This window comes from Neisseria sp. 74A18, assembly GCF_001308005.1.
Classification (GTDB): Bacteria; Pseudomonadota; Gammaproteobacteria; order Burkholderiales; family Neisseriaceae; genus Neisseria; species Neisseria dumasiana.
This window is the reverse complement of sequence record NZ_LGZA01000002.1, coordinates 1-115,343: the sequence shown is the minus strand read 5'-3', so window position 1 is coordinate 115,343 and position 115,343 is coordinate 1. Positions and strand designations below refer to the sequence as shown.

The 115,343-nt window shown below is 51.0% G+C and carries 108 protein-coding genes, 4 tRNA genes and 3 pseudogenes (1 of these 115 running past the window's edge); 50 read left to right on the top strand and 65 right to left on the bottom strand.

The genetic code is table 11. The features are described from left to right. Together AKG43_RS01430 and dapB are read left to right on the top strand one after the other, a co-directional pair. Positions 1-53, top strand: partial view of an outer membrane protein assembly factor BamE gene (locus AKG43_RS01430; protein WP_054598793.1) — the end only. It extends 346 nt beyond the left edge of the window; only the last 53 of its 399 coding nucleotides appear in the window; the start codon falls outside the window, past its left edge; the stop codon is at positions 51-53. 21 nt (positions 54-74) lie between these two features. After that, a complete protein-coding gene (dapB, locus tag AKG43_RS01425) occupies positions 75-887 on the top strand; it encodes a 4-hydroxy-tetrahydrodipicolinate reductase (RefSeq protein ID WP_054598792.1) in 813 nt (270 codons plus the stop codon). A 186-nt stretch (positions 888-1,073) separates the two neighbouring features. Here the strand turns inward: dapB and lolD are convergent, their stop codons facing one another. Next, the gene (gene lolD, locus AKG43_RS01420; protein ID WP_054598791.1) at positions 1,074-1,754 is read right to left on the bottom strand and encodes a lipoprotein-releasing ABC transporter ATP-binding protein LolD; all 681 of its coding nucleotides are present in this window, start codon (positions 1,752-1,754) and stop codon (positions 1,074-1,076) included. Beyond that, the gene (locus AKG43_RS01415) at positions 1,747-2,997 is read right to left on the bottom strand and encodes a lipoprotein-releasing ABC transporter permease subunit (protein WP_054598790.1); all 1,251 of its coding nucleotides are present in this window, start codon (positions 2,995-2,997) and stop codon (positions 1,747-1,749) included. The genes lolD and AKG43_RS01415 overlap by 8 nt, the downstream gene beginning before the upstream one ends. A gap of 289 nt (positions 2,998-3,286) precedes the next feature. Here AKG43_RS01415 and AKG43_RS01405 point away from each other — a divergent pair, with 289 nt between their 5' ends. Next, positions 3,287-4,231, top strand: a complete 945-nt coding sequence (locus tag AKG43_RS01405; RefSeq protein ID WP_054598788.1) for a bile acid:sodium symporter family protein — start codon at positions 3,287-3,289, stop codon at positions 4,229-4,231. Between the two features lie 189 nt (positions 4,232-4,420). On the opposite strand, the gene AKG43_RS01400 is transcribed toward AKG43_RS01405, so the two are convergent. After that, positions 4,421-4,762 (bottom strand): Spy/CpxP family protein refolding chaperone, encoded by a 342-nt coding sequence (locus AKG43_RS01400; RefSeq protein ID WP_231718081.1) that lies wholly within the window; start codon positions 4,760-4,762, stop codon positions 4,421-4,423. Positions 4,763-5,055: 293 nt separating this feature from the next. Here AKG43_RS01400 and rpe point away from each other — a divergent pair, with 293 nt between their 5' ends. Beyond that, a complete protein-coding gene (gene rpe / locus AKG43_RS01395; RefSeq protein WP_054598786.1) occupies positions 5,056-5,739 on the top strand; it encodes a ribulose-phosphate 3-epimerase in 684 nt (227 codons plus the stop codon). 277 nt (positions 5,740-6,016) lie between these two features. Here the strand turns inward: rpe and AKG43_RS01390 are convergent, their stop codons facing one another. Together AKG43_RS01390 and AKG43_RS01385 are read right to left on the bottom strand one after the other, a co-directional pair. Then, positions 6,017-6,451, bottom strand: coding sequence for a hypothetical protein (locus AKG43_RS01390; protein ID WP_054598785.1), 435 nt, complete (start codon positions 6,449-6,451; stop codon positions 6,017-6,019). Then, positions 6,435-7,751 (bottom strand): homoserine dehydrogenase, encoded by a 1,317-nt coding sequence (locus AKG43_RS01385; protein WP_054598784.1) that lies wholly within the window; start codon positions 7,749-7,751, stop codon positions 6,435-6,437. Before AKG43_RS01385 ends, AKG43_RS01390 begins: the two co-directional genes overlap by 17 nt. A 139-nt stretch (positions 7,752-7,890) precedes the next feature. Here AKG43_RS01385 and AKG43_RS01380 point away from each other — a divergent pair, with 139 nt between their 5' ends. After that, entirely contained in the window at positions 7,891-8,259 is a 369-nt protein-coding gene (locus AKG43_RS01380; protein WP_054598783.1) for an Mth938-like domain-containing protein, read from the top strand. A gap of 33 nt (positions 8,260-8,292) precedes the next feature. On the opposite strand, the gene AKG43_RS01375 is transcribed toward AKG43_RS01380, so the two are convergent. From AKG43_RS01375 to bfr (AKG43_RS01360), 4 genes are all read right to left on the bottom strand, one after another. Further along, the gene (locus tag AKG43_RS01375; protein WP_054598782.1) at positions 8,293-8,862 is read right to left on the bottom strand and encodes an SCP2 domain-containing protein; all 570 of its coding nucleotides are present in this window, start codon (positions 8,860-8,862) and stop codon (positions 8,293-8,295) included. 118 nt (positions 8,863-8,980) lie between these two features. Next, positions 8,981-9,757: a hypothetical protein gene (locus tag AKG43_RS01370; protein ID WP_054598850.1), complete on the bottom strand. Its 777-nt coding sequence runs from the start codon at positions 9,755-9,757 to the stop codon at positions 8,981-8,983. Positions 9,758-10,057: 300 nt separating this feature from the next. After that, positions 10,058-10,531 (bottom strand): bacterioferritin, encoded by a 474-nt coding sequence (gene bfr, locus AKG43_RS01365; protein ID WP_054598781.1) that lies wholly within the window; start codon positions 10,529-10,531, stop codon positions 10,058-10,060. 28 nt (positions 10,532-10,559) lie between these two features. After that, positions 10,560-11,024, bottom strand: a complete 465-nt coding sequence (gene bfr / locus AKG43_RS01360; RefSeq protein WP_054598780.1) for a bacterioferritin — start codon at positions 11,022-11,024, stop codon at positions 10,560-10,562. Between the two features lie 457 nt (positions 11,025-11,481). On the opposite strand from bfr (AKG43_RS01360), the gene typA reads away from it, so the two are divergent. Both typA and AKG43_RS01350 read left to right on the top strand, forming a co-directional pair. Next, positions 11,482-13,293 carry a translational GTPase TypA gene (gene typA, locus AKG43_RS01355; RefSeq protein WP_054598779.1) on the top strand — a complete coding sequence of 604 codons (1,812 nt, stop codon included), beginning with the start codon at positions 11,482-11,484 and terminating at the stop codon, positions 13,291-13,293. 530 nt (positions 13,294-13,823) lie between these two features. Beyond that, positions 13,824-15,143, top strand: a complete 1,320-nt coding sequence (locus AKG43_RS01350) for a DUF445 domain-containing protein (RefSeq protein ID WP_054598778.1) — start codon at positions 13,824-13,826, stop codon at positions 15,141-15,143. 70 nt (positions 15,144-15,213) lie between these two features. On the opposite strand, the gene murI is transcribed toward AKG43_RS01350, so the two are convergent. Then, a complete protein-coding gene (murI, locus tag AKG43_RS01345; RefSeq protein WP_054598849.1) occupies positions 15,214-16,023 on the bottom strand; it encodes a glutamate racemase in 810 nt (269 codons plus the stop codon). Positions 16,024-16,530: 507 nt separating this feature from the next. On the opposite strand from murI, the gene tsaE reads away from it, so the two are divergent. Both tsaE and AKG43_RS01335 read left to right on the top strand, forming a co-directional pair. Then, positions 16,531-17,001 carry a tRNA (adenosine(37)-N6)-threonylcarbamoyltransferase complex ATPase subunit type 1 TsaE gene (gene tsaE, locus AKG43_RS01340; RefSeq protein ID WP_054598777.1) on the top strand — a complete coding sequence of 157 codons (471 nt, stop codon included), beginning with the start codon at positions 16,531-16,533 and terminating at the stop codon, positions 16,999-17,001. Then, a complete protein-coding gene (locus AKG43_RS01335) occupies positions 16,989-18,284 on the top strand; it encodes an N-acetylmuramoyl-L-alanine amidase (RefSeq protein ID WP_054598776.1) in 1,296 nt (431 codons plus the stop codon). Before tsaE ends, AKG43_RS01335 begins: the two co-directional genes overlap by 13 nt. 147 nt (positions 18,285-18,431) lie before the next feature. Here AKG43_RS01335 and AKG43_RS01330 read toward each other — a convergent pair whose 3' ends face one another. The 6 genes from AKG43_RS01330 to AKG43_RS01305 form a co-directional block, all read right to left on the bottom strand. After that, positions 18,432-19,226: an ABC transporter ATP-binding protein gene (locus AKG43_RS01330; RefSeq protein WP_054598775.1), complete on the bottom strand. Its 795-nt coding sequence runs from the start codon at positions 19,224-19,226 to the stop codon at positions 18,432-18,434. Then, complete coding sequence (locus AKG43_RS01325) at positions 19,223-20,128, bottom strand: ABC transporter permease (RefSeq protein WP_054598774.1); 906 nt, start codon at positions 20,126-20,128, stop codon at positions 19,223-19,225. Before AKG43_RS01325 ends, AKG43_RS01330 begins: the two co-directional genes overlap by 4 nt. A gap of 290 nt (positions 20,129-20,418) precedes the next feature. Next, a complete protein-coding gene (locus AKG43_RS01320) occupies positions 20,419-21,432 on the bottom strand; it encodes an ABC transporter substrate-binding protein (protein WP_054598773.1) in 1,014 nt (337 codons plus the stop codon). A gap of 434 nt (positions 21,433-21,866) precedes the next feature. Further along, the gene (locus tag AKG43_RS01315) at positions 21,867-23,261 is read right to left on the bottom strand and encodes a TolC family protein (protein ID WP_054598772.1); all 1,395 of its coding nucleotides are present in this window, start codon (positions 23,259-23,261) and stop codon (positions 21,867-21,869) included. A 55-nt stretch (positions 23,262-23,316) separates the two neighbouring features. After that, complete coding sequence (locus AKG43_RS01310; RefSeq protein ID WP_054598771.1) at positions 23,317-25,254, bottom strand: MacB family efflux pump subunit; 1,938 nt, start codon at positions 25,252-25,254, stop codon at positions 23,317-23,319. Between the two features lie 12 nt (positions 25,255-25,266). Further along, on the bottom strand, positions 25,267-26,439 hold the full coding sequence (locus AKG43_RS01305) for an efflux RND transporter periplasmic adaptor subunit (protein ID WP_054598770.1): 1,173 nt from the start codon (positions 26,437-26,439) through the stop codon (positions 25,267-25,269). A 416-nt stretch (positions 26,440-26,855) separates the two neighbouring features. Here AKG43_RS01305 and AKG43_RS01300 point away from each other — a divergent pair, with 416 nt between their 5' ends. Next, entirely contained in the window at positions 26,856-27,287 is a 432-nt protein-coding gene (locus AKG43_RS01300; RefSeq protein ID WP_054598769.1) for a type IV pilin protein, read from the top strand. Between the two features lie 94 nt (positions 27,288-27,381). Then, entirely contained in the window at positions 27,382-27,840 is a 459-nt protein-coding gene (locus AKG43_RS01295) for a type IV pilin protein (RefSeq protein ID WP_156300595.1), read from the top strand. A 125-nt stretch (positions 27,841-27,965) separates the two neighbouring features. Here AKG43_RS01295 and AKG43_RS13075 read toward each other — a convergent pair whose 3' ends face one another. The 4 genes from AKG43_RS13075 to AKG43_RS01280 form a co-directional block, all read right to left on the bottom strand. Beyond that, on the bottom strand, positions 27,966-28,112 hold the full coding sequence (locus AKG43_RS13075; RefSeq protein WP_082402930.1) for a lipoprotein signal peptidase: 147 nt from the start codon (positions 28,110-28,112) through the stop codon (positions 27,966-27,968). Between the two features lie 26 nt (positions 28,113-28,138). Further along, complete coding sequence (gene ettA, locus AKG43_RS01290) at positions 28,139-29,815, bottom strand: energy-dependent translational throttle protein EttA (RefSeq protein ID WP_156300594.1); 1,677 nt, start codon at positions 29,813-29,815, stop codon at positions 28,139-28,141. A 165-nt stretch (positions 29,816-29,980) separates the two neighbouring features. Beyond that, complete coding sequence (gene hflX, locus AKG43_RS01285; RefSeq protein ID WP_369799559.1) at positions 29,981-31,075, bottom strand: GTPase HflX; 1,095 nt, start codon at positions 31,073-31,075, stop codon at positions 29,981-29,983. Positions 31,076-31,197: 122 nt separating this feature from the next. Then, positions 31,198-31,971, bottom strand: coding sequence for a TatD family hydrolase (locus AKG43_RS01280; RefSeq protein ID WP_054598848.1), 774 nt, complete (start codon positions 31,969-31,971; stop codon positions 31,198-31,200). Positions 31,972-32,160: 189 nt separating this feature from the next. Between AKG43_RS01280 and uvrA the strand changes: the two genes are divergently transcribed. The 5 genes from uvrA (at position 32,161) to AKG43_RS01255 (ending at position 38,314) form a co-directional block, all read left to right on the top strand. Next, positions 32,161-34,998 carry an excinuclease ABC subunit UvrA gene (gene uvrA, locus AKG43_RS01275; RefSeq protein WP_054598765.1) on the top strand — a complete coding sequence of 946 codons (2,838 nt, stop codon included), beginning with the start codon at positions 32,161-32,163 and terminating at the stop codon, positions 34,996-34,998. Between the two features lie 71 nt (positions 34,999-35,069). Then, positions 35,070-35,771 (top strand): hypothetical protein, encoded by a 702-nt coding sequence (locus tag AKG43_RS01270; protein ID WP_156300593.1) that lies wholly within the window; start codon positions 35,070-35,072, stop codon positions 35,769-35,771. Between the two features lie 206 nt (positions 35,772-35,977). After that, positions 35,978-36,199: a hypothetical protein gene (locus tag AKG43_RS01265; RefSeq protein WP_231718080.1), complete on the top strand. Its 222-nt coding sequence runs from the start codon at positions 35,978-35,980 to the stop codon at positions 36,197-36,199. A 382-nt stretch (positions 36,200-36,581) separates the two neighbouring features. Then, positions 36,582-37,112: a transposase gene (locus AKG43_RS01260; protein WP_054598763.1), complete on the top strand. Its 531-nt coding sequence runs from the start codon at positions 36,582-36,584 to the stop codon at positions 37,110-37,112. A 350-nt stretch (positions 37,113-37,462) separates the two neighbouring features. Next, positions 37,463-38,314, top strand: coding sequence for a hypothetical protein (locus AKG43_RS01255; RefSeq protein ID WP_054598762.1), 852 nt, complete (start codon positions 37,463-37,465; stop codon positions 38,312-38,314). Positions 38,315-38,384: 70 nt separating this feature from the next. Here the strand turns inward: AKG43_RS01255 and AKG43_RS01250 are convergent, their stop codons facing one another. Beyond that, positions 38,385-39,161, bottom strand: coding sequence for a ferredoxin--NADP reductase (locus AKG43_RS01250; RefSeq protein WP_054598761.1), 777 nt, complete (start codon positions 39,159-39,161; stop codon positions 38,385-38,387). A gap of 153 nt (positions 39,162-39,314) precedes the next feature. On the opposite strand from AKG43_RS01250, the gene lspA reads away from it, so the two are divergent. After that, the gene (gene lspA, locus AKG43_RS01245; protein WP_054598760.1) at positions 39,315-39,830 is read left to right on the top strand and encodes a signal peptidase II; all 516 of its coding nucleotides are present in this window, start codon (positions 39,315-39,317) and stop codon (positions 39,828-39,830) included. Positions 39,831-39,855: 25 nt separating this feature from the next. Continuing rightward, positions 39,856-40,794, top strand: coding sequence for a 4-hydroxy-3-methylbut-2-enyl diphosphate reductase (ispH, locus tag AKG43_RS01240; RefSeq protein ID WP_054598759.1), 939 nt, complete (start codon positions 39,856-39,858; stop codon positions 40,792-40,794). A gap of 56 nt (positions 40,795-40,850) precedes the next feature. Here the strand turns inward: ispH and AKG43_RS12660 are convergent, their stop codons facing one another. Together AKG43_RS12660 and AKG43_RS01235 are read right to left on the bottom strand one after the other, a co-directional pair. Beyond that, entirely contained in the window at positions 40,851-41,075 is a 225-nt protein-coding gene (locus AKG43_RS12660) for a hypothetical protein (RefSeq protein ID WP_156300592.1), read from the bottom strand. Between the two features lie 48 nt (positions 41,076-41,123). After that, complete coding sequence (locus tag AKG43_RS01235) at positions 41,124-41,630, bottom strand: hemerythrin domain-containing protein (RefSeq protein WP_054598758.1); 507 nt, start codon at positions 41,628-41,630, stop codon at positions 41,124-41,126. Between the two features lie 161 nt (positions 41,631-41,791). On the opposite strand from AKG43_RS01235, the gene rsmA reads away from it, so the two are divergent. The 3 genes from rsmA (at position 41,792) to dsbD (ending at position 45,269) form a co-directional block, all read left to right on the top strand. Beyond that, complete coding sequence (gene rsmA / locus AKG43_RS01230; protein ID WP_054598757.1) at positions 41,792-42,571, top strand: 16S rRNA (adenine(1518)-N(6)/adenine(1519)-N(6))-dimethyltransferase RsmA; 780 nt, start codon at positions 41,792-41,794, stop codon at positions 42,569-42,571. Positions 42,572-42,592: 21 nt separating this feature from the next. After that, on the top strand, positions 42,593-43,321 hold the full coding sequence (locus tag AKG43_RS01225) for an amino acid ABC transporter ATP-binding protein (protein WP_054598756.1): 729 nt from the start codon (positions 42,593-42,595) through the stop codon (positions 43,319-43,321). Between the two features lie 148 nt (positions 43,322-43,469). Continuing rightward, the gene (gene dsbD, locus AKG43_RS01220; protein ID WP_054598755.1) at positions 43,470-45,269 is read left to right on the top strand and encodes a protein-disulfide reductase DsbD; all 1,800 of its coding nucleotides are present in this window, start codon (positions 43,470-43,472) and stop codon (positions 45,267-45,269) included. Between the two features lie 65 nt (positions 45,270-45,334). Here the strand turns inward: dsbD and AKG43_RS13070 are convergent, their stop codons facing one another. The 3 genes from AKG43_RS13070 to ycaC all read right to left on the bottom strand — a co-directional run bounded on the left by AKG43_RS13070 (position 45,335) and on the right by ycaC (position 46,950). After that, positions 45,335-45,508 (bottom strand): lipoprotein signal peptidase, encoded by a 174-nt coding sequence (locus AKG43_RS13070; RefSeq protein ID WP_231718083.1) that lies wholly within the window; start codon positions 45,506-45,508, stop codon positions 45,335-45,337. Between the two features lie 10 nt (positions 45,509-45,518). After that, the gene (locus tag AKG43_RS01215) at positions 45,519-46,133 is read right to left on the bottom strand and encodes a glutathione S-transferase family protein (RefSeq protein WP_054598754.1); all 615 of its coding nucleotides are present in this window, start codon (positions 46,131-46,133) and stop codon (positions 45,519-45,521) included. A gap of 187 nt (positions 46,134-46,320) precedes the next feature. Further along, entirely contained in the window at positions 46,321-46,950 is a 630-nt protein-coding gene (gene ycaC, locus AKG43_RS01210) for an isochorismate family cysteine hydrolase YcaC (protein WP_054598753.1), read from the bottom strand. A 284-nt stretch (positions 46,951-47,234) separates the two neighbouring features. Here ycaC and AKG43_RS01205 point away from each other — a divergent pair, with 284 nt between their 5' ends. After that, positions 47,235-48,110, top strand: coding sequence for a LysR family transcriptional regulator (locus AKG43_RS01205; RefSeq protein ID WP_054598752.1), 876 nt, complete (start codon positions 47,235-47,237; stop codon positions 48,108-48,110). 368 nt (positions 48,111-48,478) lie between these two features. On the opposite strand, the gene AKG43_RS01200 is transcribed toward AKG43_RS01205, so the two are convergent. The 17 genes and pseudogenes from AKG43_RS01200 to amgK all read right to left on the bottom strand — a co-directional run bounded on the left by AKG43_RS01200 (position 48,479) and on the right by amgK (position 63,489). Next, positions 48,479-49,531, bottom strand: coding sequence for an AbrB family transcriptional regulator (locus tag AKG43_RS01200; RefSeq protein ID WP_054598751.1), 1,053 nt, complete (start codon positions 49,529-49,531; stop codon positions 48,479-48,481). Positions 49,532-49,659: 128 nt separating this feature from the next. Beyond that, positions 49,660-51,153, bottom strand: a complete 1,494-nt coding sequence (locus AKG43_RS01195; protein WP_054598750.1) for a tripartite tricarboxylate transporter permease — start codon at positions 51,151-51,153, stop codon at positions 49,660-49,662. A 19-nt stretch (positions 51,154-51,172) separates the two neighbouring features. Further along, complete coding sequence (locus AKG43_RS01190; protein ID WP_054598749.1) at positions 51,173-51,610, bottom strand: tripartite tricarboxylate transporter TctB family protein; 438 nt, start codon at positions 51,608-51,610, stop codon at positions 51,173-51,175. Positions 51,611-51,769: 159 nt separating this feature from the next. Then, the gene (locus tag AKG43_RS01185) at positions 51,770-52,765 is read right to left on the bottom strand and encodes a tripartite tricarboxylate transporter substrate binding protein (RefSeq protein WP_054598748.1); all 996 of its coding nucleotides are present in this window, start codon (positions 52,763-52,765) and stop codon (positions 51,770-51,772) included. A 450-nt stretch (positions 52,766-53,215) separates the two neighbouring features. Then, a pseudogene (locus AKG43_RS01180) lies at positions 53,216-53,986 on the bottom strand (IS5 family transposase); the annotation flags it as partial. Between the two features lie 355 nt (positions 53,987-54,341). Beyond that, positions 54,342-54,435 (bottom strand) — tRNA-Ser (locus tag AKG43_RS01175). 139 nt (positions 54,436-54,574) lie between these two features. Then, entirely contained in the window at positions 54,575-55,813 is a 1,239-nt protein-coding gene (icd, locus tag AKG43_RS01170; RefSeq protein ID WP_054598746.1) for an NADP-dependent isocitrate dehydrogenase, read from the bottom strand. A 277-nt stretch (positions 55,814-56,090) separates the two neighbouring features. Beyond that, positions 56,091-56,181, bottom strand: a tRNA-Ser gene (locus AKG43_RS01165). Between the two features lie 21 nt (positions 56,182-56,202). Then, positions 56,203-56,293: transfer RNA gene (locus tag AKG43_RS01160), tRNA-Ser, on the bottom strand. 81 nt (positions 56,294-56,374) lie between these two features. Continuing rightward, on the bottom strand, positions 56,375-57,154 hold the full coding sequence (yaaA, locus tag AKG43_RS01155; RefSeq protein ID WP_054598745.1) for a peroxide stress protein YaaA: 780 nt from the start codon (positions 57,152-57,154) through the stop codon (positions 56,375-56,377). 182 nt (positions 57,155-57,336) lie between these two features. After that, complete coding sequence (locus AKG43_RS01150; protein WP_054598744.1) at positions 57,337-57,792, bottom strand: ricin-type beta-trefoil lectin domain protein; 456 nt, start codon at positions 57,790-57,792, stop codon at positions 57,337-57,339. 163 nt (positions 57,793-57,955) lie between these two features. Further along, positions 57,956-58,168, bottom strand: a complete 213-nt coding sequence (locus AKG43_RS01145; RefSeq protein ID WP_054598743.1) for a hypothetical protein — start codon at positions 58,166-58,168, stop codon at positions 57,956-57,958. A gap of 63 nt (positions 58,169-58,231) precedes the next feature. Then, on the bottom strand, positions 58,232-59,176 hold the full coding sequence (locus AKG43_RS01140) for a class I SAM-dependent methyltransferase (protein ID WP_054598742.1): 945 nt from the start codon (positions 59,174-59,176) through the stop codon (positions 58,232-58,234). A gap of 209 nt (positions 59,177-59,385) precedes the next feature. Next, complete coding sequence (locus tag AKG43_RS01135) at positions 59,386-60,003, bottom strand: 4'-phosphopantetheinyl transferase superfamily protein (protein ID WP_054598741.1); 618 nt, start codon at positions 60,001-60,003, stop codon at positions 59,386-59,388. A gap of 87 nt (positions 60,004-60,090) precedes the next feature. Beyond that, positions 60,091-61,782, bottom strand: a complete 1,692-nt coding sequence (gene dld, locus AKG43_RS01130) for a D-lactate dehydrogenase (protein ID WP_054598740.1) — start codon at positions 61,780-61,782, stop codon at positions 60,091-60,093. A gap of 152 nt (positions 61,783-61,934) precedes the next feature. Further along, positions 61,935-62,219, bottom strand: a complete 285-nt coding sequence (locus AKG43_RS01125) for a hypothetical protein (protein ID WP_054598739.1) — start codon at positions 62,217-62,219, stop codon at positions 61,935-61,937. Positions 62,220-62,484: 265 nt separating this feature from the next. Beyond that, entirely contained in the window at positions 62,485-63,489 is a 1,005-nt protein-coding gene (gene amgK / locus AKG43_RS01120) for an N-acetylmuramate/N-acetylglucosamine kinase AmgK (protein WP_054598738.1), read from the bottom strand. A gap of 70 nt (positions 63,490-63,559) precedes the next feature. On the opposite strand from amgK, the gene AKG43_RS01115 reads away from it, so the two are divergent. The 4 genes from AKG43_RS01115 to serB all read left to right on the top strand — a co-directional run bounded on the left by AKG43_RS01115 (position 63,560) and on the right by serB (position 69,146). Then, complete coding sequence (locus AKG43_RS01115) at positions 63,560-65,890, top strand: LPS-assembly protein LptD (RefSeq protein WP_054598737.1); 2,331 nt, start codon at positions 63,560-63,562, stop codon at positions 65,888-65,890. Next, positions 65,887-66,843, top strand: coding sequence for a peptidylprolyl isomerase (locus AKG43_RS01110; RefSeq protein WP_054598736.1), 957 nt, complete (start codon positions 65,887-65,889; stop codon positions 66,841-66,843). Before AKG43_RS01115 ends, AKG43_RS01110 begins: the two co-directional genes overlap by 4 nt. A 264-nt stretch (positions 66,844-67,107) precedes the next feature. After that, positions 67,108-68,136: a type I glyceraldehyde-3-phosphate dehydrogenase gene (gap, locus tag AKG43_RS01105; protein ID WP_054598735.1), complete on the top strand. Its 1,029-nt coding sequence runs from the start codon at positions 67,108-67,110 to the stop codon at positions 68,134-68,136. Positions 68,137-68,309: 173 nt separating this feature from the next. Next, complete coding sequence (serB, locus tag AKG43_RS01100) at positions 68,310-69,146, top strand: phosphoserine phosphatase SerB (RefSeq protein ID WP_054598734.1); 837 nt, start codon at positions 68,310-68,312, stop codon at positions 69,144-69,146. A 199-nt stretch (positions 69,147-69,345) separates the two neighbouring features. On the opposite strand, the gene folE2 is transcribed toward serB, so the two are convergent. Beyond that, entirely contained in the window at positions 69,346-70,119 is a 774-nt protein-coding gene (folE2, locus tag AKG43_RS01095; protein WP_054598733.1) for a GTP cyclohydrolase FolE2, read from the bottom strand. A 287-nt stretch (positions 70,120-70,406) separates the two neighbouring features. Between folE2 and AKG43_RS01090 the strand changes: the two genes are divergently transcribed. The 3 genes and pseudogenes from AKG43_RS01090 to AKG43_RS01085 all read left to right on the top strand — a co-directional run bounded on the left by AKG43_RS01090 (position 70,407) and on the right by AKG43_RS01085 (position 73,208). Next, positions 70,407-71,564 (top strand): PLP-dependent aspartate aminotransferase family protein, encoded by a 1,158-nt coding sequence (locus tag AKG43_RS01090; protein ID WP_054598732.1) that lies wholly within the window; start codon positions 70,407-70,409, stop codon positions 71,562-71,564. Between the two features lie 47 nt (positions 71,565-71,611). Next, positions 71,612-71,808 (top strand): annotated as a pseudogene (locus AKG43_RS13065) (DNA helicase UvrA); the annotation flags it as partial. Positions 71,809-71,849: 41 nt separating this feature from the next. Next, positions 71,850-73,208: a hypothetical protein gene (locus AKG43_RS01085; RefSeq protein WP_054598731.1), complete on the top strand. Its 1,359-nt coding sequence runs from the start codon at positions 71,850-71,852 to the stop codon at positions 73,206-73,208. A gap of 546 nt (positions 73,209-73,754) precedes the next feature. Here AKG43_RS01085 and AKG43_RS01080 read toward each other — a convergent pair. The 4 genes from AKG43_RS01080 to AKG43_RS01065 all read right to left on the bottom strand — a co-directional run bounded on the left by AKG43_RS01080 (position 73,755) and on the right by AKG43_RS01065 (position 76,363). Further along, positions 73,755-74,402 carry an ABC transporter ATP-binding protein gene (locus AKG43_RS01080; RefSeq protein ID WP_054598730.1) on the bottom strand — a complete coding sequence of 216 codons (648 nt, stop codon included), beginning with the start codon at positions 74,400-74,402 and terminating at the stop codon, positions 73,755-73,757. Continuing rightward, complete coding sequence (modB, locus tag AKG43_RS01075; RefSeq protein WP_054598729.1) at positions 74,402-75,076, bottom strand: molybdate ABC transporter permease subunit; 675 nt, start codon at positions 75,074-75,076, stop codon at positions 74,402-74,404. Before modB ends, AKG43_RS01080 begins: the two co-directional genes overlap by 1 nt. Positions 75,077-75,157: 81 nt before the next feature. Continuing rightward, a complete protein-coding gene (gene modA, locus AKG43_RS01070) occupies positions 75,158-75,907 on the bottom strand; it encodes a molybdate ABC transporter substrate-binding protein (protein WP_054598728.1) in 750 nt (249 codons plus the stop codon). A 135-nt stretch (positions 75,908-76,042) separates the two neighbouring features. Further along, positions 76,043-76,363 (bottom strand): DUF2288 domain-containing protein, encoded by a 321-nt coding sequence (locus AKG43_RS01065; protein ID WP_054598727.1) that lies wholly within the window; start codon positions 76,361-76,363, stop codon positions 76,043-76,045. A 305-nt stretch (positions 76,364-76,668) separates the two neighbouring features. On the opposite strand from AKG43_RS01065, the gene AKG43_RS01055 reads away from it, so the two are divergent. The 5 genes from AKG43_RS01055 to AKG43_RS01040 all read left to right on the top strand — a co-directional run bounded on the left by AKG43_RS01055 (position 76,669) and on the right by AKG43_RS01040 (position 80,525). Further along, a complete protein-coding gene (locus AKG43_RS01055) occupies positions 76,669-77,397 on the top strand; it encodes a metal ABC transporter ATP-binding protein (protein WP_054598726.1) in 729 nt (242 codons plus the stop codon). Positions 77,398-77,442: 45 nt separating this feature from the next. Next, positions 77,443-77,568 (top strand): hypothetical protein, encoded by a 126-nt coding sequence (locus tag AKG43_RS13500; protein ID WP_255351164.1) that lies wholly within the window; start codon positions 77,443-77,445, stop codon positions 77,566-77,568. 4 nt (positions 77,569-77,572) lie between these two features. After that, the gene (locus tag AKG43_RS01050) at positions 77,573-78,448 is read left to right on the top strand and encodes a metal ABC transporter permease (RefSeq protein ID WP_054598725.1); all 876 of its coding nucleotides are present in this window, start codon (positions 77,573-77,575) and stop codon (positions 78,446-78,448) included. Between the two features lie 99 nt (positions 78,449-78,547). Next, positions 78,548-79,462, top strand: a complete 915-nt coding sequence (locus tag AKG43_RS01045) for a metal ABC transporter solute-binding protein, Zn/Mn family (protein WP_054598724.1) — start codon at positions 78,548-78,550, stop codon at positions 79,460-79,462. A gap of 196 nt (positions 79,463-79,658) precedes the next feature. After that, entirely contained in the window at positions 79,659-80,525 is an 867-nt protein-coding gene (locus AKG43_RS01040) for a phosphoribosylaminoimidazolesuccinocarboxamide synthase (RefSeq protein ID WP_054598723.1), read from the top strand. Positions 80,526-80,688: 163 nt separating this feature from the next. Here AKG43_RS01040 and AKG43_RS01035 read toward each other — a convergent pair whose 3' ends face one another. After that, positions 80,689-81,453 carry a DsbC family protein gene (locus AKG43_RS01035; protein WP_054598722.1) on the bottom strand — a complete coding sequence of 255 codons (765 nt, stop codon included), beginning with the start codon at positions 81,451-81,453 and terminating at the stop codon, positions 80,689-80,691. Between the two features lie 246 nt (positions 81,454-81,699). Here AKG43_RS01035 and AKG43_RS01030 point away from each other — a divergent pair, with 246 nt between their 5' ends. Then, entirely contained in the window at positions 81,700-82,494 is a 795-nt protein-coding gene (locus AKG43_RS01030; RefSeq protein WP_054598721.1) for a 3'-5' exonuclease, read from the top strand. A 141-nt stretch (positions 82,495-82,635) separates the two neighbouring features. Continuing rightward, positions 82,636-85,095, top strand: a complete 2,460-nt coding sequence (locus AKG43_RS01025; RefSeq protein ID WP_054598720.1) for a calcium-binding protein — start codon at positions 82,636-82,638, stop codon at positions 85,093-85,095. A gap of 79 nt (positions 85,096-85,174) precedes the next feature. On the opposite strand, the gene AKG43_RS01020 is transcribed toward AKG43_RS01025, so the two are convergent. Beyond that, positions 85,175-86,245, bottom strand: coding sequence for a sulfate ABC transporter substrate-binding protein (locus tag AKG43_RS01020; RefSeq protein WP_054598719.1), 1,071 nt, complete (start codon positions 86,243-86,245; stop codon positions 85,175-85,177). 244 nt (positions 86,246-86,489) lie between these two features. On the opposite strand from AKG43_RS01020, the gene AKG43_RS01015 reads away from it, so the two are divergent. Then, the gene (locus AKG43_RS01015) at positions 86,490-87,050 is read left to right on the top strand and encodes a pseudouridine synthase (RefSeq protein ID WP_054598718.1); all 561 of its coding nucleotides are present in this window, start codon (positions 86,490-86,492) and stop codon (positions 87,048-87,050) included. A gap of 138 nt (positions 87,051-87,188) precedes the next feature. On the opposite strand, the gene AKG43_RS01010 is transcribed toward AKG43_RS01015, so the two are convergent. Beyond that, positions 87,189-87,836, bottom strand: coding sequence for a LysE/ArgO family amino acid transporter (locus AKG43_RS01010; protein WP_231718079.1), 648 nt, complete (start codon positions 87,834-87,836; stop codon positions 87,189-87,191). A 756-nt stretch (positions 87,837-88,592) separates the two neighbouring features. On the opposite strand from AKG43_RS01010, the gene AKG43_RS01005 reads away from it, so the two are divergent. The 3 genes from AKG43_RS01005 (at position 88,593) to AKG43_RS00995 (ending at position 91,284) form a co-directional block, all read left to right on the top strand. Beyond that, positions 88,593-88,856: a DUF4212 domain-containing protein gene (locus tag AKG43_RS01005; protein WP_054598717.1), complete on the top strand. Its 264-nt coding sequence runs from the start codon at positions 88,593-88,595 to the stop codon at positions 88,854-88,856. 3 nt (positions 88,857-88,859) lie between these two features. Then, positions 88,860-90,629 (top strand): sodium:solute symporter family protein, encoded by a 1,770-nt coding sequence (locus AKG43_RS01000; RefSeq protein ID WP_054598716.1) that lies wholly within the window; start codon positions 88,860-88,862, stop codon positions 90,627-90,629. 154 nt (positions 90,630-90,783) lie between these two features. Next, positions 90,784-91,284: a hypothetical protein gene (locus AKG43_RS00995; RefSeq protein WP_054598715.1), complete on the top strand. Its 501-nt coding sequence runs from the start codon at positions 90,784-90,786 to the stop codon at positions 91,282-91,284. Between the two features lie 127 nt (positions 91,285-91,411). Here the strand turns inward: AKG43_RS00995 and AKG43_RS00990 are convergent, their stop codons facing one another. From AKG43_RS00990 to AKG43_RS13060, 4 genes are all read right to left on the bottom strand, one after another. Next, on the bottom strand, positions 91,412-92,146 hold the full coding sequence (locus tag AKG43_RS00990) for an ankyrin repeat domain-containing protein (protein ID WP_231718078.1): 735 nt from the start codon (positions 92,144-92,146) through the stop codon (positions 91,412-91,414). A gap of 104 nt (positions 92,147-92,250) precedes the next feature. After that, positions 92,251-92,637: an autonomous glycyl radical cofactor GrcA gene (gene grcA / locus AKG43_RS00985; RefSeq protein ID WP_054598714.1), complete on the bottom strand. Its 387-nt coding sequence runs from the start codon at positions 92,635-92,637 to the stop codon at positions 92,251-92,253. Positions 92,638-92,911: 274 nt separating this feature from the next. Beyond that, positions 92,912-94,954: an OPT family oligopeptide transporter gene (locus AKG43_RS00980; RefSeq protein ID WP_054598713.1), complete on the bottom strand. Its 2,043-nt coding sequence runs from the start codon at positions 94,952-94,954 to the stop codon at positions 92,912-92,914. Positions 94,955-95,210: 256 nt separating this feature from the next. Beyond that, complete coding sequence (locus tag AKG43_RS13060) at positions 95,211-95,381, bottom strand: lipoprotein signal peptidase (protein ID WP_231718077.1); 171 nt, start codon at positions 95,379-95,381, stop codon at positions 95,211-95,213. 142 nt (positions 95,382-95,523) lie between these two features. Here AKG43_RS13060 and ilvD point away from each other — a divergent pair, with 142 nt between their 5' ends. After that, positions 95,524-97,386 (top strand): dihydroxy-acid dehydratase, encoded by a 1,863-nt coding sequence (gene ilvD / locus AKG43_RS00970; protein ID WP_054598712.1) that lies wholly within the window; start codon positions 95,524-95,526, stop codon positions 97,384-97,386. Between the two features lie 229 nt (positions 97,387-97,615). On the opposite strand, the gene AKG43_RS00965 is transcribed toward ilvD, so the two are convergent. The 3 genes from AKG43_RS00965 to AKG43_RS00955 form a co-directional block, all read right to left on the bottom strand. Next, the gene (locus tag AKG43_RS00965; protein ID WP_054598711.1) at positions 97,616-99,847 is read right to left on the bottom strand and encodes a DNA internalization-related competence protein ComEC/Rec2; all 2,232 of its coding nucleotides are present in this window, start codon (positions 99,845-99,847) and stop codon (positions 97,616-97,618) included. Positions 99,848-100,019: 172 nt separating this feature from the next. Beyond that, positions 100,020-100,901 (bottom strand): cation diffusion facilitator family transporter, encoded by an 882-nt coding sequence (locus AKG43_RS00960; protein ID WP_054598710.1) that lies wholly within the window; start codon positions 100,899-100,901, stop codon positions 100,020-100,022. Between the two features lie 266 nt (positions 100,902-101,167). Beyond that, a complete protein-coding gene (locus AKG43_RS00955; RefSeq protein ID WP_054598709.1) occupies positions 101,168-101,869 on the bottom strand; it encodes a hypothetical protein in 702 nt (233 codons plus the stop codon). Positions 101,870-102,208: 339 nt separating this feature from the next. On the opposite strand from AKG43_RS00955, the gene ubiB reads away from it, so the two are divergent. Continuing rightward, positions 102,209-103,720 carry a ubiquinone biosynthesis regulatory protein kinase UbiB gene (gene ubiB / locus AKG43_RS00950; protein ID WP_054598844.1) on the top strand — a complete coding sequence of 504 codons (1,512 nt, stop codon included), beginning with the start codon at positions 102,209-102,211 and terminating at the stop codon, positions 103,718-103,720. Positions 103,721-103,848: 128 nt separating this feature from the next. On the opposite strand, the gene pheA is transcribed toward ubiB, so the two are convergent. From pheA to AKG43_RS00920, 6 genes are all read right to left on the bottom strand, one after another. Further along, a complete protein-coding gene (pheA, locus tag AKG43_RS00945) occupies positions 103,849-104,931 on the bottom strand; it encodes a prephenate dehydratase (RefSeq protein ID WP_054598708.1) in 1,083 nt (360 codons plus the stop codon). A 158-nt stretch (positions 104,932-105,089) separates the two neighbouring features. Continuing rightward, positions 105,090-106,319 (bottom strand): multidrug effflux MFS transporter, encoded by a 1,230-nt coding sequence (locus AKG43_RS00940; RefSeq protein WP_231718076.1) that lies wholly within the window; start codon positions 106,317-106,319, stop codon positions 105,090-105,092. 508 nt (positions 106,320-106,827) lie between these two features. Beyond that, positions 106,828-107,034, bottom strand: a complete 207-nt coding sequence (locus AKG43_RS00935) for a hypothetical protein (protein WP_054598706.1) — start codon at positions 107,032-107,034, stop codon at positions 106,828-106,830. Positions 107,035-107,491: 457 nt separating this feature from the next. Continuing rightward, positions 107,492-107,812, bottom strand: coding sequence for a rhodanese-like domain-containing protein (locus AKG43_RS00930; protein ID WP_054598705.1), 321 nt, complete (start codon positions 107,810-107,812; stop codon positions 107,492-107,494). 99 nt (positions 107,813-107,911) lie between these two features. Next, positions 107,912-108,568 (bottom strand): protein-L-isoaspartate O-methyltransferase, encoded by a 657-nt coding sequence (locus AKG43_RS00925; RefSeq protein ID WP_054598704.1) that lies wholly within the window; start codon positions 108,566-108,568, stop codon positions 107,912-107,914. 166 nt (positions 108,569-108,734) lie between these two features. After that, positions 108,735-109,223, bottom strand: coding sequence for a GAF domain-containing protein (locus tag AKG43_RS00920; protein ID WP_054598843.1), 489 nt, complete (start codon positions 109,221-109,223; stop codon positions 108,735-108,737). Positions 109,224-109,447: 224 nt separating this feature from the next. Between AKG43_RS00920 and tpiA the strand changes: the two genes are divergently transcribed. The 4 genes from tpiA (at position 109,448) to AKG43_RS00900 (ending at position 111,460) form a co-directional block, all read left to right on the top strand. Then, the gene (gene tpiA / locus AKG43_RS00915; RefSeq protein ID WP_054598703.1) at positions 109,448-110,203 is read left to right on the top strand and encodes a triose-phosphate isomerase; all 756 of its coding nucleotides are present in this window, start codon (positions 109,448-109,450) and stop codon (positions 110,201-110,203) included. A 5-nt stretch (positions 110,204-110,208) separates the two neighbouring features. After that, on the top strand, positions 110,209-110,562 hold the full coding sequence (gene secG / locus AKG43_RS00910; RefSeq protein ID WP_054598702.1) for a preprotein translocase subunit SecG: 354 nt from the start codon (positions 110,209-110,211) through the stop codon (positions 110,560-110,562). 73 nt (positions 110,563-110,635) lie between these two features. After that, positions 110,636-110,721 (top strand) — tRNA-Leu (locus AKG43_RS00905). 184 nt (positions 110,722-110,905) lie between these two features. Beyond that, entirely contained in the window at positions 110,906-111,460 is a 555-nt protein-coding gene (locus AKG43_RS00900; protein ID WP_054598701.1) for a DNA-3-methyladenine glycosylase I, read from the top strand. Positions 111,461-111,596: 136 nt separating this feature from the next. Here AKG43_RS00900 and AKG43_RS00895 read toward each other — a convergent pair whose 3' ends face one another. Next, positions 111,597-111,908, bottom strand: coding sequence for a PepSY domain-containing protein (locus tag AKG43_RS00895; protein WP_054598700.1), 312 nt, complete (start codon positions 111,906-111,908; stop codon positions 111,597-111,599). Between the two features lie 127 nt (positions 111,909-112,035). On the opposite strand from AKG43_RS00895, the gene AKG43_RS00890 reads away from it, so the two are divergent. From AKG43_RS00890 to AKG43_RS00875, 4 genes and pseudogenes are all read left to right on the top strand, one after another. Beyond that, entirely contained in the window at positions 112,036-113,244 is a 1,209-nt protein-coding gene (locus AKG43_RS00890) for an MFS transporter (RefSeq protein WP_054598699.1), read from the top strand. Between the two features lie 371 nt (positions 113,245-113,615). Further along, complete coding sequence (locus AKG43_RS00885; RefSeq protein WP_054598698.1) at positions 113,616-114,194, top strand: DUF4126 domain-containing protein; 579 nt, start codon at positions 113,616-113,618, stop codon at positions 114,192-114,194. A 91-nt stretch (positions 114,195-114,285) separates the two neighbouring features. Further along, complete coding sequence (gene greB, locus AKG43_RS00880) at positions 114,286-114,780, top strand: transcription elongation factor GreB (protein WP_054598697.1); 495 nt, start codon at positions 114,286-114,288, stop codon at positions 114,778-114,780. 233 nt (positions 114,781-115,013) lie between these two features. After that, positions 115,014-115,343: pseudogene (locus AKG43_RS00875) on the top strand (IS1595 family transposase); the annotation flags it as partial.

Below are 115,343 nucleotides of genomic sequence, written 5' to 3'. Positions count from 1 at the left end.
TTCAGGCCGAAGGCGTGATCCAACAGCAAGCCCAACAACCGGAAAGCAAATAACCGCCGACAAGGACTGCATACATGACTTCATTGAAGATTGCCATTGCCGGCGCAGACGGCCGCATGGGCCGCGTATTGGTTGAAGCCGTCAACCAACATCCCGAAACCGTATTGAGCGGTGCATTAGAACATTCCGGCTCACCCGCATTGGGCTTGGACGCCGGTTACGCCGTCGGTCTGAAAACCGGCATCAGCATTACCGACAATATCGACGAAGTGCTGGCTGCCAGCGACATCTTAATCGACTTTACCCGCCCCGAACCAAGCTTGGTCTATATCGAAAAATGCGCGGCAGCAGGTGTAAACATGATTATCGGCACCACCGGTTTTGACGACGCAGGCAAAGCCGCCATTCAGACGGCCTCTGAAAAAACCGGCATCGTATTCGCCGCCAATTACAGCGTCGGCGTTAACCTCACTTTCCATATTCTCGACACCGTAGCCCGCGTGTTAAACGAAGGCTACGACATCGAAATCATCGAAGCCCACCACCGCCATAAAGTCGATGCCCCCAGCGGCACCGCATTGCGCATGGGCGAAGTGATTGCCGATGCGCTCGGCCGTAACCTGAAAGAATGCGCCGTTTACGGCCGCGAAGGACACACCGGCGCGCGCGATCCTAACACCATCGGCTTTGCCACCGTGCGCGGCGGCGATATTGTCGGCGACCATACCGCCTTGTTCGCCACCGACGGCGAGCGCGTAGAGATCACGCACAAAGCCTCAAGCCGCATGACATTTGCCGCAGGAGCCGTGCGTGCTGCCGTATGGTTGGGCAAACGCAGCAACGGCCTATACGACATGCAAGACGTTTTAGGGCTGAAAAACGCTTAAGTTGAGACCTTTGAAATCGCGGGGCGAATCCCGTTTAAGGTTTATATAGTCAATCAACTCGGCTTTAACACGAGGCAGCAAGCCGCAAAAAATAAGCTGATTGACTATATACAGAGTACGGATAAAATTTGAGGCCGTCTGAAAAATAAGTTTTCAGACGGCCTTTTTGGTTTTTAGCACCGAAATTTACTTATCCGACAAATCACCGTCGGTCATGCTCATCACGCGGTCGAAGCGGGCAGCTAACTCGTCGTCATGAGTAACCACAATCAAACTCGTGCGCAATTCGTTTTTCAAATCCAACATCATATCCAGCACATTTTGAGCGTTTTTGCGATCGAGATTACCAGTCGGCTCGTCGGCCAACAGGCATTTCGGACGCGTTACCAAAGCACGGGCAATCGCCGCACGCTGGCGTTCGCCGCCGGACAGTTCGCTCGGGCGGTGCAGCATACGCTGTTTCAGACCTACTTTTTCCAACATCGCCGCCGCCTGCGCCTCGGCTTCGGCTTTCGGTTTTTTGCCGATCAGCAGCGGCATCATCACGTTTTCCAATGCCGAAAATTCGGGCAGCAGATGATGAAACTGATAAACGAAACCCAAATACTGATTGCGTAAATCGCCAAGCTGTTTTTGGTTCAACTTGCTCAAATCATGTCCCATCAAATGAACGCTGCCCGAAGTGGGCATATCCAAACCGCCGAGAATGTGCAGCAAGGTAGATTTACCGCTGCCCGAGGCACCGATAATGCTCACACTCTGGCCTTCGTTAACCTGAAAATTTAGGTTGTTGAGCACCTCCACATTTAACACACCGTCTTGATAACTTTTACTGACCTTCTGACAACTCAATACAATATTATTCATAACGCAACGCCTCCGCCGGTTGGGTTTTCGATGCCCACCAACTTGGATACAATGTGGCCAGCAATGAAAGTAAAAGTGATATAGAAACGATTATGATAACGTCCGACCATATTACGTGGGAAGGTAAATAATCTATGAAATAAATAGACGAAGGTATCAACTTTTTACCCACCAACTGCTCGATCCACTGTCCTACCACACCGATATTGAAAGCAAGTAACAATCCTAAAATCAGGCCGATGGTCGTGCCAATTACACCTAAAAGTGCACCTTGTACGAAAAATATTTTCATAATGCTCGAAGGTGCCATACCTTGCGTTCGCAAAATTGCAATCGCCGACTGTTTTTCGGTTACTGTCATTACCAACGTAGAAATCAAATTGATTGCTGCCACTAAACTGATAAAAAACATAATCACGAAAATCATGATTTTTTCAAATTTTACAGCTTCAAAATAGCTGCGGTTGGTAAAAGTCCAATCGCGTACCCATACTTTGTCTTTTTGTGCAACCGGAACCAAATTCTCAATAAAATTGGGAGCATTTTGTGGTTCCGCCAACTTCAATCTCAAACCTGCCATGCCGTCGGTCAAACGATATAAGATTTGAGCATCTTTAAGATGTGTCATCGCCAACGAATTGTCGAGTTCATATACACCGGTTCTCACAACCCCCACCACATTGAACTGCTTAAGACGGGGCACCACACCGGCAGGAGTAACATTGCCTTCGGGTGTGATTACAGTTACTTTGCCGCCTTTCTCCGCACCTAATGCGTCCGCCAAGCCTTCTCCCAGAATAATATCGAACTCTCCCGGCCTCAGATCATCAAAACTGCCCACCGGCATATCTTTGCCGTAATCGACTACGTTTTTTTCTTCCGAAGGAATAATGCCGCGAATCTGCACACCGCGCACTTCGCCTGCATTTGCCAGTAAAGCTTGATCCGCCACATAAGGTGCGCTAGCCAGCACTCCTTTGCGGTCTTTCACAAAATCGCGCAGATTCTCCCACGTTTCACCACTACTCGTCTCGTAATAGCCGATTTCGGCATGAGGAGCCACTTCTAAAAGTTTTCCTCTAATATCTTTTTGAAAGCCGTTCATCACAGACACAACCGTAATCAAGGCAATCACGCCAATCGCAATACCCACAATCGAGATAAAGCTGATAAACGACATGAATCCGTTACGTTTTTTTGCCCGCAGGTAACGCAGGCCGATCCAAGTTTCTAAAGATGCCATTTGTTCAGGCCGCCTTTATTCAGTCAAAAATAAACGCGCATTGTACCGTATTTCAAGATAAACCGCTTTAAGGCAGGTATGCCGTCTGATAAAAAACGCTAACGCCGCAAACAACATCCTTCCATCTGCTAACCACACGACAAGCACTTTTCCACACCCGGGCAAACCGCCCCTGCCCATTCGCGCAAACAGGCCGATCCGTTTTTCAGACGGCCTCTCGGGCATCTTTTTATATGATGTAAATTCGCGTATTCTTAGAGCCGTTTATCAATATTGTTTCGGAATGCATATGGAAGCGTTAACCAAATTCAGCCGCTTGGTCGGCCAAACTTTTGCTTTATGGGCGGCGTTGTTCGCCGCAATTGCGTTTATAGCCCCCGATACCTTCAAATGGGTGTTGCCGTATATTCCCGTATTACTGGGTATCATCATGTTCGGTATGGGGCTGACATTGTCTCCGGCCGATTTCAAGATTTTGGGAGAACATCCCGGAGCAGTATTCATCGGCGTAGCGGCGCAATTTGTGATTATGCCGCTCACCGCTTATGCGTTGGCTGTCGGATTCAATCTGCCTGCCGAGATTGCAGTGGGCGTTATTCTGGTCGGCTCCTGCCCCGGCGGCACCGCATCCAATGTGATCACTTATCTGGCACGCGGAAACGTGGCGCTTTCAGTGGCGGTTACCTCGGTTTCTACACTACTCGCCCCCGTGCTGACACCGGCGGTTTTCTATCTGCTCGCCAATCAGTGGCTGGATATTTCTGCCGCCGCCATGTTTGTATCGATTCTGAAAATCGTATTGTTGCCCATTATTTTGGGGGTGGTTGCACACACCCTGTTCAAAAAACAAACCGAAGCTGCCGTCGGCGTGCTGCCGTTGGTATCGGTTGTGGCGATTGTGTTGATTATCGGCGCAGTTGTGGGAGCCAGCAGAGCGAAAATTCTCGAAAGCGGCATGTTGATTTTAGGCGTAGTGATGCTGCACAACGCCATCGGCTATCTGCTCGGATTCTTTACGGCCAAGCTGTTCAAACTGCCTTACGATGTACAGAAAACTTTGTCTGTCGAAGTGGGTATGCAAAACTCGGGGTTGGGAGCGGCGCTTGCTGCTGCTTATTTCACACCGCTTGCAGCCGTACCCAGTGCTATTTTCAGCGTATGGCACAATATTTCCGGTTCGCTTTTGGCTTCTTATTGGGCATCCAAAGTAAACAAACATAAAAACACACCTTGAGCCGCCCGCCCCTCATTTGCAGCACATTTCTATATTGTGCTGCGCAGATAGGGCTGAAAACGTCTTATCCGCTTCATTGATATTAAAGAAAGCGATATAAAAGCGGAGAGGCCGTCTGAACGCTTTTCAGACGGCCTCTCTCAATCAATCGGGTCTCAATCAATCGGGCGGCGTGTGTTTATTTAATTGTTATTTTAAGCAGATATTCAGCCAATGCTGCCTTTGCGTGGGGCTGAGTAATTTATAAAAACGGTGCTGGATAGATAATTCATCTACTGCAAAATCCATGCTGGAAATATAGCGTTTTTCCACATAATCACGCGCATCGTCTTGGTTGAAGCGGTCGCTCGACAGGATTTTAATGATGTCGCGACGGCGGTTTTTCAAAATGCGGTCGTCTTTGCGGATTGATTTATCGAGTGCTTTTTTATAATCTTTACGGATATTGCGCAATTCGTTATTCTGTTCCCGCGTCAAACCCAAAGAACGGATATCGCAGTTGGGGTGGAAATCATCAAGGGTAGACGCCATCGGCCCTGCATAGGCAGAACTTAATCCGTTAAAAATCATCCAACCGCTCACCGTTATAATCGGCACTATGCGGCTGAAGCTTATCATCGCAAGCATATTGTTTTCCCAAATTTCAATATTCCCAAAATATAGCGGATATGTGTGTGAAACGCGGTATAATCGCAGTTAACTTTCGTTAATGACAATGAACTTTTCTTAAAAAGTATTATTTGCATCATAGTGTTGTCATTAATCTTTACAGTAAAATTATATATAATTTCCAAACCGGAAAATAAAACAAAAAGGATACATTTGTGCAAAAATTCCGCATTGCCCCCAGCATTCTTTCTGCCGATTTCGCCCGTTTGGGTGAAGAAGTCAGCAAAGTGATCGAGGCCGGAGCAGATTTGATCCATTTCGATGTAATGGATAATCATTATGTGCCCAACCTCACTTTCGGCCCTATGGTTTGTGCGGCATTGAAACCTTATGCCACCGTGCCTGTTGACGTGCATTTGATGGTGGAACCGGTTGACGATTTGATTCAATCGTTTGCCAAAGCCGGTGCAGACATCATTACCTTCCACCCCGAAGCCAGCAAACATATCGACCGCAGCTTGGGTTTGATTAAAGATGCGGGCTGTCAGGCCGGTTTGGTGCTGAATCCGGCCACACCGGTTTATCTGCTTGAGAATGTGTTGGACAAACTGGATATGGTACTGCTGATGTCGGTAAATCCGGGTTTCGGCGGGCAAAGCTTTATCCCGCAAACGCTGGTAAAAATCCGCCAAGTGCGCGATTTGCTGAACATGTATGAAGCGGAAAGCGGCCGCAAAATTGCTTTGGAAGTGGACGGCGGCATCAAAACCGACAATATTGCCGAAGTAGCGCGGGCCGGTGCGGATACTTTTGTAGCCGGTTCGGCCATCTTCGGCCAAGCTGATTACAAAGCAGTTATCGATAACATGAGGGCAGAATTGGCTTCGTTGGAAGTTTAATGTCTTTAAACCAACAATAAATGTGGTTAATGATTGTTTTAGATTAACTGTCTGAGACCTTTGCAAAACCCTCAGATGTGGATGCAGTTCAAGGCGTAGCAGCACAGCTAATGCAGAGATATCAATAGATAGGCAAACGAGCGGGCAGCGCAAACGCAGAAATGCGCTGCAGATGGGGGTTTTGCAAAGGTCTCGGCCTACATATATAAACATAAAACTATAAAAACTGTGAGGCCGTCTGAAATATTTTCAGACGGCCTCACAATCTTTGTTTAACCTATTTGGCTTTAGCGGTTAACGATGCGATACACTGTTGGTCGCGCGCTTCAAACGCCTGCACGCCGCCGAGTAAATCCAACTGCTCTTGTGGAGAAAGCGAACTGAGCGATTGGATTTGCTTCTCGCTCAATTTCTCCAAAGGTTCGTCCCACATACAAATGCAGTAATTATGGATAACCTGCTCGGATTTTCCTTCCAAACCGGCAGCCTTTAAGTCGGCCTGCCACTTTTCGGAAAACGGCACGTTTTTCACGCACGAATCCACAATCGCCTGTTTGGCTTTGGGTTTGGAAAGCGCACAATTGGACAACAATCCGAATACCGCCAGCAAACTCAACACGATAAACGCCCAAATACGGATGGTGCGTATCTTGGCTCGTGCTTTACGGCGTTGTTCTTCAGGCGTTAAAACCTGATTATCCTTGTTGTCCATGCAGGCTCTCCATGCGGATCATCACCACAGGTTTTTGAACAACTTCCAACGCTTCGATGGCGGCGATGGCGGTTTTGATATTTTTCTCTACCGTACTGTGGGTCAGAATCACGATCTCAGCCGAGCCGCCGTCGATTACGCCTTTTTGAATCAAGGCTTCAATAGACACGCCTTCTTTGGCCAGCAGATTGGCAATTTGCCCCAATACACCCGGCTCGTCTTTGGCTTGAACACGCAAATAATAGCTGCTGGTAATCTCATCCATCGTGAGCATGGGCTGGGTTTTCACTTGTGCCGGCTGGAACGCCAAATGGGGCACGCGGTTGTCGGTATCGGCGGTAATCAAGCGGCAAATATCGACAATATCGGCCACCACCGCACTGGCAGTCGGCAACGCACCGGCACCGGCACCGTAATAAAGGGTTTCGCCCACCATATCGGCATCCACGCGCACGGCATTCATCACGCCGTTTACATTGGCCAGCAAACGGCATTCAGGAATCAGGGTAGGATGTACGCGCAGCTCGATGCCTTTGTCGGATTTGCGGGTAATGCCCAGCAATTTGATGCGGTAGCCCAACTCTTCGGCATATTTAATATCGCGGCTTTCCAGTTTGCTGATGCCTTCGAGATAACAAGCATTGAAGTTTACCGGCGTACCGAATGCCAACGAACTCATGATGGTGATTTTATGACCCGCATCATGGCCTTCGATATCAAAAGTCGGGTCGGCTTCCGCATAACCCAGCTCTTGCGCCTGCTTCAACACATCGGCAAACGCACTGCCTTTTTCGCGCATTTCGGTTAGGATGAAATTGCTGGTTCCGTTGATGATGCCTGCAATCGAGCGGATTTTGTTGGCAGACAAACCTTCGCGCAAAGCCTTGATAATCGGAATGCCGCCGGCCACTGCGGCTTCAAACTGCACCATCACGTTTTTTTGCTCGGCCAACGGAAAAATTTCGTTGCCGTATTCGGCCAACAGTTTTTTATTGGCGGTAACGATATGTTTGCCGTTTTCAATGGCTTTCAATACGGCATCTTTGGCGGCTCCGGTACCGCCGAACAACTCGACGACGATATCCACATCGTCGCGCTGAACCAGCTCGAACGGATCTTTAACAAAGGCTGCATCGGGGCACAGTGTGCGGACTTTTTCTTCGCTCGAATCACAAACGGCCGAAATATGCACATCGCGCCCCAAGCGGCGGCTGATTTCTGCGGCATTGTCCTGCAACACTCGGGCCGTGCCGCTGCCGACCGTACCCAATCCCAAAATTCCGATATAAACAGGCTTCATTATGTCTCCTTAAGCCGTTGTATGTTAGTATTCTGCAAGTAATATTGCTTGAAGCAAAGGCTGTAATCCTACCTGAAATCGCCCGTCTGTGCATCTGAAATTCAGGCTGGGGGCGGCGTACAAACCTTAAGGAAGCGTTATGTTGATTGAAGAAAATACGTTCGGCTCGGAAGCCGCCATCACAGCCTATGCGCCCGGCCGTATCGAAATTAACGGTCAGGCTTATACCGAAGCGGTTATTTTAAAAGAAGATAAAATTGAAAAACCGGCAAAAGCCATGCCGTCTGAACTGACGGCAGACGATTTTTTTCAGACGGCCTCAGAAACGCTGCCCGTAGTGATTTTGGTCGGCACGGGTGAAAAACAAGTGTTTCTGCATCCTAAAATTACTGCTGCGCTCGCTGCCAAAGGTATAGGTTTGGAATCTATGACTACCGCCTCTGCCTGCCGCACTTTTATGATTCTGCAAAGCGAAGGCCGTAAAGTTTGGGCGTGGCTGTGGCCTTAAAAAGCACGAAGCCAATGCCGTACCTTATTGACCTTATTGTTGCAAACGGTTTTCCAGTTTTTCCAATCTCACGGCCAGCCTTTCCACATCATCGCGCAATGTATCGACTTCTCGCGACCAAACGGCCAACGTTTCCCGATCAGCCACCGGCGATTCGGGTTCGCGGGCAAATTCCCCCAATTGCTCCAGCACGCTCAAACCCATCTTTTTAAACAAGTTGCCCGTTTTTTCGGCACGGGTGTTGATGCTTCCTGCCAACGCATCGCCAAACATACGGCTCAAGTCGTCGTGTGCGTGGTAACGCAGGCTGCCGATCAGGGGCAATAAAGCCATGCCCAAGCCGGTATCTCCGCCGATTTCCACATCGCCCACTCCCGGAGTCTGCGCCTGCAAAACCTTTTGAACGGCACTTGGCCGAAAGTTGATTTCGGTATCGGCTTCGGCTGCTGCGGGTTTTAAAAAGCCCTGCCCGTCAAACGTACCCTGAATGTGAAGCCCTGCAACGCGCAGGCTGAGTGTGTTGCCTGCGAAAGCTGCCAGCTCGGCTTGTGTTTCGCGGTTTTGCTGAATCAGATGGTTGATAATGGGAAGAAGGGCTGTCATGTTTGTCTTTCGTTATCGAGGCCATCTGAAATAAAAATATGGTTTTTCAGACGGCCTGCACGGTCTTATGGGCGGGTCGGCGCTTACGCTAACTATAAATGAAATGCAAACAACTATATCACACGAATATATGTGCAAAATCATCGTATGCCGTATCTACGGTTTTGCCGCCTTTTGTGTCTGTCGGGTCATAATCAGGCTCGGGCAGTCCTAGTTTTAAGGCTTCTGCGCGATAAAATTCCCGCTTCGAGGGATGCCTCGGCTCGATAATATTGCGTATGCGCACGCCGCCGGGTGTGCATACGGCATCGTGTAAAGCGGCAACGGCAAAATCTTTATGAACCATATTCACGGGCTGCTCCGCCCCTGCGATGCCGCTACGCTTCAACAGGCTGTTCAAAGGGTGGCGGTCGGCCGAATACAGCCCGCCGAACCGCAGAATGTCGATATTGGGAATGCCGCTGTTTAGAAACACTTGCTCGGCTTCCAGCACCTTACGGGCGCTGCCGGTTTGCGGGTCGGTTATACTTTGCTCGTTGCAGGCGCGGGCTTTATCGCCGTAAACACCCGTACTGCTTGAGTAAATCACATGCCGCACACCGTATTGCACCGCCAGCGCCAACCATTGCCGGAGCATAGGCGCATAATGTTCTGCCGATGAAGGCGGCAGCAGGCAAATCCACACCGGCTTATCTGCCCACTTTTGCCAAAAGGCCGTCTGAAAAATATTCGGATCATTCAAATCGGCAATATTCAGCTCTACGGGCAGATTGATGTCGTCGGATGTCAGCGTTTTTTTCACGGCCGCCACACGGCTGCCTTGCTCAAACAGTTTTTCTGCCAATGCTTTGCCTAAATAGCCCATACCGAGTATGGCGCAATCGGGTGTATTCATGATTTCAGACGGCCTCTTCTTAAGGTAAATGTATCCGTATGCCGGTAAAAACGGCAAGTGCCTTATTGTATAGCAAATAAACTTATTTTTGATACGGGGCGGCCGGCCGCAGGAATACAGGTAACACAAAGGCACAGCGACGCCGTAGCAGAAATAAAGTTTGTTTGCCATATCAGCTTCCGGCGCGCAAACCGCCGGAAAACATTCTGCAACGGACAAAAGAAAAACGGCATACATTTGCGTATGCCGTTTGCTTTAAGGTGCTCAAAAAGACTGCTGTATTTGGCAGTGGTTTGTGTTTTAGTCCTCTTGCGCCCCGGTTTGCAGATAGTTTGCCAAGCCCATGCCGGCAATCAGTTCCTGCTGTGTTTCCAGCCAGTCGATATGCTCTTCGTTGATGTCTTTCAACTTTTCCAACAACTGACGCGAAACATAATCCTGCTTCTCTTCGCACAAAGCAATGGCCTGAATCAAAGCGGTATGTTTTTCCTGCTCTTTGGTCAAATCGCATTGAATGATTTCTTCGGTATTTTCACCAATCAGCAGCTTGCCCAAATCTTGCAGGTTAGGCAGGCCTTCGAGCAGCAGCACGCGTTCGATAATATCGTCGGCAGCCTTCATTTCTACGATAGATTGCTTATAGAAATGCTCGCCCAGCTCTTCCAAACCCCAATTTTTCAAAATACGGGCATGAAGAAAATATTGGTTGATGGTTACCAGCAGCAAGCCCAAATTTTTGTTCAGCTCGCGGATAACCGCACGATCGCCTTGCATCATGATCTCCTTTCAGACGGTCTGTTGCTTACAGCTGGCTTTGCAGATAATTTTGAATGCCTACCATATCAATCAGGCGCAATTGTTTTTCCAACCAGTGTGCATGGTCTTCTTCAGTGTCTTTCAACTGTTCCACCAACAGTTCGCGGGTAACGTAATCCTGTTTTTCTTCACACAGTTTGATGCCTTTTTTGAGCGCGGCCTGAACTTCCAATTCTGTGTTCAAATCGGCTTTCAGCATGGCGGGAACATCGGCACCCACATTGATTTTAGACGGAACCATGTTCGGAATACCGCCCAACATTAAAATACGGCGGATAAACGCTTCGGCATGCAGGGTTTCATCTTCCATTTCATGGCCGATGCGTTCGAATAATTTGGTGTAGCCCCATTCGGCATACATGCGCGAGTGGATAAAATACTGGTCGCGAGCAGCCAATTCGCCGGCCAATAATTCGTTCATATAATCAATAACAGCTTTGTCGCCTTGCATGGTGTGTCCTTTCTTGATTCGTCATTTCGGCACCGCCGGATGTCGGGCGCCGTGTGTTTAAGCGAATTGTATGTAAGAACATGCCAATGCACAAATTTTCTATTTAAAATACAAATAATTATCAAAAAGCTATACCGCCCCAAAACAGGTTTTAAAAATTTATTTAATTGTTTATATTCATCTTTTGTTGCTGATAATATTGATAAGCTGTTGCATTAAAAATATTTATTTTCTTTTTTTAACCTTAATTAACCATAAGAAAATCGCACATTCCCGATTTTTATTCATCCTTCAAATCATTTTTGAATTTTTCTTTTGTTTTCATCTATCTAGGCGATTGAAATTTTTAACTCCCTACTCTCTTTTACCCTACATTGATTTGAAATTCTCACAGAAAAATACAATAAGCGTGCTACAATACGCGGTTATTTTTTAGTGATAAGACGTAAACACACCCATGAAACAAATCAGAAATATCGCCATCATCGCCCACGTCGACCACGGCAAAACCACCTTGGTAGACCAGCTCTTGCGCCAATCCGGCACTTTCCGCGCCAACCAGCAGGTTGACGAGCGCGTGATGGACAGCAACGATCTCGAAAAAGAACGCGGCATTACCATTCTTGCCAAAAACACCGCCATCGAATACGAAGGCTACCACATCAATATCGTCGATACCCCCGGACACGCCGACTTCGGCGGCGAGGTAGAGCGCGTCTTAGGCATGGTCGATTGCGTGGTATTGCTGGTGGACGCTCAAGAAGGCCCCATGCCGCAAACCCGCTTCGTTACCAAAAAAGCCTTGGCGTTAGGTCTGCGCCCGATTGTTGTGATCAACAAAATCGACAAACCGAGCGCGCGCCCGAGCTGGGTAATCGACCAAACCTTCGAGCTGTTCGACAAACTCGGCGCAACCAACGAGCAATTGGATTTCCCCATTGTGTACGCATCCGGCTTGAGCGGTTTTGCCAAATTGGAAGAAGATGACGAAAGCAGCGACATGCGCCCGCTGTTTGAAACCATTCTCAAGCACACCCCTCCTCCCAGCGGCAATGCCGACGAAACCCTGCAACTACAAATTTCCCAACTCGACTATGACAACTACACCGGCCGCTTGGGTATCGGCCGCATTTTGAACGGCCGCATCAAACCCGGCCAAGTGGTTGCCGTTATGAACCACGAAAAACAAGTGGCACAAGGCCGCATCAACCAACTGTTGGGCTTTAAAGGCTTGGAGCGCGTACCCTTGCAAGAGGCCGAAGCCGGCGACATCGTGATTATTTCCGGCATTGAAGACATCGGCATCGGCGTTACCATCACCGATAAAGACAACCCCCAAGGTCTGCCCATGTTGAGCGTGGACGAGCCTACCCTGACGATGGACTTTATGGTGAACACCTCTCCTCTGGCCGGCACCGAAGGCAAATTCGTTACCTCGCGCCAAATCCGCGACCGCTTGCAAAAAGAATTGCTGACCAACGTCGCCCTGCGTGTGGAAGATACCGAAGATGCCGACGTATTCCGCGTATCCGGCCGCGGCGAACTGCACTTGACCATTCTGTTGGAAAACATGCGCCGCGAAGGTTACGAACTGGCAGTAGGCAAACCGCGCGTGGTGTTCCGCGAAATCGACGGCCAAAAATGCGAGCCTTATGAAAACCTGACCGTTGATGTGCCCGACGACAACCAAGGTGCCGTGATGGAAGAACTCGGCCGCCGCCGCGGCGAGCTGACCAATATGGAAAGCGACGGCAACGGCCGCACCCGTTTGGAATACCACATCCCCGCACGCGGCCTGATCGGTTTCCAAGGCGAGTTTATGACCTTAACCCGCGGTGTCGGCCTGATGAGCCACGTTTTCGATGATTACGCGCCCGTGAAACCCGATATGCCCGGCCGCCACAACGGCGTTTTGGTTTCTCAAGAACAAGGCGAAGCGGTGGCTTACGCATTGTGGAACTTAGAAGACCGCGGCCGTATGTTCGTATCGCCCGGCGAAAAAATCTATGAAGGCATGATTATCGGCATCCACAGCCGCGACAACGACTTGGTGGTTAACCCCTTAAAAGGTAAAAAACTCACCAACGTGCGCGCCAGCGGCACCGACGAAGCCGTGCGCCTGACCACGCCGATCAAGCTGACTTTGGAAAGCGCGGTTGAGTTTATCGACGACGACGAACTGGTAGAAATCACCCCGCAATCCATCCGCCTGCGCAAGCGTTACCTGCAAGAACACGAACGCCGTAAACACTTCAAAAAATTAGATTAATCTTAAGCATAAAATCTCAAGGCCGTCTGAACACAATGTTTTCAGACGGCCTTTCTTTATGTTTAATACAAGGCTGCAACGCCACAGTAAACAATAAATTGATTGCCATGCTCCTCGAACAGCATCCACATTTAGGCGTTTTGCAAAAGTCTCTATATATTCCGCAAATCTGCCGATAATATTGTGCGTATTCTGTGGATAAGTAAACATGCCGATTGAAACATAAAGAAAATTTCAAGCTGCTTAAAAATTAATCACCAACAAGGAAAAGCCCACGGTAAATGTTTATGGTGGTGTGTATGGCCTGTGGATAAAACGCCTAACTGCATTATTTCACACTAAAAAATAAATGTGCTTAAAAATTAGGCAATTTATAAAACCATTGAAGCGGTATAATGAAAAAGATACGGCAGGAAACCACGGTTAAAGCCGGGCGGATTCGTTGTGCATCCAACTTCGGATTGATCACCGCCTGCAACCCGTAATGTTTTTCCGCCATATAACAACAAGCAGCACACAAGGAAGCCGCCATGCATACACTCTCTGCCGAAACCAGGGCGCAAGCCGCGCGCGCCCGTTTGAAGAAAAGCCGCCGTTGGGCCACCGGCCTGCTGCTCGCGGCAGGCGTGCTGTTTGTGGTTTCGGCGTGGTATGTAAGCCGCTATCCCGCGCTGGGCTATGTGAAAGCATTTGCCGAAGCAGCGATGGTAGGCGCGCTGGCCGATTGGTTTGCAGTAACCGCTTTGTTCAGACGGCCTCTCGGATTACCTATTCCGCACACGGCCATTCTGCCCCGTAACCAGCACCGCATTGCCGACGAATTGGGCAGGTTTATCGAAAACAACTTTTTACAGAGCAAGCCCATTGCCCTGCGTGTTTATCAGGCCAAACCGAGCGAAAAGCTGCTGGCACGGTTGGCAGACCCCCAAACGCGCGATTTTTGGCTGCCGTGGCTAGCCAAGCAGATTCCGCCGTTGCTGAATATCGCCAAACCCGAACAAGTATCGCGCTTTTTAAGCCGTTTACTGGCAGAGCAATACAGCGGCGAGCGCATCGGCAAAACTTTTTCAGACGGCCTCAAAGCTTTAAAAGCCCAAGGCATGCACGAAACGCTGTTTGTGGCCGTACTCAAACAAACGCGTCGCTGGCTGCAAGATCCTGAAACCCGCGTGCTGCTCGAACGCAATTTGCGCGAATGGGCGGCGCGCATCGAGAGCGATGCACCTACCACTTGGGAAAAACTGAAAGCCTCGCTCAAAGGTACTTTGGTGGACAAAGTGGACGGCTGGGTATCGGAAAAAGTGCTGGACTGGGCCGACGGCTACCTCGCCGCCGCACTCGCCGACCCCGATCACCGCATCCGCGGGGCATTCAATGAGCAATACGACCGCGTTACCGACGCTTTGAGCCGTTCGCGCTTATGGCACAAGCGTTTGGAGCAAGGCAAAATGAAGCTGGCCGATGCGCCTGCGGTTCAGGAAATCCTGATGAAAAGCTGGCAGGGGCTGCAAAAATGGGCGGCCGACGATGTGGAAAAATCCGAATCGCTGTGTTTGATACAGCTTAACAAACTGCTCGACCACATGCTTTCCCAAGCCAAACGGCACCCGCAATTTCTCCGCCGTGCCGACGTGCGTATTTCGCTGTTGGTACGCGATTTTGTGATGCGCTATAAAGACAGGGCGGCATTGTTTGTATCGGACAAAGTTAAAGCATGGGACAGCAGGCAGATGGTGGAAAAGCTGGAGTTGAGCGTCGGCCGCGATTTGCAGTTTATCCGCATCAACGGCACGCTGGTCGGAGGATTGGTGGGATTGGTGATTTACAGTGTGTCTAAGTGGCTGTTTTAGAGCCGTTCTCGAAATGGCATCAGGCCGTCTGAATTTTCAGACGGCCTGATGCCATTTCAAGCAGATTGAATCAACCCAAAGTAACCATTTCAATCTGATCCATACTGCGCCCCAAGAACCGCTCACCGATGGTACGGAAACGCAACGGAATATCGCTCACATAAAAACGGTAATCAGGCTGGGCATTATCGGTGTTGAGCAAGCCCGCCTCCGTTAAGGCTTTTGCCGCAGCTTCCGCCGTAGTCAGCGCAGAATCCACCAAAGTTACCCCGGGCGCTTCTTCGCGCAGCAACGGCTTAAGCAACGGATAATGCGTACACCCCAAAACCAACGTATCGATATCATCGGCCAGCAACGGCTTCAGATATTCGCGTGCCGTCAAACGGGTTACTTCATGGTCAAGCCAGCCCTCTTCCACCAGCGGAACCAGCAGCGGGCAGGCTTGCGATTGGACGCGGGCTTCGGGATTGCGGCTGTGTATCGCGCGTGCGTAGGCATTGCTGTTAACGGTTGTGCTGGTGGCGATAATGCCGATATGGTTGTTGCGCGTGGTGCGCAACGCAGCTTCGGCACCTGCCGTAATCACGTCCAAAACAGGCATATTGCCCGCCATTGCCCGCACTTTATGCCCGGCTACCGCAGCAATGGTATTGCAGGCGATAACCAATGCTTTCACTTCGTTTTGCAGAAGAAAATCAACAATCTGGGCAGTAAATGCTTCAATTGTGGCGCGGGACTTCACCCCGTAGGGAACACGCGCGGTATCGCCGAAATAAACGATGTTTTCCATCGGCAACCGCTCCATCAGTGCCCGCACGTTGGTCAAGCCGCCCACACCGGAATCGAATACCCCGATGGGTCGTTGTTTGGTATTGTTCATCATATTCTATAAGGCCGTCTGAAACTTTTTTCAGACGGCCTTTTGCTCTTGTTTAACGATAGGGCCGATTGTACACCTTTTCAAACCAGCAGGCATGGCTGCTCAAATCCGGCCTTCCCAACCGGCAGCCTTTTTCACCCTTTTCAATCGGACTGTTCCGAAAAGATGAGACCTTTGCAAAACCGCCAGATGTGGATGCAGTTCAAGGCGTAGCAGCACAGCGAGTGCAGACATATCATATAGATAGGCAAACGAGCGAGCAGCGCGCAACGCAGAAATGCGCCGCAGATGGGGGGTTTTGCAAAGGTCTCAAGATTGCTGTTTGCGGTGTACGGTATATGTAAGATGCGTCTTCAAAAGGCTTGTTGGGCATTTTTTAGCTTCGCAAGCCTGCCGACAACACGCCCTAATGCAATTTTATCGGTATATAAGGTTCCCAATCCTTTTGAATTAACGCATAATTGGGCTTTGAAAATCTTATTCATTCACATCAAGCGAGATGCTGTTATGGAATTGGCAAAAATCACCCGCTTTCTGCCTGATGAAGAAGCTACGCTGAAACTGGGCGAAAGTTGGGCCGCAAGCATTATGCCGCCGCTGGTGGTTTATCTGCAAGGCGATTTGGGTGCAGGCAAAACCACTTTTACCCGCGGCCTGCTGAGCGGAGCCGGTTATCAGGGTGCCGTGAAAAGCCCCACCTATACCATCGTAGAATCTTACCCTCTTCCGCGCTTTACATTGCTGCACCACTTCGATCTCTACCGTTTCACCACTCCCGAAGAATGGGAAGATGCCGGGTTGGACGATTTATTTGCCGACAACTGCCTCTGCCTGATCGAATGGCCGGAACAAGGCGGTTCGTTCGTGCCGCCGGCCGACCTTACCGTAACACTCCAACATCATGAATCAGGCCGAAATTGCACGATTGAAGCCCACACCGACAAAGGCAGGAAAAGTTTAGAAACATGGTTAAATTAACACGCCGTCAAATTGTCAGCCGCACCGCTGCGGGTTTACTGTTCACGCTTACCCCCATCGGCGCATTGGCCAAAGCTACCGCGCCGCAGTTTGTCGCAGTCCGCATCTGGCCTGCCCGCGCCTACACCCGCATCACGCTGGAATCTTCCCAAGCCATCAAATACAAGCATTTCACTTTGGATAACCCCGCCCGTTTGGTCGTGGATATCGAAGGCGCAACACTCAACAACGTGTTGCAGAGCATGTCGGCCAAAGTACAGAAAAGCGACCCTTATATCCAAAACATCCGCGTGGGGCAAAACACCGCTTCTACGGTGCGCGTAGTGATTGATTTGAAGCAGGCCGCCAATCCGCAGGTATTCACACTCGCGCCGATTGCCAACTTCCGCAACCGTTTGGTAGTGGATTTATATCCTTCCGCCGCAACTGCACTGGCAGCCGAAGCCAACGACCCTCTGATGGCCTTGCTGAACGATTATTCGCAAGGCAAAATCCGCAGCGACGGCACAGGCTCGGGGCACACCCCGCCCGTGCGCGAACGCCAACCCGCCATCATCGACACCCCTCCGCCCAGCACACCTAACCGCCGCGACCGCCGCCCCATAATCGTGCTCGACCCCGGCCACGGCGGAGAAGATCCCGGCGCCATCAGCAAGGGCGGTTTGCGCGAAAAAGACGTGGTTCTTTCCATTGCCCGCGCCGCTAAAAAGCGTCTTGAAGGAATGGGTTATAAAACCTACATGACCCGCAACGAAGATGTGTTCATTCCGCTCGGAGTGCGGGTAGCCAAAGCACGCCAACTCAAGGCCGACGTATTTGTGTCGATTCACGCCGACTCTTTTACCAGCCCTACCGCGCGCGGCACCGGCGTTTATGCCTTAAGCACGCGCGGAGCCACCAGTGCCGCCGCTAAATTTTTGGCTCAAACCCAAAACAGTGCCGACTTGATCGGCGGCGTGCAAAAAATGGGCAACCGTAGTGTTGACAACGCTATTTTGGATATGACGCAAACCGTTACCATCAAAGACAGCATGGTGCTGGGGCGTCATGTTTTGAACGAATTGGGCAAGCTCAACAAATTGCACAAAGGCCACGTTGACCAAGCCAACTTTGCCGTGTTGAGAGCGCCTGATATCCCTTCTATTTTGGTAGAAACGGCATTTTTGTCGAACCCGACCGAAGAAAAGCTGCTGGCCAGCCATTCTTTCCGCCAGAAAAGTGCCGAAGCCATTGCCGACGGCATCAAAACCTATCTGGGTAAAGCCGTGTTGGCGCGGCGGTAATACAGCGTAGCTTACAACGTAAGGGGCGGAGATGTGATCCGCCCCTACGATTATCTTACTAAAACCTTCCGGCGGCACAATCCGGGCAATGCTTGCAACATCTGCCTTATCCATCACCCTTCACGTCTCAATATCCGCCGCTTGCGCTTAATCCAGCAACAGCGCATCGTCCGATACTTTTTCTCCGCGCGTTTGCTCGAACAAATCCAACAAATCCTGCACATCCATGCCTTTGCGCTGCTCGCCCGAAACATCCAACACCACTTTACCCTGATGCAGCATGACCGTGCGGTTGCCGTGGTCGAGGGCTTGGCGCATGGAGTGGGTTACCATCATCGCGGTGAGCTTGTTTTCTTCGATGATTTTATCGGTGAGTTCCAACACAAACGCAGCGGTTTTGGGGTCGAGTGCGGCGGTGTGCTCGTCGAGCAGCAGGATTTTGCTCGGCTGCAAACTGGCCATCAGCAGGCTCACGGCTTGGCGTTGGCCGCCGGAAAGCAGACCGATGCGGTCGGTTAGGCGGTTTTCGAGGCCGAGTTTTAAAATTGCCAGCTTTTCGCGAAACAGCTCGCGGTTTTCTTTATTGAGCGCAAAGCCTAAACCGCGTTTGCCGCCGCGCGAATAAGCCAACGCCATGTTTTCTTCGATGCTCAAAGCCTCGCATGTGCCGGCCAGCGGGTCTTGAAACACGCGGGCAACCAGATGGGCGCGTTTGTGTGCAGGCAGGCGGGTCACGTCTTGGCCGTCGATGTGGATGCTGCCGCTGTCCACCATCAAATCGCCGCTGATAGCGTTGAGAAAGGTAGACTTACCCGCACCGTTGCTGCCGATCACGGTTACAAATTCGCCGTCTCGAATGTTTAAGCTCATGCCGCGCATGGCGGGGTTTTCAATCGGTGTACCGGCGTTGAAAGTGATTTTTAAATTGTCGGCGCGCATCATGATGTCTGTTTCCTTTTAAAAGCCCGTTTCATCATCGGCAAACGCAGGGCAAGCACAACGAGGATGGCGGTAATCAGGTTCAGGTCGGTCGGGCGTACCCCCACACCTTGCAGAAATTCGTTGCCCAAGGCAAAAGCAATCAGCAGGCGGTAAACCAATGCACCTAAAATGGCGGCTAAAGTAATGAAAATAATACGTTTGCTGCCCAACAGGTTCTCACCGATAATCACCGCAGCCAAGCCGATCACAATCGTGCCGATACCGCTGGCCAGATCCGCACTGCCGGTGGTTTGGGCAAACAGTGCGCCGCCCAAGGCAATCAAAGCATTGGAAATCGCCATGCCCAGCACAATCATTTTAGAAGTGGCCACGCCTTGCGCTTTGGCCATGCGGGCGTTCACACCGGTGGCACGCATGGCCAAGCCGGTTTTGGTGTTGAAAAACCAATCCAGCAGCAATTTGGCCAGCACGACGAAACCTAAAATAATCAGCGGCTGCACCCAAAACTGGTTGCTGTAATCTTCGGCCACAAACGGAGAAAACACGCTGGGCGCGCCGATCAGCGGCAGGTTGGGCGTGCCGCCAGTAATACGCAGGTTTACCGAATACAGCGCCACCATCACCAAAATACTGGCCAGCAGCGGCAGTATTTTCAGCGATACGTTTAACCAAGCCGTTACCATGCCCGCACACGCACCGGCGGCGGCGGCGGCCAAGCAGGCCAACCACGGGCTGACACCCAAGCCCACGCACACGGCAAATACGACGGCGCCCAAAGGAAAACTGCCGTCGGCAGTCAAATCGGGGAAATCAAGAATGCGGAACGAAATCAACACGCCCAACGCCACTAAAGCGTAAATCAGGCCGGCTTCTATTCCGCCAAAGAACGCAATCAAACTCATCTTATGGAAAACTTCCTATTCAACAACATCTGCACCTTCGAAACATGATTTTCAGACGGCCTCAAACCTGTGGCGCCATATCGCTTAAGCTCCGGTTGCTTGGTTTACAGCACATAAACTTTATTTCTGCTACGGCGTTACTGCGCCTTACCGATGCCGTCTGAAAAGCTGCCGCAACCCTTTGCCGAATCACCGCTTTCAACGGTTTCCGTGCCTCGAAGGTATGGAAAACAACCAGCCAACCGAAGGCTGGCTGATTTTATTTATATATTTGAAATGTGAAACCCGATTTATTCCGAAACCTGTTTGGCTTGCTTCATTACGTCTTCCGACAAAGCAATCCCTTGGGCGGCGGCGTTTTTCTTGCTCAAAAACAGATCCAGCGTTTCCATGCGGGCAGAAGGAATCTCTCCGGCTTTTTTACCGGCCAGAATCTGAGCCGTAATGTCGCCGGCTTTTTTACCCAAATCGTAGTAGTTCACGCCCAAAGCCGCTACTGCTCCGCGGGCAACCGAATCGGTGTCGGAAGCGATCAACGGTTTTTTCATTTCTACCGCCGCTTTGTTCATAGATTCGTAAGAAGACACCACATTGTTGTCTAAAGAGGTGTAAATCAGATCAACTTTTCCGTTCAGGCTGCGGGCGGCCGTGAGCACATCGGAAGAACGCTGTGCGGGAGCCGTTACCAAATTGATGCCTTGCGGCTCGAGTTTGGCCTTCAATTGTTCCAGCACGGTGGTAGAGTTTACTTCGCCGGGGCTGTACACATAACCGACATTTTTTACGGTAGGCACGATTTTTTTCATCAAATCAATTTGCGGCTCCAACGGCAGTTCATCAGAAATGCCGGTTACGTTGGTATTCGACGCCTCAAAACCCGGAACCAGCTTGGCCGCAACCGGATCGGTTACTGCGGCATAAACCACAGGAATGGTTTTGGTGGCCGCCACCATAGATTGCGCACTCGGCGTTGCAATCGCCACCACAACGTCGGGATTGTCGCCGACAAATTTTTTGGCAATCTGCGCGGCATTAGCGGTGCTGCCTTGCGCGCTTTGGAAATCAATGGTCAGGTTCTTACCTTCTTCGTAGCCTTTGGCTTCCAACTCATCAATCACACCCTTACGCACGGCATCGAGCGCGGGGTGTTCGACAATGGCGGTAATGGCTACTTTTTTGGCGGTCGCAGGTTCGGCGGCAGAAGAAGCGGCGGTATTGTTTTTTTGTTCTGCGGGCGAACACGCTGCCAACATCATGGCGGCAAGGGTGCTTAATGCGTATTTGGTTGCAGTTTGGCGTTTCATATTGTCGTTGCTCCTATATAAACGGACTGGCTTAACTGAATTTTTGTAATAATATTTTAATTTTTTTAAAAAAGCATCGCATTAGGCCGTCTTAAAAAGCAATATTGATATTTTTATACCAATTTAAATTTCAATTTTGACGCAATATTTGGCGTTTTCATTCCCGCCCTGCAAACCGCCCGACATAAACCCTGCGCCGTACCGCTTATTTCAGACAAAAATGGTTTTCTTAACCGCAACCGTGCCGATAGCAGAAAACAAACGCCGCCACAACTGTGGGGGTATGTTTTCCGATATACAGTCGGCACATTTTCATGCGTGCGCCCTTTCATCTTGTAAGGATGAAATATAAACGAGGCCGTCTGAAACCATGTTTTCAGACGGCCTTCAGACCTGAGACCTTTGTTCCGGCTAAATCGAAACCCCAAATAAGCCTAGTCAATTGATTTTTCGGCGTAACGCCCGGCCATCGCCTTATACACCATATTTTCGTATTTCAACACGTCGTAGCGTCGGTTCAACACCGTTTGTGCCGAGCTGTGCTCGGTGTTCAAGGCTTCCAGCCAGTCTTTCAACTCGTCTTTTCCGTATTGGTAGCGCACTTGGTAATAACGGCTGTTTTTTTGATCAAGCGCGTATTGCTTGTGCGCGTTTTCCAGCAGCGTTAGCGCATGGCCGTATTTCTGATAATGCCCCAACACTTCGTTCAACGCAGCGGTGAGTGTCTGCTCGAAATTCAGGCGGGCTTGATTGAAATTGGCTTCGGCAGTTTTGTCTTGCCATTTCAGGGTATTCCAATCCAGAAAAGGCAGGTTGAGCTTAACCGACCCGCCTAAAAACGGCACGTCGAACAGGGTGCGGGCTTTGTCGGATGAAGTGCTGATGCTTGCGCCTATGGTGATGGCGGGATACCAGCTCCGTTTTTGGGCATCAACGCTTTTCACGGCAGATTGCAGGCGGTATTCGGCTGCGCGCAAATCGGGGCGGTTGGCCAGCGTTGCCACGGGCACGTTTAAATCGACACCGCGCGCGGCTTGCAAACGGTATTCGGCCGGAGCCGCCGCCGCAGCTTCTCCGGGTTTGAGATTCAAAAGGTTGCGCAAGGTCTCTTCAACGGCTTCACGGTTGTTGTGCAGTTGGATCAAGCTGTTTTGGGCGGCCAACAGAGCCTGTTCCGCGCGGCGGGGCTGTGCGGCATCGGCTTTACCGTGCCTGTATTTGGCAGACGAAATGCGGCTGATTTCACGGTATTGCTTAATGTTTTTTTCGGTAAGGGCAATGGCTTCATTCAAATAGGCGATGTTGAAATAGGCATCGGCCACATTGTTGAACAAGGTCAGGCGGGCGGCGGCCAAATCTTGCTGGGTGGCCTGATATTCCCACACTTGGGCATCGGCTTTGGCATTGAGTTTCTGCCACAAGTCGATTTCGTAACTTAAGCCGAGCTGGCTGCTGAACGAGCGGCTGCTGTTGCCGTTGTTGAGGTTTTTATTGGCAGACGCACCGGCCGATGCGTTAAATGCAGGCACAAGGCCGGCGCCGAGAATATTGGCCTGATAAAGGGCCTTGTTGACGTTAATTGCGGCTTTTTTCAAGTCGATATTGTTCGCCAAAGCTTGCGCCACCAGCGCGTTCAGACGGCCGTCTTCATAAAGCTTCCACCAGTCTGCGGCGATATGGTAACGCTGTGCGGCCTCTTCCGCCGGAATAATGCTGCCCGATGTTTGCAGCGTTAAATCGGAGCGGGCAGTGTGGTTGACGGCGCAACCGCCCAAAGAAATGACGATGCCCAAGCTTAAGGCCGTCTGAAACAATCGGTTGGTTTTCATGAATGGTCCTTAGGGTTTTCAGACGGCCTAAGGCGTAGAAGACCGTCTGAAAACATTAATCGTGTGCCAACGCGTCTATCGGGTTAAGCTGCGAAGCTCTCTTGGCCGGCATAAAGCCGAACACGACGCCGATAATGGTGGAACAGGTTACGGCGGCCACGATGGAAAGGGTAGAAAAAGTCATGGCGAAATCGGTAACAAAATGGTTGAACACCAAGCTGATGGCAAAGGAAAGCAACACGCCGCTCAATCCGCCGAGCAGGCAAATCAACACCGCTTCTATCAAAAACTGCTGCAAAATGTTCGACTGCCGCGCACCGATGGCCATACGCACACCGATTTCTTTAGTGCGCTCGGTAACAGACACCAGCATGATGTTCATCACGCCTATACCGCCCACGATCAGTGAAATCAATGCAATGCTGGAAATCAGCAACGTCATCGTGCCGGTAGCGCTTTCCACCGTTTGCTTGATGCTGTCGCTGTTTTGCATGAAAAAGTCTTTCACGCCGTGGCGCGAAAGCAGCAGTTCGTCCAAACCTTTTTCGGCGGCTTGGGAATTGACATCGTCTTTGACTTTTACCGTAATGGAATTGATATACCGCTGGCCGCTGATTTGGTTGATTACGGTCGTGTAAGGCGCCCATATTTGCAGGTTGTCGTCGCTGCCGAAACTGCTCGTGTCTTTTTCGGTTACGCCGATGATTCTTAACGGGCGTTTTTTAAACAGGATAACCTTGCCGATGGGGCTTGTGCCGTCTGAAAACAACTTGTTTTTTGTGTTATCGTCAATAACGGCTACCTGATTGTTGTTGGTTACATCGTCGGCATCGTACAGACGGCCTTCCGCAAGTTTGATGCCGCGCACGTCGAAATATTGCTCGCCCGCACCGAAAAGCTGGGCGGTCACGTCGATATTGCGGTAGGTTACCGTGCCGCTCGAAGCAACCATCGGCGTTACGCTGTCTACATAGCTTTGTTTGGAAATGGCATCGGCATCGGCGATGGTAAGGGTGCGGATGCGGAAAGATTGCCGGTCGCCAAACCCTCTGCCCGGCCGGATGCTGATGGTGTTGGTGCCAATGGCACTGATGTCTTTGAGGATTTTTTCCTGCGAACCTTTTCCCAAAGCCACTACCGAAACCACCGAAGCAATACCGATGATGATGCCCAGCATGGTCAGCAGCGAGCGCATTTTATGTGCCAAAACCGCCTGCACCGACATCCTGAACGATTCGATAAACTGGTCCTTAAAGAACAGCCACGACGTATTTTCGCGAATGCTGCCCACATTGCTCGGCGGCACTTCGGCATTTTTACTGATGTCGGAAATAATCTCTCCGTCTCGTATTTCGATCACACGGTTGGCATTGGCGGCGATTTTCGGGTCGTGCGTAACCAAAATCACCGTATGCCCCCGGGCGTGCAGAGAATGAATGATTTCCATCACATTGTCGCCCGATTGCGTATCCAGCGCGCCGGTGGGTTCGTCGGCCAAAATGATTTCGCCGCCGTTCATCAAAGCGCGTGCGATGCTGACACGTTGCTGCTGGCCGCCCGAAAGCTCGCTGGGCTTATTGTTTTCTTTGCCTTCCAAGCCCAAATCATGCAAAAGCTTATCGGCCCGCCGGCTGCGGTCGGCTTTTTCCAAACCCGCGTAAACCGACGGCAAAGCTACATTATCCCGCGCATTCAATGCACTGAGCAGATTGTAACGCTGAAAAATAAAACCGAAACGCTTGCGGCGTAGCCCGGCCAGTTGGTCTGCCGTCATTTGTGCGGTTTCCACGCCGTCGATGGTGTACGACCCCGAACTGGCCGTGTCCAAACACCCCAAAATATTCATCAGCGTTGATTTGCCCGAGCCGGATTGGCCGATAATGGCCACAAAATCGCCTTTTTCTATACTGAGGCTGATGTCTTTCAACACATGCACCCGGCTGTCGCCGCTGCCGAAATAGCGGTTGATGCCTTTACATTCGATAAAACCCATGCTCCGCTCCGACTACATCGGCCGCATACGGCCATTACGGCTACCGTTTTTCATATCCGCCGCACCCGATTCGGAGATAATCACTTGCTCTCCTTCTTTTACGCCTTCGGTTATCTCTATATGGGTGCCGTCGCTCAAGCCAGTTTTTACCGTGCGCTCTTCCACTTGGTCTTTATCGCCCAAAATCCGCACGGTTTTTTTACCCGCTTTGGTTTTGACTGCCAAATTAGGCACGCCCAATACCTGCTGCACACGCTTAATCACAATCGTATTTTCGGTGGTCATGCCGATATGGAGGGAGCCGTCTTCGTTCGGCACAAAAGCGCGGGCATAGTAATAAATGGCCGTATCGGTGGTGTCTGTGCTGGTGGTGTATGATCCTTGCGACATTTTGGTTAAACCGGGGTCAACCGTGTCGATAACGGCATCCCGCATATTTTCAGGCTGAGCCAAAATCGTAAAGGTCAGGCTTTGCCCTGCTTTAACCTTACCCGCATCACCTTCGGCAATCTGCATTTTGTTCAACATCTTACTCAAATCTGCCAGCTGAACAATGGTCGGCGTGCTTTGGTTGGCATTCACCGTTTGCCCTTCTTCCACCGGAATAGACACCACCGTTCCGTCCATTGTGGCAACGATACGCGTGTATCCCAAATCGGCTTCGGCGGTATTAATCGCAATCTGCGTCTGTTTGATCTGGGATTTCAACTCGGCTACCGATGCCGCCGCTGCAGACAGCGCATCTTCGGCATCTTCCAACTCGGCTTTAGACGTGGCGTTTTCGGCCCATAGTGCTTGTTCGCGCCGATATTTTTTTGCGGCGGTTTTATGCTTGATTTCGGCGGATACCAACTGGGCACGGAACGTATCCAACTTGGCTTTATGGGTATTGAGGGTGTTGATTTGCGTAGTCGAGTCGATTTCTGCAATCAATTCGCCTTTTTTGACTGGTTGGCCGATTTTAACGTAGAGCTTTTTAATCTGCCCCGATGCTTGGGAACCTACGGTTACCAACTGTGCTGCGGAGATTTCTCCCGTAGCACTCACCGTTTGGTTGATATCCATTTTTGCAACCGGCTGGGTTAAATAATTGATTTTTTCTTCCGGCTTCAAATACATCCAGGCTAAAAAGCCTAACCCCGCAGCAACGGCCAACGCCGTTATCCATTTCACCGCTTTTGCCATAATGCCTCAATCTTTAAAATTATTGTGTTCCCTATAAATTAAATGAGCAGCGGCCGCAACAGCAGGCCGAACGGAACATAAACCGAGTGAAGTGTACTGAAAAAAAACCGCCCCTCCAAGCACCTATCTTTTTTTCAAACTTATATTTTATTGTTCTTTAAAGTATTCATGAAGTCATTTTTTACACAATAAGTGCCATGCAACATCAAAAACTTTCACTGTCGCACAAATCTGCACATTCTCAGCATAATTGTTGTTTTACATACTGTTACTCCGTTCAACATCTTTACACTACCATATATCGGATATGACAACCGTCAAACTTATATTCATTTATACTTTTCAGAGAAACAACAATAATTTAGTATGCTTATACTATACATTACGTCTAACCGATTACTGACTCGACCTGCAACATGACCAAACAAAGACAACAAGGCTTTACCCTGATTGAATTAATGATTGTGGTTCTTACGTTAGCCCTTATTGCCACAATTGCCTATCCGTCATACGAAACGTATGTCCGTCAAACCCGCTTGGAGAATGTGCGTGCCGACCTGCTGGTAAGCGCACAAACCTTAGAACGGCGATACGCGCAGCAACACCGTTTCCCCGCCTCTATATCTTCCGATGCGCTTGAAACCAATCAATATTTCAATATCCGTTATCAAGCGGCAAGCGGCGACGACTTTACCCTTATCGCCGAACCGAATGACAACAATCCCAACGAAAAACGCCATATGCAGCTCAACGGCAGCGGCATCGTTACCCTTTGCGAAGGCAGAACGGCAACCGCCACAGTTTCGAATTCTTCCAATTCCAACGTGAACTGTTACGTGTACAAATAAATACATTCGCCTGCCAAACCGTTAAGATTTACTTTACAGGTCAAACAAATCTTTACATAATCACCCTAGTTATTAGTTTTAAAAGGGGATTATTGTGCACACACAACGCGGTTTCACGCTGACCGAGCTGCTTTTTACCATTGCCATTCTAGCCGTTCTAGCGGCTATCGCTATTCCCGTTTATCAAAAATACATTAAAAATACCCGCCTTCACGAAGCTCACACCGCCCTAATAAAAAATGCCCAAATGATGGAGCAATTTTACCAGCAGCACCGTTCGTTTAAATTGAATTCAACAACTTGGCCGCCATTACCCGAAACTTCTACTGGCCATTTCTGTATCCGTCCGCAAGGTGTCGCGCGTGGCGCGCACGACGATAAATTTACTTTGAAAGCGGTTGCCTTTGATAAAAACAACGAGCCGCGTGTATTAAAAATCAACGAATCTTTGATTGCCATAGTGTGCGAATCCAGCGCCAGCAGCTGCTCGGATGAAAATCATTTTTTCAAAGGCAAGTCCGCCGATAAAGACTGCCGGATTTACAGCAACTAATACAGATACATAGTCAATCCAGTCAGCGCTTACTGCGGCGTTACGGCATCTTGTGTTAAAGATTAAGTGATTAACTCTATATTCATTCATCTGCCCCAAAATACCAAAAGGCCGTCTGATTTTTTTCAGACGGCCTGAGACCTTTGCAAAACCCCCAGATGTGGATGCAGTTCAAGGCGTAGCAGCACAGCGAGTGCAGACATATCATATAGATAGGCAAACGAGCGAGCAGCGCACAACGCAGAAATGCGCCGCAGATGGGGGTTTTGCAAAGGTCTCGGCCTTTTCAAACTCTTAATCAACGTGTTACCGGTTTATAGCGAATCCGTTTCGGCTTCGCGCCTTCTTCACCCAAGCGGCGTTTTTTATCGGCTTCGTATTCCTGATAGTTACCATCGAAGAACACCCATTTCGAATCGCCTTCCGCTGCCAAAATATGGGTGGCGATACGGTCGAGGAACCAGCGGTCGTGCGAAATCACCATCACGCTGCCGGCAAATTCCAGCAAAGCATCTTCCAGCGCACGCAGAGTTTCCACGTCTAAATCGTTGGAAGGTTCGTCCAACAACAGCACGTTGCCGCCGGCAAGCAAAGTTTTCGCCAAATGCAGGCGGCCGCGTTCGCCGCCGGAAAGGTTGCCGGCAATCTTGCTTTGGTCGCTGCCTTTGAAGTTGAAACGGCCCAAATAAGCGCGGGCGGGGATTTCAAACTGGCCGACTTGCAGAATATCGCGGCCTTCGGCGATGTTGTCGAACACGGTTTTGTCGTTTTGCAAACCTTCGCGGCTTTGGTCAATCAGCGACATTTTCACGGTTTGGCCGATTTTCACTTCGCCGCTGTCCGGCTGCTCTTTGCCTGCAATCATTTTAAACAGGGTCGATTTACCCGCACCGTTGGGGCCGATAATGCCGACAATCGCACCGGGCGGCACTTTGAAGCTCAAATCGTCTATTAAGAGTTTGTCGCCGAACGACTTGCTCACGTTTACAAACTCGATCACTTCGTTACCCAAACGCTCGGCCACGGGAATAAAGATTTCCTGGGTTTCATTGCGTTTTTGATATTCGTAGTTAGACATCTCTTCAAAGCGTGCCAAACGCGCTTTGGATTTGGCTTGGCGGCCTTTGGCGTTTTGGCGCACCCATTCTAATTCCTGCTTCATGGCTTTCAGGCGGGCGGCTTCGGTTTTAGCCTCGTTTTCCAAGCGTTTTTCTTTCTGCTCCAGCCAAGAAGAGTAATTGCCTTTCCACGGAATGCCGTGCCCGCGGTCAAGCTCGAGAATCCATTCGGCGGCGTTGTCCAAGAAATAACGGTCGTGGGTCACGGCCACTACGGTGCCGGGGAAGCGCACCAAAAACTGCTCCAGCCACTCCACCGATTCGGCATCCAAGTGGTTGGTCGGCTCGTCCAAAAGCAGCATATCCGGCTTGCTCAACAACAGCTTGCACAAGGCCACGCGACGTTTTTCACCACCGGAAAGATTGCCGATTTTGGCATCCCATTCGGGCAGGCGCAGCGCATCGGCAGCAATTTCCAATTCATGCTCCATACCGCCGCCGCTTGAAGAACCTGCCGCGATAATGGCTTCCAAGCGGCCTTGTTCTTCAGCCAAAGCATCAAAATCGGCATCTGGATCGGCATACGCGGCATACACTTCTTCCAAACGCTTCTGCGCGGCAGCTACTTCGCCTAAACCGCTTTCCACTTCTTCGCGCACGGTTTTTTCAGGATCCAGCTCCGGCTCTTGCGGCAGATAGCCGATTTTGATGCCGCTCATCGGCACGGCTTCGCCTTCAAACTCTTTATCCACACCCGCCATAATGCGCAACACGGTGGATTTGCCCGCGCCGTTCAAACCGAGCAGACCGATTTTCGCACCGGGGAAAAACGACAGGGAAATGTCTTTGATGATGGTTTTTTGCGGCGGCACCACTTTGCTCACGCGCAGCATGGAATAAACGTATTGGCTCATAATGTTCTCTTTTAATCGTATTGGGAAAAATGTTTTCAGACGGCCTAAACATCATGAAAGGCCGTCTGAATGGAATCACTTAGGCTTTGTTTCACAGCGGTGTCTGTTTTGCACAAAACCAATTAAAGATGGGCGGTATTCTAACCCCAATCGCTTGTAAAACCTACCTTAATCTTGCGCCCGCTCAATCATCGCTTCGCGCAAGGCATCCAAGCCCAAACTTTCGGTAACGGAAATATTCACCGCCACCGCCCTGCCCTGCGTATCGCGCAGAATACCGGCGGGGCGTTTGTTGTCGGGCAGCAGATCGATTTTGTTGTACACGATCAGTTGCGGCACTTCATGTGCGCCGATTTCTTCGAGCACGGTGTTTACATCGTCCATCTGCCGCTCGAAATCGGGATGGCTGGCATCGACCACATGCAGCAGCACGTCGGCCAACGCGGTTTCTTCCAAAGTGGCGGAAAATGCCGACACCAGCTTGTGCGGCAAATCGCGCACGAAGCCGACGGTGTCGGTTAGGATAACCGTGGCTTCGGGCGACAGATACAGGCGGCGGGCGGTGGTGTCGAGCGTGGCGAACAGTTGGTCTTTCGCCAGCACGTCGGCTTTGGTTAAACGGTTGAACAGACTGGATTTTCCCGCATTGGTATAGCCCACCAGCGCAAAAGTTTTAATGCTGCCCTGCATCCGCGATTTGCGGCGGGTGGCACGCTGTTTCTGCACGTTTTGCAGTTGCCTTTTCAAGGCGGTGATTTTTTGGTTGATTAAGCGGCGGTCGGTTTCGAGCTGGGTTTCGCCCGGGCCTTTTAAACCGATACCGCCTTTTTGACTTTGCATGTGTCCGTAACCGCGCACCAGCCGCCCGCTTAAGTGATTAAGCTGCGCCAACTCCACTTGCAGTTTACCTTCTTGCGATTGTGCGCGTTTGGCGAAAATCGCCAGAATCAGCCCCACGCGGTCAAGCACGCGGCATTGTAAAACGCGCTCCAAATTGCGCTCCTGCGTCGGTGTCAGTTCGTGGTTGAACACCACCAATTCAATGTCGTGCTGCCGCACCAGTTCCGCCAACTCTTCGGCCTTGCCCGTGCCGACAAACAGCGCGGTATGGGCTTTGTCGCGCTTGGCGGTTTCGGTACACACCAAATCGCCGCCCGCCGCGCGCACTAAGTCTGCCGCTTCGGCCAAGGCCGTCTGAAAAGCCTGTTCGCGCCATTCGTTGGCACCGGAATAATCCGCACTCAGCATCACCCCCGCCAGCATCACGCGCTCGGGCTTTTCAAGGGATTTGTCGATTTGAAACAGGGTGGGTTTACTCACGGTTCACGCTCCGTTTAGGAAAGTTTTCAGACGGCCTCTGCGGGTTTGCCATGTTTCAGCTTTTTTCACGCCAACTTGGGCACTTTGTTAAACAACCGGTAGAAGTTTTCGGTGGTGATTTCAGCGATATGCTCCACAGAATCGCCGCGCAGTTTCGCTACGAATTCAGCAGTATAGCGCACATAAGCCGGCTCGTTGGGCTTGCCGCGTTTAGGCACGGGGGCGAGAAACGGCGCGTCGGTTTCCACCAAAATCCGGTCTTGCGGCACATACTTGGCGGCTTCTTGGATATCCGCAGCATTTTTAAAGGTAACAATACCTGAAAACGAAATATAAAAACCCAAATCCAGCGCAGCTTTGGCCACTTCCACATTCTCGGTAAAACAATGGATTACCCCTGCATGGGCTTGATGTTTGCGCAGCATGCGCATGGTATCCGCCGCCGCATCGCGGGTGTGGATAATCAACGGTAAACCGCTTTGGTTGGCCGCCTCGATATGGTCGGCAAACCGTTGGTACTGCCAGCCCAAATCGCCTTGGCACCAGTGGTAATCCAAACCTGTTTCGCCGATGCCCACCACTTTAGGGTGTTTGGCATGTTCCACCAACTCGGCCACGGTAAATTCGGGCGTGTCTTTTTCATCGGGATGAATGCCCACTGTGGCGAAAATGTGTTCGTGCGCCTCGGCAATCGCCAATACTTCAGAAAAAGTCTGCCTGCTCACGCTGATGGCCAACGCCTGCCTAACTTCTTTTTCGGCCATATTGGCAAACACTTCGGGCAAACGGCCGGCGAGGCCGTCGAAATTCAGATGGCAGTGTGAATCGATTAAATGCATGATGGTTGTTAAACGTATTGAAGAAAAAGGCTGTAAAGATAACATATCGGCGCAACAGATAACAGCTTGCGCCGATATGCACGCTTCTGCCTGCATAGCCGTCTGAACAGACTTTATACACGGCAAAACACATAAAAATGTTACAATACGCGGTTCTTTTTTAACCGGAATTCAGACGGCCTCACCATCATGAGCAAGCACGACAACGACACCATCCGCATTCGCGGCGCACGCACCCATAATCTGAAAAACGTCGATCTCGACATCCCCCGCCACAAGCTCGTGGTGGTAACGGGTTTGTCGGGCAGCGGCAAATCCTCGCTCGCGTTCGACACGCTTTATGCCGAAGGCCAGCGCCGTTATGTGGAAAGCCTTTCGGCCTATGCGCGCCAGTTTTTGCAGATGATGGATAAGCCCGATGTCGATTTGATCGAAGGCTTGTCGCCCGCCATTTCAATCGAACAAAAGTCCACCAGCCACAACCCGCGCTCCACCGTCGGCACCGTTACCGAAATCCACGATTATCTGCGCCTCTTGTATGCCCGCGTCGGCACGCCGCATTGCCCCGAACACGATTTGCCTTTGAGCAGCCAAACCGTATCGCAAATGGTGGATGCCGTCTTAAAACTGCCTGAAGACACCCGCGTGATGATTCTCGCTCCCGCCGTGCGCGAACGCAAAGGCGAATTTGTCGATTTCTTTGCCGACTTGCAGGCGCAAGGCTTCGCCCGCGTGCGCGTGGACGGCGAAGTCTATCAGCTCGACGAAGTGCCCAAGCTCGAAAAAAACATCAAGCACAATATCGACGTGGTCATCGACCGCGTGAAAGTGAAAGCCGACATCAAACAGCGGCTGGCCGAAAGTTTTGAAACTGCTCTGCGTCACGGCGGCGAACGTGCGCTGGCGCTGGAAATGAACAGCGGCGAAGAACATTGGTTTTCCGCCCAATTCGCCTGCCCCGTGTGCTCATACAGCCTGCCCGAACTCGAACCGCGCCTGTTTTCCTTCAACAACCCTGTCGGCGCCTGCCCCACCTGCGACGGCTTGGGCAATATGAACTTCTTCGACCCCGAGCGCGTGGTGATGCACCCCGAGCTTTCCTTAGCCGCCGGTGCGATTAAAGGCTGGGACAAACGCAACCAGTTTTACTTTCAAATGATTCAATCGCTGGCCGCACATTACGGCTTCGATGTCGATACCCCCTTTGAAGGACTGCCTGAAAAAGTAAAAAAAGTGATTTTGCACGGCTCCGGCAAAGACGTTATCGACTTCCGCTACCTTTCCGAAAAAGGCACTACCTTCAACCGCAGCCACGCTTTTGAAGGCATCATCCCCAATCTTGAACGCCGTTTCCGCGAAACCGATTCCAACACCGTGCGCGAAGAGTTGTTGCAATATCAAAGCCATAAAGCCTGCCCCAGCTGCGGCGGCGCACGTTTGCGCAAAGAAGCGCGTTATGTTTATGTAGGCAAACAGCCGCTGCACGAAATTTCCGCATGGCCGCTCACCCAAACGCACCAATTCTTTGAAACCCTCGATTTGGAAGGCAACAAAAAACACATCGCCGAAAAAATCCTCAAAGAAATCACCGAGCGCTTGGGCTTTCTGATTAACGTCGGCCTCGACTATCTGAACCTCAGCCGCAGCGCCGAAACCCTTTCCGGCGGCGAAGCCCAGCGCATCCGCCTTGCCAGCCAAATCGGCAGCGGCTTAACCGGCGTGATGTACGTTTTGGACGAACCCTCCATCGGCCTGCACCAGCGCGACAACGACCGCCTGCTCGCCACCCTCAAGCGCCTGCGCGACCTCGGCAACAGCGTGATCGTGGTCGAACACGACGAAGATGCCATCCGCGAAGCCGATTTCGTGATCGACATGGGCCCCGGCGCGGGCGAACACGGCGGCAACGTTATCATCGCCGACACCCCCGACAAAGTCGCCGCCTGCACAAACTCCGTTACCGGCCAATACCTCAGCGGCAAAAAAGCCATCGCCGTGCCGTCTGAAAGAACGCCCGTCAACCCCGAAAAAATGCTCGTCCTCAAAGGCGCACGTGGCAACAACCTCAAAAACGTTACCCTCGAGCTGCCTTTGGGTTTGATTACCTGCATCACCGGCGTATCCGGCAGCGGCAAATCCACCCTGATTAACGACACCCTCGCCAAAATTACCGCGCGCGAGCTGAACCGCGCCCACGAAGAACCCGCGCCTTACGACGACATCACCGGCCTCGAACATCTCGACAAAGTCATCAACGTCGACCAATCCCCCATCGGCCGAACGCCCCGCTCCAACCCCGCCACCTACACCGGCCTCTTCACCCCCATCCGCGAACTCTTCGCCGGCGTACCGCTTGCCCGCGAACGCGGCTACAACGTCGGCCGCTTCTCGTTCAACGTCAAAGGCGGCCGCTGCGAAGCCTGCCAAGGCGACGGCGTGATTAAAGTAGAAATGCACTTCCTACCCGACGTATATGTACCCTGCGAAGTGTGCCACGGCAAACGCTACAACCGCGAAACCCTCGAAGTGCAATACAAGGGCAAAAACATCAGCCAAGTGCTCGACATGACCGTAGAAGAAGCCCGCGAATTCTTCGATGCCGTGCCCACCGTATCCCGCAAACTGCAAACCCTGATGGACGTAGGCCTGGGCTACATCCGCCTCGGCCAATCCGCCACCACCCTCTCCGGCGGCGAAGCCCAACGCGTCAAACTCGCCCTCGAACTCTCCAAACGCGACACCGGCCGCACCCTCTACATCCTAGACGAACCCACCACCGGCCTGCACTTCGCCGACATCGCCCTGCTACTGGAAGTAATAGGCCGTCTGAAAGGCAAAGGTAATTCGATTGTGATTATTGAGCATAATTTGGATGTGATTAAGACTGCGGATTATATTGTGGACTTAGGGCCGGAAGGGGGAGATGGCGGGGGGAGGATTATTGCTAAAGGTAGCCCCGAAGAGGTGGTGAAAGTTGAGGGGAGTTATACGGGGAAGTATTTGAAAGAGATATTGCAAGTTACTTAACTTTAATGCAATTTCAAATTAAACTATTACGAAACATTTTAATTTCAACTTTACAAATAAGGAGTCTGCTTTTGGATTTTCACCATTTTAAATTTATTCTCGCAATTGTTATCATCGTAACAATAGTTTTATGTTGGTATATCTCCTATTCCTTAGAAAAATACGACCAAGAAAAAACCTACGAAAAATCAGATATTTTTAGAGAAACTCGATTGAGAACTTATAGTAATGGCAAAAAAGAAATTTTTGTTCCATTTCGCAAATATTTTTTCGGTTTTATGCAGAAAAACAAGTTGGAGCGTATTAATGACACTTTTCAACAAAATGAAATTATTACCTTTTTTCGAGATCAAAGTGAAAGAAGTAGCGATGCCTATGTAATTTTGTGTTCGTCTGGTGAATGGAAAGTTGATGGTTTTCGCCTTTATGAAAAGCGGTTTTCGGTTGAACCACTAACCATTAGAAATACAATGAATACCCAAAATGTTACCATTATCCAATATGGAAACGGAATGATAAATTTGTCTATTTCTCAAAATGATTTATCTTGTATTTCATCTTTAGCACATAACAGTAACTCTTTATCTCAGGATGACAGATTTTTTCTAGAAAATTTAGTTAAAAAATTGTCCAATAATTCTGTTTTAGACTCATCTGAATTAGCAAGATTTTCAACAATACTTGAATACGCTCAAAAATATGAGCCTGCATTCAGTCTCGCTAATAACTTAATTGAACTTTGTAGTGCTATTAGTAAGTTTTTAAATTTATAGCAAGCGTAGGTTGGGTTAACAAGCCGTAGCAAGCCGTAGCCTGCATAAAACTTAAAATCCTATGCGTAGGGTGTGTGCGGTACGCACGCACGCGTTGTTCGGGCTTCTGCTCCAATGCCGTCTGAAACTTCCTTTTCAGACGGTCTTCTGCTTTCCGAACAGCTTTGTTATGATTCAAAAATTCGAAATAATAACAAGGGAAATAAATGTCTCGCTATCGCCGTAACTATCTGGCGGGCGGCACGTTTTTCTTTACCGTGAAACTTGCCGACCCGAAATCGCGTTTATTGGTCGAACATATCGATCTGCTGCGTGAAGCCTACGCCTCGGTACAAAAACGCTATCCGTTTGAAACCGTGGCGATTTGCGTCATGCCCAACCATCTTCATGCGATTTGGACTTTGCCTGACGGCGATAGCAAGCCGTAGCCTGCATAAAACTTAACCCCATGTGTGGGGTGTGTGCGGTACGCACGCACACGTTGTTCAGGCCTCTATTCCAATGCCGTCTGAAACTTCCTTTTCAGACGGCATCGTTTTGAACATAAATAATGTGGCGTGATTTTAAAATCTTTGCAGCCGATATGCGCTGTTCCATTCAAAACCGCGTGCGTGGCTGCGCCACACACCCTACCGATGGTTTAACGTTTATTGTTTAAATGGTCGGGCATATACTATCAGCACGCACGCGTTGTTTGGGGTATGGCAATTCACACTCAAGGCCGTCTGAAAGCAAATTTTCAGACGGCCTTCTGCTTTCCGAACAGCTTTGTTATGATTCAAAAATTCGAAATAATAACAAGGGAAATAAATGCCTCGCTATCGCCGTAACTATCTGGCGGGCGGCACGTTTTTCTTTACCGTGAAACTTGCCGACCCGAAATCGCGTTTATTGGTCGAACATATCGATCTGTTGCGCGAAGCCTACGCCTCGGTGCAAAAACGCTATCCGTTTGAAACCGTGGCGATTTGCGTCATGCCCAACCATCTTCATGCGATTTGGACTTTACCTGATGGCGATAGCGATTATTCGCTGCGTTGGCGTTTAATCAAAACCGGTTTTTCCAATCATTTTTCTACATCAAATACTTTATCCGCCAGCAAACAGCGGCGGCATGAAAAAGGGATTTGGCAGCGCCGTTTTTACGAACATACCGTGCATAATGATGCGGATTTGCAGCGTTGCGTGGATTATGTACATTTCAATCCGGTAAAACACGGTTTTGCAGCGAGTGTTAAAGACTGGCCGTTTTCTTCTTTCCACCGCTTTGTCCGCGATGGTTTATTGCCGCCGGATTGGGGCGGAACGCATGAAACTTTGGTGATGAACTTTGGGGAATAAGCCGCTTTTTAAATATTTTTGTTAGCCTACTGAACTGCGTGCGTGGCTACGCCAAACACCCTACCGATGAAGATTTAACGTTCGCTATGCTTTAAAGTGTAGGGTGTCGCGCACGCATTACTTGAGGAACTGCGATTCATATACTAAGGCCGTCTGAAAACGAACTGCACAGGTTTCTCTGAAACATCTTATCTCCCTCACTCCCCAGCACCTAGACCTAATGAAAACAATGATTTATATTGTTAATATAACATCAAAACAAAACAGCATTCCCAAATATCCACACACCCAAACTAAAAAATTTCTGTTGAATTGGCTTGAAGCAACCTTTAACTGTGAGGGAGAAGCAAATGGAGAACTATCTTCCGGAAAATGCGAAAACCGGTATCGTGCCGTCGATTAGAAATATACAGGTGGGGTCGGTCGATATTTTGGGAAACACGGTTGTGAATGTGCTGGCGATGCACAACGAGTATGTGATTTATGAAATCGACAGCCCGAATATTCAAAACCGAATCAAGCTCTTTATCGACGGGCATACGGATGAATCTGAAAAAATCATTCGAGATAGGTTCAATAAGGTGCGGTGCGATTATATTCTCGCAAAAGGTATTCTTTCACGTTCGATTAATTTCGAAACCAACAAGCAGCGGATTGCTCATGCGTTGGCGATGTGTTTGAACAATGATGATGCAGACAACGTCAACCTCTTCCCCCGTCTGATTGATGCGATTCACGACGAGCAGAATCTTATTTTGAAAAACCGGCTGCTTTATCTGCTGCCAAACATTATTTCGATTTGTTTGTGCGTGTTGTTTAAGGTGGCGTCGGAAGTGTTTCCGTTTGGAAAAGATTATGCTTTTCTGCAAAACTTTTGGGACATTCTGCCGTTTATTTTCGCCATTCTGCTCGGCAACAGCACGGGGGTGTTGATTAACTCTAAGAATTTGAGTTTTCAGGAATTTGAGAGAAGGCATTGCTATTTTCTGATTGGTTTGGAGCGTTTGTTTTTAGCCTTTTTCACGGGCAGCATTACTTATATTTTGATTAAGTCCAACCTGATCAGCTCGGTGATTTTGTCGGAAGACAATCCGTGGTCGCTTATGCTGATTTTGATTATTGCGGGCTATTCGGAAAGTTTTATTCCGAGCATTTTAACGAAATCGGAATCTGCGATTTTAACTTCTACGCCTTATAAATAAGCGTTGCTCATGAAAGAGGCCGTCTGAAACTGTTCAGACGGCCTCTTCAATTAAGCATCCGCAAGATTCATTAAAATCCATTTTCCATCATGATTTGCCCCGGAATGCGGTTGCGGTGCATGGCGAAACCCATGTCTAGCAAGGCTTGGAAAGTGTCTTTCACCATAGCGGGGTTGCCGCAGATCATGAAGCGGGTGTCGGCGGGGGTGAACTGGATATCGAATGCTGCGGCGAGTTCGCCGTTTTTTAACAGTTCGGGCAGGCGTTTGCCGAGTGTGCCGTCGGTGGTTTCGCGGGTTACGACGGGAACGAAATGCAGTTTGTGGAAATGCTCTTCAATCAGCGGGTGTTCGGCAAGGGCGGCAATGCGGTCGTTGAAAATCAATTCGTCGGCATAAGATACTGAATGGGCAAGGGCGAGGCGGTCGAAACGCTGCCAAATTTCGGGCTGTTCCAAAATGGATAAAAACGGTGCGATGCCGGAGCCGGTGCAGAGCATCACCAAATCTTTGCCGTCGGGGAAACGCTCGGGCAGCAGAAAGCCGGTGGCGTTTTTGTCGAGCAACACGGTATCGCCTTCTTTCATTTCTGCCAATTTAGCCGACATGGGGCCGCCTTCGATCAATACGGCGAAGTATTCAAGGGTGTCGGCGTATTCGGCGGAAACAACGGAATAGGCACGCCAGATAAAGCCTTCGCCGTCACGAAAGCCCAGCCGTGAAAATTGACCTGCGGAAAAGCGGTAGGCTTCGGGGCGGGTGATGGCGAATGTCATTAATTTGGGTGTGTGGTGCTTGATCCATAATACGGTTTCTTCCGTATATTTGGCTTCGGGTGATGCGGCCATGGTGTTTCCGATGTTTCAAATGTTTTCAGACGGCCTGAATTATACCTAAAGGCCGTCTGAAACCATACTGCTTTGCCAAAGTGTGCAAATTAGCCCCGTGTTGCTGCGATTCGGGTAAAATGCGGGCTTTTGATTCCCGTGCATTACACACACATGACCACTCAGAAAACTTCTAAAATGAAATATTGGCTGCTGGTTGCGGCAGCCATCGTGCTCGACCAAATAACCAAAGTTGCCGTGTTGCAAAATTTTGAGTTTGCCGAACGCCTGAACGTGATTCCGCATATTTTTGATTTAACGCTGGTATTCAACACCGGCGCGGCGTTCAGCTTTTTGGCGGACGCAGGCGGCTGGCAGAAATACTTTTTCTTGGGGCTGGCCGTGGTCATCAGCTTCTACCTTGCCCGCGGGATTGTGAAAGACGATTTCGGCAAATGGGGCAAGCTCGGGGCGGCTATGGTGATCGGCGGTGCTGTCGGCAACGTTATCGACCGCCTGATTCACGGCCATGTGGTTGATTTTCTGTTGGTTTACTGGCAAAACTGGTATTATCCCGCGTTCAATGTGGCCGACAGCTTTATCTGCGTGGGCGCCGCATTGCTGATACTCGACGGCTTCAAACACAAAAAAGCCGGCGATAAAGAAGAAAAAGCCGCTAAGGCCGTCTGAACATTATTGTGAAACAAACACCATCATGACGAAAAAAACCATTATTTTGGCCAACCCCCGCGGCTTTTGCGCGGGCGTTGACCGTGCCATCAGCATTGTAGAGCGCGCGCTGGAAGAGTTCGGCGCGCCGATTTATGTGCGCCATGAAGTCGTTCACAACAAATTCGTGGTGGACAATCTGCGCGAAAAAGGCGCGGTGTTCATCGAAGACCTTGCCGACGTGCCGGAAGGCGCAACGCTGATTTATTCCGCCCACGGCGTATCGAAAGCCGTGCAGGATGAAGCGGTTGAGCGCGGTTTTCAGGTGTTTGACGCCACCTGCCCGCTGGTTACGAAAGTGCATAAAGAAGTGGCGCGTTTGGATAGCCAAGGCTATCAGATCATCATGATCGGCCATGCCGGCCACCCCGAAGTGGAAGGCACGATGGGACAGCTGCCCGAAGGCAGTATGCTGCTGGTGGAAACGGTGGACGACGTTGCCAAGCTCGAAGTGCGCGATGCCGAAAAGCTCGCCCATGTGAGCCAAACCACTCTATCGGTGGACGAAACCCGCGACATCATCGAAGCCTTGCAAGCGCGTTTTCCGCACATCCGCAGCCCGCACAAAGAAGACATCTGCTATGCCACCACCAACCGCCAAGAAGCGGTAAAAGATTTGGCGGCAGAATGCGATATCGTGATTGTGGTCGGCTCGCCCAACTCGTCCAACAGCAACCGCTTGCGCGAAGTGGCCGCCCTGCGCGGCGTCGATGCCTATATGGTGGACAACGCAGGCTACTTGCAGCGCGAATGGTTTGAAGGCAAAAACAAAGTAGGCGTAACCGCCGGAGCATCCGCACCCGAAGTATTGGTTCAGGAAGTGATTGCCGCCATTCAAAGCTGGGGGCACGACACCGTCCGCGAGGGCGAAGGCGTGGAAGAAAGCATTGTGTTTGTTTTGCCCAAGGCTTTGAGAAAAGAGTAAGCCGTTTGCTCTGTGAATTTAAAACAGCGTAGCGCACATCCTGCCCTACGCTGTTTTTAATCGTTTGAGTTGTTTGAAGCCGTCTGAAAAACCGCCAAACGGGTTTCAGACGGCCTCAAACCTTGGCATAAGTCAGCCGCCATTCCGAGATATTCATACCCAAGAAAACCGTAGGGGCGGATATGCAATCCGCCCCTACGAAATCTGTTTGCGGCTTGAAAAAATTTAGCCCCCAAACCCGCTTTGCGAAGTTCGCACAATTCGCTTTCAGACGGCCTCAAGCAATTTTCATTTTATTCAAAGATACAAACCGCTTTTACTCCCGCATCTCAAGCCTTGCGCCTTGCCGCCATCTTCCGCCCTATCTCCGCCAATGCCTGCTGCGGAATCTGCCTGCCCATTTCAAACAACGGTTCTTCCAAAACCAAATGGGCTTCGTAGGCGGCGCAAAAACGCTGAAGCACCACTTCGTCCACGCGATAGGCGCAGTCGGCCTGCAAACGGGCAAATTCTTGCTCTACCGCCGCCCAATTTTCATGCAGGCTTTCGTGCTGGCGTAACAATTCGTTAATATTTTCCTGCGCCTGCGGGCAATATTGCAGCAACAGCGGGAAAAAATCGCTTTCTTCATCTTCATGATGCAGCGGCGCGGCCACATTGAAATATTGGCTGATCTGTTTCACCGCCTGCAACACGGTATCGTTGCGTCCGTGCTGCGCCATGTATTCGGGCAAAACGTCGAGCTGGCTGCAAAAACGCCGCACTTTGCCGTGGCAGGCATAAAGCATCTCGATCGGTTCGGCAAACGTCACGCTGCGCGTATCGAAAAGGTTCATATTTCTTCCTTTCATCTGCCCGCATCATAAACCTTTCAAGGCCAAATGTTTAGACTCCGTTCAGAGAATAGACACCCGCACGGTTTTATGCCTGCCGCCCGCCGCACGACAGGGCATTTTGCGCTACAATACGCGCTCGAAACGAATCTTGAAGAAGCAGCATGAAAGAACACAAAGCCCGAAAACGGTTCGGGCAAAATTTTTTACAAGACACGCGCATCATCCGCGACATCGTTAATGCCGTGCGCCCTCAGCCCGATGATACGGTGATCGAAATCGGCCCCGGCTTGGCGGCGATTACCGAGCCTTTGGCGCAGAAACTCAACCGCCTGCATGTGATTGAAATCGACCGCGATATTGTAGGCCGTCTGAAAACCCTGCCTTTTGCCGACAAGCTCGTGATTCACGAAGGCGACGTATTGCAGTTTGATTTCAACAGCGTGCCGGGCAAGAAAAAAATCGTCGGCAACCTGCCCTACAATATTTCCACGCCGCTGCTGTTCCGCCTGAGCGAAGTGGCCGACGACGTGATCGACATGCACTTTATGCTGCAAAAAGAAGTGGTCGAGCGCATGGTGGCCGAGCCGAAAACCAATGACTACGGCCGCTTGGGCGTGATGCTGCAATATTTTTTCGATATGGAAATGCTGATCGACGTGCCGCCCGAATCGTTCGACCCCGCGCCGAAAGTCGATTCCGCCGTGGTGCGCATGATTCCGGTGAAACACCGCATCGGCAAAGCCGAAAATTTCGAGCATTTCTCCAAGCTGGTTAAAGCCGCGTTCCACCAGCGCCGCAAAACCATACGCAACAATCTGAAAGACATTGCCACCGATGAAGATTTTCAGGCCGTCGGCATCAACCCGCAAGACCGCGCCGAACACATCGCGCCCGAGCTTTATGTGGCATTGAGCAACCATCTTTCAGCCAAGGCCGTCTGAACACACTGGATTAACAACATAATGATTAAATTTATCAACGTACACAAACATTTCAAAGACTTGCACGTTATCAACGGCGTGAATCTGGAAATCAAAAAAGGTGAAGTGGTGGTGGTTTGCGGCCCTTCGGGCAGCGGCAAATCGACTCTTATCCGCACCGTCAACCAACTCGAAACGATTGAAAGCGGCGAAATCTGGGTGGACGGCATGAACGTGGCCGACCCGAAAACCGACTTGAACAAAGTGCGCGAAGAAGTGGGCTTTGTGTTTCAAAACTTCAACCTGTATCCGCACCTTACCGTGTTGGAAAACATCATTCTTTCGCCGATGAAAGTGAAAAAGCAGAGCCGTGCCCAAGCAGAGAAAAAAGCCGTCGAACTGCTTGAGCGCGTGGGCTTGGCGCACAAAAAAGATGCCATGCCCGGCCAACTTTCGGGCGGCCAACAGCAGCGCGTAGCCATTGCCCGCGGCTTGGCGATGGAGCCGCGCGTGATGCTGTTTGACGAACCCACTTCCGCCCTCGACCCCGAAATGGTGGGCGAAGTGTTGCGCGTGATGAAAGACTTGGCCAACAGCGGCATGACCATGATGTGCGTTACCCACGAAATGGGCTTTGCCCGCGAAGTGGCCGACCGCGTGATTTTTGTCGATCACGGGCAGATTATCGAAGAAGGAACGCCCGAAGATTTTTTCAAAAACCCCAAACACGAACGCGCCAAGCAATTTTTAAAACAGGTTGAGATGAAATAACAACGGATCATGTGCTTTTTCAGACGGCCTGCGGCAACAGGCTTGAGGCCGTCTGAACATTGGCTGTAAGAATCGGCACTTTTATCCGTCTGCTGGTATATGGCGGCTGCGGCCGCAATCATCCGATCAGCAACCTGTAAGACACGATATGAAAAAACTACTTTACTTCTTCGCTGCATGGCTGTGCCTCTCAAGCAGCGTGTTCGCCCAAGTGGACGCTTCCAAGCTGCTCCCGCCCGAGCAGGCGTTTATTCCGCAGGTTAACGTAACCGATGCGGGCATCAACGTGCAGTTTGCCGTAGCCGAAGGCTACTATCTCTACCAATCGAAAATCATGGCCGAAACCGATCCCGAAGGTTTGCTAGCCAACCCGCAGTTCAGCCGCGGCGAAGAGAAGGAAGACGAATTCTTCGGCAAACAAACGGTTTACCACCATGCCGCCCAAGTTAACTGGCCTTACACCAAACCGCAGAACAACTACCGGCTTACCGTCAAATACCAAGGTTGCGCCGAAGTAGGCGTGTGCTATCCCCCTACCGAAACCTCGTTCGACATCAAAGGCAGCGGCCTCTACCAAGCCGACGCCATGCCGCAGGAAGGGAAAAACCCCTTTCTGCAACCGATGCCTGCTTCAGACGGCCCGGTTAGCGCTCCGGCAAAAAGCAGCACCGAAACCAACCGTTTCAAACTTTCTTGGGATACTCTGGGCGCCAATTTATTGGCGTTTTTTGTCGCCGGACTGGGTTTGAGCTTTACCGCCTGCATGTATCCGCTGCTGCCGATTGTATCGAGCATTGTCGTGGGCGATAAAAACGCCTCTAAAGGCCGCGCATTCGCACTGTCTATGGTTTATGTGCAGGGTTTGGCACTCACCTACACTTTGGTGGGCGTGATTGCAGGGCTGACCGGCGCGCTGCTTACCGTATGGCTGCAACAGCCTTGGGTGGTGCTGGCCGCCGCTGCCGTGATGGTGGTGCTGGCCTTATCGATGTTCGGCGTATTCAACCTCCAACTGCCCGCCTCCGTGCAGGGTTATTTCCAAAACCAAAGCAATAAATTAAGCGGCGGCAGAATCGCATCGGTATTTGTGATGGGTATGCTTTCCGCGCTGATTGTCGGCCCCTGCGTCGCTCCTCCGCTGGCTTTCGCGCTCGGCTATATCGGCCAAACCGGCGACGCGGCTTTGGGCGGTATCGCACTTTACGCTCTGGCCTTGGGTACGGGCGTTCCACTGATTGCCATCGGCACGTTCGGCGGCCATATCCTGCCCCGCGCCGGCGGCTGGATGAACGGCATCAAATATGCTTTCGGCTTTATTCTGCTTGCCGTAGCCGTTTATTTGGCCACGCCGTTTATTCCCTATCTGCTGGTAATTGCACTTTATACCTTGCTGATGATTATTCCCGCCGGCCTGCTTTTAGCCGGAATGCGCAAACAGTCGGGCCGTCTGAAAACCTTCTCGCTCGTTTTAGGCTCGCTGTTATTGGCCGGCGGCTCTTGGTTTGCTTATCAGAGCGCCAACCAACAAAGCACCGCCCTACACCGCTTCCTGACATTGGCTCCCCCTTCCACCGACACCGCCGCCGGTGCGCACGGGCTTATTTACACCGATGTGGGCGAACTGAAAACCGCCATGCAGGCAGCCTTACAGCAAAACCCCGGCAAACCCGTGCTGCTCGATTTTTATGCCGATTGGTGTATTTCATGTAAAGAAATGGCGGCCTACACACTTAACCAACCCGAAGTGCAACAAACCGTCGATATGAACCGCTTCTTCCAAATCGACGTAACCGCCAACACCACCGAACATCAGGCTCTGTTGAAAGAATACGGCCTGTTCGGCCCGCCGGGTATTTTCGTGATCCGTGCCGACGGCAGCCGCAGCGAAGCCCTGTTGGGTTTTGTCAAACCCGACGCCTTCATCCGCTGGTATCAGGAAAACCAATAAGCCGGATTTTTAGAATACTCTCTTAACACTACCAGTAAATACACAGAGGCCGTCTGAAAAATATTTCAGACGGCCTGAGACCTTTGCAAAACCCTCAGATGTGGATGCAGTTCAAGGCGTAGCAGCACAGCGAGTGCAGACATATCATACAGATAGGCAAACGAGCGAGCAGCGCACAACGCAGAAATGCGCCGCAGATGGGGGTTTTGCAAAGGTCTCGGCCTCTGTGTATGGTCAATCCAAGCCGGCTTAAGCGCCTTGCTCCGCCATCACTTTCTGCACGGCAGGATCTTGCTCCATACGCGCCATCAATGCGGCTACATTCGGATATTCCTTCCACGACTTAGGCGTGTATTCCGTCCAGCGCGACATAACGAAAGCGTAAGCATCGGCAACGCTGCGTTTGCCTTGGTAAACATGGCCGTTGCCTGCGGCAATCAGTTTGTCCAAATGCTGCATGGCGCGGTCGATACGGGCAAAAGCCGCTTCTTTCACTTTTTCAAGAGCTTCTTCGCTTTCATCCGTGATGTAGCGTTGCGGGAAGAACAGCGGCCAGAAAGAAGGATGCAGGTCGCTGGCCAAAAACGAAAGGGTTTCGTTCATCTCAAATTCGTTGACCAGACCTTCGTTGGCGCCGATACCGGCTTCCGGATACAGGCCGACAATGTATTTCAAAATAGCCGGAGCTTGGGTCAAGGCACGTTTACCGCCGATATCGAGAGCAGGCACCGCACCCAAAGGGTTAATGCGCTTATATTCTTCGGAAGCATAATCAGCGCGGACGGGCTCATAATCGGCACCTGCCCATTCGAGGGCAATCCAACAGGCCAAAGCACAAGTGCCGGGAGCATAATAGAGTTTCATAAATTTATCCTTTCTTGATCGGAATATGCCCGCAAGCGGGCGGGATACGGAATTATATAGCAAATGAACCCGATTTTTACTACGGTATTAATACAATTTCTCATTTTGGGAGCAATGTTATTGAAATCAAAAGCGAGGCCGTCTGAAATTGATTTTTCAGACGGCCTATCGGTTATATCATCGCTTCTTATTTGGCAGTTTGCTTGGTGTAGCTGGTAATCAGATTGCGGTAGTCCGGAATGTAGTTACCGAACAAAGTACCCAACCCTTCAATATCGTTACGCCAATCGCGGTGAAGCTCTGCCGCAACGTTAAACCAGTTCATCAACTGCACACCGGCAGCACTCATGCGGTCCCACGCGGCATCACGGGTTATTTGATTGAACGTTCCCGACGCATCGGTTACGACAAATACATCGTAGCCTTCTTCAATGGCAGACAAAGCTGGAAACGCCACACACACTTCAGTTACTACGCCGGCGATAATCAGTTGTTTCTTGCCGGTTGCTTTTACCGCATTAACAAAATCTTCGTTGTCCCAAGCATTGATTTGGCCGGGGCGGGCAATATACGGGGCATCCGGAAACTTCTCTACCAACTCGGGCGCAAGCGGACCGTTCGGGCCGTCTTCAAAACTGGTGGTCAAAATAGTGGGCAAACCGAAGTATTTTGCCAAATCGGCAGTAGCCAATACATTGTTTTGGAACTTATCGGGGTCGATATCGCGCACCAAAGACATCAGCCCGGCTTGATGATCAATCAGCAGCATGGCCGCATCGTTTTTGTCTAAGCGGATATAAGGTTTTTTATTCGCCATTTCAGGTTTCCTTTTCAATTTGTTTATTTAGATGAATATTTTCAGACGGCCTTACCAATACGGCATCTCAACCGTCCGAACAATCGAACTACTCGATGGAAAACTTAAACACATTCGGAATCCAACCGCCAATATCCGATGCCACCATTAAAACCGGCAACCGAACATTATTCCTAATGCTTTCAAACAGTTTTCAAAACGTCTTGTTGACAGCAGCCATTATAAACAGACATAATTTTGCAACAAGATACGAAATTAAAACTTTAAGTTGCAAAAATAGAACGATGGGTAATATAGATTTAAACGACATCCGCCTGTTTGTAGCAGTTGTACAGGCAGGCAGTTTCAGCAAAGCGGCAGAGCTGCTCAACACCCCCAAATCACGCCTGAGCCGCCGCATCAGCCGCTTGGAGGCAGATTTGGGTACCGCTTTGATGGACAGAAGCAAGCGCGGCGTGTTGCTTAATGAAGTGGGCGAACAGTTTTATCTGCGCGCGCAAGAAATGATGCAGGCCGCACAAACCGCCGTAAACAGCGTGCAAGGTAAACTCGACATTCCCGGCGGACTGCTGCGGATGTCGGTATCTACCGAAATCGGACGCGGTTTTCTGATGCTGCATCTGGCCGAATACATGCGCCGTTATCCCGACGTGATGCTGGAAGTGGAAATCAATAATAAAAAAATCAATATGATTCAAGACGGCTTCGACATCGCTTTCCGGCTCGGCCTACCTGAAGGCGACAATATCGTCGCCCGCAAACTCACCGATATCGAGTTGGGGCTGTTTGCCACAGAAAGCTACCTCCAACGCGCCGGCCGCCCCCAAAGCCCACACGAATTGCACAGCCATGCGCTGCTGAACAAATACGACGGCCCCGAATGGCGGTTTTACTCCAAACAACACAGCGTCAACATACAAAGCAGCAATAAACTGAGCAGCAACGATGCCAACCTGCTCGGCCAAATGGTTTCCGACGGTGCAGGCATCGCGCTACTGCCCTGTTTCGACAACATGCTGCGGCAAGACTGGATCCGACTGCTGCCCGAGTGGGAAGTAGAAAAAATGCCGCTTTACCTTGTATATTACAAAAACCGCGGCTCGATACCGACCATCCGCAGCATGGTGGATTTTCTGCTGGAAAAATTCGGCCATAAATAAATACCGTTTTTTAGCCGACGGAACGCGAGCGGCAGACTTGTTTCTGAGATATATAGTCAATCAACTTAAACATAGTGCATACGTCATACTCGGACTTGACCCGATCATCTCTTGAATTTGCTGAAACTCAAATTACTCGGGTGAAGCCCGAGTATGACGTTTTTTTATTAAACTTAAGTGGTTCGACTATATAGCGTAAATTCAAACGAATCCCATTTCTCTGCCAAACGCAATACTCATCCTTTTACTGATCAAGCTAAGAAATGCCCATAGAAATCCCCTAAATATCCGGATAGGAAATTTAGGGGCGTTTTATAAAGTTCCCGACCTGATGCTTCTGTCGAAACGTTTTTTTCAGACGGCCTCCGCTATCGGCCGCCTATCCGTCGTTTCACCCGTTTCTCCATAAACCGGCACAAAGCTCCCGCGGTGCCAACCACCGCAACCATACGGAAAACATGAAATGCCGTAACCACCGGAACACCGAGTTGCAATACTTTTGCAGTAATCGTCATTTCCGCAACCCCACCGGGCGACAAGCCCAAGCCCAATGTCGGTAGGGGAATGCCACTAACTTTGGCCAAAACATAAGTTGCTGATGCCGTGAGGGCCAGCGATATGCTTACGCTAACGGCCACTACGCTTAATAAACGCGGGGCGCTTTTGAAAAAGCCCGGTGAAAATTTGTTCCCCAACGCCCAGCCGATCAATAATTGCCCGATTTTAGAAATCACAGGCGGTATGGCGGATAAGTGGATGTCGGAAACGGTCAACAATATTGCTGCCAAAAGAGGGCCGAACGTCCACGGATTCGACCATCTTCGCCACTCGAAAAATCGTGCAAACATATAAGCCAAACCAAAGAGCAATATCAAGCCGCCCCAATGTATTTGCGTGTTTTGCTGCAATACGCTGTTATCAATGTTTTGATAGCCCATGTATTGATAAAAAAACGGCACGATGGTCACAATCATTAGCACGCGCAGCGAATGCGCGGATACGACTTTGTCGATTTGTGCGCCTTTCTGATCGGCCATATTCGCCATTTCACTGGCTCCGCCCATGGCCGAAGCGAACCAAGCAGTTACAAAATCCACGCGGGCAAAACGATAAAGCAGCAAACTGCCAAGCACACCCAGACTAACGGAAAACACCATACCGAAAAGCAGCCAAGGCCAATATTTGAGCAACAAACTGACCATATCGGGCGTGAAATAAAGGCCCAAAGAAATCCCAATAATCGTTAAACCTACTTTACGGCACAGCCCCGGTGCTTTTACAGGTAAGCCGTTCAAGCTCAACACAGCGGTTGCCAACAACGAACCCAGCAGCCACGGAATCGGCAGTCCGATGGCATTGGCGGCTAATGCGCCGGCAAGCGCAGCGGCAAAACCGATTAAATACTTGGTTAACGTGTTCATTTGGGCATTCCCTATTGCATCAAAGCAATTCAGTAACTTACAGACAATGTATAACAAAAAACTGCATATGGTACATATTCTTAATGAAACCATATGCAGTTTGCCATCATATCGCTATCAGCCGTGCGTTAAGCAGCTTTACGGCGGCGCAACCAACGGTATATCGGCAGCAGCACCATAAACACAGACAAAGTCCACAAAGCCTGCACAATCACTCCGTTAAACAAAATACCGACATCGCCTTGCGAAATAGACAGTGCCCGGCGTAGGCTCGACTCCATCAATTCACCCAACACATAACCCAAAATCAATGCTGAAAGCGGGAAATTCAGTTTACGCAGGATATAACCGAAAATACCCAAACACACCATCAAAATCAGGTCGAAAGTTGTGCTGTGAATAGCATAAACGCCTACGAAGCTTACCGCCGCAATGGCAGGAATCAGAATGTAATTCGGTACATTCAACAATTTGGCAAAGAAACCCACCAGCGGAATATTGAGTATCAACAAAATCACGTTGCCGATAAACAAAGAGGCTATCAATCCCCACACAATATCGGGCTGTTCGCTAAACAGCTGCGGGCCGGGCGTGATGTTGTAAAGCGTGAGCGCACCCATCATCACGGCGGTGGTGCCGGAGCCGGGCACGCCCAAAGTCAGCATAGGAATGAACGAACCGCAGGCAGAGGCATTGTTGGCGGCTTCGGGGGCTGCAATACCGCGCAAATCGCCATTACCAAAATTGCCTTCTTTGCCGGCAATTTTTTTCTCGTTGGTATAAGACATCGCACTGGCAATCGTAGCACCCGCTCCCGGCAGAATACCGATAAAGAAGCCGGCTACACCACTTCGCACAATCGCACCCAAACTGAACAGCAGTTCTTTCAAGTTAAACAACGTGCGCTTTCCCTGCTCCAACGCTTTTTGGCCTTTTTCCGTATGCTCCAGCATGATCAGAATTTCGCTGACGCTGAAAAAGCCGATAACGATGGTGGTGAACTGAATGCCGTCCGACAAATTAACCGAATCAAAAGTAAAACGGTACACACCGGTTACGGCATCTACCCCCACCATCGCCAAACCCAAACCGATCAGCGCGGCCACTCCGGTTTTTATCGGTTGGTCGCTAACCAATCCGCTCAAGCAGGTAATGGCAAACACCATCAGCACGAAATATTCTGCGGGGCCGAATGCAATCGCCCAATGTGCCAGCAAAGGCGCAAACAAAACCACGCCGATGGTGGCAATCAGACTGCCAGTAAACGAGCTGGCTGCCGATAAAGACAAAGCAATGCCCGCCTTGCCCTGTTTGGCCAACGGATAACCGTCAAGCGTTGACATAATGGCCGCCGCATCACCCGGCACATTGAGCAAAATGGCCGAAATCCGCCCGCCGTACTCACAACCCAGATAAACGGCCGCTAGCAAAATCAAAGCCGAATCCGCCGGCAATCCCAAAGCGAAAGCAAAAGGCAGCAGCAAGGCCACACCGTTAATCGGCCCCAAGCCGGGCAACATGCCGACAATGGTGCCGATAAAAGCACCTATAAACGCCAGCAACAGGTTTTTCGGCATCAAGGCCACCTGAAAACCCGACATCAAATATTCTAAAGTTTCCATTTATATACCTCCGCCATGATCAACCGAAAAAGCCCAACGGCAGCGGCACATCAAGCAACGAATTGAACAATAAATACAAAAGCCCGCCCAATACCGCACCGGATATAACGCAATGCAGGGTTTTGCCGCCAAACAGCTTGCCCACGCCGAAAGCCATCAAAGCCGTAGCAATCGGAAAGCCCAAGATTTCAAACAAAACCGCATAAGTGCCCAAAAAGGCGATACATAAACCGACTTTTTTCAAAATAGCGGGCGTGTAACCCAAATCAATATATTCGCCGCGCGGCCGCACAATCAAAAATACACAACACAAACCCAGCAGCGAAAGAATCAGCACAGGGTAAGGGCGCGGCCCTAAAGGATCATAAGCAATCGGTGCCGTATAACCCCATGCCAGATAAAGCAGGCCAAGCACTGCCAACAACAATGCTCCGGCAAACAAACGTTCTATTTTCATACGCCAAACTCCGTCGAAAATCCGTCAACAGTATTCTTTAATCAATCACAATCCGGCACAACCATAATAAAAACCGGCAACCGCAGTTGCCGTTTTTATCATTTCAAGTTTTATCAAGCACTTGAAAACCGTTCAAACCGATATTGGTATTGCTCCAAATTATTTGATCAACTCGAATTCTCTAGACAAAGCACGCATTTCTTCAGTGTTCTTTTCCACATATTGCGCCAGCTCGTCGCCCGTCAATTGGAACGGCAGCAAATCACGTTGGGCACGCAATTCTGCGAACTTCGGATCTTTCAGCATGGCATCGAAATGGGTTTTCCACCATTGGAAAGCTTCCTCGCTCACCTTCGGCCCCATATAATAGCCGCGGATTACCGGCCATTCCACATCATAGCCCTGCTCTTTTGCCGTAGGAATGTCTTTCAGACGGCCTTCCAATCTGTTCGGCGCAAATACCGCCAAAACGCGTACTTTGCCGGATTCGATGTGCGGCCCCATCTCTGCAATGCCCGCACTTACCACGCTGATATGATTGCCCAAAACAGCCGTAACCGCTTCGCCGCCGCCCTCAAGCGCCACATAAGTCATGTCTTTCGGCTTGATGCCGGCAGCTTTGGCTACCATCGCAGTTTGCAGCCAATCCTGTCCGCCCACGCTGCCGCCCGCGCCAAAACTGATGGATTTAGGATCTTTTTTCAAAGCATCTACCAAATCCTGCAAATTTTTCAAAGGCGAATCGGCATTCACGGCAACCATACCGTAATCGGTGCCGACCGCCGCCAGCCAGCGCACGTCTTTTTCTGAATATTGCCCGAACTTGCCTTGAGCCAGATTCAGCAGCGAACCGGTAGAAAATGCCACAATCGCATCGTTATTTGCAGAATCGTTGGCAACGATTTTGTTATACGCCACCGCACCCACACCTCCCGGCATATAAGTTACGCGCATCGGTTTATCCAATTGACCGGTATCTTTCAAACCGCTTTGCGCCAGTTTACAGGTCAAATCAAAGCCGCCGCCCGGTTTGGCCGGTGCGATACATTCAGGCTTAGACGGAGCACCCGCTTCTGCTTTATCTTTATTACATGCGCTCAATGACAATGCCGCTGCAACTGCCAAACTTAAGTAGGTATATTTTTTTAATTGCATATCGATTTCTCCAACAGAGGTATGTGTAAAAAGACTCGCAAGCGCTTATTCACAGCGGTTCAAGCGTGATAAAGCTCCCCGCAAGTCTCCGGCGAAAAAATTAAATGAGAATCGAAGTCTTGTCAAATTTATTTAATTTTTTGTGAAGTTTTATATTTCGCTTTAAAAATCATTAGCATATTAGATTTATTTCTACTGCCTTACTTACCTCCACCACCCCGAAATTTCATAATAAAAAAATCCATATAAAAAACAACAACAAACTCTTACTCTAAGCCTGTTTTCAGAAAACGCGCTCATTTCATAAAGACTGAGACCTTTGCAAAACCCTACGCCAACAAACAGCCGGAACATGCTTCATCATGTTCCGGCTGTTTTTGCGTAAGAAAGTAGACAAGCTACCCCTGAAATCCCCTTAAAGTGCCTCATTATGAGGCACTGCCTGCCTGTTCAGGCAGCAACAGGCACACCTATCCTGTTGGCCGCCTTCAACAGGTTCACACACATCGCCTTCAGGTGGCTTTGCGCCCTCACTTTGCCCAACCCGAAATAGGCTGACCGGCCATAGCGGAATTTGCGGTGCAACGTACCAAAGCTTTGTTCCACCACATAGCGCACTTTCGCCAGCCGGCCGTTGCGGATTTTCTGCTCTTGGCTTAACGGGCAGCCACGGTGTGCTTTTTGCATGATGCCGTCTTTCAAGCCGCACGCTGCCAAATGTTGTCGGTTCTCCCGGCTGTCGTAGCCTTTATCCGCATAGACGGTGCTGCCTTCTGCGATGTCTGCCGGTAATGGCAGCAGGTGTTTGCACTCATGAGCATTGGCCGGGGTGATGTGCAGTTTCTCGATATAGCCGTCCGCATCGGTGCGGGTGTGTTGTTTGTAGCCCGGATGGAAGCGGCCGTCTTTTTTGATCCATCTGGCATCCGGGTCTTTGCTGGGGGTGGTTTCGCCACAGACAACGCCTTCGTCATCCACTTCTATGGCCTGACGCTGTTTGCCGCCGGCCGTCTGAATAATGGTGGCGTCAACGATGGCGGCGGATGCTTTTTCTACTTTTAAGCCCTTGTCAGTCAGTTGGCGGTTAATCAGATCCAGTAGTTCGGCCAGGGTGTTGTCTTGTGCCAGCCGGTTGCGGAAACGGCAAAGGGTGCTGTGGTCGGGAATGCAAAAGTCGTCAAAGCGGCAGAAGAGTTGGAAATCGATACGGGTGATGAGGCTGAGACCTTTGTAGCATCAATTATGTTTTACTCATGAACATTTTGCTAATTCGCAAAAGCAAATAGTTGGTCATAACGATGCTTATTTTTTCATAAGGTTGGTTACGGTTGCTAGAGTGTTGGTGTGCCATGAATACAGCTTTCTCTGGCAAAGATCTAATAACCAGACTAAGGTAAGAATGGTATTTGATTTACCAAGACAACCATACCGAAGTGCCTGACATATTGATAGGTAAATAACTACAGATGAGAAAAGCCGGTAATGTTCACCGGCTTTTTATTGGGCACACAATATGGTACATAAAATAAATATAACCTAAAATTATCTATTTTAATCATCAGGTTATAATAAAATTTGGCGGAGTAGGAGGGATTCGAACCCTCGATCCAGGTTTTAGCCCAGATGCACCCTTAGCAGGGGTGTGCCTTCAGCCTCTCAGCCACTACTCCACTCAGAGAAGTCGAAAATATAAAGGTTTCAAAAAATACTGTCAACAGTTTAATACCATATGTTTTTTAACTGATTGAAGTATCATCAAATAAAACCCACTACCTTTCAGTAGTGGGTTTGAATGATTCAAACAAAGTGTTACATACGCTCAATCATGGCTTTGCCGAATGCGGAACATGATACTTCATTGGCACCTTCCATCAAGCGGGCAAAGTCGTAGGTTACTTGTTTGTCGCCGATGGCTTTTTCCATAGATTCGATAACCAAATCAGCCGCTTCTTTCCAACCAAGGTGACGCAACATCATTTCGGCCGAGAGAATCAGAGAACCGGGGTTCACTTTGTCTTGGCCGGCGTATTTGGGCGCAGTACCGTGGGTGGCTTCAAATACGGCATATTTGTCTGAAATATTGGCACCCGGCGCGATACCGATACCGCCAACTTGGGCCGCCAGTGCGTCGGAAATGTAGTCGCCGTTCAGGTTCAGAGTAGCGATAACGTCATATTCGGCAGGGCGCAATACGATTTGCTGGAGGAACGCATCGGCAATCGCATCTTTTACGATGATTTCTTTGCCGGTTTTCGGGTTTTTGAATTTGCACCACGGGCCGCCGTCAATCAATTCTGCACCGAATTCTTTTTGAGCCAGTTCGTAACCCCAATCACGGAAACCGCCTTCGGTAAACTTCATGATATTGCCTTTGTGAACCAGCGTTACGCTGTCGCGGTCGTTGTCGATCGCATATTGAATGGCCGCGCGAACCAAACGGGTAGTACCTTCTTTGGAAACGGGCTTGATGCCGATGCCTGATGTTTCAGGGAAGCGGATTTTTTTCACCCCCATTTCGTTTTGCAGGAAATTGATGATTTTTTTAGCATTGTCGCTTTCAGCTTCCCATTCGATGCCGGCGTAGATGTCTTCAGTGTTTTCACGGAAAATCACCATGTCGGTTTTGCTAGGGTCTTTCAGCGGAGAGGGTACGCCGTTGAAGTAGCGCACAGGGCGTACGCATTGGTATAAGTCTAATTCTTGGCGCAAAGCTACGTTTAACGAACGGATGCCGCCGCCTACGGGAGTGGTCATCGGGCCTTTGATAGATACGGAGTATTCTTTCAGGGCTTCCAAGGTTTCTTCGGGCAGCCAAACGTTGTCGCCGTATACGCGGGTGGCTTTTTCACCGGCGTAAACTTCCATCCAATGGATTTTTTTCTCACCACCATAAGCTTTTTCAACGGCAGCATCAATCACGGCTTTCATAACCGGGGTAATGTCTACACCGATGCCGTCGCCTTCGATAAAGGGAATAATCGGATTGTTGGGAATGGCTTGGCCGGGAATGATTTTTTGGCCTTCTGCGGGTACTTTGATATGACTCATGGTGTCTCCTGTTCTGTGGATACTTTTTTCTTTGCGGTTGAAAGGAGGTTTACTTGATTTGCTTTTCGTAAACAGTTTCTAACGCATAATGCCTGCCGATTATGCTTGATTTTTAATGATTACGCTAGTGTTAAGGTAATACTGTCGGAAGGGTTTCTGCGAAAAAAGAATGAGGCCGTCTGAAAATGTGCCATTGCAGATCAGCAGAATAAACGTGAGTAAAAGTGTCAGCTTTAAAAACAAATAACCCGCTGATAAATCAGCGGGTTTTAACATCTGGCGGAGGCGGTGAGATTCGAACTCACGGAGGGCTATCAACCCTCGACGGTTTTCAAGACCGTTGCATTAAACCGCTCTGCCACACCTCCGGTTTTATTGTGTTTCAAGATTGGCGGAAGCGGTGAGATTCGAACTCACGGAGGGCTATCAACCCTCGACGGTTTTCAAGACCGTTGCATTAAACCGCTCTGCCACGCTTCCGTTTCTTGAAAACGGGGATATTATCGGAAATCTGCCGCATTGCCAAGTGTTTTGCTTATATTGCAGATTAGTTTTTTGTTTTTATTTAATTTGTTCTTTGCGCAGGAAAACCCATTCTTTCTCGTTTGATGCGGCGGCATTGAACTTATAGCCTTCGTAATCAAAGTTTTTAAGCTGTTCCGGCTCGGTAAGGGCATGCTCGGCTGCGTAGCGCACCATCAGGCCGCGGGCGCGTTTGGCGTAGAAGCTGATGATTTTGTATTGGCCGTTTTTTTCGTCTTTAAACACGGGGGTAATGATATTGGCGTTTAAATTTTTTGTGTCGACGGCTTTGAAGTATTCCTGCGATGCGAGGTTGATCAAAGTGTCGCTGCCTTTTTCGTCAAGGATTTGATTAAGATTACCGGTGATTTTTCCGCCCCAGAATTCATAAAGGTTTTTGCTGCGCGAATTGGCGAACGGAGTGCCCATTTCCAAACGGTAGGGCTGCATCAGGTCGAGCGGGCGCAATACGCCGTATAAACCGGAAAGCAGGCGCACGTGGTTTTGCAGGTAATCGACGGCGGTTTGGTTTAGCGATGCGGCATTCAAGCCTTCGTATACGTCGCCGTTAAACATATAAACCGCTTGTTTGGCGTTTTCGGGTGTGAACGGGGTGTGCCACGCGCTGTTGCGTTCGGCGTTGAGTAGGGCGATTTTGTCGGAAACGTGCATCAGTTCGGCTAGCTGCTGGGGAGCGAGCAGGCGCAGTTCGGCCATTAGTTTTTCTGCTTCTCCGAGCAGAGCGGGCTGTGTGTGCCGTTGGGTGGGTGAAGGGTCTTTTTCGTTGAGATTCTTGGCGGGTGAAAGTACGAACAGCATGGATGTGCCTTTGAAAATAGGAAATATTTTCTACTTTAGTGTTTGCCTGCGGATTTGGCAAGGTGGGAGAGATTGGGATATTTTATGGCACTTATGCCGTATATCTGCCGTATATCTTGTTTAGGCCGTCTGAAAAATAATTTCGCCGGAAACCATGTTTCCGGCTTTTTAACGGTTATGCTTCAACGTGAAAACAACAGTTGTTGTGCTTGGTTGCCGTTGCAGCGCAACAGGCGGACGGTGCTTCCTTTACCTGTATCCAAACATAAGCCGTTTAAACTGCTGCGGATGGTTTGGCCGTCGCGGTACCAATTTTGATTGGGTTGGCCGGTGCAGCGTACGGCGGTAAGCGCAGAGGTGTTTTTACGGGTTTGGCTTGAACCTGCCTGCAAACACAGTCCGTTAACGCGTATATCGTTACCGGCAACGGCAAAGCGTTGGTTTTTTTCTTGAGTACAGGCCGCGGCGGTGAGTGTGTGTTTCGCGCCGTTGTGTTGAAGGCATTTGCCTTTTGCGGTTTTGATGCGGTAGTCGTAGGCTTCGAGACGTGCTTTGTTGGGATTTTTTTTGGCTACCGGTGTGTTGGCGCAACCGCTTAATAAAACGGCAGAAAGCATCAAAAGGGCTGACAGTTTCATGAAGTTTCCTTTTATTGATGTTGTGAGTACAGGGATTCAGACGGCCTTCATACCTAAACATTACAGAAATACCGCAAATAAACTTAACTTACTGCGTGGTTGCTGTGCCTTAGCAAGTTAAGTTTATTTACTGTAAAAAAGTTTTCGGGCCGTCTGAAAGCATTTAATGGCGACAGCAACGGTATACCGGCTGCACAGGTTGTGCCTCTTGGTAGATAACGGTAGAACCGGGCGGCGCATGAATGGTGATGTTTTTATTAATGGTGGTGTGGTTTTGGGCAGGCAAATCGATTACGGCCGTTGTTCCGTAGGGGGTTTCTGTGTAAATGCAACCGCAGACTATAAACAGGTTTATCACAACAAATGCTTTACGCATATTGATTTCCTTCCAACGGTGTTTATTTCGGGCGAGTGGCTGCCAAATTAACCGAGATGGCTGTTACTTATGTTTGATTTCCCAGCACTGGTGGATTTTTTTGTTGCGGAAATCTTCCGGCACGGAATGCTTGGAAATGTTTTTAACGGCATAGCGTTCTTCAATGCTTTCGTCCAGTTCGAAGCTGCGCAGGTTGTTTGAAAAATACATCAGGCCGTTTGGAGCAAGCAGTTGCATGGCAGCGTTTATCAATTTGACGTGGTCACGCTGGATGTCGAGGATATCGAGCATTTTTTTGCTGTTGGAGAAACTGGGCGGATCCATCACGATTAAATCGAATTGTCTGCCTTCTTGACAGGCAGTCTGAAGATATTGGAAAACATCGGCACGCACGATTCGGTGTGCGGTTTCATCAATATGGTTCAGCTCAAAATTGCGGCGCGCCCAATCCAAATAAGTGTTGGAAAGATCAACGGTTTCGCTGCTTACCGCGCCGCCTGTGGCTGCATACACGGTAAAGCTGCCGGTGTAGGAAAACAGGTTGAGAAAGCGTTTGCCGCCCGCATGCCCGCCTACTTTTTTGCGGGTGTTGCGGTGGTCGAGAAAGAGGCCGGTGTCGAGATATTTGTCGAGATTAACCCAAAATTTTCTGCCGTTTTCATGCACGATAAAATCTTCGCCCTGCTTTCCGGTTTTTTCGTATTGCTGTATGCCCTTTTGACGTTCCCGGCGTTTGAAATGAATGTTGTCTGCACTGAAGCCGGTGGTAAACGAAACGGCTTCCAGCACTTCTGCCAACCATGCTTCGTATTCTTCGGGCTGCATCAGCCAGCCGGTATCGTATTCCTGAAGATGGATTTGGTCGCCGTAAATATCTATTGCAAAGGGAAATTGGGGGATATCGCGGTCATACATGCGCCATGCTTCGATATTGTTGCGGCGCGCCCATTTCAAATAGTGTTTGATGTTTTTACCCAAACGGTTGGCAAATGAAGTGATGTCGGTCATGGAAAATGCTTTCAGACGGCCTCTTATCGTTTAAGAGAAGATAAATAGTGGAAATGAAAAGTAAACATTCATGCAAGCACCGGATACGGTGAATAAGCGGGTGAATGATGATTTTAAATGCGGGCTTTCGGGCGTTATTCTACCTTAAAGCGGCCTGTTTCACTTTTGAAAGAAATCAGTATGAGACCTTTGGTCTCAGCGTGTACAAGTCAAAACGGTGAGCCGTAATCGTTAATCTGCATGTCAGGCTGTGCGTTGACCGAAAACTCCGCCGTTCCTTGCCAAACACAGGCCAACATATGTTTTTCCAATCTCAGCACCCTGCCCTGCCAACCGCCTTCTTGCTTGGCATGCAAATATCTTTGGCCGTCTGAAGCGAACGCATACCCTACTTTCTGCATGTCGGACGGGAAATTCAGGTTTTCCGCTTTGAGCAAAGATTCTTTTAGTGTCCACAGTTCGTAAAAATCTTCACGCTGCCAGCCTCTCTGCGCCAAATACTCCCGCTCTTGCGGAGAAGCCACCCACTCTGCCAATGCCGGAAAATCGCGAAGGCGCATGTATTCTATGTCCACACCGGCACGCTCCACACCGTAGCCGGTTAAAACGGCAGCCGAGCCGTGGCTGTGAGAAAGAGACAACACGGGCAAAACGGCCTGTTGTTTCAAATAACGGCTCACCCGCCAATCGGCACGGCGCGTTAAAGAGGGCGTTTGAATCACGCGCTTTTTATCCTGTTCGTCCAAGCCTTCTTCACGATACAGGCCGGCACAGCGTGGGTCGGCAAGCAAACAGATCAACTTCGGCTCTTCTATTAGCTTTATCATGATTTAAACCTGCCGGAGCAATAGGGTTATAGGCCGTCTGAAAAACAGTTTTCAGACGGCCTCTGCTTAAACCTGTTAAAAGAACCCTTAAGCCGCCCAATGTTTCTTTTTAGACGTTTTGCCGATCCCCGGGTTAAAACTGTTGGTCGGATCGAGCTTGCGGTAAAACTGTTTCAATGCCGGCTTGGCTTCATACAGGTGGCCGACGTTGTGCTCTGCCGGATATTGTGCGCCGCGTTGGTCGAGCAGCTCCAGCATTTGGTGTTCCAAATCCATGCAGTTATGGCCTTTTTTCACGATATAGTCTTGGTGGAACACATGGCACATGAAATGGCCGTAGTAGAGTTTGTGGCTGATTTTACTGTCGATTTCAGACGGCAGCCGTTCAAACCAATCATCATCATTGCGTCGCAGGGCAATATCGAGGGCAACAATATCTTCCACTTCTTGATCGTGAACGGCACGGTAACGCACGGCGGCAGACGCTACTGCGAAACGGTGCAGCATTGCAGCTTGGGTTTCTTCGGGGCTGCATTCAAAATAAGCACCCGATTTTTCAGCAAAATAAGTTTTCAAAAACGCCCGCGCTTCTTCAACACCCTCGCCGCCCATTTTCAAAATCAGATGATGCTCGAAACAGCTGCGGTAGTCGCGTAAAGACTGCGGCAGATGTTCCGGCAGATATTTGCTGATAAATTGCAACGCTTTATCGGAAAAATGCGCCGGCAACAGCTTGAACTTCTTGCCCAATCTATCCACTTTCGCTTTAAAACCGAACAACTTGGGCAGTTGGTGTGTGCCGAATTGTTTAATCACCCAAAACGTGTCTTTGCCGTATTCGGCAGCCATATCAAAAGCATCGCGGTGAATGTATTCGCCGGAAACGGGCAGATTTTTGAAACCGCCCAGCACGGCACGGCGGATGTCGGTGAGCTCGGCAGTATCGTTGGTGCCGATATAGAAAACGGCGGTGTGTTTTTCTAAAGGAAAGGTATCCAAGCGCACGGCAAACACCATCAGCTTGCCCGCACAGCCCGATGCTTCGTAATGGCGGGCAGGGTCGGCGTTGAAACGGGCGGCGGTGGGTTCGTCCACTTGGCGCACATGATTGCAATAAGCATGGTCATGGCCTTTGCCGGCATCGCGGGTGATGTCTTTCTGCTGATAATGGTGGCCTTGCAGATTGGTGAGGATTTCTTCGGGGGTTTCGCCCAAATCAATACCCAGATGATTGATTAAATGCAGCTTTCCCTGTTCGTCTATTTGTGCGAACAACGCCATTTCGGTATAAGCAGGCCCGCGTTGTACCAATGCGCCGCCCGAATTGTTACACACGCCACCCAACACGGATGCGCCGATGCAAGACGAACCGATCACCGAATGCGGTTCGCGCCCCAACGGTTTCAGCAGCAATTCAAGCTGATTCAAAGTAGCGCCCGGCAAACACACAACTTGCTCGTTGTTGTTGATAGGGCGGATGATATTCATGCGCATGGTGTTCACAATCACGATATCGCGGTCGTAATCGTTGCCGTCGGGCGTGGAGCCGCCGGTCAGCCCCGTATTGGCGGCCTGCGTGAGCACAATCACATCGGCTTCCACACAGGCTTGCAGAATCTTCCATTGCTCCAACACAGTGCCCGGCCGCACCACGGCAAGTGCTTTACCTTCGCCGAAACGGTAGCCTTGGCGGTAGGGTTCGGTTTTGGCCGGATCGGTAATGATGTATTGTTGGCCGACAATTTCCGTGAGCGTTTGCAATAACCGGGTTGCGTTCATGATGTTCTCTTATATTCAATGGTTACTTGTGAAACACGGAGTGTGCGTTTTTTTCATAGATTGGTCAAATATGTAAAACAAAACTTCCCCATAACAAAACCGCCCTTTAAATCGTTTCGACTCAAAGGGCGGCTGATAAACGGCAAAACCAATTACTTACAGTTTACGCCTTGAATTTTCGGCGTATCGCCGTTGCCTACTTTAAATACGCATTTAGTTGAAGAGCTGCCCGAAATGGTCAGATTACCGCCGGACAGATTAAGGTTAACCGGCTCTTTCACGCCCATGCTCACGGCAGTAGAAGCGAGTTTTTGCACGTTGTCTTGTGTGTAAGATGTGTTATTGGATGCTACTTTGATTTCTTTGGCTGCATAAACATTTGCAGTCGCCAACAAAGCAGCGGCGGCATACAGGGCAAAGAATTTGGTTTTTTTCATGGATGTGTTTCCTTAATAATGGTGCAATACATGCACCGGTGTATGTAGAATAGGGGCAAATACCTTCTACTGCAAGTGTTGGGATTTTTTTTACCGAATAATGTTGTAAACCGATACATTTTCTTCACATTTTTAGCAGTTTAAAGCAACAAACTATTGTTTTTACATTATTCGTTCCATCAAAACATTTCAGACGGCCTCATCCATGCTTCGAGGCCGTCTGAATCATTCTTCACATAAACCTGCTATGTTCATACTTTATTAATTAAAAGGTATATCCGGTTTCCAATTCATCATCGCCTACCAGCTCCACCAACAAAGCATACAGCGGCGCCAAATCATGATAACGGCGGGTGGCGCGGCGCAGGTAATTTAAGAAACGCGGGATTTCGGGGCGGTATTTGTCTTTGCCGTCGCGATAATAAAGCCGCGCGAAGATACCGGCCACTTTCAGATGGCGTTGAACGCCTATCCATTCAAACCAGCGATAAAATTCGTCGAAATTTTCAGGTACGGGCAAACCGGCCGCACGCGCTTTTTCCCAGTAGCGGATCACCAAATCCAGCACAAATTCTTCTTCCCATTCGATAAACGCATCGCGCAGCAGCGATACCAAATCGTAAGAAATCGGGCCGTATAAAGCGTCTTGGAAATCCAGCACGCCAGGACGGTCTTTTTGCAGCATCAGGTTGCGGACGATGAAATCGCGATGCACATACACTTGCGGCTGAGCCAGCAATGGCGGCAGTAAAACGTCCACGGTTTGCTGCCAAAGCTGCTTTTGTTTGAAGTTCAAAGGCTTGCCCAGTTCTTTAGCCACAAACCATTCGGGGAACAGGTTAATTTCGCGCAGCATCACTTCGCGGTCATATTCGGGCAATACGCCGGCTTGACTGTTTTTCTGCAAAACAATCAGTTCGTCAATGGCTTCCAGCAGCAAGGCTTTATGGGCGATTTCGCTGGGTTCGTGCTGCATGGCGGTAAGAAACGTGGTGTTGCCCAAATCGTTCAACACCATAAAGCCTTTTGCTTCGTCAACATGCCGAACTTGCGGCACGTTAACCATATCGAACAGCTTTTGTACTTTCAAATAAGGCGCCACGCTCATCTTGTCGGGCGGTGCGTCCATACACACAACGGTTTGGCCGTCTGAAAATACGGCGCGGAAATAACGGCGGAAATCGGCATCGGCGGCGGCAAATTCCAGATTGAACGCCTGCTGCGGGTAAAGTGCTTCAAGCCAGTTTTTCAGTTCAGATTGTCGTTGCATAGTCGTTTTGTGTTTTTTCAGGTTACAATAGCCGCTATTCTAACTGGCAAAACCGATTTAAGGTGAGACTTTGGTTCGTTTATTTTCATTAAAACCGCTGGCTCTGGCACTGAGTGTCGGCTTCGGAGCAACTGCCGCCGCACAAGCCGCAGACGACTTGTCTCTGGGCAGCACCTGCCTGAACTGCTCGCCGGAAAAATTGCAGAAACATGCTCCTTCACATGCCGATCCTGCGATCAAGCGCAGCGGAGAAGCCCCCTTACCTACCGACTACACCCGCATTACCGCCGATAAAGTGGAAGGCCAAACCAATATAAAGGTTCGGGCCGAAGGCGATGTGATCATCGAGCGTAACGATCAGGTGCTCAATGCGCAGTGGGTGGATTACGACCAAACCAATGAAACCGTTACCGCCGGCGACCGTTTTGTGCTGTATCAAAACGGCTCCACCGTCAGCGGCAGCAATCTGCAATACAACCTTTCAGACGGCACCGGCGTTTCCCGTAATGCCCGATTGGAAGCGGAACATGACGGCCGCCGTCTGCAAAGCGTCAGCGAACAGGCGGAAATACAGGGCAACGGCCACTACAAACTCACCAATACGCGCTTCAACACATGCTCCCCCGGCGATGCCAGCTGGTTTATCAAAGCGCAAAGTATCGAAGCCGACCAAAGCAGCGGTATCGGCGTAGCCAAAAATGCTTCTTTGGTATTCGGCGGCGTGCCCATACTGTACACACCTTGGGTGGATTTCCCGCTCAACGGCAACCGCAAAAGCGGCCTGCTCGTGCCCAACCTGAGCATAGGTTCAGACGGCCTCGAGTTGGATCTCCCCTACTATATGAATCTCGCCCCCAACTACGATGCCACCATTGCACCCGGCTTTATCGCCCGACGCGGCGCACGTTTGGGCGGGCAATTCCGCTACCTGAACGAGCGTTTTGCCGGCACCGCCGAAGGCACTTGGATGCCGGACGACAAAAAAAGCGTGCACAACAACCGCTATCAGGTCAAACTCGACCACCGTCACCGCTTCAACGATCAACTGCGCGGCGGCGTGGAATACCATCAGGTTTCCGACAACGACTACTACCGCGACTTCTACGGCCGCGAAGACATTGCCCGCAATGTCAACCTCAACCGCCAAATCTGGCTGAACTACGACCGCGAATTGTGGGGAGGCCGTCTGAACAGCTATTTGGGCGCACAGAAATACCAAACCCTTGCCAATTCAGACGGCTATAAAGACGAGCCGTACAGCATCATGCCGCGCCTCTCAACCCATTGGGAGCACAATACCGGCAACGCACAAATCAACGTATTCGGCCAATTTACCCGTTTCGACCACGACACCAAACAATCGGGCAACCGCGTGGTACTCTACCCCGCTGTGAAATGGGACTTCCATAATTCATGGGGTTACATACGCCCCAAAATCGGCGTGCACAGCACTTATTACGATCTCGACAGCGCAGGCGGCCGTTCCGCACGCACCGTTTCACGCACCCTGCCCATTATCAATATCGACAGCGGCATAACCATGGAGCGCAACATTTCCCTCTGGAGCGACCGTTACCTGCAAACCCTGGAACCGCGCCTGTTTTACAACTACATCCCGTCCAAATCGCAAAACGACCTGCCCAACTTCGACGCTTCCGAAAACAGCTTTACCTACGCACAGCTGTTCCGTGAAAACCTTTACTCGGGCAACGACCGCATCAATTCGGCCAACAGCATCTCAGCCGCCGTACAAAGCCGCCTGCTCAACCCCGACAACGGTGCCGAGCTTTTCCGCGCGGGTATCGGGCAAAAATTTTATCTGAAAAACGATAACGTGCAGCCCGACGGCAGCATCGGCCGCTACACCCGCAACCGCTCCGACATCGTCGCCTTTGCCAACGGCAACGTAAGCGACAGCGTGCGCATAGATTTGGATGTGCACTACAACCAAAACGAAAAGCGTGCCGAAAGCTATTCCGCCGGCATCCGCTATAATCCGGCACCCGGAAAAACATTAAGTGCCCGCTACAAATACGGGCGCAACGAAAAAATTTATCTGCAAAGCAACGGCGAATACCACTACGACAAACTCAACCAGATAGATTTGGCCGCCCAATGGCCGGTTTCCCCCAATCTATACGCCATTGCCCGCTACAACTACGAAATCAAAGCCAAAAAACCGCTTGAAATGCTGGCGGGATTAGAATACAAAAGCGGCTGCGGCTGCTGGAGCGCCAGCATAGTCGGCCAACGCTATGTTACCGGCCTTCACAGCAAGAAAAATGCCGTCTTCTTCAATCTGCAACTGAAAGATTTAAGCAACATCGGCAGCAACCCATTCGAGAAACTCCGCTTGGCCATCCCCGGCTACAGCAAAACCAACGAGGTAGTCAAACCATGAATTTCAAAACCCTGATACTCGCTGCCGCCACCGGCCTGACCCTGCACACCGCCCAAGCAGCCGAAATCAGACAGGTTGACGGTATCGCCGCCGTTGCCGGCAACGAAGTCATCACCCACCGCGACGTGCGCCAAGGCATGGCCGAAGCCCGCAGCTTTCTCGGTAAAAACAATATTTCCGAAAACGAACTGCGCACACAGGTTTTACAACAACTGATCAATCAATCGCTGATAGTGCAGGCAGGCAAACGCCGTAATATTACCGCAAGCGAAGCCGAAATCGACAACGCCTTGGCCGACATCGCCCAATCGCGCAAAACCACCGTTGAAGGCCTGTATGCCCAAAACGCCAAAATCGGCGTGAGCAAAGCCGCCATGCGCCGCAGCATTGCCGACAGCATCATCACCCAAAAAGTACAGCAGCAAGCCGTGATGCAGCACACCCGCGTGAGCGATGCCGAAATAGACGCCTTTCTCCAACGTGCCGCCCAGCAAGGCGTTAACCTGCCCGAAGGCCAGCCGCTGCGCCAATACCGCACCCAACACATCCTGATTAAAGCCGACAGCGCAAATGCCGTTAAAGCTGCGGAAAGCAGCATCCGCAATATCCACAAACAAGCCCGAAGCGGCATAGATTTCTCCAGCTTGGCCCGCCAATATTCGCAAGACGGCAGCGCAAACAACGGCGGAGATTTGGGCTGGTTTTCAGACGGCCAGATGGTGCCTGAATTTGAAAATGCCGTACACGGTTTAACGCCCGGCCAAATCAGCCGCCCCGTCCGCACCCAGTTCGGCTGGCATATCATCAAACTCACCGATGTGCGGGATGCCGGCACGGCCGAAGAACGCCAACGCGAAGCGGTGCGCCAATACCTTGCCGGCCAAAAAGCGGAACAGGCAACGGCCAATCTTTTGAAAGACCTGCATCAAGGCTCGTATGTAGAAATCCGCTAAGCGGCCCGTCACACAAAGCGTCATATCGAAATACCCGACAGCTGCGACAGCTATCGGGTATTTTTATCTGCCGCCCCAACCCGACCGGCCAGCGCCAAAACCGCAGCCGAAATCCTTTTATTAACATCAAAACAAAATGTAGCCGCATGTAATTTAACCTTGACTACATCACACTACAACACGGTATAATTCTGCCTGTACGCAAGCCGCCGTTTCAGACGGCCTGTTTCTCCACATACCACTCAAACCACAAAGGAAACCAACATGGGCATTAAGATTGCCATTAACGGTTATGGCCGTATCGGACGTCAAGTATTACGCGCAATCTACGATTACAAATTGGACAAACAACTCGAAGTCGTGGCGGTAAACGCCAGCGGCAGTCTCGAAACCAATGCCCATCTAACCAAATTCGATACCGTACACGGCCGTTTCGATGCCGATGTTTCCCACGATGAAAACCACCTGATTATCAACGGCAAAAAAATCCCCTTCTTCTCCACCCGCAATCCCGCCGAGCTTCCGTGGGAGCTTTTAGGCGTTGACTTGGTGATGGAATGTACCGGCGCATTCACCAGCAAAGCCGCAGCCAAAGTACATTTGGAATCAGGCGCGAAAAAAGTGCTGATTTCCGCCCCCGCCGATGAAGACGTGGACGCCACCGTGGTATATGGCGTCAACCACGACGTGCTGACCCCCGAAATGACTGTCGTATCCAACGCTTCATGCACCACCAACTGCTTGGCACCCGTTGCCAAAGCCCTGCACGAAGGCATCGGCATCAACAAGGGCCTGATGACTACCATCCACGCCCTTACCAACGACCAAACCGTTACCGACGTGCGCCATAAAGACTTGCGCCGCGCCCGCAGCGGTGTGGAAAACATGATTCCGACCAAAACCGGTGCCGCCAAAGCCGTGGGCTTGGTATTGCCCGAGCTGAAAGGCCGCTTGGACGGCTTGGCCATCCGCGTGCCGACCGTAAACGTTTCATTGGTTGACTTAAGCTTTGAAGCCGCCCGCGACACCACCGTGGAAGAAATCAACAGCATCCTGAAAGCCGCATCCGAAAACGAAATGAAAGGCGTATTAGGCTACAACACCCTGCCTTTGGTTTCTATGGACTTCAACCACACCACCCAAGCCAGCAACTTCGACAGCACACTGACCAAAGTAACCGCCGGCAATATGGTAAAAGTCTTCTCTTGGTACGATAACGAATGGGGCTTCAGCTGCCAGATGCTCAACACCGCCCGCGCCATGTTCGGTTTGGAAGTAACGCCGTTCAAATAATCTAAAACCCGGCTGTATGACGAGGCCGTCTGAATCATTTTATTCAGACGGCCTCATCTCATGACCCACCCCATTTAAGCCAACATCCGCAATTTCAGTCTCCATACTTTTCAGACGGCCCCAAGCAATTTCTTTTATAATCCTGCATCTTTGATACGACTTTCCACTTCACCATGCAACGCGTACTCATTCTCCAGCATCCGTCTCTCAACCAATGCAACCTAAACGTTTTAAACGGGCTCAATCTGCCTGAAGCAACACCATCTGGCCGCACCCTGCGGATTCCCGTGGCAGATGATTTCCAAGTCAGCGAAACCCTTTCACACGCGCTGCAAGAGCAGTCTATCGATTATGCCGTGCTGCCCGATATGGCGTTTTCCGATTTGGGCTTGATTGTGAGCGACATGGATTCGACGCTGATTACCATCGAATGCGTGGACGAAATCGCCGCCGGAGTCGGCCTGAAAGAACAAGTTACCGAGATTACCGAGCAAGCCATGCGCGGCGAATTGGATTTCGAACAATCGCTGCGCCGCCGTGTTGCCCTGCTCGAAGGCTTGGACGAGCAAGTGTTGCAACAAGTGTACGACAACATCTTGCAGCTTTCGCCCGGAGCCGAATACCTGCTGAACGAATGCAAAAAACACGGTGTGAAATTTATGCTCGTTTCGGGTGGTTTTACATTCTTTACCGAACGGCTGCAACAGCGGCTCGGCTTTGAATACCAACACGCCAATGTGCTGGAAATTTCAGACGGCAAGCTCACCGGCAAACTCGTCGGCAAAATTGTCGACGCCCAAACCAAAGCCGATCTGCTGGCCGAATGCCGCGCCAAACTCGGCCTGCAACCGCATCAGGTATTGGCCATGGGCGACGGAGCCAACGATATTCCGATGCTGCTTGAGGCCGGTATCGGGATTGCCTACCGTGCCAAGCCCAAAGCACAGGCACATGCCGATGCCTGTATCCGCTTCGGCGGTTTGGAAGCCGTGCGCGGCTGGTTCCGTTAATCGGTATCTTCAATCCGGCACCATATACAACAAAGCCGTCTGAAAACCTTTTTCAGACGGCTTTGTGTTCACTTGGGGCAGATGCCCGTCAATTTGTTACAGCCAATCCACTTAAGTTGAATAACAAAACCGTCATACCCGGGTCAAGCCCGAATATGACGGATATCCTATTTTTAAGTTGATTGACTATATATCCCGCTTAAGGATAAGCAATATAGGCATACGCCGAATGATTGTGGATAGATTCGAAGTTTTCGCTTTCCACCACAAACCCGCACACGCGGCCGTCGGCGATCAGGCGGGTGGCGACATCGCGCACCATGTCTTCCACAAATTTCGGGTTTTCATACGCCTGCTCGGTAACATATTTTTCGTCGGGGCGTTTGAGCAAACCGTAAAGCTGGCACGAGGCCTGCGATTCCACGCAATCGATTACTTCTTCGATACCGATTTCGCTGCTGCAAGTGAGTGTTACGGTAACATGCGAACGCTGGTTGTGCGCACCGTATTGGGAAATTTCTTTGGAACACGGGCACAGGCTGGTTACCGGCACCAACACTTTCAGGGTGTGGCTGTATTCGCCGTTTTTGATTTCGCCGGTAAGCGTAACGTCGTAATCCAAAAGCGACTGAATGCCGGAAATCGGCGCGGTTTTCTTGCGGAAAAAGGGAAACGACACGCTGATTTTGCCGGAATGCGAATCCAGCAGCGAAACCATTTCTTCCACCAAATGTTTCAAACGCTCGAAGCTCAACGCCTCGGTTTGACGCTCCATCAACGCCACAAAGCGCGACATGTGCGTGCCTTTTTGGTCGGCCGGCAGATATACCGTCATGGTCAAGCGGGCAACGGTGGCCTGCGTGCCTTCGGCGGTGTTGAGTGTGATGGGGAAACGTAAGTCTTTAATGCCGACCTGATTGATCGGCAGATTGCGTAAATCTCGGGTGGACTGCACGTCTGCAATAGCGTTCATGCTGTTAAATTCCTTAAAATCTAATCGGGCTGGGAAGCCCTATGTGTGTGCTGCGGCTCAAAATACAAGGCCGCTACTTTTATAAAATATATCTGCTTCAAACAGGCCGTCTGAAAACAGCCTTCAGACGGCCTTCAAACACTTTTGCCGAATGCCGCCGTCTGCTGCAAATGCGAGATTATATCACTTAGCCCCCTGCCGGGCATTGATTGTTTCTATTTTTCGGATAGTGATAAAATTCCCCATCTTTTTATCTGCTTACCCAACACCATCCGAAAGAGCCAACCATGAAATTCGCCACCGAAGCCATCCACAGCAGCTACGATCCCGACGACCACAACCGCGCGATTATGCCGCCGATTTATCAAAACAGTATGTTTCAGATGAAAGAAATCGGCGAACACATCCCCTTCCGCTATGCCCGCTTGAGCAACCCCACCCGCGAAGTGCTGGAAAACACCGTGGCCGCGCTGGAACACGGCGCGGCGGGCTTCGCGTTCGGCAGCGGCATGGCCGGCATCGACTGCGTGTACCGCACTTTTCTGCGCCCGGGCGACACCATCGTAGCCGTCAGCGATATTTACGGCGGCAGCTACGACCTGCTGACGGAAGTGTATGCAGAATGGGGCGTGAACGTCGTGTTTGCAGACTTGGCCGACCCCGCCAATCTCGACCGCGCGCTGGCCGAACACACCAACGTGAAAATGGTATGGCTGGAAACCCCGTCCAACCCCCTGCTGCGCTTGGTGGATATTCAAACTCTGGCCGCAAAAGCCAAAACCGCCGGAGCCTTGGTCGGCATCGACAACACCTTTGCCACGCCCTATCTGCAAAATCCGCTCGATATGGGCTGCGACATCGTGTTCCACTCCGCCACCAAATACCTGTGCGGCCACTCCGACGTATTAATGGGTGTGGTGGTCGTCAAAACCGAAGAATTGGCGCGGCCGATGCGTAAAACCATGGTCAACACCGGCGGCGTGGCGGGGCCGATGGATTGTGCGCTGGTGCTGCGCGGCATCAAAACGCTGGCGCTGCGTATGCGCCAACATTGCGAAAACGCTTTGGAACTGGCCAAACGGCTGGAACAACACCCCGCCGTCGACAAAGTGTTTTACCCCGGCCTGCCCTCCCACGAACATCACGAACTGGCGAAAAAGCAGATGCGCGGCTTCGGCGGCGTGGTTACGGTTTGGCTGAAAAACGACAGCAAAGAAGCCGCCAACAGCTTGATTAAAAACATGAAACTGGTTCAGATGGCCTCCAGCCTCGGCGGCGTGGAAAGCTTGGTAAACCACTGCTATTCACAATCGCACAGCGGCGTGCCGCACGACATCAAAACCGCCGCCGGCATTAAAATCGGCTTGTTGCGCTTCTCCGTGGGCGTGGAAGATATCGACGATATTTGGGCAGACATCTCCGCCGCGTTGGATACCACGGTTTAATAACCTGCCGATCTGTATAAAACTTCTCGTGTATGTATAAAGATTGAGGCCGTCTGAAAGGTAAAGGTAACTCGATTGTGATTATCGAGCATAATCTTGATGTGATTAAGACTGCGGATTATATTGTCGACTTGGGGTCGGAAGGTGGTGATGGCGGGAGGGGATTATTGCTAAGGGTTCGCCGGAGGAAGTGGTTAAGGTTGAGGGGAGTTATACAGGGAGGTATTTGAGGAATATAATTTAGTTTTGACCCATGACTTAATAACTTCAAGAGTAGAAAATTACATGAAAAACAATGAAATAGAAAAAATAACTTCTTCACTTAATAGTCTTATTGAAGCTATTCTAGAAAAACAATCAAATTTTAATAAAACTTTTCTAAATCAGCGTTCGGGATATGATAGATATCCATGTATTACATTGGAAGATTTAGCAGATATTCCTAGAAATATCCTCAATAAAATTGAGCATAGGCCATATGAATTCGATGATCACATTCTACAAAATATAGAGTATGTTGCGGAAAGAATAGATGAAAGTAAAAGTTTATTAATAAAGGCATTAGATAGTTACTCATACATTGAATATCTATATTCATTTATTATTACATTAACTTGGGTAGATAAATTTTTACACCAAAGCTTAGAGTGGGAAAATTTACCTGAAAATACAATGCCTGCAAGTCTTCGCTCTAGATTAGCAACACAAAAACGAAGTATTACTAACTTAGAAAAATCCAGTGTAGGCTTAAACGAAAAAGTTAAACAAATAAATAGTGCTTATGAAACTGCCAAAAATTTACCTATTGTACAAGATGACTTGCAAGAAGCGATTGAAAAAGTAAGACTTTCTAGTGATGAAATTGATAGATTGCACCAAGAACAGACAAGTAAATCTAATAAGTTTTCCGATCAAATTTTGCTTACTGAAAACAAAGGAAAAGAAAGATTAGACCAAATAGAAGAGTACAAGAAAAAAATAGAACATCTCTATAATGAATGCGAAGAGTTGAAAAATAAATCAGCACAAGCTTACAGTATCACAAATAGTAATGGACTTGCAGGTTCATTTAAAGAAAGAGCTAAAAAATTAAGCACAGCTTCAAATTGCTGGGTAGCTGGTTTAATCTTATCCTTATTTGCCTTATGGTGGATTGGAAGCAATCAAGTTGAAAAGCTTCAAAGCTTATATACATCTGAAAATGTTAAGAATATTTCAATAGTATTGCAATCAATTACTGCTCTCTTAAGTATTACAGCACCTTTATGGTTTGCATGGCTTTCTACCAGCCAAATACATAAATTATTCAAATTATCAGAGGATTATGGATTTAAATCATCTGTTAGCCAAAGCTATGAAGGATATCGTAAAGAGACTGCTGATATATCTGAAGAGCTATTGAAAGATTTGATGAATTCTTTATTACGAATTATGAATGATGAACCCTTAAGATTAGTAAAAGACGATACTAATGCAACTACTCCATATTCAGACATTCTAAATCAATTTAGACAAAAAAAAGAAAAAGACTCTGATAAAGAGCATAGCAAATCGAAAGGTATTATTTCTAATAAAGATAACATCATAACAGATGAGAAAATCTTAGATGAAGAAATTCTGGATGATTACCAAGAGAGCTCGTAATAAGTTAGATCATAAGTAAACCGTATCACCTGCATAAAACCTAAATCCTATGTGTAGGGTGTGTACCCTGAAGGGCATAAATACAATACGCACTCATGCGTTGTTCGGGCTTCTGGTTCTCATGCCGTCTGAAACTCTCTTTTCAGACGGCATTGTTTTGAACATAAATAATGTGGCGTGATTTTAAAATCTTAACGGCTGATATGCGCTGTTCCATTCAAAACCGCGTGCGTGGCTGCGCCACACACCCTACCGATAATTTTACGTTTGCTGTTTCAAACGTAGCCAGCCGTAGGTCGGATACTCGTATCCGACAAAACCAATTTAAAGCTGCCTGAAATATTTTTCTTTACAGCACATTCTCTATTTGTCATTTGTCGGATTCAAGAATCCGACCTACATTTGAACAATCTTAGCAAGTGTAACCTACATAAAACCTAGACCCCATGCTTAAGATGTGTGCGGTACGCACACGCTATTCGGGATTCTGTTCCCATGCCGTCTGAAACGGGCATAGCGGTTCAAATAAAGCCTAAATCCGAATCCTTATTCCTTCGCCAAACGGCCATTCTCCATACGCCAAATTTCATCTGCGAGGCTGTCGGCATCGGCTTGGTCGTGGGTAATCAGAATCATCGGCACGCCGCTGTTTTGCTGTAATTGCAGCAGTTCGGCGCGGGTGTGCCGGCGCAAATCGGTGTCGAGAGCGGAAAACGGTTCGTCGAGCAACAGCAGTTTGGGGCGGGTAATCAAGGTGCGTGCCAATGCGGTGCGCTGTTTTTGGCCACCTGAAATGTGGTGCGGATAATGATAGGCAACGGCTTCGAGCTGCAATAGTTCCAGCCAATATTGCACGTTTTCAGACGGCCTTTTCGGCGGATTGAACCATCCCCGCTTCAAACCGAACGCGATGTTTTGCGCTACCGTCAGATGCGGAAACAGTGCGTAATCCTGAAACATCAGCCCTGCCCTGCGTTCGCGCGCGGGCACATAAAGGCGGTTGTCGAACCACGTTTCGCCGTTTACCCTGATATGGCCTGCATCGGGCTTGAGCAAACCGGCAATCATTTGAAGGGTAAGGCTTTTTCCCGAACCCGACGCGCCGATCAACACCAGCTTTTGCGCGTCCGACTGCAAGCGCACGTCCAATTCAAACGACGGCAGTTTTTTGCGGATTTCGATGTCGAACAGCATCATTTTCTCCCGTCGCGCGCGCGGGCGAGATGGCCGACACTCAGCAAAATCACGATGCACACTGCCGAAATCAAAACCACCAAGCTGTTTGCCAGCGCATCTTCTCCGGCCTGAACGGCTTCGTACACGGCAATCGACAGCGTTTGCGTTTGGCCGGGAATGCTGCCCGCAATCATCAGTGTGGCACCGAATTCGCCCAAAGCGCGGGCAAACGCCAGCAGCACGCCTGCGAGAATGCCGCGCCACGCCAAAGGCAGGCTCACGCGGAAAAACACGGCGGCGCCATGCAAACCCGAAATCCGCGCGGCCTGCTCAAGCTGCGGATTCACGCTTTCAAACGCGGCGCGCGCGGGCTTGAACACCAAAGGAAACGTAACCACGGTAGCGGCAATCACCGCCCCTTGCCAAGTGAAAATCAGGTTGATGTTGAACGTGTCTTTCAGCCAGCCGCCCAACGCGCTGTTGCGCCCCAGCAGCACCAGCAGGTAATAGCCCAGCACGGTCGGCGGCATCACCATCGGCAGGGTCAGCACGCTGTCGAGCAGGTTGCGCCCGATAAAACGGCTGTGCGCCAAAGCATAGCCTGCGGCGGTGCCGAGGACGATGTTCAGCAAAGTGGCCAGCCCGGCTACTTTCAGAGACAGCAGTAAGGTTACGGATACGGCTTCAGGCATGGTGGGCGGAATATTTGAACAGAGGTATCACAATATCGAGGCCGTCTGAACAATGTTTCAGACGGCCTCGCTAGGCGTATTTTAAGGTTTCTGAAAACCGTAGCGGTTCAACACCGCTTGGCCCTGCGCCGACAGCACATATTGCACAAAGCGTTTGGCTTCGGCCTGTGCCGCGCTTTGTTTGGTAACTGCAATCGGATAAGACACGGGCTTGTCGGTGGGCACTTGTTTCAACACTTTTACTTTGTCTTTCATCAACGCCGCATCGGTGTTGTATACAAAACCGGCATCCACTTCGCCGCGCGCCACATAATCGAGCGACTGGCGCACATGCTGGGTGTTGATAATCTTAGGTTGCAGCGTTTGCCACACGCCGGCTTTTTCCAACGCGGCTTTGGCATACCGCCCTACCGGCACGCTGGCGGGATTGCTCACGGCAATGCGCTCGAAGCGGCTGTGTGTCAAATCTTTCAGGCTGTTCATGCTTGATTTTCCGGCAACAGGCGCGGCAATCACCAACGCATTTTTGGCGAAATTGCGGCGGGTTTTCTCATCAATCACGCCTTGCCCGGCGGCCTTATCCATCGTTTCCTGATCGGCAAAAGCCAACACGTCCACCGGTGCGCCCTGCAACACCTGTTGGAGCAGCGTGCCCGAACCGGCGGTGTTGAGCTTGATTTTGCTGTGCGGATACTGTTTTTCGTATTGCGCGGCAATGTCTTTAAACGCATTGCTCAGGCTGGCGGCGGCGGAAACGGTGATTTCTTCGGCCACTGCAAAAGGCGAAGCGGCAACCAACATGGCGGCCGTCAGGCAACTAAACGGTTTCATCGGGCTTTTCTCACTTTTAGATAATCATGCGGTTATTGTTTGTACGCCTTAGAGCATGTTCGTGCCGCGCGGATTCATTCCGCAGGCATGGGCATTATAGGGCATATGCGGCGGGCGGGATTTAATCCGCCGGTATTAGTTCTTTCGGCCGGCCGGTTCGCCGTCGGCACAAGGCTGCACCAACACCCACGGTGCCACCACCACTGCCCACATTTGCTGATTGTCGGCAAGAAAACGGCGCGCCTGTTCTTCGCTAACCAAGCCGAACAGGCCGTTTTGCATCAGTTTGCCTAATCCTTCGGCATTATCTTCGGCCATCATGCGGGCGGTTTCGATGAGGTCGAGTTCGGCACTCACATACACCGCAGCGCCGCGTGCAAAATGGGTTTGGAGTTCATGCCACGAAATACGGGCGGTTTCGAGATTGAGTTTGTCGTTGAGCAGATGGTCGGGCATTGTCTGTTTTCCGTCGAGATAATAAAGGCGGTATTGTAGCCGATGGCCAGCCGTGCGCGCACGCCGCCCCGTCTTTTTGAAACGGCTTTGCGCATCTTACTGTTTTACAATAATAATGTTATACAGTATCATGCAGCGTTTTCAGTTTTTCAGACGGCCTCCCGCTTTTTTTGAGTTTTAGGCCGTCTGAACCGTTTGGCACAATACATGAATTCGATTTTACTGACCGGCCTCTTTCAGCGCCTGCTGCTTGCCCTTGCCGCACTGGCGCTGCTGTGGGGCGTTTATTTTTGGGCGACGGCAACATGAGTATCACGCTAGAAAACCTTACCGTCAGCTACCGCCGCCGCCCTGCGGTACACCATCTGAATGCCGAATTTGCCGAAGGCTGCATGTGCGCCGTTTTCGGCCCCAACGGTGCGGGCAAATCCACGCTGCTCAAAGCCGTGATGGGTCTGCTCAAAACCGACACCGGCTCGGTGCATACGCACGGTTTGGAGAGAAAAGACATCGCCTATCTGCCGCAGCAGTCCGACGTTGACCGCAGCCAGCCCATCAGTGTGTTCGAACTCACGGCTATGGGGCTGTGGTATGAAATCGGCTTTTTCGGGCGCGTGAACGCACAGCAGCGCGAGCGGGTGATGCAGGCTTTGGAACGTGTGGATATGGCCGATTTCGCCCACCGCCAGATTGCCCACCTTTCCAACGGCCAGTTTCAGCGCGTATTGTTTGCGCGCATGTTGGCGCAGAACGCCAAATTCCTGCTGCTCGACGAACCGTTCAACGCCGTGGACGCACGCACTACTTACGCCCTGCTCGACGTTTTGCGCGGCTGCCACCGCGAAGGCCAGTCGATTGTGGCGGTGCTGCACGATTATGAACAGGTGCGGGCGTATTTTCCTCAAACCCTGTTGGTTGCCCGCCGCAAAATCGCCCAAGGCGCAACCGAAACGGTGCTTACCGACACTTATCTGCAAGAAGCCAACGCCGCCATGCAGCGGCACGAATCGGAAGAATGGTGCGAAACCGTCTGATTTTCAGGGCGTGCCGTCAACAAGCTGACGGCAACACGCTTGAAAATGCCTTTATCTGACAAAACCGGCATTGCCGCCCCGCTACCGATTTCCCATTGTTACAGGCCGTCTGAAAAAACGCCCTGCCCTGTTTATCTGCCGTTTGAACCTTTTCAGACGGCCTGCAAGTAATCTCATGAATATTTACGAATTATTAATCGAACCCTTTGCCGAATTCGACTTTATGCGCTATGCGCTGGCTTCAATTGTGTGCCTTGCCTTGAGCGCGGCACCCGTCGGCGTGTTTTTGGTGATGCGCCGCATGAGCCTGATCGGCGACGCCCTCAGCCACGCGGTTTTGCCCGGTGCGGCAATCGGCTATATGCTGGCCGGCCTCAGTATGCCCGCCATGAGTGCGGGCGGGTTTGCCGCCGGTATGCTGATGGCGCTGCTGGCGGGATTGGTGAGCCGCTTTACCAGCCTGAAAGAAGACGCCAACTTCGCCGCGTTTTATCTCAGCAGCTTGGCCATCGGCGTGATATTGGTCAGCAAAAACGGCAGCAGCGTCGATTTGCTGCACCTGCTGTTCGGCTCCGTGCTGGCCGTGGATTTGCCCGCGCTGCAACTGATTGCCGTGTCGGCAAGCATAACCATTACCGCCTTGGCCGTGATCTACCGCCCGTTGGTTTTGGAAAGCATCGACCCGCTGTTTTTACAGGCCGTTAACGGCAAAGGCGGGCTGTGGCACATTCTGTTTTTGGTGCTGGTGGTGATGAACTTGGTGGCCGGTTTTCAGGCATTGGGTACGCTGATGTCGGTGGGTTTGATGATGTTGCCGGCGATTTCCGCCCGCCTGTGGGCGAAAAACATGGGCATGCTGCTGTTGCTGTCGGTGCTGACCGCTTTGGCCTGCGGTTTGGGCGGCCTACTGTTTTCTTACCATGTTGAAATCCCCTCCGGCCCTGCCATCATTTTATGGTGCGGTGCGTTTTACCTGTTTTCGGTAATATTCGGCTGGGAAGGCGGTATCCTGCCCAAGTGGCTGCGCCACAAAAAACACCTCCGCGCTTAAGCATCGGAACTTTTCAGACGGCCTCTTTTCCAAATATCCGGCCGTCTGAAAAAATTTTTCACCTCATTAGAATTGTTACGTTATATCAAAGGAATCGATATGAAACATTGGAAAACCGGCATCATTGCCGCCCTCGTCTCCGGCAGCCTCTACGCCGCCCCCATGCCCGTTGTGACCAGCTTCAGCATTTTGGGCGACGTCACCAAACAAGTCGGCGGCGAACGCGTGAGCGTGCAAAACTTAGTGGGTGCCAACCAAGATTCGCACGCCTACCACATCACCAGCGGCGATGTGAAAAAAATCCGCGAAGCCAAATTGGTGCTGCTCAACGGCCTCGGCTTGGAAGGCGGCGACGTACAGCGCGCCGTCAAACAAAGCAAAGTGCCCTACGCCGAAGCCACCGCAGGCATCAAACCTCTTAAAGCCCCCGAAGGCGGCCACCATCACGGCCACGACCACAACCATGATCACGGCCACCACCATCACGACCACGGCGAATTCGACCCGCACGTCTGGACCGACCCCGTGCTGATGCAAACCTACGCCCAAAACGTCGCCAACGCCCTGATCAAAGCCGACCCGCAAGGCAAAACCTACTATCAGCAGCGTTTGAACGCCTATCAAAACGAACTGAAAAAACTCCATGCCGACGCGCAAAAATCGTTCGCCGCCATTCCGCAGGCGCAACGCAAAGTGCTGACCGGCCACGACGCTTTTGCCTATATGGGCAAACGCTACAACATCCGCTTTACCGCCCCGCAAGGCGTGAGCACCGCCGCCGAGCCGTCTGCCAAACAAGTGGCTTCCATCATCCGCCAAATCAAACGCGAAGGCATCAAGGCGGTGTTTGCCGAAAACATCAAAGATGCCCGCATGGTTGAACGCATTGCCAAAGAAACCGGCGTGAAAGTGAGCGGCAGGCTCTACTCCGACGCGCTGGGCAACGCGCCTGCCAACACCTACATCGGCATGTACCGCTACAACGTGCGCGTATTAACCGACGCCATGAAATAAAGCGTTTCCTTAAACGCAAACCGTTACGGGGCCGTCTGAAAACCAGCAAAACCGGTTTTCAGACGGCCTCCAAACATCATAAAACCGCTCTGCAACAGCTGCGGCAATCAGCCCGAATTGCTAACAATCCGCCCCTTTCGGCAGCAATTTGAGCTAAAATACCGTTCCCCAAAATTGACGACTCCAAGGAACGACCATGTCTGCCATCAGCCTAAAAAAAATCTATTCCGGCAAAGTACGCGATCTTTACGAAATCGACGACAAACGCATGCTTATGGTCGCCTCCGACCGCCTCTCCGCCTTCGACGTCATCCTCGACGACCCCATTCCCGGCAAGGGCGAAATCCTCACCCGCATTTCCAATTTCTGGTTTAACAAACTCGCCCACATCATGCCCAACCACTTCACCGGCGACAGCGTGCACGACGTATTGCCCGAAGCCGAAGCCAAAAAACTGGAAAACCGCGCCGTCGTCGCCAAAAAACTCACGCCGGTGAAAGTCGAAGCCATCGTGCGCGGCTATCTGGCCGGCAGCGGCTGGAAGGATTATCAGAAAACCGGCACGGTATGCGGCATCAAACTGCCCGAAGGTCTGCAAGAAGCCCAACAGTTGCCCGAAGTGATTTTTACCCCGTCCACCAAAGCCGCCGTCGGCAACCACGACGAAAACATCAGCTTTGAAGAATGCGAAAACATCATCGGCAAAGAACTCGCCGCCGAAGTGCGCAGCAAAGCCATTCGGCTTTACACCGAAGCCGCCGAATACGCCAAAACCCGCGGCATCATCATTTGCGACACCAAATTCGAGTTCGGCTTGGATGAAAACGGCACACTCACTCTGATGGACGAAGTGCTGACACCCGATTCCAGCCGCTTCTGGCCTGCCGACCAATACCAAGTCGGCACCAACCCGCCCTCTTTCGACAAACAGTTTGTGCGCGACTGGCTGGAGCAAAGCGGCTGGAACAAACAAGCCCCCGCCCCCAAAGTGCCTGCCGACGTGATCGAAAAAACGGTTGCCAAATATCAGGAAGCGTTGGATTTGCTCACGGCGGAAAAGTAAACCGTAACGGCTGCCGATAAAACGTGAGGCCGTCTGAAAAGATTTTTTCAGACGGCCTCACGCTTTTTTAAACCGGCAACGGTGCGGTTACGGCTTTATCGTTTCAATCCATTGGTACCGGCCCGGCGCAAACCGCGATATTACCGTCTGCGCCTTATCCGTATTACTGGTTTTGTTTGATGATCTGCTCAAGCTGCGGCATCGGGCTGTAACCGCTTTGGGTTTTGCCGTTGGGGAACACTATCGCCGGCGTGCCGTGAAAACCGAGCTGCTCGCCCAGCGAAGTGGTTTCTTCCACCGGGTTGTCGCACACTTTCACTTGCGGCGGCATTTTGCCTTCGCGCATCCAAGCCGTCCATGCAGCCGTGCGGTTGGGCTGGCACCAAATCTGTTCGGCCTTACGCGCCGCATCGGGGTGCAGGCTGGCCAGCGGCATCATAAAACTGTAAATCGTGATGTCGTTCATTTTGGTAAATTCGCGTTCCAAGCGTTTGCAGAACGGGCAATCGGGGTCGGAAAACACCGCCACTTTCAGCGTGCCTTTTCCGCGCACTTCTTTGATGGCCTTATCCAAAGGCAGCGAAGCAAAATCAACCGTGCTCAAATCCGCCATGCGCTCTTCGGTAAGGTCGCGGCGTTTTTCCACGTCAAGCAGGCTGCCTTGCAGAATATACTTGGCCTTATCATCGGTATAGATAATCTGGTTGCCCGATACCACCACTTCATACAGGCCGTTAATCGGTGTTTTATTTACGCTTTGCACCTTCAGCTTTTGCGAAGCGTAAGCTTTTTCAAGGTTGGCGGTAATGGCCGAAGCGGCATTTTCCGATGCAGGCTGTGCATGTTCGGCTTTATTGGAAGGCGTCTGCCCGCAAGCGGCCAAAGGCAGCATAAACGGCAGCATCATGTATATCAGCTTTTGTTTCATAATCTTTCCGTAGTTCCGTGGGCGGCCGCTGTTTTTTCAGACGGCCTCTTTAATAACGCAAGCGGGCATTGTACCAAACTCTTGTGCCGATACCGTTAAATCATGTTTTTGCACCGAAAGAATGATTGTTTTGCACGATAAAGTGATATTTTTGCACCATAACGGCCGGGCGCGCGGTGATTTTTACCACACTTGGCGCACCGCCCGCTTCATGCCACAATGCGGCCATCTCCGAGGAGCTACGCTATGACCCCGATTCTCGCTTTCGACATTGAAACCGTGCCCGACGTAAAAGGCATACGCACGCTTTACGATATGCCCGCCGACGTGCCCGATACCGACGTTGTCATGTTTGCCCAACAAAAACGCCGCGCCCAAACCGGCAGCGACTTTATGCAGCACCACCTGCACCAAGTGGTGGCCATTTCATGCTGTATGCGCTGGGGGCAGGATAAAATCCACGTCGGCACCATAGGCGAAACCAGCGACGACGAAGAAACCATGATCGCCAAGTTTTTCGACCTCATCGAAACCCACACACCGCAATTAGTAAGCTGGAACGGCGGCGGCTTCGACCTGCCCGTGCTGCACTACCGCGCCCTCATCCACGGCATACCCGCCGCCCGCTATTGGGACACCGGAGAAGGCGATTTCGGCGACAGCCGCGATTTCAAATGGAACAACTACATCAGCCGCTACCACAACCGCCATTGCGACCTGATGGACTTACTTGCCCTCTACCAACCCCGCGCCAGCGTGCCGCTCGACGACATGGCCAAACTGTGCGGCTTTCCCGGCAAACTGGGCATGGACGGCAGCAAAGTGTGGGAAGCCTACCATTCGGGCCGTCTGAAAGACATCCGCGACTACTGCGAAACCGATGCCGCCAACACCTATTTAATGTATCTGCGCTTCCGCATGATGAGCGGCGCACTGGATGCCGACGAATACGAAATGGAAATCAAACGTCTGAAACATTATCTGAAAGCCCAAGCCGAAGAAAAAGCCCATTGGGCGGAGTTTTGCGCGGCTTGGAAATAAACTGCGGCCGTATCCGCCTTATCAGAAACGCGCCCTGCTTCGCCATTATTGATTAAACATATAACAACAGAACCATTTCTCTCTGCAACGGTCTCAGGCTGTGTTTTACATCTCAATTCCGACCACAGGAGAAATAACATTATGGCCGAACCTAAAATCTTTACCGGCACCGCCGGCGACGATATTTATCATGTCAACCACAGCGGCGACCGGATTATCGAGCAACCCAATTCGGGCAAAGACCGTGTGTACAGCAGCGTAACCTACACATTGCCCAGAAATACCGAAGACCTTTTTCTCACCGGCAAAACCCATATCAACGGCTTCGGCAACAACGCCGACAACACCTTGAACGGCAACGAAGGCAACAACCGCCTGATCAGCGGGCGCGGCAATGATACCGTTTACGGCGGCGGCGGCAACGATTTGATTTACGGCGGAGAAGGCAGCGACTATCTCGACGGGCAGCAAGGCAACGACAACTATCTGATCAACCTGAAACATCAAGGGCACGATATCATCGCCGATTCAGACGGCCGGAATCTGATTAAATTTACCCATATCGACAACGGCACGGATTTCAGCGATTTCAAAGTAGAGATCATCCCCAACGGTTCGGGCGGCTCCGACTGGGTAATTTCCAGCCGCGAAACCGGCCAAAGCGTTACCCTGAAAAATCAAACCAATAACAACGGCACGCCTGCCGTAAGCACCTTTGTGCTCGGCAGCGGCAGCAGCGTTTATACATACAGCGCCGAAGCGTTTCTCAAAAACACCGGTTCCGTCCAAAAAGGCACTGCCGGCAACGATACGATCTACGGCAGCAGCGGCAATGATGAATTAGACGGCGGGGCCGGCAACGACCGTATCGAAGGCGGCCGCGGTTCAGACACTTACCATTTCGGCAGAGGGTCGGGCAACGATGTGATTTTCGACTTCGGCGTTTTCCGCACATCGCGCGACGATATGCCGCCGTTTGAAGCCGCCGATAATGCCGTGCGTTTCGGCAAAGGCATTACCGCCCGCGATTTAGACATCACCCGCACCGCAGGCTACGATGCTTCGGGCATCAAAAAAATCGGCGATACCGATCAAACGCCCGATCTCAACGGCGACACTTGGGTTATCCGCATCAAAGACACCGGCGAAACCCTGACCATCCTCAACCAGCACAACGGCCCGAGTGCCGCCGTCAATAAATTTATTTTCGACCACTACACCCTCTCTTCCGCCGAATTGGCCGCCATTAAAGAAATCGATAAGTCCGCCCGAGCGCAAAAACTGGCAGAAAACCACGGCTATGTGCTGTTCGACCCCGATAGCGCTTCGATTGCCACCGGAGATAAAATTTTCATCGACGAAGCCGCCAAAGGCCGTTTGATCAGCATACCGAGCGACTTCACCCTCTCTGCCGAAGATTTGCGTGCAGCCGGTATCAACGCCCCCGGCGAAATAGACGCCTCACGCTTCAAAAACGAAGGCAACCTGTTGGTATTCATCCCCTACCCGGGCGCTTCAGACGGCCACGTCAAATACCGTATCGAGAAAGGCGATGCCAATATCGACACCACCAAAAACGATCAGATTACCGTGAACTTCGACATTGAAGCCGCCGTACCGCAAAACTACGTTACCGTCGAATACGGCAACAAACAGATCGTTATCGCCCGCACCGAAAACAGCTTTACATACAGCGGCAACGCCAAAGACGAACTGATTTACGGCTCGCGCCAAGACGACATTATCAAAGGCGGCGCGGGTAACGACGTGATACGCGGCGATGCCGGAAAAGACATTTTATACGGCGGAGACGGCAACGATATTTTGTCCAACGCTTCCGGCGGCGCATCGCAGCTATACGGAGAAAAAGGCCGCGACACCCTTATAGGCGGATGGGGCAATGATGTGCTCGACGGCGGCACAGGCGACGACGTGCTTTACGGCGGCGAATTCCACGATACCTATCTCTTCGGAAAAGGCAGCGGCCAAGACCGGATTGAAGCCTTTAAAAATACCGATACCTTTTTTGAAGGAGAAGACACCGTTGATTTCGGCAGCGGCCTGACACCGCAAGACTTGACCCTGTCGTTCAAGCAAAACAACGGCAACACCGATTGGGTGATCGGCATCAAAGGCACAGATGATACGCTGACGATCGAACGCCAATCCGGCTCGGACAGCTACAAAAATATCGAGAAATTCAGCTTCGGTTCGGCCGGCACCTACACCGAAGAAGAGTTTCAAGCTCTGTTCAAAGGCTCTCCGGCAAACACCGGGCCGGAGCATACCGACGCCTCCAGCGCGCTCGAACATTTGGGCAGCAACAACATTGTTGCCGTAACCGGCGATAAACCTACCGCCCAAATACACGGCACATCCGCCCAACACTCAAGCAGTACAGAAAATGAAAGCGGGCTGCTCCAAGCCGACAACAGCCGTCTTGAGAAGGCACTCGAACGCTTGTCCGTGCCGAACGATGCCGCCCCTGAAAAGGCAACGGCAGCTTCCGTTCATACCGCCGACCACGCACCGGCTTATTCGGGCAGCCATGCTGCGATGAACATGCCGGAAGAAACAGCCGGCAATATAAGCATCATCTAACTGCCGCTTGGCCGTATCAACAAAGCCCGAGGCCGTCTGAAAATATTTTCAGACGGCCTCAAATGCTTCAATCTGTCCTTTACTGCTTTTGAGTCAACTGGTCGAACAATCCGCCGTCGGCAAAATATTTTTTCATGATTTCATCCCAAGAGCCAAACACTTGGTTGGGACTGAAGGTTTCCATTTCGGGAAATTCCGACTTGTGTTTTGCCAGCACTTCGGGATTGCGCGGGCGCAGATAGAGCTTGGCGGCCAATGCTTGCGCCGGTTCGCTCCACAAATATTTCAAATACTCTTCGGCAGCCGCCTGCGATCCTTTTTTCTCTGCCACGCTGTCCACCACGGCAACGGGGCTTTCCGACAGGATGGTGTAGCTCGGATACACGATTTCAAATTGGCCGGGCGCAAGGTTGCGGCTGACGTGGTTGGCCTCGTTTTCAAAAGTAACCAACACATCGCCGATATTGCGCTGGGTAAATGTGGTGGTGGCCGCACGGCCGCCGTTTTCAAAAACAGGAGTGTTTTTAAGCAGCTTGGCAGTAAATTCTTTGGCCTTGGCTTCATCGCCGTTGTTCGCTTTCAAGGCGTAGCCGAACGCGCCGAGAAAAGCATAACGGCCGTTGCCGGTGGTTTTGGGGTTGGCCAGCACGATTTGCAGATTTTCTTTGGCTAAGTCCGACCAATCGCGAATCTGCTTGGGGTTGCCTTTACGCACCAGAAAAACGGTGGTTCCGGTAAAGGGCACGGCATTATCGGGCAAACGGGTGCGCCAGTCTGATTTGACCAAGCCTTTTTTCTCCAAGAGTTCGATGTCGGAAGTTTGGTTCATGGTTGCCACGTCGGCCTGCAAACCGTTGGCCACGGCCAAAGCCTGTTTGCTGGAACCGCCGTGCGACTGCTGCACGCTGATGTCTGCCCCCGGGTGTTTGGCTTTGTATTCTTGAATAAACAACGGATTGTATTCTTTATAAAAATCACGGGCCACATCGTAAGATACGTTCAAAAGCTTGATACTGCCTGCATTGGCTGCTGCGCTTTCCGACGATGCGGTGGCGGCAGCGGTTTTTTCTTCGGTTTTCGGCGAGCAGGCAGACAATGCCAAAACTGCGCCGAACAATGCGGCAAAAGAAAGAGTGCGGTTTGCGGTCATGATTGGTTCCTGATTGATCATAAAGAATAAACCTACTCTACACAGGCCGTCTGAAAAAGTGAAAGAATGCTTGGTTTTATCGTCATAACGGTTTGGTTATATAGCGAAATACCGCACCAGCCCGCACAAGATGTTTATCCGCTTGAAGCCACGGCTTTTGGGCTGAGCCACCGTATGGCGTACAATACGCAAACGCACATACGATGCGGCATCCTGTCATCTTTACAGAAACGCGGTAAACCCAATGAATGACCTGATTGTGTTCAACAAACCCTACGGGGTCATCTGCCAGTTTTCGGCACACGAAAAGCACCCGAGCCTGAAAGACTACATCAACGCCCCCGGTTTTTATCCTGCGGGTCGGCTGGACACCGACAGCGAAGGCTTATTGCTGCTCACCAACAACGGCCGTCTGCAGGCGCAAATAGCCGAACCGAAACACGGAAAGCAGAAAACTTATTGGGCGCAAGTGGAAGGCAGCCCCGACGAAGCAAAATTAAACCTGTTGCGCAACGGCGTGGACTTAGGTGACTTCGTTACCCTCCCCGCGCAAGTGCGCGTGTTGGACGCCGGCGAAACCGACCGCTTGTGGCCGCGCATCCCGCCCATCAGAGAACGCAAAACCGTGCCCGATTTTTGGCTGGAAATCACCATCAGCGAAGGCAAAAACCGCCAAGTGCGCAGAATGACGGCCAAAGCAGGCTATCCCTGCCTGCGTTTGGTGCGGATTGCAGTAGGCCGTCTGAACATATTCGATTTGGGCTTGGAAACCGGCCAATGGCGTTTCAGCTCCACCAAACCTTAAGCTGCCGCAGTATTCGGTATCGCAAATAAAAGACCTTTCAAATAAAAAACCTTCGGATGTGGATTCAGCTCGAGGGGTAACAGCACCAATACATGATATATAGTCAAAAAGCGCCGCAGACGGGCTTTTGCCAAGGTATCAGGCCGTCTGAAAATACCCCTGCAACACGCCGGCGGCCTGCTTCAGCAAACCGTAGGCAAGATAAAACATCATTGCCGCAATCAGGCCGTCGAGTATCTGCCACACGCGCTCGCGCCGGAATAACGGCAGCAACAGCCTCGCCCCGTAACCCAATCCCACAAACCACAGCGCCGATACCGTTAGCGCACCGCTTAAAAACCACACCTTATCTTGATGGCTCAAAGCCGCCGCACTACCGCCGATCAAAACCACGGTATCAATGTAAACATGCGGATTCAACAACGTGAGAGCAAGGGTGGTGGCAGCAATTTTCACGGCGGATACATGGTCTTTGCGGTCGGCACTCACCGACAAATGCCCGCCGCCCCGCCAAGCGCGTTTGGCATTCATCGCACCGTAACACACCAAAAACACCCCGCCCGCCACCGCCAGCCATGCCGCTGCCAACGGGCTGTCGGACAACAGCGCGGAAATACCGAACACCCCTCCGGTCATCAATACGACATCGCACAACCAACACAACGCCACCACCACACCGATATGCTGTTTCAACAACCCCTGCCTCAACACAAACGCATTCTGCGCGCCGATAGCAACAATCAGGCCGCCTGTAATCATCAAACCGTTAAAAAAAGCATTCATCATCCGAACCTATTGGTTTATATATTCAACTTAATTTAATAACATCTCCGCAAAGGCGGATATATCATCCGCCTCTCCCGCGAAACAAGGTATTTTTATTTTTAGCCAACCTGCACAGTCCGCTCATGTCAGTGTTTTAACCGATAAAAATACAGATTAAAACTCTTGCAATTATCTTGCCATTGATCGGATTTTGCCATCAAACAGCTTTTCAGACAGCCTCTCCAAACCCCCAAACCTTTTCCCAACACGCTCGGTTATCCAAATCACAACCGCCGGTTGTTGCCTTTTTACCCCACCATAAACCCGACTCCACACACCAGCCGTCGCTGCAATCTACCGCCTGTTTAATCTTTCAAATTATGCATGCTAACACCCTGTTTATCCGCATTAAATAAACAGGCAGCACAGGCAAACAATAAAACCATGCAAAACAAAACACTAAAGCAAAACCATCACCATATCTTCTTGCTTCGATAATTTTTATTTATGTCAATTTTGAATGATTATTTCATAATTAATGAATTTTAATAAATAAAAATCAAATTAATCATAAAGTTAAATAAATCAACCCCCGAATTGTAAAGCAATGTATTGCAATAGCTTAAATCTATGCTATTCTGCCCCCAGTGCTGCACATTGCTTATGCGCCCATGTTGCAGTCCACAAACCTTTTAAGGATATAGAAAACACTCAGCGTGTTTCAACATATCCCTGTTTTTCAAAGAAGAAACTTAAAACCGTAAGGAGGAAACCATCATGTCCAATGATAAACATGACGCTGCCGGTTACTGGAAAGCGAATGTCCGACTTATCTTCACCTGCCTGATTGTTTGGGCTATCTGTTCGTATGGCTTTGCGATTTGGTTGCGGCCGCTGCTCGCCGGCATCCAAGTAGGCGGTTCCGATTTGGGCTTTTGGTTTGCCCAACAAGGTTCCATTTTGACCTTCATCGCCATCATTTTCTTCTACTCGTGGAGAATGAACAGAATAGATGCACAATTCGGCGTACATGAGGAGTAGGATATGAGCCAATTTGCCATTAATTTGATTTTTGTGGGTGCGTCTTTCGCCCTTTATTTCGGTATTGCCATTTGGGCACGCGCCGGTTCTACAAAAGAATTCTATGTAGCGGGCGGCGGTGTTCACCCTGTACTCAACGGCATGGCCACCGCGGCAGACTGGATGAGTGCCGCATCGTTTATCTCAATGGCCGGTTTGCTGGCCATGAACGGATACGGCGCATCCGCCTACCTGATGGGTTGGACCGGCGGCTATGTATTGCTGGCTCTGCTGCTTGCTCCCTATCTGCGTAAATTCGGTAAATTTACCGTTCCCGACTTTATCGGCGACCGTTTTTACAGCCGCACCGCACGTTTGGTTGCCGTTGCCTGTTTGATTGTGGCCTCAACCACTTACGTTATCGGCCAAATGACAGGTGCGGGCGTAGCTTTCTCGCGCTTCTTGGAAGTAAGCAACACCACCGGTCTGCTGATTGCCGCCGTTGTGGTATTGTTCTACGCCGTGTTGGGCGGTATGAAAGGCATTACCTATACGCAAGTGGCTCAATATGTGGTGTTGATTATTGCCTACACCATTCCGGCGGTATTCATTTCCTTCAACTTAACCGGCAACCCGATTCCCCCTATCGGCCTATTCGGCACCGACACCGCTTCCGGCATGCCGCTGCTGCAAAAACTGGATTTGCTGGTTACCGATTTGGGCTTTAAAGCCTACACCGCCGACGTGCCCAACAAGCTGAACATGTTCCTGTTTACCTTGTCGTTAATGATCGGTACTGCCGGCCTGCCGCACGTCATCATCCGCTTCTTTACTGTTCCGAAAGTATCTGATGCACGTTCTTCTGCCGGTTGGGCTTTGGTGTTCATCGCGCTGCTCTACACCACCGCACCCGCAGTAGGCTCAATGGCACGCATCAACTTAATCAACACCGTTTACCCGAACGGCTCGGAACAACAGGCTTTGAGCTATGAAGCACGCCCCCAATGGATGAAAAACTGGGAAACCACCGGCTTGCTGAAGTTTGAAGACAAAAACGGCGATGGCAATATCCAATACTACAACGACAAATCCAAAGAGTTTGAAGCCACGGCTGCCGAACGCGGCTGGAAAGGCAACGAGCTGACGGTAAACAACGACATTCTGGTATTGGCCAACCCTGAAATTGCCAATCTGCCAAGCTGGGTAATCGGCTTGATCGCAGCAGGCGGTTTGGCGGCAGCCCTCTCTACCGCAGCAGGTCTGTTGTTGGCTATCTCTTCAGCCGTGTCGCACGACTTGATTAAGAAAACCCTGAAACCGGATATTTCGGAAAAAGGCGAATTGATGGCAGCCCGCGTATCCATGACTTTGGCTATCGTTGTCGCTACTTGGTTGGGCATCAACCCTCCCGGATTCGCAGCACAAGTTGTAGCACTCGCATTCGGTATCGCCGCCGCTTCCATCTTCCCCGCTTTGATGATGGGTATTTTCTCCAAACGCATCAACAGCGCAGGCGCAACGGCAGGTATGTTGGCAGGTTTGATTTCCACCTGTGTGTATATCTTCCTGTACATGGGCTGGTTCTTCATCCCCGGCACCAACACCTTCGAAAACGTTGAAGCCAACTGGTTGTTCGGTATTTCGCCCTTATCGTTCGGTGCAGTGGGTGCCATGATCAACTTCGCGGTAGCATTCATTATTTCTGCCGCAGGTAAGGCTCCGCCTCAAGACGTACAGGATTTGGTAGAAAGCGTGCGTTATCCGCGCGGCGCAGGTCAAGCCATCGACCACTAAATTTTGACGGATTCGGGCTTCCTCAGGGAAGCCCGAAATTTTACAATATCGCTTTAAAAACCTTTCCGGCATCCGTTAAACGCATAGGCCGCACCTGCCTGCCGATAATCGGAAACAGGTTGAACAACAAAGAACCACTTGAGAGGAACTCAACATGATTTGGGAATGGATCGCTACTTTATTTGCCGGCTTGGGCGCAGCGGGCATCATACTCGGCTTGAAACTGTTTATTAAAAAGATGCCGAAATGGGCGGTTCCCGCAGGTGCAGGTTTGGGCATGATACTGTTTCAGGTGTATAGCGAATACACATGGTACGGCCACACCCGCTCCCTGCTCCCCCAAGGCACCGAAATCGTTGCCGAAATCCCCGAAACCGCCTTTTACAAACCGTGGAGCTATCTTAAACCGCAAGTGCTGAAATTCGTTGCCGTCGATACCGCCAAAACACTACCCGTAAACGGCGACAACCAAATCATTCAAGCCAACCTATACTTTTTCGAACGGCGCATGAGTGCCAATACTTGGCCGGTGCTGATTGATTGCGGAAAAAAATTGCAGGCGAATGTTAAACATGTCGAAAACGGCATTCCCCAACCCGACAGCTGGAGCCGAACACCTTATACGGAAAAAATCGCAGAAGCAGTGTGCAAATAGCTGATTACGCAGCCGATAAAACAAACGGCTTGAGACCTTTGCAAAAGCCTATTCCGTAATCGGGCTTTCCATTAAAAAAGCCGTCTGAAAACTTTTCAGACGGCTTTTTGTTCATGAAAACGCTATATCACTCACAGCTTGATTTGCCGGTGCGGTGGTTGATTGCGCCTTTTGAAATCAGCAGAGCCTGCATTTCTTTATGCCCGCGGGTGCAGGCGTAAGAGAGTGCGCTTTGGTTGTACGAACCGGCCGATTTGTTGGTTTGGGTAGTAACCAAGTTCGGGTTTGCACCGAGTGAAAGCAGGTATTTCACCGTTTCGATGCGGTTGTTGCTGGCAGCCACCATCAGCAGCGTTTCGCCGTCGCTTTCTACGGTTTGGTCGTTCAGATCGGTTTTGTCTTTCAGTTTGGCATACACCTTGCGCACGATTTTGGTGTTTTTGCCCAATACAGCGGATTTGAGCACGTTGTACACGTCGCCGCGGTCGGTGGCGTTCAAATCGGCACCTTGGGCGATCAGGTAATCCACCATATCTTCATAGCCGATAAATGCCGCCCAACCGAGCGCGGTTTGGCCCAAGCTGGCTTCGTCTTTGGCTTCGAGATTTTGGCCTTTGGCCACCATTTTTTTCACTTTGGCCAAGTTGCCTTGTTTTACAGCATCAAACCATTCGGCATCGGGGCCTTCGGAAGGTTTGTCGTAGAAAATGCGCCATGAAAGTTTTTTCGGATTGGCGATATCCTGCATTTCGGCCATGCTGTAACGGAATTTGCCTTTGGTTGCGGGCGCGGCCGAAGCGGTAACAGGTAAAACGAACGCAGACGCGAGCAGGGTGGCGGGAATGATGTTTTTGATATTCATAAGATTTCCTTCGATATAGTGGTGTTTTAAGGTGCGGCGGAACAACAAGGCCGTCTGAAACTTTATTCGCGGTTTCAAACGGCCCCGTAAAGCTCACCTGCCGATTATAAGCTATTGGTAAAGGTGCGGGCGATAACGTCGCGCTGCTGTTCGGGCGTGAGCGAGTTGAAACGGACGGCGTAGCCCGATACGCGGATGGTCAGCTGCGGATATTTGTCGGGATTGGCTACGGCATCTTCGAGCGTTTCGCGGGTTAGCACGTTAACGTTTAAGTGTTGGCCGCCTTCTACTTTCGGGCGGGCACGGATATCGACCGGCACTTCTTTGTAGGCCACTTCGCCCAACGCAGACAGGGCTACTACGTCGTCTTCCTGATATTTGCCGCCTTTAACGCACAGGCAACGCACTTCTTGCGTTTCATCGTCGAGCAGCCAGAAAGAATGGAGCAGATCGGCATCGGCACTTTGGGTAATTTGAATGCCTTTAATCATGTGCTTTCCTTTCAATAAGTTGGATAAGTCGGATAGGAGATAAATGTTTGGGTAAAGTCATTTTATACTTCGGGCTTTAAAGGTGCTTGATATAGGTCAAATTACGAAATGCTACATTTTTAAAGCTTTTTGAAGATGTGCAGGGCCATTCTTGATGCATTTGCTAAAACGGTATTTGCTTCTACATTGTTGATAACGCAAAAAGGCCGTCTGAAAACCCGATGCGGATATTCAGACGGCCTGTTGCAAAAACTGACGTGTCAGGCTGCTGTGTTTATGAGCGTACCGATTTTAAAACCCGTTTGGCAAAAATCAATATTCCGGCAATAAATGCAGCCAAGCCCAGCCAAGCGGCAATGCCTTGCCAGTTGTCGAGGTTGAGCGCCAGCGGTGCGTCCGAGCCGCCGCCGGTTACCGAAGCGGCGATGATAAAGGCCATCATCACACCGATCAGGCTTTCGCCCACAATCAAGCCTGCGGCAAACAGCGTGCCGGCGCGTTCGGTTTTTTTCAGACGGCTTTCCGTGTCGTTCGGATAGCGTTTGCGGACGATATTTTTCAGCACCGCCGCCAATACCGCGCCGATGATAATCGGCATATTGATGGAAGGCGGCAGGTAAATGCCCATGCCCACGGCCAAAACCGGCAGGCTTAGTTTGGAAGCGCTGCTTTTCTTCAACACAAAATCCACAATAATCAATGCCACGCCGATGGCAACGCCGGTGAAAATGTATGTCCATTGCAGGTTGTGGGCGAAAATGCCTTGGGCAATGGTGGTCATCAACGTAGCTTGGGGAGCGGCAAGGGCTTGGGATGCGTCCATGCCTTCGCGGGGCATCGCACCGGTGAAGCCGTAAGCCTCATATAGGATTTCCAACACGGGGGCAATCACCACCGCGCCGACGATACAGCCGATAATCAGCGCGATTTGCTGACGCCACGGCGTAGCCTGCACCAAATAGCCGGTTTTCAAATCCTGCAGGTTGTCGTTGGAAATCGATGCCACCGAAATCACCGCCGAGCCGCAGAAAAGCGTTAAAGCAAGCATAAAACGGCGCGTTCCCTCATCGGCAAACAATCCCGTAGATTCGCCGATCATCAGCAACACGATCGAAATGGTTAAGATGGAAATAATGCCGATACCCGAAATGGGGCTGGAAGACGAACCGACCAAGCCCGCCATATAACCGCAGGCTGCCGCCACCAGAAAGCCGATAAGCGAAGTCAGCAGCGTACACACCACCACCAGCAGCCAGCCCAAACCGGCGGGAATGCCCGCATCTTCGATAAAGTGGTAAAAACTGAAAGCCAGCAACACCATCATGCCCAAAGTCCACAATATCATGGATTTGGGCGATAAATCCTGTTCGGTGCGACGGGCTGAAACATCGGCTTTGCCGCTGAAGGCACGGAAAGACAGGCGCATGCCTTCCATCATCGGTTTGAACAGGGTAATCAGCGTCCAAATTGCGGCGATACCGATCGTGCCCGCACCGATAAAGCGCACTTTTTCTTTCCACAGCTGCATACCGTAGGCAGCCATTTCCATGTCGGCAGGCTGCGGCACGGCCGATGAAAAATAAGGTACGGCCACACCCCAAGCGATGAAAATACCCACCAAAATGGCGATACCGCCGGTGATGCCCACCAAATAGCCCGCCCCCAACAAGGCCAGAGAAAAACCCATCGGCAGTTGGAAAATGGCATTGCCCGATTTGAACCAATAGCTGGCATGATCGGCCATCACGCGCAAACCGTTGCTGGCAAAACTGAACAATCCGGCCAATACACCGCCCGCAGCAATTTCTTTGATGCCGCTGCCGCCGGAATCTTTTTCTCCGCTGTCGTCGTGCTCGCCGCTGCCGACTTTCAAAATTTCAGCCGCCGCCACGCCTTCCGGATAAGGCAAGTCGCTTTTCACCACCATGGCATAACGCAGCGGAATGGTGAAAATCACCCCCAAAATACCGCCCGCCATACACAGCAGCGAGGTTTGCCAAAAAGGAAATCCGTTCCAGTAGCCCGCCATCAACAGGCCGGGCAGCACGAAAATAATGGTGGAAAGCGTGCCTGCGGCAGAAGCTTGGGTCTGCACCATATTGTTTTCCAAAATATTGCTGTCTTTGGCAAATTTCAGAATGGCCATAGAAATCACGGCCGCCGGAATGGATGAAGCAAAAGTCAGGCCGACCTTCAGGCCGAGATACACGTTGGATGCGGTAAAGATCACCGTAATCAACGCACCCAAAACCATACCGCGCAGGGTAAGCTCACGGTATCCCGCATAGGGGTCGTGATAGTGTGATTGTTGAGTCATTTATGTATTCTCCTTGAGAAAAGGTCTTTTAATATTGTTGGGTAATTTAGGATATGTCAAGAAATGTTGCCTAATTGGAAAGAATGAATGTTAAAGTGTTATCTAATCTAAACCTGCTCAAACACCACCGAACAGGCGGCGGCAAAGCAAGGCCGCAGCCGAAAAACCACTTGCGCCCGGCCGTATATACATGCGTTCAGACGGCCTGCGGTGCTTTTAATCCCGTGCCTACATGGTATAAAATACGCGCCTGTTTTTATAAGGCAAATTGCAGCTCAAGCCGAGACCTTTGCAAAACCCTCAGATGCGGATGCAGTTCAAGGCGTAGCAGCGCAGCGAGTGCAGACATATCATACAGATAGGCAAACGAGCGAGCAGCGCACAACGCAGAAATGCGCCGCAGATGGGGGTTTTGCAAAGGTCTCAAGCCGCCAAAAGCCTGCCGTTAACCGGCAGGCGGTTTGATTGCGGTGCCGACGCAGAAAAATGATTGAGGCCGTCTGAACGGTTCAGACGGCCTGCCCTACCTGAAAACTTATCCGACACTCCCCTTTTTTAAGGAACACACCATGCCAGCTTACCGCTCCAAAACCTCCACCCACGGCCGCAATATGGCGGGCGCACGCGCTTTATGGCGTGCCACCGGCGTGGCCGAAGAAGATTTCGGCAAACCGATTATCGCCATTGCCAACTCGTTCACCCAATTCGTGCCCGGCCATGTGCATCTGCACAATATGGGCCAGCTTGTGGCGCGCGAAATCGAAAAAGCGGGCGGTTTGGCCAAAGAATTCAACACCATCGCGGTGGACGACGGCATTGCCATGGGCCACAGCGGTATGCTGTACAGCCTGCCCAGCCGCGATTTGATTGCCGATTCGGTGGAATACATGGTCAACGCGCATTGCGCCGACGCGCTGGTGTGCATTTCCAACTGCGACAAAATCACCCCGGGTATGCTGATGGCCGCCATGCGCCTGAACATTCCCACCGTGTTCGTTTCAGGCGGCCCGATGGAAGCGGGCAAGGTAATCGGCGTGGCCAACATCACCGACACCCGCAAGCTGGATTTGGTGGACGCGATGGTGGACGCTGCCAACGACGAAGTGTCCGACGAAGAAGTGGCGGCGGTAGAACGCTCCGCCTGCCCGACCTGCGGCTCCTGCTCCGGCATGTTTACCGCCAACTCGATGAACTGCCTCACCGAAGCCTTGGGCCTGTCGCTGCCGGGCAACGGCTCGCTGCTGGCCACCCACGCAGGCCGTAAAGAACTGTTTTTGGAAGCAGGCCGTCTGATTGTGGAAATTACCAAACGCTATTACGAGCAAGACGACGAGAGCGTATTGCCGCGCAGCATTGCCACCAAAGCCGCGTTTGAAAACGCTATGAGTTTGGATGTGGCGATGGGCGGTTCCACCAACACCGTGCTGCATCTGTTGGCCGCCGCCAGCGAAGCGCAAGTGGATTTCAAAATGGCCGACATCGACCGCATCAGCCGCCAAGTGCCGTGTTTGTGTAAGGTTGCACCGGCCACGCAGAAATACCACATGGAAGACGTGCACCGCGCAGGCGGCGTGATGGGTATTCTGGCCGAACTCGACCGCGCCGGCTGCCTGAAAACCGATGTTTCCACCGTTCACGAAAAAACCTTGAAAGACGCGCTGGCGAAATGGGACATCACAAACCCCGCCAACGAAACCGCACATGAGCGCTACAAAGCCGCACCGGGCGGCGTGCGCACCACCGAAGCCTTTTCGCAAAACCGACAATGGCCTTCGCTCGATCTCGACCGCGAAAACGGCTGTATCCGCAGCAAAGCGCACGCTTATTCGCAAGACGGCGGCTTGGCGGTGCTGTTCGGCAACATCGCCGAACGCGGCTGCGTGGTGAAAACCGCCGGTGTGGACGACAGCATTCTCACATTCACCGGCCGCGCGCGCGTGTTTGAAAGCCAAGATGCCGCCGTGGCAGGCATTTTGGACAACCAAATCGTTGCGGGCGACATCGTGATCATCCGCTACGAAGGCCCGAAAGGCGGCCCGGGCATGCAGGAAATGCTGTATCCGACTTCTTACCTGAAATCCAAAGGCTTGGGCAAAGCCTGCGCCCTGCTGACCGACGGCCGTTTTTCAGGCGGCACTTCCGGCTTGAGCATCGGCCACGTTTCGCCCGAAGCGGCAGAAGGCGGTGCCATCGGTTTGGTAAAAGAGGGCGACACCATCGAAATCGACATCCCCAACCGCAGCATCCGTTTGGCCGTTTCCGATGAAGAGTTGACCGTGCGCCGCAGCGAAATGGAAGCGCGCGGAGCCAAAGCGTGGAAACCCGAAAACCGCGACCGCCACGTTTCCGCCGCCTTGCGTGCCTACGCCGCCATGACCACTTCCGCCGACACCGGCGCGGTGCGCGACGTTTCACAGGTAGAACGCAAGTAAGCGCACAACGGGTTTGCCCATCAGCAAAGATATCAGGCCGTCTGAACAGATTTCAGACGGCCTGATTCATGTAGGGCGGGCATCCCTGCCCGCCATCGCGCTTTGTAGAGTAAACCAACTTAAAAATAGGACATCGGTCATACTCGGGGCAATCCCGAATATGACGGTTTATGTTATCCAACTGAAGTGAATTGACTATATACAGCGGATTCGCATCAACCGTTCAATATCATTCAAACGGCTTTCTCTGCCAATACGGTTTAACCGTTTTCAGACGGCCTGCCCGCACCTCTTCTCCCGCTCCCAATTCAAACACCAACGCGCCCGACAAATCGGTACGCAGCAGTTCGATACCGTGGGCTTTCACGCGGTTTTGCACCGCAGCGGCGGGGTGTTTGTAGGCATTGGCATAACCGCTCGAAGCCACGGCGTATTGCGGTGCAACGGCATTCAGAAAACCGCCCGCCGACGAAGTGTCGCTGCCGTGATGCCCCAATACCAGCACTTGGCTGTACAAACCTTCGCCGTATTTTTCCACCAACGCCAGCTCGCCGCGTTTGCCCAAATCGCCCGTTACCAGCAGCGACTGCCCGTCCGCCAATACGCGCAGAACGCAGCTTTGCTCGTTGTCGTCGACTGTTTTCGGGTTTTCAGACGGCCTCAAAAACTCAAACACCGCACCGTCCCATTGCCATTGCCGCTCCCTGCAAAACTCGGCGCCCTGATAAAACGCAGGCTGCCCCGCCCGGATTTCGCGCGGCTGTTTCGAGCGGCGGATTTCGGCAAAACCGCCGTCGTGGTCGGCATCGTGATGCGACAGCACCAGCGCGTCCAAACGGCGCACACCGGCGGCATTCAGCGCAGGCAGAATCTGCGCGTTGGCGATGTGTTCCGTACCGGTGTCGAACAGCAGGTGATGTTTTTTCGTCTGCATCAACACCGACAAACCCTGCCCCGCGTCCCACACCGTTATTTTCAGACGGCCTTCTTCAACAGGCGGCGGGCGGTACAGCACAAAACCCGCCAACACCAGCCACGCAAGCGGTTTCCAGCCCGTGCCGCGCGGCAGCAACACTATCAATACCGCCAGCACCGCCAACGGCAGCAGATAAGGCGGCGAGGCCGCCACCGCATATTCGGGCGCATATTCCGCCACCCACACCAACACGCGCATGGTGTATTCACCCGCCGCAGCCGCCAGCCATTGCAGCCAACCAAACGGCAACAACGAAGCCAGCAGAGCCAGCGGCACCAACACCCACGAAAACCACGGAATCGCCAGCGCATTCACCAACGGGCTGATGAGCGGCAGCGAGGCAAACATGCTGCCCAAGGCCGCCACCGACAACAGCGACACCGCCCATTGCCCGCGCACCGCCAACAACCAACCGCGTTCGTTCAGACGGCCTGCCGACACCCACAGCAAAGCCCCCACCAAGCCGAACGAGAGCCAAAACCCCGCACCCAAAACCGCCAACGGGTCAAACAGCAGCACCCAAGCCAACGCCTGCCACCAACCCGCCCATACTGACGCGCCGCTGCCGCGCCACCAAGCCCACGCCAGCGCACACAGCATCAACACGCTGCGCTGCGTCGGCACCGAAAACCCCGCCAAACCCGCATAGAACAACGCCGCCGCCAAACCCGCCGCCAACATCCACACCCGCGGCCGTTTCGGCACGCGCGGCAGCACACGCAGCAATTGCTTCATCAACCACCCCGCCAGCACCGCCACCATACCCACATGCAGGCCGGAAATACTCACCAAATGGTTCAAGCCCAAAGGCCGGAATGCCTGCCAAGACTGTGCGCTCAAAGCCGACTGCTCGCCTATGCTCAAGGCCCGCATCAAACCGAGGCCGTCTGAAAAATCCCGCCCGCCGGTATCGGTTTGCCGCCAGCGCAGGCTCACCCCTTCGCGCACACGCAACAGCACACCGGCACGGTTTTCCGGCAACGGCTGCCTTTCCTTGCCGATGCTGCCCACCCCGTTGATGCCGTCGGCCAGCGCCCACGCCTCACGGTTGAAACCGCGCAAATTAACCTCGCCCACCGGCGGCCTAACCCTTGCCTTAACCTGCCAGCGGCTGCCGGCCGGCCAATCGCGCAGGCCGTAATCCGACAGCAGCAAACGGTATTCCCGCCCCGCATCATCACTCGCCCGTGCCGTAAAACGCACCCGTTTGTCGTCGCGCTGCGGCAAATCCGCCACTTCTATTGTGAGCGGCACAGAGGCCGTCTGAACCGCAGGCCATTGTTGCTCCAAAGCAAACTGCGTGCGCCAGATGCCGTATAGCGCGCCGGAAAAACCTATCAGCAGCCAAGCCGCCGCCCGAAACCGCCACGCCGTGGCAAACAGGCACAGCCATGCCGCCGCCAGCACCGTCCAAGACGGCACGGTAGGCAGCGCAAACGAAACAACAACGCCGCTTACCCAGAGCGGCAGCCAGAAACGGGGCATAAAGATGGTTTTTTAAAAAATAATAAAGACAAGTATGATAAAGAAAAATCAGAATATCGTCAGGAAGAATATCGTTGGAAAGATGTGCTGACCGCCATGCCTTTCAGACGGCCTGTTCAACCGCCCCGCCCTCTGTTGCATGAATGCCGGTTCAGTATCGGGCAAGCCTTGCCTAAACAGGGTCGGTATGCACCAACACATCCGCCTCGGCAAACAAAGCCTTCACTTTTGCCGCCGCCGCTTTGGCAATATCGTGCGATGCCGAGAGCGTCATTTGCGCGTCCAAATCAATATGCAGCTGCACAAAAACCATGCCGCCCGAACGGCGTGTTTTCAAATCATGCACCCCTTGTATCTCGGGCAGGGACAACACCGCCGAACGCACCGCTTGCACTTCCTGCGCCGAAAGCGAGTGATCCATCAGCGTGTTAACCGCCTCCCTGCCGATGTCGAACGCACTTTTCAAAATCCATAACGACAACAATAAGGCAGGCCAGCCGTCTGCCGCATACCAACCGTAGGCAGCCAGCACCAAGCCTGCCAGCACCACCGCATTCGACAACAAATCGGTTACATAATGCAGCCTGTCTGCCGCTATCGCCTGCGAAGCCTGCCGTCGCAACACATACCGCTGAAACAGCACCAAAGCCGAAGTCAGCACCAACGACACCACCATCACGGCAATCCCCCAAGCCGTATGCTGCAAAGGCTCGGGGTTCATCAGCCGGTTAAGCGCATTGAGCAGCAAAAATACCGCCGAACCGCCGATAAAGGCCGCTTGCGCCAATGCCGACAAACCTTCGGCCTTGCCGTGCCCGAACGTGTGCTTTTCGTCGGCAGGCCGCAAAGCCAAACGCACGGCAAACAGATTAAGCACGCTGGCCAGCAAATCGGTAAGCGAATCGGTAAAACCGGCCAAAATACTCACCGACCCGCTGAGCAGCCATGCCGAAGCTTTCAACAACACCAGCACAAGCGCCGTTGCAGTAGAAGCATAGGTGGCCGACTTCAACAAGCGTTCGCGGTCGGCAGAAGGGGCGGCAGCAGGTTTCATGGCAGTTTTCTCTTGATAAAAAAGGATACAGTCGATCAACTTAAAAATACTACACTCGTCATACCCGGGCTTCACCCGAGTATCGCCTGAATTTGCTGAAAATCAAGATATCCGGGGCAAGCCCGGGTATAACGGCTTCGTTATGAAATTTAAGCGGATTAACTATACGATACGGCCCGATTAAAACAAAAGCCGTCTGAACGGTTTTCAGACGGCCTGATCTGCCGATGGTTCCGGCACGGCAAATATCTGGGAAATTAAGCAGATTAATTGATTTTGTCGATCTGATAGCTGATTTTATCTACTCTGCCGTTTCTGTTGTTGGTAACCAATAAGGTGCGCGGAATAAACACTTGCGCGCCGGGCAGATAATGGCCGTCGAAATCTTGAACGATATCAAGCGTGCCGGCTTCATTGTTCATGGCAAGCCTGCATTGGGCGTGCTGTGCGCCGCCTTTTAATCCGCTATGCAGGGCTTGGGCGGGTTGAAGAGCGCCCAAACGGCATTGCTCTTTTAAGAATATCCGGCCGTTGCTGTCTAACAATACCGCCGAACTTTGAAAGTCTCCCCCCTGAGTGCTCCATTGCACCGGCGGCGGCGTGATTTCGATGTTTTGAGTAATGAAAGAGCCTTCGTCCATACGCCAACGCAGCTCCCAGTGGTTGAGCAGAATCAGGCTTTTGGCATCGGGGCGGCCTTTAACGGAACTGGTTTTGTTTTTGAGATGACTGTGCGCCGATGAAAACATTTTTACGTTGGAAAATTTGTCGATTTGGCGGCTGAGTTGGATATTGCCGTCCTGATTGTTTTGCTCGGCAATGCTGTATGTGATTTTTTTAATGCGCTGCTCGGGCTTGCCGATTTCGTAATGGTTTGCCATTACAAGCAGTTGTTTGTCGATATTATCGGCAGCCGATACTGCCAGCGGCACACCCGATAACAAAAGAGCAAGAAAAATGGTACGCATTTTGAATCATCCTGAATGAATTGTCTGTTCCGCTTTGAGGCCGTCTGAACGTTTTTTCAGACGGCCTCATGAGCTGTCCGTTCAAAGCGGCGTCTAAAACACCACGGCATCAACCGCTTGAGGCGGCCGGCGCAGGTATATTATCCGTTTCACCGCGGATGGGAATATACCGTAAATCCCGTTAGCTTTCCAATCTGCCGGTCGTCTGAACCCCTCCCCGCTTTTAAGCCCCCGTCGGCACAACCGCCCCGCTTCCAAACAGATTTCGGCATATTGCGTGTATAACCCGAAGCGTTCATGCTTTATAATCTCTTTTTTTATGCCGTCCGAACAACCATGATGAAATGGCTTAAACGCACCAAAACCATCGCCCAAACCGTTTACCGCTTCGGCCTTGCCGAGCTGGTTTCCGGCCATATCCGCCAAAGCTGGCTGCGGGCGGTGTTCGACAAAATACCGCAGTCTGCCGAAACGAAAAACGAACCGCTGCCCGTGCGCTTGCGCTTGGCACTGGAAAACTTGGGGCCGATTTTTGTGAAATTCGGGCAGGTACTTTCCACCCGCCCCGACCTCATTCCTCCCGCTTATGCACAAGAGCTGGCCAAGCTGCAAGACCGTGTGCCGCCTTTTGATGCCGAACTTTCGCGCCGCCAGATCGAGGCTTCGCTCGGCCATTCCATCGAAACGCTTTACGCCGAATTTGAAACCCGTCCCGTAGCCAGCGCCTCGATTGCACAAGTACACAAAGCGCGCCTGCACAGCGGCGAACAGGTTGCGGTAAAAGTATTGCGCCCCAATCTCTTGCCGGTTATCGAACAGGATTTGGCCCTATTGCGCTTCGGTGCCGGCTGGGTGGAACGCCTGTTCGCCGACGGCAAACGCCTGAAGCCGCGCGAGGTAGTGGCCGAATTCGACAAATACCTGCACGACGAACTCGACCTGATGCGCGAGGCAGCCAATGCCAGCCAACTCGGCCGCAACTTTCAAAACAGCAGCATGTTGATCGTGCCGAAAGTGTTTTACGACTATTGCAGCCGCGACGTGCTCACCATCGAATGGATGGACGGCACGCCCGTTGCCGACATTGCCGCGCTCAAAGCCAAAGGCATCGACTTGAAACAGCTTGCCCGCTACGGCGTGGAAATTTTCTTCACCCAAGTGTTCCGCAACGGCTTTTTCCATGCCGATATGCACCCGGGCAATATTCTCGTTGCCGACGACGGCCGTTATATTGCGCTGGATTTCGGCATTGTCGGCAGCCTTACCGACTACGACAAACGCTATCTGGCCATCAACTTTTTAGCGTTTTTCAACCGCGATTACCACCGCGTGGCCACCGCCCACATCGAATCGGGCTGGGTGCCCGCCGATACCCGCGCCGAAGAACTGGAATCCGCTGTGCGCGCGGTGTGCGAACCGATTTTCAACAAGCCGCTGTCGCAAATCTCTTTCGGCTTGGTGTTGATGCGCCTGTTTGAAACCAGCCGCCGCTTCAACGTGGAAATCCAGCCCCAGCTTGTGCTGCTGCAAAAAACCCTGTTAAACATCGAAGGCTTGGGCCGCCAACTCGACCCCGATTTGGATTTGTGGGCCACCGCCAAGCCGTTTCTCACCCAATGGATGGCCGAGCAAGTCGGGCCGAAAGCCTTTTTCAACAATCTGAAAAACGAAGCACCCGATTGGGCGCAAATCCTGCCCGCCCTGCCGCGCAAACTGAATATGCTGGTTGATGAAAACCGCCAGCAGGAGATGCGCGATGCCTATATCCATCTGGTGAAAATCCAACAGCAGCAAAGCCTGTGGCTGGCGGTGATAGCGGTTGCTTTGGTATTGACCTTGTTATTCAAATAACCGCCCGAAACCTTTTGCCCGCATCTTGTGCAGATATTTCTGCCCGCTCAAAAAAAGAAACCTAATCATCCCAAGCCGCAATCCGGCCTGAAATGATTAGGTTTTTTTATGCTGCGGAGCAACCGTTTCTACAAAACCGCCAACGGATACGCACCGATCACTTTCACAAACGAAGCCCGTTCGGCCAACTGAGCCAAGGCCGTCTGAACGTTCGGGTCGTCTTTATGGCCTTCAATGTCGATAAAGAAAAGATAATCCCACAATCCGGAACGGCTGGGACGGCTTTCGAATTTGGTCATGGAAATACCCAATTCGGTAAAAGGCTTGAGCAGCGCATTAACCGCACCGGCCTTATTGGGCGTCGATACCACCAGCGAGGTTTTGTCGCGCCCCGTCGGCGTGGTGGTTTGGTGTCCCAACACCAGAAAACGGGTGGTATTGTTGGGTTCGTCTTCAATACTGTCGGCCACTTTGGTTAAGCGGTAAATCTCGGCAGCGGTTTGCCCGGCGATTGCGGCCACACCTTCCTCTTGCGTTTCGGCAGCCAAGCGCGCGGCTTCGGCATTGCTGGATACGGAAATACGCACCGCATCGGGAAGGTTGCGGTTCAACCATTCATGGCATTGCGCCAATGCTTGGGCATGGGCATACACTTTGGTGATGCCGCGGATATCGCTGCCGTTTTTGCGCAACAGGTGGTGGTGGATGCGCAAAACCACTTCTCCGCAGGCTTTCAACGGCGTAACCGACAATAAATCCAAGGCACGGCCCACGCTGCCTTCGGTCGAATTTTCAACCGGCGTAACCACATAATCGGCCTGACGGGCTTCTACCAAACGGAAACCTTCGTCGATAGTCGTGCAGGCTTGCGTGCGGGCGGCATGACCGAAATGTTTAACCGCCGCCTGTTGGGTAAATGTGCCCGCCGGGCCGAGATAAGTGATGGTTAGCGGGCGTTCAACCGCCAAACACTCGCTCATTACTTCGCGAAACAGCCGCGTAACCGCTTCATCGGGCAGCGGCCCTTGGTTTAAATCTTGAATCCGTCGCAAAACCGCCGCTTCCCGTTCCGGACGGTACACCGTACCCGTTCCTTTTAATTCTCCAATCGCACGCGCATGTCCGGCGCGCTCGTTGAGCAGGCGCAGAATGGTGGCATCTATTTCATCAATCGCATTGCGGTGCGGCAGCAGTTTATCGTCGGCAGTCATTATTCTTATCCGTATCGGCAAAATGATGGGAAGCTGATTTTAACATTATTCGCCTATAAGTTATCAGGCCGTCTGAAAATAGCGGATCACCGCTGTCGAAATCGTTCGGCGGCAACGCCAACCCATATTTTCAGACGGCCTCAAGCCCGCAACATTCATCACAACATCTTGCCGCCGCGGTTTTCCAACCAAGCATCACGCGAGCACAGCCACAACAGAATAACGCCCATCATCGTACACACCAGCATCATCCCCGCCATAACCAGCGCCGTACCGTTGTGCAGCCAAGTCGTAAGCATACCCATAACCGCTCCGATTACCGACTGGCACACCCCCAGCACCGCATTGGCGCTGCCGCCCTCTTTTCGGAAATACTCCATAAAGCATGCTTGGGTGTTAGCGGTAATCAACCCCTGCGTACCTACCGACACCACAACGAATCCCACCAAAAGCCACATATGCGGCAGCTTCAACCACCACACCGATGCAAACATCAAAGCATTGGCAATAAGTTGCACGGCAATACCCCATTTCAAAATATCCTGAGCATGCGTACCGTTTTTCAAGCGCCATGCCGTAACACGGTTAAACAGCGCCATCGTTATGATGTTCATACCGAAAACCCACGCATAAGCATGTGCCGAAACACCATACAGCTCCATATAAACAAACGATGATTCGGTTAAAAAAACAAACATCGAAGAAAAACTGAAGGCTTGGAAAAACAGATAACCCAAGGCAGGCTTGGTGGACAATACACTTTTATAACGCCCTAACACCACCGGAAAAATACGTCCGTCTATACGGCCGGTTTCTTTCGGCTTCGCCAAACAGATATAAAGCAAACACCACACGGCCGCAGCATAAACGCCTAAAAAAACAAAAATAGCACGCCAACCGCCCAAACTTTTCAAGGCCGCTCCCAGCATCGGCGCCAACAGAGGCGCGGCCATCATGATAATGCCGATCAAGGCAAACATTTGCGCGGCCTGACGGCCCTCGTAATGATCGCGCACCGTCGCCCCCACAACCACCACAGCCATCCCCGCACCAAAGGCTTGCAGCAACCTCAGCAGCAGCAATTGCTCCACCGTTTGAACCGCCGCCAACCCGGCAACACTGATTAAATAAACCACCAAACCCAGCAATGCAATGATGCGGCGGCCTTTAATATCCGAAAGCGAACCGCCCACAATCTGCCCCGCCGCCACGCCGAACAAAAAAGCACTCAAACTCTGCTCGATACGGTGGATATCCGCCCCCAAACTCTTCGCCATATCGGGAATCGCGGGCAGATAAGTATCGATAGACAAAGGCATCAGAGCCACCAGCGAAGCCAGCAGAAAAGCCATCTGCCTTTCGTTAAGCACAGGAGGAGTCAGGGGCATAACACAATCTTTCCAACAAGAAATCAATATAATAAACCAAGCCACCCGAAGGCGGCTTGGTAGTCGTGCGGCAAATAAATTCACTTGGTTACGGGAGAGCACAACACACTTGCACCCGATATCCGCCAACCTCATCGGTTATCGGCACACGGGATATCCGCTTCACGCACAAGTGCGGCACGCATGGTTTTTCAATCAATTAGCCGTATGTATTATACAACGCAGCAACATGATGCGTGAAACCGCCTTTGCGAAAGCATACTCTAACGCTCAGGAAAAGAACCCAAACAGAGACCTTTGCGCCCATCATACGATAAACAAGCGCACGGGCAGCATACGAAGCAATAACGCACTGCAAACGGAGTTTCGGCAAAATGCTTAAACCGTAAAAAAACCTGCCGCAAATGCGGCAGGTTGGCTTTCAGACAAAGGAACTTGCGAATAAACGGCACACATACAGCTTAAAGCATTCAAACCGTTATTCCGAAGCCCCCTGTTTCGCGGCCGTTTATTTCACAACACCGCTTGCGATATTCACACCGGAAGCATCCAGCGGAGTAGCCGTTGCTGTGGTTTTATCTGCACTTTTGGTTTTAGCTGCTTTTGAAGCAGATACTTTGGTCTCGCCCGGCTTTTTAATGGTTTGTTCGGCCGGAGCAGCAGTTACGGCAGCAGACATGGCAGCCAGCGATAAAATTAAAGCAAACTTTTTCATTTGTATATCCTTATAAAATCAATAAAATAAAATCAATAAAACACCATGTTCGAAAACATGTGCTTGTGAGAAAGAATCGACAAAGAAAAGTTCATCGGGCCGGATGGCAGCCGGTTAAAAAATATTAAGTTGATTCAATGCCATAAAAATAAAACCACTCTACCGGAAACATCCTTCCGAACCGCCGCCTTACCGTATGGCTTTTTTTCAGACGGCATCCCTATTTGGCGTGCAACCCATATTTCATTGATAAAAAACTGCAAACCGTTTCAACATTAAACATCGCTTGGCACAAGCTTCACAGAATTTTTCCCGCCGATATCGGCCGATGCAGGGAAGCAATGCGAAAAAAATGCCGCTTAAGCGGCAAAAATCTGTTCGGCACAGGCCGAGTTTCTCGGCTCGGATTCCGATATCAAACATTACGCCGGTCAATGATGCGTGCCGACGCCTACGGTCAGTAGCGCGGCGTTTCCGAATCCACCAAAACCGACCAAGCATCAATCCCGCCCTGCAGGTTATACAGCTGCTCGAACCCGGCTTCCGCCAAATACATGGCCGTATGCAGGCTGCGGATGCCGTGATGGCAATACACCACAATCGGCACATCGTCGGGCAACTCGTTATAACGCATGGGAATCAGATTCATCGGAATATGGGTATGGCCGGGTAAAGCACACAAATCCACTTCTTCGTCGGTACGCACATCGAGCAGCACAAACTGCATGCCCTCGTCCAACCATTGCTTTAACTCGATAGGAGAAATTTGCGGAATCATTTTCGGTTCACTTTCCACCCGTTTGCTCTACGGATTTCTGTTGTCTCAAAATAATAAGGCCGTCTGAAAAAGCTTTTTCAGACGGCCTGATCGTCAAGCTTAAAAATTAAATTTTGCAGAAGGCGATAAAGTCGGCGTTTTCAATCCGGGGATATAAGTGTCAAACAGCACTTCTTCACTAAACGAATCGCCGTTGCGCGTAATCAGCAAAGCACGCTGAACCGGTGCTTCACCCACCACCACAACCATGCGTCCGCCGTTACTCAGCTGGTTTTTCAACGCTTCCGGCACTTCGGGCACGGCTCCGCCGATATATACCGCATCAAAAGGCGATTGCCCCGACACGCCCGCCAAACCGTCGCCAACCTGATAAATGATTTTATTGAAACCCAATTTATCCAATACCGCTTTGGCACGTTGCTGCTGCTGTTCGTCAACATCCACGGTAACCACATTGGCACTGAGTTTGCTCAATAAGGCCGCCGTATAACCCGACCCCGTACCGACTTCCAACACCTTGTCGTCCGCCTTCAAAGCCAGCCCCTGAATCAGGCGGGCCACGATTTTAGGCTCCAACATGCTGCCGCCGTTGGGCAGCGGCAACGTTTTATCCGCATAAGCATAAGCCTGCTGCGATTGGTCAACAAAATATTCGCGCGGAACTTCGCTCAACGCATCCAAAACATCGAAGTCCAACACATCCCAAGGGCGGATTTGTTGCTCTACCATATTGAAACGTGCCTGATCAAAATTCATTCCGTGCTCCGTGATTATTTTATTCGGTGTGGTTAACTGCACTCCCGGCCGCATCGCCCGAGAAAGCATGGTTTATCAACTAAAAATATAAATATACAGCCCAATCAAATACAGCGCATGATTATAATGGTTTTCCCCGCAGTATAACAGTATTTTTCAGACGGCCTCAGGCTTGGTTGTCGGCAATCATTTCCGCCAGCCTGCCCAAATAATATTCATCCGTACTGTCGAAACAGGCGGTGGTTTCCGCATCGGCATCCAACACCGCAATCAACCTGCCCGATTGGTTTTTCACCGGCACGACAATTTCCGACTGCGACAAAGACGAACAGGCAATATGATCAGGATGCCGGTTAACGTCTTCCACCACAATCGTCTGCCCCTGCGCCCAAGCCTGACCGCACACGCCCCTGCCGAAAGGAATACGCGTACACGCCAACGGCCCCTGAAACGGCCCGAGTACCAATTCGCGCTTTGTCTCATCTGCAAGATAAAAACCCACCCACAACCAACCGAATGCCGCTTTCAATACCGCAGCAATATTGGCCAAATTCGCAATCAAATCGGTTTCATCCCCAATCAGGCTCTCAATCTGAGGCAGAATTTCCTGATAAATTTCCGCCTTATCCGTACTTTCTATATGAAGCTCGTGCATGTCGTTTGATTCCATACCAATCCATTAAAACAAACAGCATTGTCAGGCCAAGCCGTTTACACGGTCAAGTCTGCCGCCCCCTTACGCAAAATACCAAATAAAATTTCTATAAAATTCAATAAAAACACACATCCTTTTCATTTTCTCTACATATTAAACCGCCACACACCCTGTCAATGTGCGTTAAAATCAAAACATTCTGGAAGTAAATAAAGGACCAAATCATGTGGGATAAAAAATGGGTTATCGGCAACTGGAAAATGAACGGCCGCCTGCAAAACAATAATGCTTTAATGCACCGTTTCCGCATTATGCCCACAGCAGACCGGGTCGTCATCGGCTTGGCCGCTCCCACCGTATATCTGCTCCAGCTGCACAACGCCATGCAGATTGTGCTGAACAACCGCATTCTTACCTGCGCGCAAGATGTCAGCCGCTTTCCCAACAACGGCGCCTACACCGGCGAAGTATCCGCCGACATGATGGCCGACATCGGCGTCGATATCGTATTGATCGGGCACTCCGAACGAAGCCTGTATTTCGGTGAAAAGAACGAAATCCAGCGTCAAAAAATGGTCAACGTATTAAACGTCGGTTTGACTCCCCTTTTGTGTGTCGGCGAAAGCTTGGAAGAGCGCGAAGCAGGCCGCGAACAGGAAATCATCGCCCACCAACTTTCCATTTTAGAAGGGCTTGACACCAAAAACATCGCCGTAGCTTACGAACCCGTGTGGGCCATCGGCACAGGCAAAGTTGCCACAACCGACCAAATTGCCGCCATGCACGCATTTATTCACAAACAAATCTTGTCATTGTGCGGCAACGATGTTAATATTCGCATCCTTTACGGCGGAAGCGTCAACGCAAACAATGCAGCAGACATTTTCGCCGTGCCCTATGTAGACGGCGCATTAGTAGGCGGAGCCTCGTTATCATACGATTCATTTACCGCCATTATCGATGCCGCACAAGATTCGTAAAGATTATGGAAGCTTTTAAAACCGTTATTTGGATTATCAATATCTTCTCCGCCTTGGCAGTTATCGTGCTGGTTTTGATGCAGCATGGCAAAGGCGCAGACGCAGGTGCCACATTCGGTTCTGGAAGCGGTAGCGCACAAGGCGTATTCGGCTCAGGCGGCAATGCCAACTTTTTAAGCCGCAGCACCGCCATAGCAGCAACCATTTTCTTTGCCACCTGCATGGCCATGGTTTACACCAATACCCATAGCAGCAAGCACGGATTGGATTTCAGCACGGTACAGCAAAGCACTCCTGCTCCGGTACAAACCCTTCCTGCGGACAATACACAGCAAACACCTGCATCTCCTGCAAAATAAATACTTGTTTGGTTAACTTTTAGTTAATCCATACAACAAATTTAATTTAAATTGAAAAAATTATAAGTTTTATGCCGACATGGTGGAATTGGTAGACACGCTATCTTGAGGGGGTAGTGACCCTAGGTCGTTCGAGTTCAAGTCTCGATGTCGGCACCATCAAAAAAACAGCCCGATTTTCGGGCTGTTTTTTTACATCCCCACTAATATGGTTACTTTAACAACCGGCTTATAAATTTTATCTTTACTTCAACAAGCTATAACAAAAAATGCAGCTTACCGAAACTATTTCTGCTATATTTTTCCCGGCTTCTCTGTTAGTTATTATCGAGGCCGTCTGAGTATGGATTATTGTGATTTTGCCAACACGCTACCGAATGATACAGGCAATCCGAACAAGCATTACCACGATCATGTTTACGGCTTTCCCGTCTGCAGTGACAACGAGTTATTTGAACGTTTGGTATTGGAAATCAATCAAGCGGGGCTGAGCTGGACGTTAATCTTAAAGAAACAAAAAGCTTTTCAGACGGCTTATTCAGGTTTCGATATTTCTGCGGTTGCCGCTTATGACGATGCCGACCGTACCCGCTTATTGAATGATGTGGGTATTATCCGTAACCGTTTGAAAATTGATGCGGCCATTTATAATGCACGGCAGCTGTTAATCTTACGGCAGAAATACGGTTCTTTCCGCAATTGGCTGGATCAGCACCACCCTCGAAGTCTGCCCGAATGGACAAAGCTTTTTAAAAAGCATTTCAAATTTGTCGGCGGGGAAATCGTAAACGAATTTTTGATGAGTACGGGTTATCTGCAAGGCGCTCATAAAGAGAACTGCCCTATTTACGGTAAGGTTTTGGCGCAAAAGCCCAAATGGGCAGAATATGGCAAATAAAGCTGTTTTTGATACAAGGCAATAAAGCGCAGCAACGCCGTATCAGAAATAAAGTTTATTTGCTATAAACAAAAAAGCGGCCTGAAAAGCGTTATACTTTCAGGCCGTAAACCAGTTGTGAAACGAAGGGAATAAATCAATAGTCGATACGTGAAGAGAGGATTCTGCCGTTTTTGGCATCCACTACCACGTCGTATTCTTGACCGCCTTTGGTAATCAGCTCGACATCATAATGTGCTCCGCGGTGGCGGCTCATATCGAAATCAACTTCTTTGATAAATGCACCGGGAAATTTTTTCAAAGCGGCGTTAGCGGCAGCATCGTGCGTGATGTATTTACCCGGATTTTGCTGCAGGTAGTAATCGTCGCTATCGGCCATAGCAGGTGCGGCGGCAATCATAAAGGCAGAGGCCAACAAAGCAGCGATGGTTTTGTTTAATTTCAACATAGTAAGCATCCTTTTCAATGATTTAGTGAGTTTAAGCAGGGGAACTCGGCTCCCTATGCTTGGCATTCTAAACAGGGACAGTTAGGTAAAAATTAGCCGGCCAGAAAATTTAACGGGGTGTTGCATAATGCAGAATCAAGGCGATGAGGAAACATTAGCGCGGCAAGTGCCTTTGTTGTTGCGCTTGGCGGTTGCGGTAACCGGGCTTTCTGCTTTTTTACAGGTTTATTCCTTACAAGCCATTTTGCCCTTATTGGTTCGGGATTTGGCGGCAACTGAAGTGCAGGCCGGGCTTTCGGTAGGAGCAACCGTTTTGGGCGTGGCCATGATGTCGCCTTTTATGGGGATGTTGTCGGATGCGGTCGGACGAAAAATATTTATTGTCGGTTCTCTGTTGTTTCTTGCCATACCCACCGCACTTTTGGCCGGCGTGCAGACAATCGGGCAAATGATGTTGCTGCGCTTTTTACAGGGTGTGGCTGTGCCGGGCATTACGGTAGTGCTGATCGCCTACATCGGGGAGGAATTCGACGGCAAAGCAATGACACGGCTGATGTCGCTTTATGTGGCGGGAACGGTATTAGGCGGCTTTCTCGGGCGTTTTATTCTCGGCCATTTAAGCGAAATCATCGGATGGCGCGCAGCGTTTTATGCAATGGCGCTTCTGGCTGTGCTTAGTGCGTTTTTTATCGGCAAACAGTTGCCTGCCTCGCAAAAGTTCACAGCCAAGCCGCATTTTCAGACGGCCTTACACACCTTGTCGAACCACCTGAAAAACCGCTATGTGATTGCGGCATGCCTGCTCGGAGCGTGCGTATTGTGCTCGTTGGTGGGCTGCTTTACCTATATAAATCTGTATCTTGCCGAAGCACCCTATTCGCTCGACAGCGGCGGCTTGGCCAATCTTTTTTCCGTATATCTGATCGGCATGGTGATTACGCCTTTGTCGTCCAAACTGATAACCCGTTTCGGCAGCGCCCGCACGATTATGCTGGCCATTGCCGCCTCGGCGGTGGGCGTAGCCGGCACATTATTTGCCCCGCTTCCCGTTATTATTGCCGCGTTGGTTTTGATGTCTTCCGGCGTATTTATTACTCAGGCCGCCACCATCAGCTATATTGCGGCCAACGTGAGGGAAGGCCGCTCGCTTGCCTCCGGATTGTATTACATGGCTTATTACGGCGGCGGCACCCTGGGCGCGTGGCTGTGCGGTTTGGCTTACTCACGATACGGCTGGACGGGCGTAGTGTGCGTTCTGCTGTCGGTTCAGGCTGCGGCCGTAATGGTTACGGTAAAAGGCATGTTGAGGCCGTCTGAAAAGTTTAACTGCTTATAGCCCCCTGATATATTTTCATCACAAAGCAGCAAGCCGCAAACGGCACAGGTAGAACGAAACCGATTCTGTCGCCGCGTTACTTTTGCGGCAAAATCGTTCTCTTTAAGCTACGGCGCGGCAAGAATGTGTTGTGAGACTATAAGCGATTAAACTTTTCAGACGGCCTTCGGTCAACGATATACGGCTATCAAAAACAGCCCGAAACCTTTCCCATCTGATGTGTATTTCTGTGTTTTTAGCCTATTCTGTAACGTCTTCAACAAAACATGAACAGGCCGGTTATTTTGCGCCGACCATACCTGAACATGCCTTTCATACCATCATAACGTGATGGTAAAGTGTGATTTCTTTTTAATATCTCTGAAAACATCATGAACTTCGATACCATTCTCAGCATTGCGCTCGGCATAGGTTTGGCAGCCGGCACAGGCTTCCGCGTATTTCTTCCTTTATTTGCCCTTAGTGTTTCCGCCTATTTCGGTGTATGGCCGCTCAATGAAAACTGGCAATGGCTGGCCAGCACCAACGCTTTGATTATCTTAGGCATTGCTGCCATTACTGAATCATTAAGCTACCTGATTCCTTTTGTAGACAACCTGCTCGACACCATTGCCGTTCCTCTGGCCGGTTTGGCGGGCACGGCGGTTATGGCCTCCACTGCCGCCGATTTAAGCCCGGCGGTTACTTGGGCTTTGGCCATCATTGCAGGCGGCGGTGCTGCGGCAGCGATAAAAAGCACCAATGCCGTTACCCGTGCGGCCAGTACCGCCACTACCGGCGGCTTGGCCAACCCGGTATTTTCAATTATCGAAACAGGCATTGCCGTGGTGATGAGCATATTAAGCCTGTTTGTACCTATTTTGGCAGTATTTGTAGTATTAATGGTGGCATTTTGGCTCTACCGCAAATACACACGCTATCAACGCAACCGTCGGCAGGTGGTCGGTTAGCTCAAACCAATCAAAAGAATGGCAAAGGCCGTCTGAAAAACCTTCTGATGAGTTAAAATAACGCCTTCAGATATTCAGACGGCCTTAAACCATGAGTACGGATATTCAAAAAAACTACATCACCCCCACAGGTTGGCAGGCGTTGAAAGACGAGCTGTACAACCTCGTTAACAAAGAACGCCCCGAAATCGTACAGATTGTCAACTGGGCGGCCGGCAACGGCGACCGTAGTGAAAACGGCGACTACCTTTACGGTAAACGCCGCATGCGCGAAATAGACCGGCGCATCCGCTTTCTAACCAAACGTTTGGAAGCAGCGCATGTGGTTGACCCCGAAACCCGCGAAGCGACGGATCAGGTGTTTTTCGGTGCAACAGTAGAACTTTTGCGCGGCGACGGCAGCGAACAGATTGTGAGAATTGTCGGTATCGATGAAATCGACACAGCAAAAAACAAAATATCGTGGATTTCTCCGCTCGCCCGCTGCTTAATCAAAGCCAGAGAGGGCGACGAAGTGGTGCTGAACGGCCCTGAAGGTCGCGAAGTAATCGAAATACTTTCGGTAGAATATGTGCGGATAGAATAAAGCAGCTAATAAATTCAGCCAACTTAAAAAACAATGTATTCATTATAGTCAATTAACTTAATTTTAATGCAAAGGCGCAACACCGTAGCAAAACTTAAGTGGATTGACTTTATACCTTTTGTATCAATATGCCTGCTGTAATAAAAGATACCCGATAAAAAAACCCGATCTTCAACCGGATCGGTTTTTTTTTAGGGGCTGACGTAGATTAGCAGTCATGATAGGCTGCCAAAATGAAGATAACCCACTGTAAGTTAAAGAAGAGTCTGCAAAGAAAACTGCTTGAATATTTTGTATTGGAAGTAACCGCACGTTCTGCTGCCGATATCTTGGGTATTCAGCCCAATACGGCTATTCTCTTCTACCGTAAAATCCGTCTTGTTATCAGCCATCATTTGGCTTTGGAAGCAGATCAGGTTTTTGAGGGCACTATAGAATTGGATGAGAGCTATTTCGGCGGTAAGCGTAAAGGAAAGCGCGGTAGGGGAGCAGCAGGTAAAGTGGTGGCTTTCGGTATCCTTAAACGTGGAGGTAAGGTTTATACGGTTGTAGTGAATAATGCC

Excerpts from the sequence above, each read along its gene's own strand:
- AKG43_RS00965 (WP_054598711.1), bottom strand. The coding sequence starts at position 99,847 with ATGCCCCGTTTCTGGCTGCCGCTCTGGGTAAGCGGCGTTGTTGTTTCG.
- AKG43_RS01125 (WP_054598739.1), bottom strand. The coding sequence starts at position 62,219 with ATGAAAAAAACCAAATTCTTTGCCCTGTATGCCGCCGCTGCTTTGTTG.
- grcA (WP_054598714.1), bottom strand. The coding sequence starts at position 92,637 with ATGATTAAAGGCATTCAAATTACCCAAAGTGCCGATGCCGATCTGCTC.
- gap (WP_054598735.1), top strand. The coding sequence starts at position 67,108 with ATGGGCATTAAGATTGCCATTAACGGTTATGGCCGTATCGGACGTCAA.
- AKG43_RS01045 (WP_054598724.1), top strand. The coding sequence starts at position 78,548 with ATGAAACATTGGAAAACCGGCATCATTGCCGCCCTCGTCTCCGGCAGC.
- AKG43_RS01255 (WP_054598762.1), top strand. The coding sequence starts at position 37,463 with ATGGAGAACTATCTTCCGGAAAATGCGAAAACCGGTATCGTGCCGTCG.
- AKG43_RS01250 (WP_054598761.1), bottom strand. The coding sequence starts at position 39,161 with ATGGCCGCATCACCCGAAGCCAAATATACGGAAGAAACCGTATTATGG.
- AKG43_RS01040 (WP_054598723.1), top strand. The coding sequence starts at position 79,659 with ATGTCTGCCATCAGCCTAAAAAAAATCTATTCCGGCAAAGTACGCGAT.
- AKG43_RS01335 (WP_054598776.1), top strand. The coding sequence starts at position 16,989 with ATGGTTAAATTAACACGCCGTCAAATTGTCAGCCGCACCGCTGCGGGT.
- AKG43_RS01190 (WP_054598749.1), bottom strand. The coding sequence starts at position 51,610 with ATGAAAATAGAACGTTTGTTTGCCGGAGCATTGTTGTTGGCAGTGCTT.
- murI (WP_054598849.1), bottom strand. The coding sequence starts at position 16,023 with ATGAACAATACCAAACAACGACCCATCGGGGTATTCGATTCCGGTGTG.
- hflX (WP_369799559.1), bottom strand. The coding sequence starts at position 31,075 with ATGCTGGCGGGGGTGATGCTGAGTGCGGATTATTCCGGTGCCAACGAA.
- pheA (WP_054598708.1), bottom strand. The coding sequence starts at position 104,931 with ATGACTGCCGACGATAAACTGCTGCCGCACCGCAATGCGATTGATGAA.
- yaaA (WP_054598745.1), bottom strand. The coding sequence starts at position 57,154 with ATGCTGTTCGTACTTTCACCCGCCAAGAATCTCAACGAAAAAGACCCT.
- AKG43_RS01235 (WP_054598758.1), bottom strand. The coding sequence starts at position 41,630 with ATGAACCTTTTCGATACGCGCAGCGTGACGTTTGCCGAACCGATCGAG.
- AKG43_RS00925 (WP_054598704.1), bottom strand. The coding sequence starts at position 108,568 with ATGAATTTTGATCAGGCACGTTTCAATATGGTAGAGCAACAAATCCGC.
- ubiB (WP_054598844.1), top strand. The coding sequence starts at position 102,209 with ATGAAATGGCTTAAACGCACCAAAACCATCGCCCAAACCGTTTACCGC.
- amgK (WP_054598738.1), bottom strand. The coding sequence starts at position 63,489 with ATGCAACGACAATCTGAACTGAAAAACTGGCTTGAAGCACTTTACCCG.
- AKG43_RS01280 (WP_054598848.1), bottom strand. The coding sequence starts at position 31,971 with ATGCATTTAATCGATTCACACTGCCATCTGAATTTCGACGGCCTCGCC.
- AKG43_RS01400 (WP_231718081.1), bottom strand. The coding sequence starts at position 4,762 with ATGGCGTCTACCCTTGATGATTTCCACCCCAACTGCGATATCCGTTCT.
- AKG43_RS13500 (WP_255351164.1), top strand. The coding sequence starts at position 77,443 with ATGCCTTTATCTGACAAAACCGGCATTGCCGCCCCGCTACCGATTTCC.
- AKG43_RS01390 (WP_054598785.1), bottom strand. The coding sequence starts at position 6,451 with ATGGACAACAAGGATAATCAGGTTTTAACGCCTGAAGAACAACGCCGT.
- ilvD (WP_054598712.1), top strand. The coding sequence starts at position 95,524 with ATGCCAGCTTACCGCTCCAAAACCTCCACCCACGGCCGCAATATGGCG.
- dapB (WP_054598792.1), top strand. The coding sequence starts at position 75 with ATGACTTCATTGAAGATTGCCATTGCCGGCGCAGACGGCCGCATGGGC.
- AKG43_RS01260 (WP_054598763.1), top strand. The coding sequence starts at position 36,582 with ATGCCTCGCTATCGCCGTAACTATCTGGCGGGCGGCACGTTTTTCTTT.
- AKG43_RS01305 (WP_054598770.1), bottom strand. The coding sequence starts at position 26,439 with ATGGCAAAAGCGGTGAAATGGATAACGGCGTTGGCCGTTGCTGCGGGG.
- greB (WP_054598697.1), top strand. The coding sequence starts at position 114,286 with ATGAGTACGGATATTCAAAAAAACTACATCACCCCCACAGGTTGGCAG.
- bfr (WP_054598781.1), bottom strand. The coding sequence starts at position 10,531 with ATGCAAGGCGATCGTGCGGTTATCCGCGAGCTGAACAAAAATTTGGGC.
- AKG43_RS01055 (WP_054598726.1), top strand. The coding sequence starts at position 76,669 with ATGAGTATCACGCTAGAAAACCTTACCGTCAGCTACCGCCGCCGCCCT.
- AKG43_RS01025 (WP_054598720.1), top strand. The coding sequence starts at position 82,636 with ATGGCCGAACCTAAAATCTTTACCGGCACCGCCGGCGACGATATTTAT.
- AKG43_RS01035 (WP_054598722.1), bottom strand. The coding sequence starts at position 81,453 with ATGAAACAAAAGCTGATATACATGATGCTGCCGTTTATGCTGCCTTTG.
- AKG43_RS01005 (WP_054598717.1), top strand. The coding sequence starts at position 88,593 with ATGTCCAATGATAAACATGACGCTGCCGGTTACTGGAAAGCGAATGTC.
- AKG43_RS01300 (WP_054598769.1), top strand. The coding sequence starts at position 26,856 with ATGACCAAACAAAGACAACAAGGCTTTACCCTGATTGAATTAATGATT.
- AKG43_RS01205 (WP_054598752.1), top strand. The coding sequence starts at position 47,235 with ATGGGTAATATAGATTTAAACGACATCCGCCTGTTTGTAGCAGTTGTA.
- icd (WP_054598746.1), bottom strand. The coding sequence starts at position 55,813 with ATGAGTCATATCAAAGTACCCGCAGAAGGCCAAAAAATCATTCCCGGC.
- AKG43_RS00940 (WP_231718076.1), bottom strand. The coding sequence starts at position 106,319 with ATGCCCCTGACTCCTCCTGTGCTTAACGAAAGGCAGATGGCTTTTCTG.
- AKG43_RS00935 (WP_054598706.1), bottom strand. The coding sequence starts at position 107,034 with ATGAAAAAGTTTGCTTTAATTTTATCGCTGGCTGCCATGTCTGCTGCC.
- AKG43_RS01135 (WP_054598741.1), bottom strand. The coding sequence starts at position 60,003 with ATGATAAAGCTAATAGAAGAGCCGAAGTTGATCTGTTTGCTTGCCGAC.
- AKG43_RS01150 (WP_054598744.1), bottom strand. The coding sequence starts at position 57,792 with ATGAAACTGTCAGCCCTTTTGATGCTTTCTGCCGTTTTATTAAGCGGT.
- AKG43_RS00990 (WP_231718078.1), bottom strand. The coding sequence starts at position 92,146 with ATGAATATCAAAAACATCATTCCCGCCACCCTGCTCGCGTCTGCGTTC.
- AKG43_RS00920 (WP_054598843.1), bottom strand. The coding sequence starts at position 109,223 with ATGCACGAGCTTCATATAGAAAGTACGGATAAGGCGGAAATTTATCAG.
- AKG43_RS01195 (WP_054598750.1), bottom strand. The coding sequence starts at position 51,153 with ATGGAAACTTTAGAATATTTGATGTCGGGTTTTCAGGTGGCCTTGATG.
- AKG43_RS01000 (WP_054598716.1), top strand. The coding sequence starts at position 88,860 with ATGAGCCAATTTGCCATTAATTTGATTTTTGTGGGTGCGTCTTTCGCC.
- AKG43_RS01215 (WP_054598754.1), bottom strand. The coding sequence starts at position 46,133 with ATGAAACTCTATTATGCTCCCGGCACTTGTGCTTTGGCCTGTTGGATT.
- AKG43_RS01145 (WP_054598743.1), bottom strand. The coding sequence starts at position 58,168 with ATGCGTAAAGCATTTGTTGTGATAAACCTGTTTATAGTCTGCGGTTGC.
- AKG43_RS01080 (WP_054598730.1), bottom strand. The coding sequence starts at position 74,402 with ATGCTGTTCGACATCGAAATCCGCAAAAAACTGCCGTCGTTTGAATTG.
- AKG43_RS00995 (WP_054598715.1), top strand. The coding sequence starts at position 90,784 with ATGATTTGGGAATGGATCGCTACTTTATTTGCCGGCTTGGGCGCAGCG.
- AKG43_RS01140 (WP_054598742.1), bottom strand. The coding sequence starts at position 59,176 with ATGACCGACATCACTTCATTTGCCAACCGTTTGGGTAAAAACATCAAA.
- AKG43_RS00885 (WP_054598698.1), top strand. The coding sequence starts at position 113,616 with ATGAACTTCGATACCATTCTCAGCATTGCGCTCGGCATAGGTTTGGCA.
- typA (WP_054598779.1), top strand. The coding sequence starts at position 11,482 with ATGAAACAAATCAGAAATATCGCCATCATCGCCCACGTCGACCACGGC.
- AKG43_RS01225 (WP_054598756.1), top strand. The coding sequence starts at position 42,593 with ATGATTAAATTTATCAACGTACACAAACATTTCAAAGACTTGCACGTT.
- ispH (WP_054598759.1), top strand. The coding sequence starts at position 39,856 with ATGACGAAAAAAACCATTATTTTGGCCAACCCCCGCGGCTTTTGCGCG.
- AKG43_RS01065 (WP_054598727.1), bottom strand. The coding sequence starts at position 76,363 with ATGCCCGACCATCTGCTCAACGACAAACTCAATCTCGAAACCGCCCGT.
- AKG43_RS01375 (WP_054598782.1), bottom strand. The coding sequence starts at position 8,862 with ATGACAGCCCTTCTTCCCATTATCAACCATCTGATTCAGCAAAACCGC.
- AKG43_RS01350 (WP_054598778.1), top strand. The coding sequence starts at position 13,824 with ATGCATACACTCTCTGCCGAAACCAGGGCGCAAGCCGCGCGCGCCCGT.
- AKG43_RS01110 (WP_054598736.1), top strand. The coding sequence starts at position 65,887 with ATGAATTTCAAAACCCTGATACTCGCTGCCGCCACCGGCCTGACCCTG.
- rsmA (WP_054598757.1), top strand. The coding sequence starts at position 41,792 with ATGAAAGAACACAAAGCCCGAAAACGGTTCGGGCAAAATTTTTTACAA.
- AKG43_RS01020 (WP_054598719.1), bottom strand. The coding sequence starts at position 86,245 with ATGACCGCAAACCGCACTCTTTCTTTTGCCGCATTGTTCGGCGCAGTT.
- AKG43_RS01325 (WP_054598774.1), bottom strand. The coding sequence starts at position 20,128 with ATGAGTTTGATTGCGTTCTTTGGCGGAATAGAAGCCGGCCTGATTTAC.
- AKG43_RS01315 (WP_054598772.1), bottom strand. The coding sequence starts at position 23,261 with ATGAAAACCAACCGATTGTTTCAGACGGCCTTAAGCTTGGGCATCGTC.
- uvrA (WP_054598765.1), top strand. The coding sequence starts at position 32,161 with ATGAGCAAGCACGACAACGACACCATCCGCATTCGCGGCGCACGCACC.
- dsbD (WP_054598755.1), top strand. The coding sequence starts at position 43,470 with ATGAAAAAACTACTTTACTTCTTCGCTGCATGGCTGTGCCTCTCAAGC.
- AKG43_RS00895 (WP_054598700.1), bottom strand. The coding sequence starts at position 111,908 with ATGTTGAAATTAAACAAAACCATCGCTGCTTTGTTGGCCTCTGCCTTT.
- AKG43_RS00930 (WP_054598705.1), bottom strand. The coding sequence starts at position 107,812 with ATGATTCCGCAAATTTCTCCTATCGAGTTAAAGCAATGGTTGGACGAG.
- AKG43_RS01380 (WP_054598783.1), top strand. The coding sequence starts at position 7,891 with ATGTTGATTGAAGAAAATACGTTCGGCTCGGAAGCCGCCATCACAGCC.
- AKG43_RS01030 (WP_054598721.1), top strand. The coding sequence starts at position 81,700 with ATGACCCCGATTCTCGCTTTCGACATTGAAACCGTGCCCGACGTAAAA.
- AKG43_RS00980 (WP_054598713.1), bottom strand. The coding sequence starts at position 94,954 with ATGACTCAACAATCACACTATCACGACCCCTATGCGGGATACCGTGAG.
- tpiA (WP_054598703.1), top strand. The coding sequence starts at position 109,448 with ATGTGGGATAAAAAATGGGTTATCGGCAACTGGAAAATGAACGGCCGC.
- AKG43_RS01185 (WP_054598748.1), bottom strand. The coding sequence starts at position 52,765 with ATGCAATTAAAAAAATATACCTACTTAAGTTTGGCAGTTGCAGCGGCA.
- AKG43_RS01405 (WP_054598788.1), top strand. The coding sequence starts at position 3,287 with ATGGAAGCGTTAACCAAATTCAGCCGCTTGGTCGGCCAAACTTTTGCT.
- modA (WP_054598728.1), bottom strand. The coding sequence starts at position 75,907 with ATGAAACCGTTTAGTTGCCTGACGGCCGCCATGTTGGTTGCCGCTTCG.
- secG (WP_054598702.1), top strand. The coding sequence starts at position 110,209 with ATGGAAGCTTTTAAAACCGTTATTTGGATTATCAATATCTTCTCCGCC.
- AKG43_RS01265 (WP_231718080.1), top strand. The coding sequence starts at position 35,978 with ATGTCTCGCTATCGCCGTAACTATCTGGCGGGCGGCACGTTTTTCTTT.
- AKG43_RS01010 (WP_231718079.1), bottom strand. The coding sequence starts at position 87,836 with ATGATGAATGCTTTTTTTAACGGTTTGATGATTACAGGCGGCCTGATT.
- AKG43_RS01200 (WP_054598751.1), bottom strand. The coding sequence starts at position 49,531 with ATGAACACGTTAACCAAGTATTTAATCGGTTTTGCCGCTGCGCTTGCC.
- AKG43_RS01330 (WP_054598775.1), bottom strand. The coding sequence starts at position 19,226 with ATGATGCGCGCCGACAATTTAAAAATCACTTTCAACGCCGGTACACCG.
- AKG43_RS00960 (WP_054598710.1), bottom strand. The coding sequence starts at position 100,901 with ATGAAACCTGCTGCCGCCCCTTCTGCCGACCGCGAACGCTTGTTGAAG.
- AKG43_RS01320 (WP_054598773.1), bottom strand. The coding sequence starts at position 21,432 with ATGAAACGCCAAACTGCAACCAAATACGCATTAAGCACCCTTGCCGCC.
- AKG43_RS01310 (WP_054598771.1), bottom strand. The coding sequence starts at position 25,254 with ATGGGTTTTATCGAATGTAAAGGCATCAACCGCTATTTCGGCAGCGGC.
- tsaE (WP_054598777.1), top strand. The coding sequence starts at position 16,531 with ATGGAATTGGCAAAAATCACCCGCTTTCTGCCTGATGAAGAAGCTACG.
- ycaC (WP_054598753.1), bottom strand. The coding sequence starts at position 46,950 with ATGGCGAATAAAAAACCTTATATCCGCTTAGACAAAAACGATGCGGCC.
- folE2 (WP_054598733.1), bottom strand. The coding sequence starts at position 70,119 with ATGAACGCTATTGCAGACGTGCAGTCCACCCGAGATTTACGCAATCTG.
- serB (WP_054598734.1), top strand. The coding sequence starts at position 68,310 with ATGCAACGCGTACTCATTCTCCAGCATCCGTCTCTCAACCAATGCAAC.
- AKG43_RS01090 (WP_054598732.1), top strand. The coding sequence starts at position 70,407 with ATGAAATTCGCCACCGAAGCCATCCACAGCAGCTACGATCCCGACGAC.
- AKG43_RS01385 (WP_054598784.1), bottom strand. The coding sequence starts at position 7,751 with ATGAAGCCTGTTTATATCGGAATTTTGGGATTGGGTACGGTCGGCAGC.
- bfr (WP_054598780.1), bottom strand. The coding sequence starts at position 11,024 with ATGCAAGGCGACAAAGCTGTTATTGATTATATGAACGAATTATTGGCC.
- lspA (WP_054598760.1), top strand. The coding sequence starts at position 39,315 with ATGACCACTCAGAAAACTTCTAAAATGAAATATTGGCTGCTGGTTGCG.
- AKG43_RS01370 (WP_054598850.1), bottom strand. The coding sequence starts at position 9,757 with ATGAATACACCCGATTGCGCCATACTCGGTATGGGCTATTTAGGCAAA.
- AKG43_RS00900 (WP_054598701.1), top strand. The coding sequence starts at position 110,906 with ATGGATTATTGTGATTTTGCCAACACGCTACCGAATGATACAGGCAAT.
- lolD (WP_054598791.1), bottom strand. The coding sequence starts at position 1,754 with ATGAATAATATTGTATTGAGTTGTCAGAAGGTCAGTAAAAGTTATCAA.
- AKG43_RS01050 (WP_054598725.1), top strand. The coding sequence starts at position 77,573 with ATGAATATTTACGAATTATTAATCGAACCCTTTGCCGAATTCGACTTT.
- AKG43_RS00890 (WP_054598699.1), top strand. The coding sequence starts at position 112,036 with ATGCAGAATCAAGGCGATGAGGAAACATTAGCGCGGCAAGTGCCTTTG.
- AKG43_RS00955 (WP_054598709.1), bottom strand. The coding sequence starts at position 101,869 with ATGCGTACCATTTTTCTTGCTCTTTTGTTATCGGGTGTGCCGCTGGCA.
- AKG43_RS01415 (WP_054598790.1), bottom strand. The coding sequence starts at position 2,997 with ATGGCATCTTTAGAAACTTGGATCGGCCTGCGTTACCTGCGGGCAAAA.
- AKG43_RS01085 (WP_054598731.1), top strand. The coding sequence starts at position 71,850 with ATGAAAAACAATGAAATAGAAAAAATAACTTCTTCACTTAATAGTCTT.
- AKG43_RS01015 (WP_054598718.1), top strand. The coding sequence starts at position 86,490 with ATGAATGACCTGATTGTGTTCAACAAACCCTACGGGGTCATCTGCCAG.
- modB (WP_054598729.1), bottom strand. The coding sequence starts at position 75,076 with ATGCCTGAAGCCGTATCCGTAACCTTACTGCTGTCTCTGAAAGTAGCC.
- dld (WP_054598740.1), bottom strand. The coding sequence starts at position 61,782 with ATGAACGCAACCCGGTTATTGCAAACGCTCACGGAAATTGTCGGCCAA.